98 protein-coding genes and 2 pseudogenes are annotated in these 109,809 nt (G+C 61.4%); 40 read left to right on the plus strand and 60 right to left on the minus strand.

Annotation, left to right across the window (positions count from 1 at the left end; translation table 11 throughout):
* Window positions 1-665 (plus strand): 3-hydroxyacyl-CoA dehydrogenase family protein (locus ACTCHC_RS01690; protein ID WP_463020715.1); only part of this gene is annotated, 665 nt, incomplete at its 5' end.
* A gap of 63 nt (window positions 666-728) precedes the next feature.
* On the opposite strand, the gene ACTCHC_RS01695 is transcribed toward ACTCHC_RS01690, so the two are convergent.
* Window positions 729-1,397, minus strand: coding sequence for a sulfotransferase family 2 domain-containing protein (locus tag ACTCHC_RS01695; protein ID WP_463020716.1), 669 nt, complete (start codon window positions 1,395-1,397; stop codon window positions 729-731).
* A 118-nt stretch (window positions 1,398-1,515) separates the two neighbouring features.
* Between ACTCHC_RS01695 and ACTCHC_RS01700 the strand changes: the two genes are divergently transcribed.
* A complete protein-coding gene (locus tag ACTCHC_RS01700) occupies window positions 1,516-2,529 on the plus strand; it encodes a hypothetical protein (protein WP_463020717.1) in 1,014 nt (337 codons plus the stop codon).
* Window positions 2,530-2,531: 2 nt separating this feature from the next.
* Here ACTCHC_RS01700 and ACTCHC_RS01705 read toward each other — a convergent pair whose 3' ends face one another.
* The 5 genes from ACTCHC_RS01705 to ACTCHC_RS01725 all read right to left on the minus strand — a co-directional run bounded on the left by ACTCHC_RS01705 (window position 2,532) and on the right by ACTCHC_RS01725 (window position 7,115).
* Window positions 2,532-3,515 (minus strand): SPOR domain-containing protein, encoded by a 984-nt coding sequence (locus tag ACTCHC_RS01705; protein ID WP_463020718.1) that lies wholly within the window; start codon window positions 3,513-3,515, stop codon window positions 2,532-2,534.
* Window positions 3,516-3,580: 65 nt separating this feature from the next.
* On the minus strand, window positions 3,581-4,213 hold the full coding sequence (gene upp / locus ACTCHC_RS01710; RefSeq protein WP_463020719.1) for a uracil phosphoribosyltransferase: 633 nt from the start codon (window positions 4,211-4,213) through the stop codon (window positions 3,581-3,583).
* A gap of 18 nt (window positions 4,214-4,231) precedes the next feature.
* On the minus strand, window positions 4,232-5,413 hold the full coding sequence (locus ACTCHC_RS01715) for a phosphopentomutase (protein ID WP_463020720.1): 1,182 nt from the start codon (window positions 5,411-5,413) through the stop codon (window positions 4,232-4,234).
* The gene (locus tag ACTCHC_RS01720) at window positions 5,413-6,720 is read right to left on the minus strand and encodes a thymidine phosphorylase (RefSeq protein ID WP_463020721.1); all 1,308 of its coding nucleotides are present in this window, start codon (window positions 6,718-6,720) and stop codon (window positions 5,413-5,415) included. Before ACTCHC_RS01720 ends, ACTCHC_RS01715 begins: the two co-directional genes overlap by 1 nt.
* A gap of 2 nt (window positions 6,721-6,722) precedes the next feature.
* On the minus strand, window positions 6,723-7,115 hold the full coding sequence (locus tag ACTCHC_RS01725) for a cytidine deaminase (protein ID WP_463020722.1): 393 nt from the start codon (window positions 7,113-7,115) through the stop codon (window positions 6,723-6,725).
* A gap of 191 nt (window positions 7,116-7,306) precedes the next feature.
* On the opposite strand from ACTCHC_RS01725, the gene ACTCHC_RS01730 reads away from it, so the two are divergent.
* The 4 genes from ACTCHC_RS01730 (at window position 7,307) to ACTCHC_RS01745 (ending at window position 14,578) form a co-directional block, all read left to right on the plus strand.
* Window positions 7,307-9,583 (plus strand): NADP-dependent malic enzyme, encoded by a 2,277-nt coding sequence (locus ACTCHC_RS01730; RefSeq protein WP_463020723.1) that lies wholly within the window; start codon window positions 7,307-7,309, stop codon window positions 9,581-9,583.
* A 46-nt stretch (window positions 9,584-9,629) separates the two neighbouring features.
* Window positions 9,630-11,525, plus strand: coding sequence for a propionyl-CoA synthetase (locus ACTCHC_RS01735; RefSeq protein WP_463020724.1), 1,896 nt, complete (start codon window positions 9,630-9,632; stop codon window positions 11,523-11,525).
* Between the two features lie 129 nt (window positions 11,526-11,654).
* Window positions 11,655-13,196, plus strand: coding sequence for a response regulator (locus ACTCHC_RS01740; RefSeq protein WP_463020725.1), 1,542 nt, complete (start codon window positions 11,655-11,657; stop codon window positions 13,194-13,196).
* Window positions 13,193-14,578, plus strand: coding sequence for a sigma-54-dependent transcriptional regulator (locus ACTCHC_RS01745; protein WP_463020726.1), 1,386 nt, complete (start codon window positions 13,193-13,195; stop codon window positions 14,576-14,578). Before ACTCHC_RS01740 ends, ACTCHC_RS01745 begins: the two co-directional genes overlap by 4 nt.
* On the opposite strand, the gene ACTCHC_RS01750 is transcribed toward ACTCHC_RS01745, so the two are convergent.
* Entirely contained in the window at window positions 14,575-15,333 is a 759-nt protein-coding gene (locus ACTCHC_RS01750; RefSeq protein ID WP_463020727.1) for an NAD kinase, read from the minus strand. The genes ACTCHC_RS01745 and ACTCHC_RS01750 overlap by 4 nt on opposite strands.
* Before the next feature lie 112 nt (window positions 15,334-15,445).
* Here ACTCHC_RS01750 and ACTCHC_RS01755 point away from each other — a divergent pair, with 112 nt between their 5' ends.
* The 5 genes from ACTCHC_RS01755 to ACTCHC_RS01775 all read left to right on the plus strand — a co-directional run bounded on the left by ACTCHC_RS01755 (window position 15,446) and on the right by ACTCHC_RS01775 (window position 20,298).
* Window positions 15,446-16,897 carry a multicopper oxidase family protein gene (locus tag ACTCHC_RS01755; RefSeq protein ID WP_463020728.1) on the plus strand — a complete coding sequence of 484 codons (1,452 nt, stop codon included), beginning with the start codon at window positions 15,446-15,448 and terminating at the stop codon, window positions 16,895-16,897.
* Between the two features lie 110 nt (window positions 16,898-17,007).
* Window positions 17,008-18,303: a serine hydroxymethyltransferase gene (gene glyA, locus ACTCHC_RS01760; RefSeq protein WP_463020729.1), complete on the plus strand. Its 1,296-nt coding sequence runs from the start codon at window positions 17,008-17,010 to the stop codon at window positions 18,301-18,303.
* A 68-nt stretch (window positions 18,304-18,371) separates the two neighbouring features.
* Window positions 18,372-19,121 carry an alpha/beta fold hydrolase gene (locus ACTCHC_RS01765; RefSeq protein WP_463020730.1) on the plus strand — a complete coding sequence of 250 codons (750 nt, stop codon included), beginning with the start codon at window positions 18,372-18,374 and terminating at the stop codon, window positions 19,119-19,121.
* Window positions 19,122-19,364: 243 nt separating this feature from the next.
* Window positions 19,365-19,547, plus strand: a complete 183-nt coding sequence (locus tag ACTCHC_RS01770) for a hypothetical protein (RefSeq protein WP_463020731.1) — start codon at window positions 19,365-19,367, stop codon at window positions 19,545-19,547.
* Window positions 19,548-19,683: 136 nt separating this feature from the next.
* Complete coding sequence (locus tag ACTCHC_RS01775; protein WP_463020732.1) at window positions 19,684-20,298, plus strand: hypothetical protein; 615 nt, start codon at window positions 19,684-19,686, stop codon at window positions 20,296-20,298.
* A 143-nt stretch (window positions 20,299-20,441) separates the two neighbouring features.
* Here the strand turns inward: ACTCHC_RS01775 and ACTCHC_RS01780 are convergent, their stop codons facing one another.
* The 3 genes from ACTCHC_RS01780 to ACTCHC_RS01790 form a co-directional block, all read right to left on the minus strand.
* Complete coding sequence (locus tag ACTCHC_RS01780; protein ID WP_463020733.1) at window positions 20,442-21,710, minus strand: TRAP transporter large permease; 1,269 nt, start codon at window positions 21,708-21,710, stop codon at window positions 20,442-20,444.
* Between the two features lies 1 nt (window position 21,711).
* A complete protein-coding gene (locus ACTCHC_RS01785; protein ID WP_463020734.1) occupies window positions 21,712-22,212 on the minus strand; it encodes a TRAP transporter small permease in 501 nt (166 codons plus the stop codon).
* A 107-nt stretch (window positions 22,213-22,319) separates the two neighbouring features.
* On the minus strand, window positions 22,320-23,393 hold the full coding sequence (locus tag ACTCHC_RS01790; protein WP_463020735.1) for a C4-dicarboxylate TRAP transporter substrate-binding protein: 1,074 nt from the start codon (window positions 23,391-23,393) through the stop codon (window positions 22,320-22,322).
* A gap of 321 nt (window positions 23,394-23,714) precedes the next feature.
* Here ACTCHC_RS01790 and ACTCHC_RS01795 point away from each other — a divergent pair, with 321 nt between their 5' ends.
* Genes ACTCHC_RS01795 through ACTCHC_RS01805 form a run of 3 tightly spaced genes read left to right on the plus strand, consistent with a single transcriptional unit; the run spans window position 23,715 to window position 26,910 of the window.
* On the plus strand, window positions 23,715-24,926 hold the full coding sequence (locus ACTCHC_RS01795) for an acyl-CoA dehydrogenase family protein (RefSeq protein ID WP_463020736.1): 1,212 nt from the start codon (window positions 23,715-23,717) through the stop codon (window positions 24,924-24,926).
* Window positions 24,927-24,944: 18 nt separating this feature from the next.
* Window positions 24,945-26,051 carry an acyl-CoA dehydrogenase family protein gene (locus ACTCHC_RS01800; RefSeq protein ID WP_463020737.1) on the plus strand — a complete coding sequence of 369 codons (1,107 nt, stop codon included), beginning with the start codon at window positions 24,945-24,947 and terminating at the stop codon, window positions 26,049-26,051.
* Between the two features lie 10 nt (window positions 26,052-26,061).
* Window positions 26,062-26,910: a MaoC family dehydratase gene (locus ACTCHC_RS01805; RefSeq protein WP_463020738.1), complete on the plus strand. Its 849-nt coding sequence runs from the start codon at window positions 26,062-26,064 to the stop codon at window positions 26,908-26,910.
* Between the two features lie 66 nt (window positions 26,911-26,976).
* On the opposite strand, the gene ACTCHC_RS01810 is transcribed toward ACTCHC_RS01805, so the two are convergent.
* The gene (locus tag ACTCHC_RS01810; RefSeq protein WP_463020739.1) at window positions 26,977-28,578 is read right to left on the minus strand and encodes a flavin-containing monooxygenase; all 1,602 of its coding nucleotides are present in this window, start codon (window positions 28,576-28,578) and stop codon (window positions 26,977-26,979) included.
* A gap of 107 nt (window positions 28,579-28,685) precedes the next feature.
* Between ACTCHC_RS01810 and ACTCHC_RS01815 the strand changes: the two genes are divergently transcribed.
* Window positions 28,686-29,441 carry a metallophosphoesterase family protein gene (locus tag ACTCHC_RS01815; protein WP_463020740.1) on the plus strand — a complete coding sequence of 252 codons (756 nt, stop codon included), beginning with the start codon at window positions 28,686-28,688 and terminating at the stop codon, window positions 29,439-29,441.
* An 11-nt stretch (window positions 29,442-29,452) separates the two neighbouring features.
* Here the strand turns inward: ACTCHC_RS01815 and ACTCHC_RS01820 are convergent, their stop codons facing one another.
* From ACTCHC_RS01820 to glpD, 11 genes are all read right to left on the minus strand, one after another.
* Window positions 29,453-30,913, minus strand: a complete 1,461-nt coding sequence (locus ACTCHC_RS01820; protein ID WP_463020741.1) for a mannose-1-phosphate guanylyltransferase/mannose-6-phosphate isomerase — start codon at window positions 30,911-30,913, stop codon at window positions 29,453-29,455.
* Window positions 30,914-31,126: 213 nt separating this feature from the next.
* Window positions 31,127-32,164, minus strand: a complete 1,038-nt coding sequence (locus ACTCHC_RS01825) for an NAD-dependent epimerase/dehydratase family protein (protein WP_463020742.1) — start codon at window positions 32,162-32,164, stop codon at window positions 31,127-31,129.
* A 118-nt stretch (window positions 32,165-32,282) separates the two neighbouring features.
* Window positions 32,283-33,074: an ABC transporter permease gene (locus ACTCHC_RS01830; protein ID WP_463020743.1), complete on the minus strand. Its 792-nt coding sequence runs from the start codon at window positions 33,072-33,074 to the stop codon at window positions 32,283-32,285.
* Window positions 33,071-33,856 carry an ABC transporter ATP-binding protein gene (locus ACTCHC_RS01835; RefSeq protein WP_463020744.1) on the minus strand — a complete coding sequence of 262 codons (786 nt, stop codon included), beginning with the start codon at window positions 33,854-33,856 and terminating at the stop codon, window positions 33,071-33,073. The genes ACTCHC_RS01830 and ACTCHC_RS01835 overlap by 4 nt, the downstream gene beginning before the upstream one ends.
* Complete coding sequence (locus tag ACTCHC_RS01840) at window positions 33,853-34,860, minus strand: ABC transporter substrate-binding protein (RefSeq protein WP_463020745.1); 1,008 nt, start codon at window positions 34,858-34,860, stop codon at window positions 33,853-33,855. The genes ACTCHC_RS01835 and ACTCHC_RS01840 overlap by 4 nt, the downstream gene beginning before the upstream one ends.
* A 137-nt stretch (window positions 34,861-34,997) precedes the next feature.
* Complete coding sequence (locus tag ACTCHC_RS01845) at window positions 34,998-35,876, minus strand: transglutaminase family protein (RefSeq protein ID WP_463020746.1); 879 nt, start codon at window positions 35,874-35,876, stop codon at window positions 34,998-35,000.
* 4 nt (window positions 35,877-35,880) lie between these two features.
* On the minus strand, window positions 35,881-38,271 hold the full coding sequence (locus tag ACTCHC_RS01850) for a circularly permuted type 2 ATP-grasp protein (protein WP_463020747.1): 2,391 nt from the start codon (window positions 38,269-38,271) through the stop codon (window positions 35,881-35,883).
* A 3-nt stretch (window positions 38,272-38,274) separates the two neighbouring features.
* Window positions 38,275-41,643, minus strand: a complete 3,369-nt coding sequence (locus ACTCHC_RS01855) for a transglutaminase family protein (RefSeq protein WP_463020809.1) — start codon at window positions 41,641-41,643, stop codon at window positions 38,275-38,277.
* 123 nt (window positions 41,644-41,766) lie between these two features.
* The gene (locus tag ACTCHC_RS01860) at window positions 41,767-42,483 is read right to left on the minus strand and encodes a glycerophosphodiester phosphodiesterase (RefSeq protein WP_463020748.1); all 717 of its coding nucleotides are present in this window, start codon (window positions 42,481-42,483) and stop codon (window positions 41,767-41,769) included.
* A gap of 167 nt (window positions 42,484-42,650) precedes the next feature.
* Window positions 42,651-44,156: a glycerol kinase GlpK gene (glpK, locus tag ACTCHC_RS01865; RefSeq protein ID WP_463020749.1), complete on the minus strand. Its 1,506-nt coding sequence runs from the start codon at window positions 44,154-44,156 to the stop codon at window positions 42,651-42,653.
* Window positions 44,153-45,712, minus strand: coding sequence for a glycerol-3-phosphate dehydrogenase (gene glpD, locus ACTCHC_RS01870; RefSeq protein WP_463020750.1), 1,560 nt, complete (start codon window positions 45,710-45,712; stop codon window positions 44,153-44,155). Before glpD ends, glpK begins: the two co-directional genes overlap by 4 nt.
* Window positions 45,713-45,851: 139 nt before the next feature.
* Here glpD and ACTCHC_RS01875 point away from each other — a divergent pair, with 139 nt between their 5' ends.
* Window positions 45,852-46,658: an HAD-IIB family hydrolase gene (locus ACTCHC_RS01875; RefSeq protein WP_463020751.1), complete on the plus strand. Its 807-nt coding sequence runs from the start codon at window positions 45,852-45,854 to the stop codon at window positions 46,656-46,658.
* 15 nt (window positions 46,659-46,673) lie between these two features.
* On the plus strand, window positions 46,674-47,894 hold the full coding sequence (locus tag ACTCHC_RS01880; protein WP_463020752.1) for a glycosyltransferase family protein: 1,221 nt from the start codon (window positions 46,674-46,676) through the stop codon (window positions 47,892-47,894).
* Between the two features lie 63 nt (window positions 47,895-47,957).
* Here the strand turns inward: ACTCHC_RS01880 and ACTCHC_RS01885 are convergent, their stop codons facing one another.
* From ACTCHC_RS01885 to ACTCHC_RS01910, 6 genes and pseudogenes are all read right to left on the minus strand, one after another.
* On the minus strand, window positions 47,958-48,437 hold the full coding sequence (locus ACTCHC_RS01885) for a VOC family protein (protein ID WP_463020753.1): 480 nt from the start codon (window positions 48,435-48,437) through the stop codon (window positions 47,958-47,960).
* 44 nt (window positions 48,438-48,481) lie between these two features.
* Window positions 48,482-50,227: pseudogene (locus ACTCHC_RS01890) on the minus strand (sugar phosphorylase).
* Window positions 50,228-50,339: 112 nt separating this feature from the next.
* On the minus strand, window positions 50,340-51,620 hold the full coding sequence (locus ACTCHC_RS01895; protein WP_463020754.1) for a glycerate kinase type-2 family protein: 1,281 nt from the start codon (window positions 51,618-51,620) through the stop codon (window positions 50,340-50,342).
* Window positions 51,621-51,677: 57 nt separating this feature from the next.
* Complete coding sequence (locus tag ACTCHC_RS01900) at window positions 51,678-52,463, minus strand: iron chelate uptake ABC transporter family permease subunit (RefSeq protein WP_463020810.1); 786 nt, start codon at window positions 52,461-52,463, stop codon at window positions 51,678-51,680.
* Window positions 52,453-53,190, minus strand: a complete 738-nt coding sequence (locus tag ACTCHC_RS01905) for a metal ABC transporter ATP-binding protein (RefSeq protein WP_463020755.1) — start codon at window positions 53,188-53,190, stop codon at window positions 52,453-52,455. The genes ACTCHC_RS01900 and ACTCHC_RS01905 overlap by 11 nt, the downstream gene beginning before the upstream one ends.
* Window positions 53,187-53,672 (minus strand): Fur family transcriptional regulator, encoded by a 486-nt coding sequence (locus ACTCHC_RS01910; RefSeq protein ID WP_463020756.1) that lies wholly within the window; start codon window positions 53,670-53,672, stop codon window positions 53,187-53,189. Before ACTCHC_RS01910 ends, ACTCHC_RS01905 begins: the two co-directional genes overlap by 4 nt.
* 112 nt (window positions 53,673-53,784) lie before the next feature.
* On the opposite strand from ACTCHC_RS01910, the gene ACTCHC_RS01915 reads away from it, so the two are divergent.
* Window positions 53,785-54,690 (plus strand): zinc ABC transporter substrate-binding protein, encoded by a 906-nt coding sequence (locus ACTCHC_RS01915; protein ID WP_463020757.1) that lies wholly within the window; start codon window positions 53,785-53,787, stop codon window positions 54,688-54,690.
* On the opposite strand, the gene ACTCHC_RS01920 is transcribed toward ACTCHC_RS01915, so the two are convergent.
* Together ACTCHC_RS01920 and uraH are read right to left on the minus strand one after the other, a co-directional pair.
* Complete coding sequence (locus ACTCHC_RS01920) at window positions 54,691-55,923, minus strand: urate hydroxylase PuuD (RefSeq protein ID WP_463020758.1); 1,233 nt, start codon at window positions 55,921-55,923, stop codon at window positions 54,691-54,693.
* A gap of 143 nt (window positions 55,924-56,066) precedes the next feature.
* Window positions 56,067-56,426 carry a hydroxyisourate hydrolase gene (gene uraH, locus ACTCHC_RS01925; RefSeq protein ID WP_463020811.1) on the minus strand — a complete coding sequence of 120 codons (360 nt, stop codon included), beginning with the start codon at window positions 56,424-56,426 and terminating at the stop codon, window positions 56,067-56,069.
* Window positions 56,427-56,570: 144 nt separating this feature from the next.
* Between uraH and puuE the strand changes: the two genes are divergently transcribed.
* From puuE to ACTCHC_RS01940, 3 genes are read left to right on the plus strand one after another with little or no spacing between them, the layout of a single operon-like run.
* Window positions 56,571-57,998, plus strand: a complete 1,428-nt coding sequence (gene puuE, locus ACTCHC_RS01930; protein WP_463020759.1) for an allantoinase PuuE — start codon at window positions 56,571-56,573, stop codon at window positions 57,996-57,998.
* Window positions 57,995-58,837, plus strand: coding sequence for a bifunctional allantoicase/(S)-ureidoglycine aminohydrolase (locus ACTCHC_RS01935; RefSeq protein ID WP_463020760.1), 843 nt, complete (start codon window positions 57,995-57,997; stop codon window positions 58,835-58,837). The genes puuE and ACTCHC_RS01935 overlap by 4 nt, the downstream gene beginning before the upstream one ends.
* Before the next feature lie 8 nt (window positions 58,838-58,845).
* Window positions 58,846-59,331, plus strand: coding sequence for an ureidoglycolate lyase (locus tag ACTCHC_RS01940; RefSeq protein WP_463020761.1), 486 nt, complete (start codon window positions 58,846-58,848; stop codon window positions 59,329-59,331).
* Here ACTCHC_RS01940 and ACTCHC_RS01945 read toward each other — a convergent pair.
* Genes ACTCHC_RS01945 through ACTCHC_RS01985 form a run of 9 tightly spaced genes read right to left on the minus strand, consistent with a single transcriptional unit; the run spans window position 59,328 to window position 69,487 of the window.
* Window positions 59,328-62,912, minus strand: coding sequence for a hydantoinase B/oxoprolinase family protein (locus ACTCHC_RS01945; RefSeq protein ID WP_463020762.1), 3,585 nt, complete (start codon window positions 62,910-62,912; stop codon window positions 59,328-59,330). The two genes, ACTCHC_RS01940 and ACTCHC_RS01945, sit on opposite strands and share 4 nt — an antisense overlap.
* A gap of 51 nt (window positions 62,913-62,963) precedes the next feature.
* Window positions 62,964-63,737 carry a molybdate ABC transporter substrate-binding protein gene (modA, locus tag ACTCHC_RS01950; RefSeq protein WP_463020763.1) on the minus strand — a complete coding sequence of 258 codons (774 nt, stop codon included), beginning with the start codon at window positions 63,735-63,737 and terminating at the stop codon, window positions 62,964-62,966.
* 11 nt (window positions 63,738-63,748) lie between these two features.
* Window positions 63,749-64,195, minus strand: coding sequence for a hotdog family protein (locus ACTCHC_RS01955; protein ID WP_463020764.1), 447 nt, complete (start codon window positions 64,193-64,195; stop codon window positions 63,749-63,751).
* Window positions 64,192-64,785: a PaaI family thioesterase gene (locus ACTCHC_RS01960; RefSeq protein ID WP_463020765.1), complete on the minus strand. Its 594-nt coding sequence runs from the start codon at window positions 64,783-64,785 to the stop codon at window positions 64,192-64,194. Before ACTCHC_RS01960 ends, ACTCHC_RS01955 begins: the two co-directional genes overlap by 4 nt.
* Complete coding sequence (locus ACTCHC_RS01965) at window positions 64,782-65,381, minus strand: TetR/AcrR family transcriptional regulator (RefSeq protein WP_463020766.1); 600 nt, start codon at window positions 65,379-65,381, stop codon at window positions 64,782-64,784. Before ACTCHC_RS01965 ends, ACTCHC_RS01960 begins: the two co-directional genes overlap by 4 nt.
* Before the next feature lie 24 nt (window positions 65,382-65,405).
* Entirely contained in the window at window positions 65,406-66,158 is a 753-nt protein-coding gene (locus ACTCHC_RS01970; RefSeq protein WP_463020767.1) for an SDR family NAD(P)-dependent oxidoreductase, read from the minus strand.
* A gap of 19 nt (window positions 66,159-66,177) precedes the next feature.
* The gene (locus ACTCHC_RS01975; protein ID WP_463020768.1) at window positions 66,178-67,689 is read right to left on the minus strand and encodes a class I adenylate-forming enzyme family protein; all 1,512 of its coding nucleotides are present in this window, start codon (window positions 67,687-67,689) and stop codon (window positions 66,178-66,180) included.
* 28 nt (window positions 67,690-67,717) lie between these two features.
* Window positions 67,718-67,933 carry an acyl-CoA carboxylase biotin carboxyl carrier protein subunit gene (locus ACTCHC_RS01980; RefSeq protein ID WP_463020769.1) on the minus strand — a complete coding sequence of 72 codons (216 nt, stop codon included), beginning with the start codon at window positions 67,931-67,933 and terminating at the stop codon, window positions 67,718-67,720.
* An 18-nt stretch (window positions 67,934-67,951) separates the two neighbouring features.
* Window positions 67,952-69,487, minus strand: a complete 1,536-nt coding sequence (locus ACTCHC_RS01985) for an acyl-CoA carboxylase subunit beta (RefSeq protein ID WP_463020770.1) — start codon at window positions 69,485-69,487, stop codon at window positions 67,952-67,954.
* Window positions 69,488-69,650: 163 nt separating this feature from the next.
* On the opposite strand from ACTCHC_RS01985, the gene ACTCHC_RS01990 reads away from it, so the two are divergent.
* Window positions 69,651-70,448 carry an enoyl-CoA hydratase-related protein gene (locus ACTCHC_RS01990; protein WP_463020771.1) on the plus strand — a complete coding sequence of 266 codons (798 nt, stop codon included), beginning with the start codon at window positions 69,651-69,653 and terminating at the stop codon, window positions 70,446-70,448.
* Between the two features lie 42 nt (window positions 70,449-70,490).
* On the opposite strand, the gene ACTCHC_RS01995 is transcribed toward ACTCHC_RS01990, so the two are convergent.
* The 8 genes from ACTCHC_RS01995 to ACTCHC_RS02030 all read right to left on the minus strand — a co-directional run bounded on the left by ACTCHC_RS01995 (window position 70,491) and on the right by ACTCHC_RS02030 (window position 79,760).
* Window positions 70,491-71,792, minus strand: coding sequence for a TRAP transporter large permease (locus tag ACTCHC_RS01995; RefSeq protein WP_463020772.1), 1,302 nt, complete (start codon window positions 71,790-71,792; stop codon window positions 70,491-70,493).
* A gap of 4 nt (window positions 71,793-71,796) precedes the next feature.
* Window positions 71,797-72,288, minus strand: a complete 492-nt coding sequence (locus tag ACTCHC_RS02000) for a TRAP transporter small permease (protein WP_463020773.1) — start codon at window positions 72,286-72,288, stop codon at window positions 71,797-71,799.
* A gap of 116 nt (window positions 72,289-72,404) precedes the next feature.
* A complete protein-coding gene (locus ACTCHC_RS02005; RefSeq protein WP_463020774.1) occupies window positions 72,405-73,490 on the minus strand; it encodes a TRAP transporter substrate-binding protein in 1,086 nt (361 codons plus the stop codon).
* 118 nt (window positions 73,491-73,608) lie between these two features.
* The gene (locus ACTCHC_RS02010; protein WP_463020775.1) at window positions 73,609-74,103 is read right to left on the minus strand and encodes an isochorismatase family protein; all 495 of its coding nucleotides are present in this window, start codon (window positions 74,101-74,103) and stop codon (window positions 73,609-73,611) included.
* A gap of 114 nt (window positions 74,104-74,217) precedes the next feature.
* A complete protein-coding gene (locus tag ACTCHC_RS02015; protein WP_463020776.1) occupies window positions 74,218-75,855 on the minus strand; it encodes a thiamine pyrophosphate-binding protein in 1,638 nt (545 codons plus the stop codon).
* A 23-nt stretch (window positions 75,856-75,878) separates the two neighbouring features.
* Window positions 75,879-77,105 carry a CoA transferase gene (locus ACTCHC_RS02020; protein ID WP_463020777.1) on the minus strand — a complete coding sequence of 409 codons (1,227 nt, stop codon included), beginning with the start codon at window positions 77,103-77,105 and terminating at the stop codon, window positions 75,879-75,881.
* 64 nt (window positions 77,106-77,169) lie between these two features.
* Window positions 77,170-78,813 carry a GMC family oxidoreductase gene (locus ACTCHC_RS02025; RefSeq protein WP_463020778.1) on the minus strand — a complete coding sequence of 548 codons (1,644 nt, stop codon included), beginning with the start codon at window positions 78,811-78,813 and terminating at the stop codon, window positions 77,170-77,172.
* Complete coding sequence (locus tag ACTCHC_RS02030; RefSeq protein WP_463020779.1) at window positions 78,810-79,760, minus strand: hydroxymethylglutaryl-CoA lyase; 951 nt, start codon at window positions 79,758-79,760, stop codon at window positions 78,810-78,812. Before ACTCHC_RS02030 ends, ACTCHC_RS02025 begins: the two co-directional genes overlap by 4 nt.
* A gap of 112 nt (window positions 79,761-79,872) precedes the next feature.
* On the opposite strand from ACTCHC_RS02030, the gene ACTCHC_RS02035 reads away from it, so the two are divergent.
* On the plus strand, window positions 79,873-80,646 hold the full coding sequence (locus ACTCHC_RS02035; protein WP_463020780.1) for an enoyl-CoA hydratase/isomerase family protein: 774 nt from the start codon (window positions 79,873-79,875) through the stop codon (window positions 80,644-80,646).
* 35 nt (window positions 80,647-80,681) lie between these two features.
* Entirely contained in the window at window positions 80,682-81,260 is a 579-nt protein-coding gene (locus ACTCHC_RS02040; protein WP_463020781.1) for a DUF2889 domain-containing protein, read from the plus strand.
* Window positions 81,261-81,269: 9 nt separating this feature from the next.
* Here ACTCHC_RS02040 and ACTCHC_RS02045 read toward each other — a convergent pair whose 3' ends face one another.
* From ACTCHC_RS02045 to ACTCHC_RS02055, 3 genes are read right to left on the minus strand one after another with little or no spacing between them, the layout of a single operon-like run.
* Window positions 81,270-81,968, minus strand: coding sequence for a fumarylacetoacetate hydrolase family protein (locus ACTCHC_RS02045; RefSeq protein ID WP_463020782.1), 699 nt, complete (start codon window positions 81,966-81,968; stop codon window positions 81,270-81,272).
* Between the two features lie 17 nt (window positions 81,969-81,985).
* Entirely contained in the window at window positions 81,986-83,344 is a 1,359-nt protein-coding gene (locus ACTCHC_RS02050; protein WP_463020783.1) for an acetyl-CoA carboxylase biotin carboxylase subunit, read from the minus strand.
* 11 nt (window positions 83,345-83,355) lie between these two features.
* Entirely contained in the window at window positions 83,356-84,516 is a 1,161-nt protein-coding gene (locus tag ACTCHC_RS02055; RefSeq protein ID WP_463020784.1) for an acyl-CoA dehydrogenase family protein, read from the minus strand.
* Window positions 84,517-84,600: 84 nt separating this feature from the next.
* Between ACTCHC_RS02055 and ACTCHC_RS02060 the strand changes: the two genes are divergently transcribed.
* Genes ACTCHC_RS02060 through ACTCHC_RS02070 form a run of 3 tightly spaced genes read left to right on the plus strand, consistent with a single transcriptional unit; the run spans window position 84,601 to window position 86,530 of the window.
* On the plus strand, window positions 84,601-84,975 hold the full coding sequence (locus ACTCHC_RS02060; protein WP_463020785.1) for an EthD domain-containing protein: 375 nt from the start codon (window positions 84,601-84,603) through the stop codon (window positions 84,973-84,975).
* A gap of 10 nt (window positions 84,976-84,985) precedes the next feature.
* Window positions 84,986-86,083 carry an alkene reductase gene (locus ACTCHC_RS02065; RefSeq protein WP_463020786.1) on the plus strand — a complete coding sequence of 366 codons (1,098 nt, stop codon included), beginning with the start codon at window positions 84,986-84,988 and terminating at the stop codon, window positions 86,081-86,083.
* Between the two features lie 24 nt (window positions 86,084-86,107).
* Window positions 86,108-86,530: a cupin domain-containing protein gene (locus ACTCHC_RS02070; protein WP_463020787.1), complete on the plus strand. Its 423-nt coding sequence runs from the start codon at window positions 86,108-86,110 to the stop codon at window positions 86,528-86,530.
* A 65-nt stretch (window positions 86,531-86,595) separates the two neighbouring features.
* On the opposite strand, the gene ACTCHC_RS02075 is transcribed toward ACTCHC_RS02070, so the two are convergent.
* A complete protein-coding gene (locus ACTCHC_RS02075; protein WP_463020788.1) occupies window positions 86,596-87,582 on the minus strand; it encodes a 2-hydroxyacid dehydrogenase in 987 nt (328 codons plus the stop codon).
* 121 nt (window positions 87,583-87,703) lie between these two features.
* Here ACTCHC_RS02075 and ACTCHC_RS02080 point away from each other — a divergent pair, with 121 nt between their 5' ends.
* A complete protein-coding gene (locus ACTCHC_RS02080; protein WP_463020789.1) occupies window positions 87,704-88,195 on the plus strand; it encodes an SH3 domain-containing protein in 492 nt (163 codons plus the stop codon).
* A 90-nt stretch (window positions 88,196-88,285) separates the two neighbouring features.
* Window positions 88,286-89,140, plus strand: coding sequence for a cation diffusion facilitator family transporter (locus ACTCHC_RS02085; protein WP_463020812.1), 855 nt, complete (start codon window positions 88,286-88,288; stop codon window positions 89,138-89,140).
* Between the two features lie 7 nt (window positions 89,141-89,147).
* Here the strand turns inward: ACTCHC_RS02085 and ACTCHC_RS02090 are convergent, their stop codons facing one another.
* The 5 genes and pseudogenes from ACTCHC_RS02090 to ACTCHC_RS02110 form a co-directional block, all read right to left on the minus strand.
* On the minus strand, window positions 89,148-91,175 hold the full coding sequence (locus ACTCHC_RS02090) for a M3 family metallopeptidase (protein WP_463020790.1): 2,028 nt from the start codon (window positions 91,173-91,175) through the stop codon (window positions 89,148-89,150).
* Between the two features lie 92 nt (window positions 91,176-91,267).
* Window positions 91,268-92,158, minus strand: a pseudogene (locus tag ACTCHC_RS02095) (HesA/MoeB/ThiF family protein); the annotation flags it as partial.
* Window positions 92,146-92,613, minus strand: coding sequence for a dUTP diphosphatase (gene dut / locus ACTCHC_RS02100; protein WP_463020791.1), 468 nt, complete (start codon window positions 92,611-92,613; stop codon window positions 92,146-92,148). The gene dut and the pseudogene ACTCHC_RS02095, both read right to left, overlap by 13 nt.
* Window positions 92,610-93,806 (minus strand): bifunctional phosphopantothenoylcysteine decarboxylase/phosphopantothenate--cysteine ligase CoaBC, encoded by a 1,197-nt coding sequence (gene coaBC, locus ACTCHC_RS02105; RefSeq protein WP_463020792.1) that lies wholly within the window; start codon window positions 93,804-93,806, stop codon window positions 92,610-92,612. The genes dut and coaBC overlap by 4 nt, the downstream gene beginning before the upstream one ends.
* Window positions 93,807-93,884: 78 nt before the next feature.
* Window positions 93,885-94,760, minus strand: a complete 876-nt coding sequence (locus tag ACTCHC_RS02110) for an RNA polymerase factor sigma-32 (RefSeq protein ID WP_463020793.1) — start codon at window positions 94,758-94,760, stop codon at window positions 93,885-93,887.
* 245 nt (window positions 94,761-95,005) lie between these two features.
* Here ACTCHC_RS02110 and ACTCHC_RS02115 point away from each other — a divergent pair, with 245 nt between their 5' ends.
* A complete protein-coding gene (locus ACTCHC_RS02115; protein WP_463020794.1) occupies window positions 95,006-96,517 on the plus strand; it encodes a YifB family Mg chelatase-like AAA ATPase in 1,512 nt (503 codons plus the stop codon).
* Window positions 96,518-96,568: 51 nt separating this feature from the next.
* On the opposite strand, the gene gshB is transcribed toward ACTCHC_RS02115, so the two are convergent.
* The 3 genes from gshB to rsmI all read right to left on the minus strand — a co-directional run bounded on the left by gshB (window position 96,569) and on the right by rsmI (window position 98,832).
* On the minus strand, window positions 96,569-97,513 hold the full coding sequence (gene gshB / locus ACTCHC_RS02120) for a glutathione synthase (RefSeq protein ID WP_463020795.1): 945 nt from the start codon (window positions 97,511-97,513) through the stop codon (window positions 96,569-96,571).
* Between the two features lie 69 nt (window positions 97,514-97,582).
* Complete coding sequence (locus ACTCHC_RS02125; RefSeq protein WP_463020796.1) at window positions 97,583-97,936, minus strand: YraN family protein; 354 nt, start codon at window positions 97,934-97,936, stop codon at window positions 97,583-97,585.
* On the minus strand, window positions 97,933-98,832 hold the full coding sequence (gene rsmI, locus ACTCHC_RS02130) for a 16S rRNA (cytidine(1402)-2'-O)-methyltransferase (RefSeq protein WP_463020797.1): 900 nt from the start codon (window positions 98,830-98,832) through the stop codon (window positions 97,933-97,935). Before rsmI ends, ACTCHC_RS02125 begins: the two co-directional genes overlap by 4 nt.
* A gap of 61 nt (window positions 98,833-98,893) precedes the next feature.
* Here rsmI and ACTCHC_RS02135 point away from each other — a divergent pair, with 61 nt between their 5' ends.
* The 3 genes from ACTCHC_RS02135 to murJ are packed head-to-tail and all read left to right on the plus strand — an operon-like array spanning window position 98,894 to window position 104,374.
* A complete protein-coding gene (locus ACTCHC_RS02135) occupies window positions 98,894-100,060 on the plus strand; it encodes a penicillin-binding protein activator (protein ID WP_463020798.1) in 1,167 nt (388 codons plus the stop codon).
* Window positions 100,020-102,839: a [protein-PII] uridylyltransferase gene (locus ACTCHC_RS02140; RefSeq protein WP_463020799.1), complete on the plus strand. Its 2,820-nt coding sequence runs from the start codon at window positions 100,020-100,022 to the stop codon at window positions 102,837-102,839. The genes ACTCHC_RS02135 and ACTCHC_RS02140 overlap by 41 nt, the downstream gene beginning before the upstream one ends.
* Window positions 102,836-104,374 carry a murein biosynthesis integral membrane protein MurJ gene (gene murJ, locus ACTCHC_RS02145; protein WP_463020800.1) on the plus strand — a complete coding sequence of 513 codons (1,539 nt, stop codon included), beginning with the start codon at window positions 102,836-102,838 and terminating at the stop codon, window positions 104,372-104,374. The genes ACTCHC_RS02140 and murJ overlap by 4 nt, the downstream gene beginning before the upstream one ends.
* Here murJ and ACTCHC_RS02150 read toward each other — a convergent pair.
* A complete protein-coding gene (locus ACTCHC_RS02150; protein ID WP_463020801.1) occupies window positions 104,371-105,057 on the minus strand; it encodes a rhomboid family intramembrane serine protease in 687 nt (228 codons plus the stop codon). The genes murJ and ACTCHC_RS02150 overlap by 4 nt on opposite strands.
* A gap of 76 nt (window positions 105,058-105,133) precedes the next feature.
* On the opposite strand from ACTCHC_RS02150, the gene trpS reads away from it, so the two are divergent.
* The 7 genes from trpS to ACTCHC_RS02185 all read left to right on the plus strand — a co-directional run.
* The gene (trpS, locus tag ACTCHC_RS02155; RefSeq protein ID WP_463020802.1) at window positions 105,134-106,159 is read left to right on the plus strand and encodes a tryptophan--tRNA ligase; all 1,026 of its coding nucleotides are present in this window, start codon (window positions 105,134-105,136) and stop codon (window positions 106,157-106,159) included.
* 109 nt (window positions 106,160-106,268) lie between these two features.
* The gene (locus ACTCHC_RS02160) at window positions 106,269-106,757 is read left to right on the plus strand and encodes a VOC family protein (protein WP_463020803.1); all 489 of its coding nucleotides are present in this window, start codon (window positions 106,269-106,271) and stop codon (window positions 106,755-106,757) included.
* Between the two features lie 284 nt (window positions 106,758-107,041).
* Complete coding sequence (locus ACTCHC_RS02165) at window positions 107,042-107,497, plus strand: universal stress protein (protein ID WP_463020804.1); 456 nt, start codon at window positions 107,042-107,044, stop codon at window positions 107,495-107,497.
* Window positions 107,498-107,575: 78 nt separating this feature from the next.
* Complete coding sequence (locus ACTCHC_RS02170) at window positions 107,576-108,139, plus strand: NifU family protein (RefSeq protein ID WP_463020805.1); 564 nt, start codon at window positions 107,576-107,578, stop codon at window positions 108,137-108,139.
* Window positions 108,129-108,779 (plus strand): tRNA (adenosine(37)-N6)-threonylcarbamoyltransferase complex dimerization subunit type 1 TsaB, encoded by a 651-nt coding sequence (gene tsaB, locus ACTCHC_RS02175; protein WP_463020806.1) that lies wholly within the window; start codon window positions 108,129-108,131, stop codon window positions 108,777-108,779. Before ACTCHC_RS02170 ends, tsaB begins: the two co-directional genes overlap by 11 nt.
* Window positions 108,776-109,216, plus strand: coding sequence for a ribosomal protein S18-alanine N-acetyltransferase (gene rimI, locus ACTCHC_RS02180; protein WP_463020807.1), 441 nt, complete (start codon window positions 108,776-108,778; stop codon window positions 109,214-109,216). The genes tsaB and rimI overlap by 4 nt, the downstream gene beginning before the upstream one ends.
* A 58-nt stretch (window positions 109,217-109,274) precedes the next feature.
* Window positions 109,275-109,809, plus strand: a 535-nt coding sequence (locus ACTCHC_RS02185; RefSeq protein ID WP_463020808.1) for a TSUP family transporter, incomplete at its 3' end; no start/stop codon positions are given.

Raw genomic sequence — 109,809 nt, forward strand, 5'->3', positions numbered from 1 at the left:
CCAATCGTTGCATCATCCCCTATATCAACGAAGGTATCCGCATGGTGGCCGAAGGGGTGGCCCCCGCGATGGTGGAAAATGCGGCGCGTCAGTTGGGGATGCCGGTCGGGCCGCTGCAACTGGTCGATGAAACATCCATTGATCTGGGCGTGAAAATCGCCAAGGCCACCCGCGCGGCGATGGGCGATGCCTATCCCGACGGGGCGATCGATGAGGTGCTGTTCTGGATGGCCGATCAGGGCCGGATGGGGCGCAAGGCAGGCGCGGGCTTTTACGACTATGACGACAAGGGCAAGCGCGGGTTGTTGTGGCCCGGTCTGGCCGACAAATACCCGCCTGCTGCCGATCAGCCCGACGTTACCCACGTGCAGCACCGTCTGCTGTTCGCCCAGGTGCTGGAAGCCGTGCGCGCGCTGGAAGAAGGCGTGCTGATGGATATCCGCGAAGGCGATGTCGGCGCGATCCTGGGCTGGGGCTTTGCGCCGTGGTCGGGCGGGCCGTTCAGCTGGCTGGATATCATCGGGGCCGGAAAGGCGGTTGCACTGTGTGACGCTCTGCAATCGGCCCATGGCGCGCGCTTTGCCGCGCCTTCCCTGTTGCGCGATATCGCCACAAAGCAGGAAACATTCTATTCCCGCTTCGCCGCGACCCAAAAGGCCGCCTGATCAGGCCATGACGCCAGATTACGACCCGGCCCGCCGCACCAGGCGGGCCGACGCGACAACAGCTTATCCGGCCCGCGCGGCATCATCAAACCCATACCCGAACCGCGCGATATCCGCCGCACATAACCGCGCCACCAGATCGGCATCTGTTTCGCTGTAATATCGCCGGTAATCGGTCGCACGCGCTGAACGGTTGGCAGGTTCAATATCGCCCAACCGAAAGCCAAGGTGAGCCTCGACCACGGCCAGATCGGCCCGCAGATGTTCCAGCCGCACAAAGGCATCGCACCGCTCTTTCATGGCCGCATCCAGCATATAGCTGCCATAGGTTTCCGCCCCTAGACTGGCCCGGGTATGGGGCTGGGCAAGAAAACCGCTGAAATCATGCCCCTTGGCCAGCCCGACCGCCGGATGGTCAAACGACTGATCCCGCAGCCAGTGATAATAGCTGACCACGCGATCCCAGGGATTGCGCACCAGCGTGAAGCTGAAGAAATCGCGCACCTCCTCTGGGCTGAGCAACCCGTAAATGTCGCGCAGGCGCGAATGTTTCCACAACCGCCCCGCGGTTTGCACCCCCTGCAGCCGCGCCCGACGCCGCACGGCCTTGGGCGTGTCGCCGATTAGAATGTCATCGGCCATCGCCCGCGCCTCCAGTGCCAGCGACATCGCCGTGCCGCCGGTCTTGGGGATATGAACAAATATATAGCGTCGTCCGCGGGAAATGATCATGGCCGCAACCTAGCCGCGCGTCGCGCGTCGGCCAAGCCCGTAACGCCCGATTGTGACGCCCTGCGCGAACCGCTATCATACCGGCAAAACAGCAGGCAACCGGGGCAGGTGCGGCCGCATGACGGCACTTTCACAATATCAAAGGCTGGAATCTCCCGGGTTATGGCGTGCGACATCTTCGGCCCAGCGCCGTGATGTCATCGTATCTTTTGGCGAGGCCTCGCTGGTTATTTCCGACAATCGCGCCCAGGCGCTGACGCATTGGTCGCTGGCGGCGGTCACGCGGCTGAACCCTGGCGCAACCCCCGCACTTTATACGCCCGGCGATGACAGCGAAGAACAGCTGGAAATCGACGACACCACCATGATCGCCGCAATAGAAAAGGTCCGTGCCGCCATTGCCCGGACCCGCCCGCGGCAGGGACGGCTGCGCCTGATCGTGATGGGCTCGGCGCTGATGCTGGTTCTGGCGGTGCTGGTTTTCTGGATGCCCGGTGCCTTGCGGCGGCATACCGTGGCGGCGGTGCCCGCCACCATCCGCGCCAATATTGGCCAAAGCCTTCTGGCAGATATCACCCGCTTGTCAGGGGCGGCTTGCCACAGCCCCGGCGGTGACAAGGCGCTGGCGCGTCTGGCACGGCGGTTGCTGCCGGGCGGCGGCAGCATCGTGGTTTTGCCCTCGGGTCTGTCGGGGTCGGCCCATCTGCCCGGGCAGATCGTTCTTCTGGGCCGGTCTGTCGTCGAAGACCATGAAGATGCCTCGGTCGCGGCGGGCTTTATCCTGGCCGAGCGCAGCCGCGCAACCATGGCCGACCCTCTGAACAGCCTGTTATGGTCGCTGGGGCCGGTGGCCAGCCTGAAACTGCTGACAACCGGGGGGCTTCCGCGCGCTTCACTGCAAGGTTACGCCGAGGCCCTGTTGACCAAGCCACCTGCCAGGGTGCCCGACGATATGCTGCTGGCGCGCTTCGCCACGGCGCGCGTGCCATCCACGCCTTATGCCTATGCGCTGGATGTATCGGGCGAAACCGTGCTGCCCCTGATCGAAGGCGATCCCATGCGCGGCAAGGTGTTCGAGCCGCTGTTGTCGGATGCGGACTGGATCAGGTTGCAGGCGATCTGCGGCGGCTGACCCTAGCGGCGCACAAAGGCATCGCGGAAACCTGCCCCGCGCACGGCGGCCAGCGCCCGTCCCAGCCGGTCGGGGTCGCCAAACGGCCCGGCAAGAACAATCTGCAATGGCTTGCCGCGTATCACCGCCGGGCGCACCTGCACCGGCAACCCCATCGCCTGCAGACGCGCGGCGGTAGTGCTGGCATTTGACGGCACGCCAAACGATCCGACCTGCAGATAATTTGCGCCCTGTGCAGGGGCAGCAGGCCGCGGCACTGCCGTATTGGCCGACGGGGTCTTGGTCGAAACGCGCATTGTCGGGCGGGCGGGCACGGCATATGGCTGGGTCAACCCGGCCTTTGCGGCACCGGCAACCAGCCGCGCGGGAACCTCGCGCGTCCAGACCATATCCATTTGCGCCTGCCCGGTCGCGGTGCCCTGCCCGCGCCGCGGGTTCAGACGGTCATCTTTCCAGGCCACGACATAGCCCTTGGGAACCGAGAACCGCGCCGGCGCAACGGCGGCGGCGGTGACGGTCAGCCGTAACGGGGCGGCAGGTTTGGTTGCGGCGGGCGCCACATTTGCAACCGGCTTGGCCACCGGCGCAGGTGGGGTCACCGTGGCCGCGACTGCGGGGGCGACAGGGATGACAACCACCGGGGCGGCAGGCTTGGGCGCGGCAACGGTCTGAACCGGCTTTGGCGCCACCGATACAGAAGCGGGCTGTTGCGGGGCCGGGGCGGGCACCGGCGCAGTTGCCGCCATCGTCGGTTTGAAACCGCACATCACCGTGCGATCGCGGCTGACGCGCGGCACCCAGTTCACCTTGCCAGCATAGCCTGCCCGGATATAGACGCAGCCCTTGCTGTCGACATATTGCGTGCCGGTATAGCTTGCCGGCGGAAGTTCGGCAGGCCCGCTGTCATCGTTCAGGGCCTGCGCCAATGCCACAGATGATCCGGCAACCAAAAAGGCCAGCGCAAGAAGAATCGGATAGGTTCGCATAACATCCCCACAACATATGGGGGTATGATGCCTAATCGCCTACAAGAGGTAAAGCGACATTTCCCTTATTTTGTGCCATACATGCGATCACCCGCATCCCCTAGGCCCGGAACAATATATCCATGGTCATTCAGACGCTCGTCCACAGATGCTGTGACGATCGGCACATCCGGATGCGCCTGTGTCATGCAGGCTATACCTTCAGGCGCGGCCAGCAGACACAGGAAGCGGATATTCGCCGCACCGGCCTGTTTGAGCAGATCAACCGCCGCGACCGCCGAATTCCCCGTAGCCAGCATCGGATCCACCACAATCGTGGCGCGTTCTTCCAGACGGTCGGGCACCTTGAAATAATACTGCACGGGTTTCAGCGTCCCCTCGTCGCGATACAGCCCGACAAAGCCGACCCGCGCTGCAGGGATAAGATCCAGAATACCATCCAGCAACCCGTTACCCGCCCGCAGGATGGATATCAGCGCCAGCTTCTTGCCATCCAGTATGGGGGCGTCGATTACCTGCAAGGGCGTTTCGATCCGCCGGGTGGTCATGTCCAGATCGCGCGTCACCTCATAGGCCAGCAAATGCGATATCTCGCGCAACAACTGCCGGAACCCGGCGGTTGATGTCGTCTTGTCGCGCATCAGCGTCAGCTTGTGCTGGACTAGCGGATGATCGACAACAGTCACAAGGTCAGGCATGGGCAAGCTCCGGTTTGATCAGGATTGTGGCGCAAGGCCCAGATGGTCGGCCACCAGACCGGCCACATCGCGAAAGCCGATCAGCCCCAGCGCGCGCTGACCCACGCCATATCCCAGCACCGGCACCCTTTCGCGGGTATGATCGGTGCCCGGCCAGGTCGGATCATTGCCATGATCGGCGGTGAACAGGATCAGGTCTCCGGGGCGAACGGCAGCGTAAAGACGCGGCAGTTGCGCATCGAACCATTCCAGCGCCGCGGCATATCCGGCGGGGTCGCGGCGGTGGCCGTAAAGGCTGTCGAATTCCACGAAATTGGCGAATGTCAGGCTGCGCGGCTCGGCGCTGCCGATCAGCCCGATCAGATGCTGCATCAGCTCTGCATCGGTGCCCTTGCGCACGTCGTCGATGCCCTGCATGGAAAAGATGTCACCGATCTTGCCCACGGCATGCACCCTGCCTCCTGCCCCCTGCACATGATCGCACAAGGTCGGGGCGGGCGGAGCGATGGCATAGTCATGGCGGTTGCCAGTGCGCACAAAGCCGGTTTCAGGCGTGCCCACAAAGGGGCGCGCGATCACCCGCCCGACACGCATCCTGTGCAGATGCGGCGCAAGGGCGGCACACAGGGCCTGCAGCCGGTCCAGCCCGAATGTGCCCTCATGCGCGGCGATCTGGAACACACTGTCGGCCGAGGTATAACAGATCGGCCAGCCCGTGCGCATATGATCAGCCCCCAGCCGCGCAACGATTTCAGTGCCCGAGGCATGGCAGTTGCCCAGAATGCCATCCGTGCCCGCCAGGTGGCAGACCGTCGCGACCAGATCGGGCGGAAACGCGGGCACGCTGTCGGGGAAATAGTGCCAGTCCCACGGCACCGGCACGCCCGCCAGTTCCCAATGGCCCGATGGCGTGTCCTTGCCCGGGGATGTTTCAATAGCCGCCCCCCACAGCCCCGCAGGCACCACCCCCAGCCCTGGCGCGGCATCGCCAGAAGCCAATGCTATGGCTGCACCCAGACCCAAAGCATCAAGATTGGGCAGGGCCAGCGGACCCTTTGGCCGCACGGTGGCACAGTATTGCGCGATATGGGCCAGCGTATTCGCACCGGTATCTGGCCGCGCCCCGTTGAAAAACCGTCCCGCATCGGGCGCACCGCCACAACCCACCGAATCCATCACGATCAGAAAAGCGCGCGCCATCAGCGCAGCCTTCGGTGTATCAGCGGCGGTATGGCGGGATGTGCGTTGCCGATGCGAAAGGCGCCGCGCACGGCCGCCTCGGCGGCATCGGCATCGGCGGCACTGGCGGCATGAATGATCGCCAGCGGCAGATCGGGTGAAACAATCTCGCCCAGGGGGGCCATTTCCGACAGCCCGACCGACGGATTTATCTTGTCGCCACCCCGCTTGCGTCCGCCGCCCAGTTCGACCACGGCCATGCCCAGCACCTGCCCGTCGATCGCCTCGATCACGCCCGATTGCCCGGCCAGAACCTCGCGCAGGACCGGGGCAGATGGAAGACGGTCGGGCCAGCGTTCGACGAAATCGACCGGCCCGCCCAGTTCGGCCACCATTTCGCCGAACCGTTCGGCGGCGGCGCCGCTTTCCAGCGCCTGCGCGATGCGCCCGGCCCCATCGCCGGCATCGGCGGCCAGACCGCCCAGCGCCAGCACCTCGCCGCCCAGCGCGCAGGTCAGATCCCAGAGCGCAGGGGTCACGCCGGTGCCGGTCAGGGTTTCCATCACCTCGATCACCTCCAGCGCATTGCCGGCACTGGCGATCAGCGGCTGGCTCATATCCGTGATCAGCGCGGTGGTCATGCAGCCCAGCCCCTGCGCGGTGGTCACCAAGGCCTCTGCCAGTTCCTCGGCCGCCTCGATATCCTTCATGAAAGCGCCCGACCCGACCTTCACATCCAGCACCAGCCCCTCCAAGCCCGCGGCCAGCTTTTTCGACAGGATCGACGCCGTGATCAGGTCGATGCTTTCCACCGTGCCGGTCACGTCACGGATCGCGTAAAGCCGCTTGTCGGCAGGAGCGACATCGGCCGTGGCGCTGACAATCGCGCAACCGATGCTGGCCGTCACCTCGCGCAGCCGGTCCGCCGGAATGTCGCACCGATAGCCCGGGATCGCTTCCAGCTTGTCCAGCGTACCGCCGGTATGGCCCAGCCCCCTGCCAGCCACCATCGGCACATAGGCCCCGCAAACCGCCAGCGCGGGTGCCAGCAGCAGCGAGACGCAATCGCCGATCCCCCCCGTCGAATGCTTGTCCAGAACCGGCCCTGGCAGATCCCAGTGCAAGACCTGCCCGCTGTCGCGCATGGCCCGCGTCAAGGCGATGCGTTCATCCTTGACCAGCCCGTTCAACAGCGCGGCCATTGCAAAAGCCCCGGCCTGGGCATCCGTCACCCCGCCATCCGCCAGACCGCGCGCGAACCATTCGATCTCGGCCGCACTCAGGCGCTGTTCGTCGCGCAGCCTGGCGATGATCGTGCGGGCATCCATGGTCAGACCTGCCCCAACTGGGCTGCGCCGAAGGCGCCGGGCAACAGCTCGTTCAGCGTCTTGCGCAGCTGGGCCCCTTCAAGGGTCGCCATGATGACCACTGTATCGCCTGTGCCGAATTCGGCCAGTTTCTGACGGCAGCCACCGCAGGGCGGCACGGGCTTGGGGCCATCGGCGATCACCGCCAGTTCGGCGATACGCCTCTCTCCCGCTGCACACATGGCGGCGATGGCGCCAGCCTCGGCACAGGTGCCTTCGGGGAAGGCGGCGTTTTCCACATTGCATCCGGTGAAGATCGCGCCACTTTCAGTGCGCAGCGCCGCCCCGACCGCAAAGCCGGAATAGGGTGCATAGGCGTTTTCACGAACCTTGCGGGCAGCATCAAGCAATGTCATGGGGGCCCCTTTCCTGACCGGCAGTCTGCTGCGGCACAAGACGGGATGCAAGTCCGCCCGCATGCAATAGCGGTTCGGACTGGCGCAAATCGGCGGAATCTGCGAAACCACGGCAAAGCCCGCCCGGACATGTGGCGCGGCAAGGGAATTTCGTTTAGTTTAACGCTAAACCATTTTGCAGAGGTGTCCCGATGGACAAAGCCAAATCAGACGCGGCCCGCCACGCAGCGCTGTATTATCACGCCAATCCCAAGCCCGGAAAGCTGGAGGTGCGTGCAACCAAACCACTGGCCAACGGGCGCGACCTGTCACTGGCCTATTCCCCCGGCGTGGCCGAGGCCTGTCTTGAAATCGCCGCTGACCCGCAGACAGCCGCGCTTTACACCTCTCGCGCCAATATGGTGGCGGTGATCAGCAACGGCACCGCCGTTCTGGGCCTGGGCGATATCGGCGCGCTGGCCTCCAAACCCGTGATGGAGGGCAAGGCGGTCCTGTTCAAGAAATTCGCCAATATCGACTGTTTCGACATCGAGGTGAACGAGGCCGACCCCCACAAGCTGGCCGATATCGTCTGCGCGCTGGAACCCACCTTTGGCGCGATCAACCTGGAAGATATCAAATCGCCTGAATGCTTCATCGTCGAACGGCTGTGCCGCGAACGCATGAAGATTCCGGTCTTTCACGACGACCAGCACGGCACCGCCATCGTCACGGCTGCCGCCGCGACCAACGCGCTGCGCGTGGCGGGCAAGAAATTCGAAGATATCAAGGTCGTCGGTCTTGGCGCCGGAGCGGCCGGTGTGGCCTGTCTGAAGATGCTGATTGTTATGGGGGTGAAGCGTGAAAACATCACCATGCTCGACAGTAAGGGCGTCGTGCATTCAGGCCGCAATGACCTGAACCCCGAAAAACGCGAATTCGCCCGTGAAACCGATATGCGCACGACGATGGATGCGATGGAGGGGGCGGATCTTTTTCTGGGCGTGTCCGGCCCCGGCCTGCTGACCCAGGACATGGTTCGCAAGATGGCCAAGGATCCGATCATCTTTGCCCTGGCCAACCCTGTGCCCGAGATCATGCCCGAACTCGCCCGCGAGGCCGCGCCGGGCGCGCTGATCGCCACCGGGCGGTCGGATTATCCCAATCAGGTCAATAACGTGCTGTGTTTCCCGTTTATCTTCCGCGGCGCGCTGGATGTGGGCGCGACCGAGATCAACGACGAAATGAAGGTCGCCTGTGTCGAGGCCATCGCCGCCCTGGCCCGCGCCACCACCAGCGCCGAGGCCGCCGCCGCCTATCAGGGCGAAAAGCTGACCTTCGGCCCTGATTACCTGATCCCCAAACCGTTTGATCCGCGCCTGATCGGCGCCATCGCCCCGGCGGTCGCGCGGGCCGCCATGGCATCGGGCGTGGCCGCCCGCCCGATTGCGGATCTGGAGGCCTACAAGGAAACGCTGGACGGATCAGTCTTCAAATCCGCCATGCTGATGCGCCCGGTTTTCGCAGCCGCTGCCCAGGCCGAACGCCATATCGTCTTTGCCGAAGGCGAAGACGAGCGCGTTCTGCGCGCGGCCCAGGCGATGATCGAGGAAACCACCGACCGCCCGATCCTGATCGGCCGGCCAGAGGTGATCGCGCACAGATCTGCCCGCGCCGGCCTGACAATCCGCCCTGATGTGGATTACCAGATCGTGAACCCCGAAAACGATCCGCGTTACCGCGAATATTGGGGCACCTATCACGATCTGATGGCGCGCCGCGGCGTCACCCCCGATCTGGCCAAGGCCATCATGCGCACCAATTCCACCGCGATCGCCGCCGTTATGGTGCATCGCGGCGAGGCTGACAGCATGATATGCGGCACCTTCGGCCAATATCTGTGGCATCTGAACTATGTCCGCCAGGTTCTGGCGCGTGATGGCCTGCGCCCGGTTGGCGCTCTGTCCTTGATGATCCTGGAAGATGGGCCGCTTTTCGTCGCCGATACCCAGATCAATTTCGAACCGACCCCCGAACAGATCGCGGATACGGTGATCGGTGCCGCGCGCCATGTGCGCCGCTTTGGGATGGTGCCCAATATCGCAATGTGTTCACATTCCCAGTTCGGCAATCTCGATTGCGATTCAGGCCGGCGCATGCGAGCCGCGATGGAGATCCTGGCCCTGCAAGAGGTCGATTTCGCCTATGAGGGCGAAATGCACATTGATGCCGCCCTGGACCCCGAACTGCGCGAACGCATTTTCCCGCACAGCCGCCTGGAAGGTGCCGCCAACGTTCTGGTCTTTGCCAATACCGACGCCGCCAGCGGCGTGCGCAACATTCTGAAAATGCGCGCAGGCGGGCTGGAGGTAGGGCCGATCCTGATGGGGATGGGTAACCGGGCGCATATCGTCACGCCCTCGATTACCGCGCGCGGATTGTTGAACATGGCCGCATTGGCGGGCACACCTGTGGCGCATTACGGTTAGCGCCCGTCATCCCGGACTTCATGCAGAGAGGGAGGAGATCTGCACGATGACATATCGCGATACTTATGCGGCCTGGCAAGCCGATCCCGAAGCATTCTGGATGCAGGCCGCCAGCACCATTGACTGGGACCGCATGCCATCAATGGCGTTGTTCGCCGAAAACGCCCCCTTCTATGACTGGTTTGCTGACGGCATGGTCAACACCTGCTGGAATGCCGTAGATCGCCATGTCGCCGCCGGGCGCGGCGATCAGGCCGCCATCATCCACGACAGCCCGGTTACCGGCACGGTCCAGCATATCACCTATCACGATCTGCGTGACCGTGTGGCCCTGCTGGCCGGCGCCTTGCGTGCACGTGGCGTGACCAAGGGCGACCGCGTGATCATCTATATGCCGATGATCCCGCAAGCGCTGGAGGCCATGCTGGCCTGCGCCCGGCTGGGGGCGATCCATTCGGTCGTTTTCGGCGGCTTTGCCGCCCATGAGCTGGCGGTACGGATCGACGACGCCGCGCCCAAATGCATTCTCGCCGCATCCTGCGGGATCGAACCGGGCCGCGTGGTGCATTACAAGCCGTTGCTGGACAGCGCCATCGAACAGGCCCGCCACAAGCCCGATTTTTGTGTGATCTTTCAGCGTGAACAAGAAGTCGCGCACCTGACCGAAGGGCGCGATCTGGATTGGCACGGGTTTCAGGCCGATGCCGAACCCGCCGATTGCGTTCCCGTGGAAGGCAACCACCCGGCCTATATCCTGTACACATCCGGCACCACCGGCCAGCCCAAGGGCGTCGTGCGCGCGACAGGCGGGCATCTGGTGGCGCTGAACTGGACGATGAAGAACATCTATGACGTGGCGCCGGGCGATGTGTTCTGGGCGGCGTCCGATGTCGGCTGGGTCGTGGGGCACAGCTATATCTGCTATGGTCCGCTGATCCACGGCAATACCACCATCGTGTTCGAAGGCAAGCCTGTGGGCACGCCCGATGCCGGCACCTTCTGGCGCATCATCGCGCAGCATGGCGTCAAGGCATTCTTTACAGCCCCAACCGCCCTGCGCGCGGTCAAGCGCGATGATCCCGATGGTGAATTCATCAAGAAATTCGATCTGTCTGGCCTGAAGGCCGTCTTTCTGGCCGGCGAACGCGCCGATCCGGATACCATCATCTGGGCCCAGAACAAACTTGGCGTGCCGGTGATCGACCATTGGTGGCAGACCGAAACCGGCTGGGCCATCGCGGCCAATCCGCTGGGCCTGGATAAGCTGCCCGTCAAGATCGGCTCGCCCAGTGTTGCGATGCCCGGATATGACGTGCACGTTCTGGATGAAGGCGGGCACCCCGTCGCGGCGGGGCAACTGGGTGCGATTGCAATCAAGCTGCCCCTGCCGCCGGGCACCTTGCCGACATTGTGGAATGCCGCTGACCGGTTCCGAAAATCCTATCTGGATCATTTCCCGGGCTATTATGAAACGGGCGATGCGGGCTATGTCGATGCGGATGGCTATCTCTACATCATGGCGCGCACAGATGATGTGATCAACGTGGCGGGCCATCGCCTGTCTACCGGCGCAATGGAAGAGGTTCTGGCCAGCCATCCCGATGTCGCCGAATGTGCCGTGATCGGAATAAGCGATGCGTTGAAGGGGCAGGCACCACTGGGCTTTTTATGTCTGACCAAGGGCGTGGATCGGCCGCATGACCAGATCGTGAAGGAATGCATCGCCCTGATCCGTGACAGGATCGGCCCCGTGGCCGCCTTCCGTCTGGCCTGTGTCGTGGATCGGTTGCCCAAAACCCGGTCGGGCAAGATCCTGCGCGGCATAATGGCGAAAATCGCCGATGGTGCACCGTTCAAACCCCCGGCGACGATCGACGACCCGGCAATTCTGGATGAAATCACCGATGCGCTGAAGCAGTTGAACCTTGCCGCCAAGCCATAGATAGTGGCCGCGCAAACCTATCCTTTTTGGCTAGTGGAGACGGAATTTCATCTGCGGTAAACCTGATATGTGCAACCTATGCGCGTGCAGCATGCCGAGTACATGACATGGCGGCCGAGGAATAGACATGTGACTTCTGCCCAGGACCCGGAGAACCGAAAGACCCATTTCGCGGAGCCCAATGTCAAGCGGGCAACCCTTTTGGGACATGATATTCGCAATGCCGTGGCCGATATCCTGGGCGGGCTTTCCCTTATCGATTCCGCATTGCTTGACACGGCCTCGCGTCAGCAACTTCTGCGTGTCCGCAGCGCCGGTGAACAGCTGGCCAGGCTGAGTGGCGAGGTGCTGGCACTGGTAACAGGGGAAAGCGATCTGATCGCAGATCAGGGCGGCATTCTTAGACTGGCACCGTTTCTGGAAGATATCCGCATCAGGTGGAGCGCCCATGCCCGGGAAAAGGGGCTGGAATTCATCCTGGATTGCAACGATGACCTGCCCGATATCATCGGAACCGACCGGCATGCCCTTGAACGCATACTGACCAATCTTATCGGCAATGCGATGAAGCACGCCGTGCTGGGGCGCGTCAGCCTGCTGGTTACGTTGCAGGCGCATGAAACGCTGTGCCTGACTGTGCGCGACACCGGCCCCGGCTTCAGCGATGCATCCCTGGCGCGGCTGTTTGATGAACAGGGGCGCCCGCCCGACAGCGCCACGCCGGGGACCGGTCTGGGTCTGCATATCGTTCGCGATCTTGTCGATCATATCAAGGGTCGCCTCGATGTCGGCAATGTGGCGCAGGGCGGGGCCGAGGTGACGATCCTGTTGCCGCGCGCGGCCTGGGCCCCCGGCCTGTCGGGCGACAGCGCGCGCGGCCTGCCCGATCTGGCAGGATGGTGCGTTCTGGTGGCCGAAGATAACCCGACAAACCAGTTGGTCGTGCGGCAGATGCTGGAAACGCTGGGTGCCGATTGCCGTATTGCCGCCGATGGACAGGCCGCGATCGAGGCGCTGGAGGCGCAGCATTTCGATCTGGCACTGGTTGATATCGAGATGCCGCGCCTGTCAGGGCTGGACGTGATCCGTGCCGTGCGCCGCCGCGAAACAGATGACACGGTGCGCATATTGCCGATTCTTGCAATCACCGCCTATGTCCTGTCGGCCAACCGGTTCGAGATTTACGAAGCTGGCGCAGACGGTATTCTTGCCAAACCGATCATGAGCCTGGAATCCTTTGGGCAGGCCATCGCAACCGTGCTGGAGCGGCGCAATCTTCAGCCGCCCCCCCCCTGCACCGCCAACCCCGACAAACCCTTCAGCCAGATCCATATCGACCGGTTGCTGGCGCTGGCCGGCGATGCGAACGGTGCCGAACTTCTGGCCCGGCTGGAACAGGATTTGACGATGGTCAAGACCGGGATGCGGACCGGCCTTGCAAAGCGCGACTTTGCGCTGCTGCGCGCCCGCACCCATGTATTGATTTCGCTGGCCGGCGCGATCGGTGCCGACTATCTTCAAAGCCTTGCCGAGCGTCTGAATGCCGCGGCCCAGGCCAAGGATGACAAGATTTTGCGCGACACCGGCCCACAGGCCGAAGCCGAAATCGACAAGGTGCTGGAACGCCTTGCGACAGATTACGCCAGTCGTTTGGGGGCACGCGCATCATGACACCGCTATTGCTGATCGAAGACACGCCAAGCCTGCAGATGGTTTATGAATCAGTCTTGCGCAACGCCGGGCACGAGGTCGTGACAGCCGGCAATGCCGCCGAAGGGCTGCAGAAGTTCCAGGAAAACTCGCCGCATGTCGTCTTGCTTGACATGATGCTGCCCGATCGCCCGGGGCTGGAATTGATGCGCGATTTTCTGGATATGTGTCCAAAGACCAAGATCATCGTCGTAACGGCCAATGGGTCGATCAATCTGGCGGTCGAGGCGATGCGGATGGGCGCCTATGAATTTCTGCTGAAGCCCTTCAATGAACAGCGTTTTCTGCACGCGATCGAAAACGCGCTGCAAGATGCCATGCGGTTGCGCGGCGACCCCGCCCCCGCCGCAGATACCGGCCCCTTGCGTGAATTCGTCGGCAGTTCATCCGCGATGGCGGAAATCTATGGCCGCATCCGGTCTGTCGGCAGGTCGATGGCCACCGTGTTCGTCACCGGCGAAAGCGGCACCGGCAAGGAAATCTGCGCGCAGGCTGTGCATAATGCCTCGCACCGCGCATCGGGGCCCTTCGTGCCGCTGAACTGTGGCGCGATCCCCGGAGACCTGCTGGAATCAGAGGTGTTCGGCCATCTGAAAGGGTCGTTCACGGGGGCCATCGCCGACAAGCCGGGCGCGGCCGCGGTGGCAGATGGCGGCACATTGTTTCTGGATGAAATCTGCGAAATGGATCTGAACCTGCAAACCAAGCTGTTGCGGTTCCTGCAGACATCGACAATTCAGCCGGTTGGCGCGCCCAAGGCCCGCAAGGTAAATGTGCGCATCATCTGCGCCACCAATCGCGACCCCATGGAAGAGGTCCGCCGCGGACGGTTCCGCGAGGATCTGTATTACCGCCTGCACGTCGTGCCGATCCATATGCCACCGCTGCGTGAACGGGGCGATGACGTGATCGAAATTGCCGAAGACGCGCTGGCCAGATTCGCATCCGAGGAAAATCGACGCTTTACCGGGCTGTCGCCCGAGGTCAAGAAACTGTTCCTGCGCTTGCCCTGGCCGGGCAATATACGCCAGTTGCTGAACGTCGTGCGCCACGCGGTCGTGTTGAACGAAGGCCCGGTTCTGACGCTGGACATGCTGCCGATCGAACTGCATCACGAACGCGAAAAGTTCGCAGCCCCCGCAACCTCTGCCGCGCCCGATCGCCCGCATGTCACACTGGGCGGGCTGGTTGGCAAGACACTGGCCGAAATTGAACAATTGGTGATCGAGGAAACCATCGCCCAGCACGGCGGATCGGTGCCCAAGGCCGCGCGGGTTCTGGATGTGTCGCCGTCAACGCTCTATCGTAAACGCGAAGGCTGGAACGGCAACGGCCGGGGCTAGACGAACTGTTCACGGATCAGGCGCTCTTCCAGCCCGTGGCCGGGATCGAACAGTATGCGATGCCGGATCGCCGCCTCGCTGGTGATCTCGACAGATACGACGTTCCCGCCTGCCCGACTATCGGCATCTGCCATGACCGGGCGTTTCGACGGTTCCAGCACGTCGAAACGCACATGCGCGCTGCTGGGCAACAATGCCCCGCGCCAGCGCCGGGGCCGGAATGCCGCCATCGCCGTCAGGGCCAGAACATCTGACCCGATCGGCAGGATAGGCCCATGCGCGGAATAGTTATAGGCCGTCGATCCCGCCGGCGTGGAAACCAGCGCCCCGTCGCAGACAAGTTCATCCAGCCGCACCTTGCCATCAATGGATATGCGCAGCTTGGCCGCTTGCGGCCCGGCACGCAACAAGGACACCTCGTTGATGGCCAGCGCCTCGCGGATGGTGCCATCGGGGGCGATGGCGCGCATCTTCAGTGGATGAATGACCTCTTCCACGGCAGCGGACAGCCGCTCCAGCAGATCCGGTTCCTGATACTCATTCATCAGGAAACCGACGGTGCCACAATTCATGCCGTAAACCGGAATATCCAGATGCTGCGTCGCATGCAGGGTCTGCAACATGAACCCGTCCCCGCCCAGCGCAACGATGATATCGGCCTGGGACACCGGTCCATTGCCGTAGCGCGCGCCCAGCGTCGCTCTGGCCACCGCGGCAGCATCGCTGTCACTTGCCATGAATGTGATGCGCTGCACTGTATTTTCCTCTGGACCGCCTTATGGTTGGCCCGCATGTTCCCCTGTGCACGCAGGGAAGACAAGCCCTGCAACCGGCCAAGGTTTCATTCTAGCAGGAAAGTACCGCCAGATGTCTCAGTCTGCATTGACCCGCCGGGCCCTTTTGTCAGGACTGGCCGTCAGCGCGATGTCCGCGCCCGCACTGTTTCGACCGCGCCCGGCACATGCCGCGGCGGCGGCGGATCGACCGCTGACGCTGCCACCGCTTGATACGGGCCGCATCGAACAGGGCCGCCGGATTTTCGATCTGACCACCCGTCCCGGCCAGAGCGAGTTTTTTGCCGGCAAGATCACCGACACGATCGGGATCAATGCCGATTACCTGGGCCCGGTCCTGTCAGCGCGGGCCGGTGAGCGACTGCAGATGAACGTGATCAACAACCTGAACGAAGAAATGACGCTGCACTGGCACGGCCTGCACCTGCCGGCTGTGATGGATGGCGGGCCACACCAGATGGTTGCACCTGGTGAAACCTGGTCGCCCGTATTCGACCTGCGCCAGCGTGCCGGCACCTTCTGGTTCCACGGCCATCGGATGCACGCCACTGCCCGCCATGTCTGGGCGGGTATGGCTGGTGTCATCCGGATAGATGACGACGAAGAGGCCCTGCTGCCGCTGCCACGCAGTTATGGCGTGGATGACTTTACATTGGTTTTGCAGGATCGTCGCTTTGACGCGAACCATCAGATACCCTATGCGCCCACGATGCATGACAATATGGCCGGAATGGTGGGGGATGTCCTGCTGGTGAATGGCCAGATCGGCGCGTATCTGGATTGCGATGCACCACGCATCCGCCTGCGCATCCTGAACGGATCGAATGGCAGCTTCTATCGGCTGCATTTTTCCGATGGGCGCAGTTTTCATCAGATCGCTTCCGATGGCGGGCTCTTGTCGGCCCCCGTCGCCCTGACTGAGGCGCTGATGAGTCCCGGAGAGCGCGCCGAGTTCATCGTGAACGTCGATAATGGCGCACCTGCCCTGCTGCGCAGCGAAGTCTACGCCTCGGAAGTGCTGGTGATGGGCAGTTTCGGCGTGGCGGATGTGATGGAAATTCGCCCCCGCAAGGGCTATGCACCCGCCCCGACCCTGCCCGAAAGACTGGCCGACCTGCCACCGCCCGCTCAGCCCGATGGTGAAACGCGGCATTTCAGGCTGGCGATGACCGGGATGGGAATGATGGGGAACTTCACCATCAACGGTGCCCAGATGGCAATGGAGCGGATCGACCTGACGGTGCCACTGGGGGCAACCGAAACCTGGGTCTGGGAAAACACCACGCAGATGCTGCACCCGATCCATATCCATGACGTGCAGTTCCGCATACTGTCACGCAACGGCACACCACCCGCCCCGCGCGAAGCCGGGCTGAAGGATGTGGTTCTGGTGGCCCCCGATGAAACAGTGGAACTGGCCCTGTCATTCACCGATTTTGCCGATCCGGTGCACCCCTATATGTATCACTGTCACATCCTCGAACATGAGGATGCAGGCATGATGGGTCAATTCACGGTGGTCTGATCCGGGCAGGCCTCCATTCTGTTCAACATCATTATGCGCCAAACCCCTCTTTTGCTGTGCCGCTGGATTGGCTACACACAGGCCAATTCCGCTGCCCTCAGGAGAACCCCATGACCATTTCCCACCGCGATGCCGGATTTTTCACCGAATCCCTTGCCAGCCGCGACCCCGAAATCGCCCGCGCCATCCAGCAAGAGCTGGGCCGCCAGCGCGACGAGATCGAACTGATCGCGTCCGAAAACATCGTATCGCGCGCGGTGATGGAGGCCCAAGGCTCGGTCATGACCAACAAATATGCCGAAGGTTATCCTGGCAAACGCTATTACGGGGGGTGCCAGTTCGTCGATATCGCCGAAAATCTGGCGATCGACCGCGCCAGGCAACTGTTCGGCTGTGAATTCGCCAATGTGCAGCCCAATTCGGGCAGCCAGGCCAATCAGGGCGTCTATACCGCGCTGCTGCAGCCGGGCGATACGATTTTGGGCATGTCACTGGATGCGGGCGGCCACCTGACGCATGGCGCCAAGCCCAACCAGTCGGGCAAGTGGTTCAACGCCATCCAATACGGCGTTCGCAAACAGGACAGCATGATCGATTACGACCAGATCCAGGAACTGGCCACCGAACATAAGCCCAAACTGATCGTGGCCGGCGGGTCGGCCATTCCGCGCCAGGTCGATTTCGCCAGGATGCGCAAGATTGCCGACAGCGTGGGCGCCTGGCTGATGGTGGATATGGCGCATTTTGCCGGTCTGGTGGCGGGCGGGCAGCATCCCTCGCCTTTCCCCTATGCCGATGTGGCCACGACAACCACGCACAAGACACTGCGCGGCCCGCGCGGCGGCATGATCCTGACCAATAACGAAGAGATCGCGAAAAAGGTCAACTCGGCGATCTTCCCCGGCATTCAGGGCGGCCCGCTGATGCATGTGATCGCAGGCAAGGCCGTGGCCTTTGGCGAGGCGCTGCGCCCCGAATTCAAAGACTATGCCGCGCAGGTGATCAGGAATGCGCAGGCGCTGGCCGATCAGTTGATGAAGGGCGGGCTGGATATCGTTACGGGCGGCACCGATACGCATGTTCTGCTGGTCGATCTGCGTCCCAAGGGCGTCAAGGGCAATGCCACCGAAAAGGCCCTGGGCCGCGCCCATATCACCTGTAACAAGAACGGCATTCCGTTTGATCCTGAAAAACCCTTCGTGACATCCGGCGTTCGCCTTGGCACCCCGGCGGGCACCACACGCGGCTTCGGCGAGGCAGAGTTCCGCCAGATCGCCGACTGGATCACCGAAGTGGTCGACGGGTTGGCCGCCAATGGCGAAGACGGCAACGCCGCCGTGGAAGAAAAGGTCAAATCCCAGGTTCTGGATCTGTGCGCCAAGTTCCCGGTCTATCCCGGCCTGTAAGACATATCGCGCGGCGGGGGCCGACGCCCCCGCTGGTTTTTCGGCATTCCCGGCGGTATTGATGATCCATGCTGAACACGATCCTGACCGGCCCCGCCACCGATAACCCGCCATTGCTGATCGCCCATGGGCTGTTCGGATCGGCGCGCAACTGGGGCGTGATTGCCAAGCGGCTGTCGGACAGCCGCCAGGTGATCACCGTCGATATGCGCAATCACGGCGACAGCCCCTGGACCGACAGCCACAGCTATGCCGATCTGGCGGAGGATCTGGCGCAGGTCATCGCGGCCCATGGCGGGCGGGCCGATGTGCTGGGCCATTCGATGGGCGGCAAGGCGGCGATGGTTCTGGCGCTGACACATTCCCAGGCCGTCAACCGGCTGGTGATCGCCGATATCGCGCCGCTGGTCTATGGCCACAGCCAGACGCCGCTGATAGACGCGATGCGCGCGGTCGATCTGGCCACCGTCAGCCGGCGCAGCGATGCCCAACTTGCCCCATGTGTCACAGATCCCTCTACGCGGGCATTCCTGCTGCAGTCGCTGGATATTCCAGGGCGGCGCTGGCGGCTTAATCTGGATGTTCTGGCTGCCGAGATGGACAAGATCACCGGGTGGCCCGACATCACAGGCCAATTTGACGGCCCTGCCCTGTTTCTGTCAGGCGCGCTGTCCGCCTATGTGCCGCGCGAGGCCTATCCGCAGATCCGCGCCCTGTTTCCCAAAGCCAGGTTCGCATCTATTCCCGGTGCGGGGCACTGGCTGCATGCCGAAAAACCCCGCGAGTTCGAGTCCGCCCTGCGCGTCTTTCTGGCCTGACCCGTCGCGAATGGCGACTGGGTAGCTCTCTCCGTTTTGCGGGCCGTTGATATGGCACTCATACGGCCACATTCATCTTCATGGCGGGGGTAAGACCGCCGATGCTCAATTTGGTGAATGCGTTTTTATAGGTCCGTCGCCACTGCGTGGTTATGTGCTGCGACTCCTCAATAATTCCAAGGATATGTAGGTCCGGTGTTTCATGAGCCAGAGCAGGTTCGGCGCATCGATATACACGCACCTGTGCCTGACGACCTGACCCTGCATAACGCCGCCCGCTTTCCCCCGATCTTCATTCTGGTGAAGGACGGCATCGAGATGTCGCGCATCGAAGGCTATCCGGGCGAGGCTTTCTTTTGGCAGATTCTGGCCCAGATGCTGGATCGTGCCTGCCCCGGCACAGCCGCAGCCCCCACGGCCTGCTGACCGATTCCGGCCCGCATCGGCATGTTCCCGCCGATAGTGGCAACTGCCCCAAAATCGCCTTATTCCGCAGTAGTAATATGTGCGGGGGCGATGATTACCCGTTCTGCAGGGGGCGGGCATTGCTAGGATATGTGACATGAAATTTGCGAAGATAGTTCCATTGGCGGCAGCGGCGATAGTGTCGCTTTCTGCAGCAGCTTCTGCGTCGACGATCTCGGTTGTGTATGGAAACGGTGCGGTCGTCGCGGCACCGGCCGATACCAGCGCGGCATCCTCCGCGACGGGCACGATTCAGGCATTTAACGAGGTCAGCAATCTGACCTTGGGCAGCAACCTGAAATTTAACGGTTACGACATCGCAGCCGGCACTGCGATCGACAGCCACATGCTGTTTCTATCACCGACAGCAGGAAAGACGGCAAGCTCTGCCATCTTTTCCTTTTCCACTGATATCCTTGCCGTCTTCACCAACACACGCGCCCTGAACCTGACGGACGCGCTTCTGGGAGCGGCGGGCACAGCCTATAACGCGATCGCCGGTCGCGGGCTGGAGCCTTCGGACAGCTTTCTTGTCGTGGGTGGCGACACGATCGCGATGAACCTGAATGCCACGACCACGCCCGGCGACTGGGTTCGGGTGATCACCGCCGCCGATGTGGCGCCGGTGCCGCTGCCGGCCGGGGCACTGCTGCTGCCGGGTGCGCTGGCCCTGTTGGGTGCGGCCAAACGTCGCCGCAAGTCAGCCGCCTGATACTGTCGACGGATCAAACTGAAACGGCCCGGCAAACCTGCCGGGCCGTTTGCTTTCAGATGGCCGCTATTAATTGAGCGTGGCCGGCAACCACAACGCAATCGCCGGAAACAGCAGAAGCAACAGCAGCGTCAACAAATCCATCAGCAGGAACCATGAGACGCCCCTGAAGATCGTTTCAAGTTTGACCGTATCGCGCCCACCACGCCTTTCAGAACAAAGACGTTCAGCCCCAGCGGTGGCGTTATCATGCCGATCTCAAGCAGCTTCACCATGATGACGCCGAACCAGATCAGATCATACCCCAGGCTTTGAACCACCGGCGTGACCACCGGCAATGTCAGCAGCATGATCCCAAGCGGGTCCATGAAGGTGCCAAGGATGATATACATCAGCGACAGCATCAGCAGAATGCCGATCGGCGGCAGGTCCATATTGATGAAGAACCCGGCGAACACCCCGGTAATGCCGGTAATGGTAATGAAGCCCACGAACAGTTTCGCGCCAACAACGATGGCGAAGATGCTGCTGGTCTGAACGATCGTTTCCAGAACCGAGCTTTTGTTATCCGCCAGGCTCAGACGTTTGGATACCATCGCCAGCACCCACGCGCCCAGGGCGCCCATCGCCGCAGCTTCGGTTGCGGTCACGATCCCTGCATATAGCCCGCCCATGACGATCACGAACAGGATCAGCACCGACCAGGTGCCTTTAAGCGACCCGATACGCTCTCCCCAGGTTACACTGGCGGGGCGCGGCGCCCATTTGGGATTAATCGTGGCGCGCACGAAGATCATCAGCATATACATGAACGCGGTCAGCAGCCCCGGGATCAGACCCGCCATCAGCAGCTTGCCAACCGATTGTTCGGTAAAGATTCCATACAGGATCATCAGGATGCTGGGCGGGATCAGCGCGCCCAGCGTGCCACCTGCCGCCACCACACCGGTGGCCAGTCCCTTGTCGTATTTGGCCTTCAGCATTTCGGGAACGGCCAGTTTGCCCATGGCAGCCGCAGTGGCCATGCTGGACCCGCTGACAGCGGCGAACATCGCGCATCCGGCAACGGTGGCCATCGCCAGTCCGCCGGGCATGCCAGACAGCCAGGCCCGCGCGGTTGCATACATATCGCGGGTAAAGCCTGCATAAAACGCGAAGAACCCCATCAGCAGAAACAGCGGAATGGCGATCAGCGTATAAGACGACACCGCCGAATAGGGCTCGAACGAGATATAGGACCACGCGACGTTCCAGCCGCGCATCAGATTGACGGGCCGCCCCTCGGGGAAGCCGAAGGCTGCGATCAACCCGACGAACCCGACCGCGCCCATGGCATAGGCCAGCGGCACCCGCAGCGCGATCAGCGCCAGCATGATGCACAGGCCAATAGCGCCCAAAGTTACCAGATCCATATCAGTTGACCCCCTGATTTTCGGTTTTAGCGGGCATGAAAACACCGGAAACAAATTCCACGATCAGCCTCAGCCACAGCAGAAAAATTCCCAGAACAAAGGCAAAATGCGCGGGCCAAAGTGGAATATTAAACACCCCAACAGCATATTCGCCGATTTCATACACCTTCATCGCGGCCTGGAAAGACGATGCGAAAAAGACGGTGTAGAATAGAATGCCTATGAAAATTCCGAAATATTCCAGCCGGCGGATATTATTTGGCCGCATCCTGTCGGTGAACATCGTTACCGAAATATGCTGCCGTATCTTCTGCACATAGGCCAGCGGCAGAAACACCACCAGAACGATGAGCATCTCGTTGATCGCCACGTCATCCGGCAGAGGCTTGTTGAAGAAATAGCGCCCGATCGCCGATGCGGCGGTGGACAGCATCATCGCAATCAACGCAATTCCGGCAAGGACGATCAGCACGCGATCAAGCCAGTCAACTAACTTTTGCATGAGAGGAATACCTGATTGATACAAGACGACCACGCGCGTGGCCCCAGTGTTTCTGGCGCAAACCGACAGCCGCCCGCCTGCGCCAGATTGAGACGTCTATGCCTGTCTCAGCGCGTCCAGGGATAACCCTTGGTTTCCAGCTCTGCGTGATATTTGGCCAAAATCTCGTTCAACTCTGCAACAAGCGCGGCACCATCAACACCACGAGCTTTCATGGCCTCGACCCACTCATCGACCTGGCCACTGGCTGCGGCGGCCCATTTTGCCCGCTCTTCTTCGCTCAGCTCGTGGAAGACGACCTTGTGACCGTCGATACCATCAATCAGTTGCTGCTTGTCGGCCTCTTCACCCGCGATATAGCGTTCGGCAAAATCATCCATCATCTCGAAGGCGGCTTCGCTCAGGATTTTCTGCAGATCTTCGGGCATCGCTTCGAACAGATCCTTGTTGATCGCCATCCCGAAGCCAAGCGCCTGTCCGCCACCGATCAGGGTCAGATGGCCGGCGACCTCATAGGTCTTGAACGACTTCACAGAAGGAATGAAATTGGTCGCACCGTCGATAGTGCCGCGATCAAGCGCAGGATAGGTTTCTGCGAATGACAGCGGAACCGGCGTGCCACCCAGGGCTTCGAGCCATTTGACATATCCACCGGTGGTGCGGATCTTTTTGCCCTTCAGGTCTGCGACACTCAGGATCGGCTCCTTGGTCAGCAGATGCGCCGGGCCCGAGGCAAAGTTGTTCAGGAACACCACACCGTTTTCTGCCGCTTCAGCCTGCAGAACCGGGGAATTCTGGCGCAGTTCATACCAGGCTCGCGGCCCGACCCAGACGTCGTTCTCGCCAAAGGGCACGTTCGCCAGGTTCCAGATCGGCATTTCGGCAGGGTTATAGATGCCCAGAACGGTGCCCATATCTGCCAGACCGGAACCGACAGCTTTCAATGTGTCCTTGGCGCTGACTAGGGCACCCGACCACAGAATTTCAATTTCAATCCGCCCGTCCGAACGTTCCTTGACCTTTTCGGCAAAGGCGCTCAGCGCCTCAGAGCGCGGGCCGCGAGGCGACGAAAGATCGCTGTAACGAAGCTTGTAGTTTTGTGCCGAAGCGGCCAGCGGCAGCGCCATCACGGCAGCGGCAGCCAATACCCCAAAGGCACGACGACCCAGTTTCATCTTCATTGTCGTTCTCTCCCTGAAATGGTTCTGTCAAACATATCTACCGATAACAACTCGGTGGATGGCGTCGCGAACCTGCTTGAGCAACAGGAATGTGTCAAGCAATAATAAAACAGTGTTTCTCGCCATTAGTGCATCAACCTATTATCCGGCAAATTTTTGAGTCGCAAATCCGGTTGCATTTGGCTATCCAATGAATCAAACAACGTTTTATACGTACTGCCTGCCCGGCGTCAGCATCAAGATGTCGCATCTGGACTGCAGCGCAGGCACCTGCAACAACGTCAAACGCAGATTTCTGCGACGCAATCTGAGGGAATTATGATGCACACTCAGCAAGATACCGTAGATCGCCTTCTGGGCGACGATGAACGCGCCTTTCGAAGCGAAGTGCGTAACTTTATCCGCGCCAATCTTGATCCGGAAACTGCGCATCTGGTCAGAACCGGCCGCCACATGCCCGAAGATCGCCAGATTGCCTGGGAAAAGACGCTCGCCAAAAAAGGCTGGAGCGCCCCGTCCTGGCCCAAGGAATATGGTGGCCCAGGCTGGAATCCCGTCCAGAAATACCTGTTCAATCTGGAAGTCGGCCTGAACGCCGCACCTGTCATCCGGCCCTTCGGCCTGGGGATGGTTGGCCCTGTTCTGTACACGTTCGGCACCCAGAAGCAGAAAGATTACTATCTTCCAAAGATCGTCAACGCCGATATCAGCTGGTGCCAGGGCTTTTCCGAACCCGGCGCGGGTTCTGACCTGGCCGGGTTCAAGACGCGGGCCGAAGACAAGGGTGACCACTATCTGGTGAACGGCCAGAAGATCTGGACCAGCAAGGCCCATTATGCCGACCTGATGTTCGCCCTGGTCCGCACCGATTCCGGCGGTCGCCAGCAGGACGGGGTCACTTTCCTGATCATCGACATGAAGGCCCCCGGCGTAACCGTGCGCCCCATCATCTCGATCGACCTGGGACACAGCCTGAACGAAGTTTTTCTGGAAAACGTGGTGGTTACCAAGGAAAACCTGATCGGTGAAGAGGGCAAGGGCTGGTCTTATGCCAAGTTCCTGCTGGGTCACGAGCGCAGCACGATGACCAGTGTCGCGCAAAGCCGCCTGCAACTGTCGCAGATCAAGGAAATCGCCTCGCGCAACACAAACGGTCCACGCGCGCTGCTGGATGACCGGGGTTTCATGGCCGATCTGTGTGAACTGGAAACAGAATTGGTGGCCTTGGAATTCATGGAACTGCGGATGCTGGCCGCCGAAGATCAGGGGGGGCCCGCCGGCCCATCCTTGATGAAGCTGAAAGGCACCGAAGTACAGCAACGCATGTCACGCATGATGATGCGCGCGCTTGGCCCCGATGCCGTGATCTATGACGATGTCGTTTCCGGCACCAAAGGCGGCAAAGCCATCGAAACGCCATCCGACCTGGAAGGCATGTTGGGCGAATACCTGTTCCGGCGCGCGGCCACGATCTATGGCGGCTCGACCGAGGTGCAAAAGAACATCGTCTCGAAAATCCACTTTCGCGGCTAATTACGGAAAGGCACATTCATGTCCCTGCATTCAAGCTTTGCCTTCAGCGACGAGGCGCAGATGCTGCGCCAGTCGGCAGAAGATCTGGTCGCGGCCCTGCCGCAAACGACATCAACCAAATATCGCACCGGTTCGGGGTTCGACCCCGAGCTGTGGGCCGAAATGGCGGAACTTGGCTGGCATGGCATCGCCATCAGCCCCGATTTCGGCGGCAGCGGCCTTGGCAATCGCGAAGTCATGGTTCTGAACGAACAGATGGGGCGCGGCCTGGTCAAGGAACCGTTCCTGATGTCTTCAATCGTCTGCGCCGGCATACTGGAACAAGGCGGCACAACCGGGCTGCTGGAATCGGTGTGTGATGGCTCTACGATCCTGGCGCTGGCCGCACAGGAAGGTCGCGGCGCACCCGAAGACATGCCCGCCACCCGGATCGAAGACGACCGCCTTATGGGCGAAAAGAGACTGGTAATTGGCGGTGAAAACGCAACACACCTGATCGTCACCGCAATGTCGGGGCAGGATCTGGCGCTGGTTCTGGTGCCAACCGACGCGGCAGGCATCGAAAGGCAGGGCTATTGGTCGGTCGATGACCGCCGCCTGGCCGATATCACCTTTACCGGCACCCGGCTGGACAGCAATGCCATCATCGCCCGCGGGGCGGATGCGCAGGCAATGCTGGATAGCGCCATACAAACCGCTCGCGCCGGTCTGTGCGCCGAGGCCGTTGGCGCGATCGATAAGGCGATCGAACTGTGCCGCGATTATCTGAATACCAGAAAACAGTTTGGCCAACCGCTGGCCTCGTTTCAGGCACTGGCGCATCGGTCTGCCGAAATGCTGCTCGAGGCCGAAATGGCCCGCGCCATGGCCCTGTTGGCGACCGTGACACTGGAATCGCGCAGTGGCGATGCCGAACCGATCAAACGCGCCAAGGCCCGCGTCAGCAAGGCCGGCCTGTGGGTGGGCGAACAATCCATTCAACTGCATGGCGGCATGGGGATGACGGATGAAATGCTGATCGGGCGATATTTCAAACGGTTGCTGTTTATCGAAGGCATGTTCGGGGCAGCCGATGTGCTGAATGGCGAACTGACCGCCGAGATGACAGACACGTTGCGCAAATAGAGGGACGAATATGGCACTGAACGAACAGGAAATCCTGAACTGGCCCTTTGACGATCTGCCGGTGCAGGTTTCATCACAACAGGCGATCCTTTATGCGCTGGGCGTCGGGCTGGGGTCAGATCCGCTTGATCCCGACCACCTGCGCTATGTCTTTGAAAAAGAACAACAATGCTTTCCCACCATCCCGCTGGTTCTGGGGTCGCCCGGCATGTGGTTCAAGGATGTCGGTGTGAATTGGAAAATGCTGGTGCATGGCGAACAGGAACTGGAAATCGCCCGCCCGATGCTGGTGGATGAAAAGCTGACCGCCCGCAACAAGGTGGTGGAACTGATCGACAAGGGCGAAGGCCGCGGCGCCCTGCTGCGCACTGAACGCCGGATGCTGGATGCGGCGGGCGAACTGGTCAGCCGCCAGGTATCAACCCTGTTCCTGCGGGCCGATGGCGGTTTTGGCGGCACCGCCAAGGACAATCCGCTGCCCTGGGCCCTGCCCGATCGCGCAGCGGATCATACCGTGGATATTCCCACCCTGCCGCAAACCGCGCTGATTTACCGGCTAAGCGGTGACTTCAACCCGCTGCATGCCGATCCGGAAATGGCGACCTCGGTCGGCTTTCCGCGCCCGATCCTGCACGGGCTGTGCAGCTATGCGCTGGCGGCCCGCGCCATTCTGTCGGCTTGTTGCGGCAATGATCCGGCACGGTTCAAGGGCATCAGCGCGCGTTTCGCCAAACCGTTCTATCCGGGCGAAACCATGCGTATCGAAATCTGGGATACCCCCGACGGGCTGCTGTTCACCGGCAAATCGGTGGAGCGCGACGCCGTCGTGTTGGGCAATGGGCGCGCGAAAGCGTCCTGAATTCGCAGACATGCAACTGTCGGCGCCCATCCTGCATCGCGGGGCGGGCGCCAATATTTTCAGGGGTCAGGATATCGCAAAGCCCCTGTACCCATCGCGCGTTGCCTGGTTGAGTTTTCCCATATAGGGCGCCGCCCCCCCGACATAGGGCATGAAAATGCGCGGCTTGCCCGCCACATTGGCCCCCAGATACCACGAATTGCCCTGCACCATCAGCGTGCCATTGGCCAGATCATTGGTATGGGCAACCCAGTCTTCCTGCGCGGTCGGTTCGGCCTCGATCTGCCGGGCATTGCGGGCCTGAAGATGGGTAATGGTTTCGGTGATCCAGTCCACGTGCTGTTCGATCGAAGTGACCATATTGGTCAGCACCGACGGGCTTTGCGGCCCCGTGACCATGAACATATTCGGGAACCCCGCCACCATCAGCCCCATATAGGTGCGCGGCCCATCCGCCCATTCATCGCGCAGCGCCTGCCCGTCGCGGCCACGGATATCAACGCGTTTCATCGCGCCGGTCATCGCATCGAACCCGGTGGCCAGAACCAGCACATCCAGATCGAACGCCGTGCCATCGGCCAGCACCACGCCGGTTTCTGTTACGCGCTCAATCGGGTTATTGCGAATGTTGCACAGCTGCACGTTATCGCGGTTATAGGTGTCATAGTAATTCGTATCCACGCACAGCCGTTTGGCCCCGATCGGGAAATCGCGTGGCATCAGATCTTCCGCGGTCTGCGGATCGCGCACGATCTCCCTGATCCGGTCGCGCACGAAATCGGCCACGACCTCGTTCACATCGGCATTGGTGGCAATATCCGGATAGGCCATGAGGAAATGATAGCCGCCATGTTTCCAGCGACGGTCAAGCTCGGCATGGATTTCATCGCGGCTGACCTGGGCCCCCGGCACCGTGCCGAAATTCCCAACCGTATTGCCGCGCGACTGGCGGGCCAGCGCCCGGCGTTCGGCATAGTTTTCCTTCCACTCGGCCTCATATTCCGGTGAAATCGGGATGTTCCGGGCGGGCACGGTAAAATTGGGGGTGCGCTGAAACACCGTCAACTGGCTGGCCTGTTCCGCCAACAGCGGGATCGCCTGCACCGCGGATGATCCGGTGCCGATGACGCCCACGCGCTGTCCCGTCAGATCGACGCCATCCACCGGCCAGTCAGAGGTTTTCAGGATTGTGCCTTTGAAACCGTCCAAGCCCGCGATATCGGGGGTCAATGGCACCGACAAACAGCCGGTTGCCATGATCACATAGCGGGCCTGATAGGTGTCACCGGTATCGGTCACGATCTGCCACAGGGCGCTGGCGGCATCAAACCGGGCGCTGGCAACGCGGGTGTTCAGCCGAATACCGTCGCGCAGCTTCAGCTTGTCCGCCACAAAATTGATATAGCGCAGAATTTCGGCCTGCGGCGAATACAGCTCGCTCCACTGCCATTCCTGCTGAATCTCTTCGGAAAAGGAATAGGAATACTGCATGCTTTCCACATCGCAGCGCGCCCCGGGATAGCGGTTCCAGAACCATGTGCCGCCGATGCCGCTGCCGGCCTCTAACACCTGCGCATCGAACCCCTGTTGACGCAGCTTGTGCAGCGCATAAATTCCCGCAAACCCCGCGCCCACGACGACGACATCGCGGGTGTCCAAATCAGGCATGGCTACTCCTCCCAAAGCGTGTTCCAAACCATATTATCTTAAAAGATGCCGGTTCATACCACCAGCCCAAAGATGACAGACGCCACACGACGCGGTATGATCAAGGCATGCGGTTCATCAGACAATTATTTGACCAAAGAACGCCCACTTTCGATCAGGCGCTGATCGCACCTTCGGTGCCGTTCTACGCCATCGGCGATGTGCATGGCTGCGATGATCTTCTGTCGGCCCTACTGGCGCGCATTGACGGGGCCGACCCCGACGCGACCATCATCTGTGTGGGCGATTACATTGACCGCGGCCCTGACAGCGCCGGCGTGTTGCGCCGGTTGTTCGAACGCTGTCAGATGGCGCCCGGGCGTTTCATCTGCCTGAAAGGCAATCACGAAGACATGTTCCTGTCATTCCTGGACAAGCCGGCCACCGATGGCCCGCGCTGGTTGTCCAATGGCGGCGAACAGACAATGGCCAGTTTCGGCATCGAAGATCTGGCCGAAACCGCCGACGAAGACGCAATGATCGCGGGGCGGGATCGCCTGCTTGCGGCAATGGGCCAAGACCTGGCCGAATGGCTGCAAAATCTGCCATTGCACTGGCGCAGCGGCGATGTCGCCGTGGTTCACGCGGGGGCTGATCCGGCCTGCGACATCGACGATCAGGTGCCGGCAACGCTGATGTGGGGACACAGGGCTTTTGCCACGACACGCCGCCGCGACGGGGTCTGGGTGGTGCATGGCCACACTGTCATGGATTCACCACGCGTGGCGACCGGGCACATTTCAATAGATACCGGGGCCTATGCCACCGGGCGGCTGACGGCCGCCCATATCACGGGCGGCAACGTCAAATTCATCCAGACCTGATCGACTATCCGTCAGCCACGGGCATAGACATCCTCATAGCGCACGATGTCGTCTTCCCCCACATAGGCGCCGGTTTGAACCTCGATCAGAACCATCGGCACCTTTCCGGGGTTTTCCATGCGATGCACGGCACCCAGCGGGATATAGACAGACTGGTTTTCCGATACCAGCTTGACCTCGTTATCCACGGTGACCTTGGCGGTGCCTTCCACCACGATCCAGTGTTCGGACCGGTGAAAATGGCTTTGCAGCGACAGCGCCGCACCGGGATGCACGACGATGCGCTTGACCTGAAACCGGTTGCCGACCACCAGGCTTTCAAACCAGCCCCAGGGGCGGTGATCGACAGGAAATTGCTGGGCCTGAACCGCCCCCTTGGCCTTGAGCGCGGCCACGGCCAGCTTCACATCCTGCGCACGCGACATATCTGCCACCAGCACCGCATCGGGCAAGGCCACGGCAATGATGTTTTCCAGGCCGATCCCGACAATCTCCAGCCGGTCATCTTCGGATCGCAGAAGGGAATTGCTGCAATCAATGGCCGTGGCATGGCCCGCCGTGGTGACACCTTGCGCATCCGGTCCGCTTTCGCGCCAGACCGCATCCCACCCGCCCAGATCGGACCAGGCGCCGGTAAAGGGGACGACCGACAGGTTTTCAGCCCGCTCCATCACGGCATAATCAATGGAAATGTCTTCGGCCTTCGCCCAGGGCTCGGCGGCCAGGCGCAGAAAGCCCAGATCGACCTTGGCCTGATCGACCGCTTGCCCAACCGGCCCCATCAGGCCGGGTTCATGCGCATTGAAGGCTGCGATGATATCGCGTGCGGCGAACAGGAAAATGCCCGCATTCCACAGGTAATTCCCGGCAGCCAGCATCGCCTGCGCCTTGGGCAGATCGGGCTTTTCGACGAAGTTCGACAGCTTGACCGGCGCGCCATTGGGCGGGGCGGACAGTTCCAGATAGCCATAGCCGGTTTCCGGCCGGTCCGGCGCGATGCCGAAGGTCACCAGATCGCCCGCCTGCACCGCAGACAATCCACGCGATACCGCGGCCTGAAACGCGGCGGCATCGGGGATCACATGATCGGAAGGCGCGACCAGCATCACGGCATCCGGATCGGTTTTTGACAGATACAACGCAGCGGCCAGAATGGCAGGCGCGGTATTGCGGCCTTCGGGTTCGATCAGGATCGCGCCCGGATCGATCCCGGCCTCGGCCAGCTGTTCGGTAACAATAAAGCGGAAATCAGCATTGGTCAGCACGGTCGGGGCGGCAAATGACAGCCCCCCGCCCTGCCCCGACAGACGCCGGGCCGATGCCTGAAACAGGGTTTCATCGCCCATCAGGCGCGAAAACTGTTTGGGATAGCTTTTGCGCGACAAGGGCCACAACCGGGTGCCGGAACCGCCGGCCAGAAGGATCGGAGAAATTTTCAAGTTACTGAGTCCGTTTATCAAATCAGGTTGCATACTATCCCGCAGCCGATGCCGCCGGGCCTTATCTATTGTCGCCCTTTGTCACATCACTGCGATGACGCCCCAGCCGCCCCATGATGCGAGCGAACCCCGCCCCCATCAAGTGAAAATGCCCATGACACAAGGCATCCCGAAACAATGCCCGGGTTGGTGCGAGTATTGCCTATAAACCGGCAAAAACCATGGCGGGAAAAGGCCGGGTTTGCGTCAAATTCGATAATAGTCGCGATACCAGTCGACAAATCGCGTGACGCCCTCGTGCAGGCCGGTGCCAGGGGCATAGCCGGTCAACGACTTCAAAAGCGCCGCATCGGCCCATGTGGCAAAGACATCGCCCGGCTGGGCCGGCAGCATGTTCTTGGTCGCCGTCTGCCCGATCACCTTTTCCAGCGCCGCGATGAAATCGGTCAGCAAGATTGCATCGGAATTGCCAATATTGACCACCCGCCAGGGCGCGATGGGCGACAGGCTGTCGCCTTGCACCGGGGCGGCACCGGCATTGGGGCCCGGCGGCACGGTGTCGATCAACAGGCGGATGCCCTGCACCAGATCATCGACATAGGTGAAATCGCGCTTCAGATCGCCGTAATTATACACGTCGATCGGATCGCCGTTCAGAATGGCCTTGGTAAATTTGAACAGCGCCATATCGGGCCGCCCCCATGGCCCGTAAACGGTGAAAAACCGGAACATCGTGATCGGCAGATCGTAAAGATGCGCATAGGTCTGGGCTATCGCCTCGGTCGCCTTTTTGGTGGCGGCATAGAACGACATCTGCAGATCGGCCTTGTCGGTTTCGCCATAGGGCATCTTTTCATTGGCGCCATAAACGGATGAGGTCGAGGCCAGCAGCATATGCCGCGGCGGATGGGCGCGGGCGGCCTCTAGCAATTCAAACGTGCCGACAATGTTCGATTCAACATAGGATCGCGGCGCGTCGATCGAATAGCGCACACCGGCCTGCGCGGCCAGATGGATCACAATTTCGGGACGCTCGTCGCGCATCAAATCCACCAACAGACCAGGGGTTTCCAACCGCGCGGTCAGCGCGGTAAAGCGCGGCGATTGCAGCAGCATCTGATGGCGGCGTTCCTTCAGCGACACATCGTAATAATCGGTCATCGCGTCCAGCCCGATGACCCGGAACCCGTCCTCCAGCAACCGTTTGCAGGTGTGATAGCCGATGAAACCGGCCGACCCGGTGACAAGGGCTGTGCGGGGTTGCGATGTCTGGGATGTGGTCATGGGCCTGCCGGTATTTATGAATCGCCCTGTCTTAGCGCAGAATGACGCCCACGCCTATTGCTGGCGGTAGCCACAGGCGCATTCGCGATCAATTCCGCGCAGCCGGACGATTGTCGCCCTAACTGCCCCGGCGCATCGCACTTTCATGCCATTTACGCAGCAACAGATGGCTTAGCAATGCCAACCCGGCAAAGATCACCACCCCCATCGCGGCAATCAGGGCAAGGGCTGCAAACATGCGCGGAATATTCAGCCGGTATCCGGCCTCAAGGATCGTATAGGCCAGACCGGCCCCGATGCCCCCGGTGCCCGCGACATATTCCGCCACCACCGCCCCGATCAACGCCAGCCCACCGGCAATCCGCAGCCCGCCCAGAAAATAGGGCAGGGCTGCGGGCAGTTGCAAAAGCCGCAACCGCTGCCAGCGGGTCGCGCCATAGATGCTGAACAGATCCTGCAACCCGTGATCCGCGGATCGCAGCCCCAAGGTGGTATTGGCCAGGACCGGAAAGAACGCGACGATCCAGGCGCAGATCAAAAGCCCCGCCATCTTGGACGACACATAGATGAAGATCAGCGGCGCGATGGCGATCACCGGCGTCACCTGCAACATCACCGCAAAGGGATAAAACGACAGGTTCAGCAACCGGCTTTGGCTGAACAGGATCGCCAGCCCCACCCCGCCGAAAACCGCCAGCGCCAGCGCCAGCGCCGTGATCTGAAGCGTGACCAGCAATGCGTCGAACAGTAGCGGCCAATCGTTGATCAGCGTGCGCGCCACAACACCGGGGCGCGGCAGGATGTAATGCGGAATCTCGTTCCACACACAAACCCTGTCCCATATCACTACGGCCAGAACGGCAATCACCGCCGGCAATATCCAACGCGCCATCCGGCCATGGCGCGTCATGATGCGGCCCCTTCGCCCATTGCCTGCGCCAGCGCGTCACTGACCGCCCGGCTTTGCGCCGCGAAGTCAGCCGAGGTGCGGAAGGCCTCATCCCGGATCGGGGGGCCGTTGACGACCAGTTCATGTGCAACGCAGCCGGGGCGTGGCGACATCACCGCGATCCGGTCCGACAGAAAAACCGATTCAAACACCGAATGGGTGACATAAAGAATGGTGCATCCGGTCTGCGCCTTCAGCGCCAGCAGATCGCGGTTCAGGCGGTGGCGGGTCAGCTCGTCCAACGCGGCAAAGGGTTCGTCCATCAACAGCAACCGCGGCCGCGTTACCAGCGCACGCGCAATCGCCGCCCGCATTTTCATGCCCCCAGACAGGGCGCGCGGATAGGCATCGGCGAAATCGCCCAGCCCCACCATATCCAGCGCCTGTTCCACCCGGTCGCGCGACGCGACAAACCCCTGCCCGCGCAGCCGCAGCGGCAACCAGACATTGCGCGCCACCGTGGCCCAGGGCATCAGCGTGGCATCCTGAAACACCATTCCCAGATCATCCGGCCCCAGCGCACCCGGCCAATCGATCCGTCCCGCACTGGGCTGCGCCAGCCCGGCGATCAGACGCAGCACGGTGGATTTGCCACAGCCCGACGGCCCCAGCAGGGTCAGAAAATCACCGGCCCGCAGCGTCAAGGAAAAGCCATCCAGCGCAAGCAGCCCGCCGTCGAATACCTTGGTCACGGCATCAAGGGTCAGAACCGGCAGGTCGGGCTGGATCGGGGGGGTGCTCACTCGTCCAAAAGCCGTTTCTTGACGGCAAGCGCCACGCCGGTATTGGCGAAATCCGTGGTATAAACCTTGGACAGGTCAAGCCCTGCGGCCACCACACCCGCCGCCACCGTCTTGGTATAGAAATCGGCGATCACATCACCCGACAGCGCACCGATGCCCTGTTCCAGCGACAGACCGCTGTCCACAATACCATGATCGCGCAGCGCGGCGATCGAATAATCCAGCTGATCCTGCGTCATCTGCGGGTTTTCCTTCAGGATCAGGGCATTGCCTGCCGACGGATCGCCATAAATGTAATTGGCCCAACCGATCGACGACGCCTCGACAAAGCATTTCACGGCCTCGGGATGCGCATCAATCGTGGATTGCATGGTTTCCACCAGCGTAGCGGGGGTATTGAATCCGGCATCGGCCAGCAGCCAGACATCGGGCTTGAACCCGCCTTCGCGTTCCACCGCCAGCGGTTCCGACGTGACATATCCCTGCTGGGCGCTGTCAGCATCGGCAACGAAGGGCGCGGCGTTGAACGTATAGGGCGCGCGCTGTTCGGGCGTGAACCCATAGGCCGAGATCATCCATTGATAGAATGAGTTATAACCGCCATTGGCGATGAAGATGCGCGGCAGCGTCTTGATATCTTCAAAGCTGCCCACCCGCCCCGGATGGGTCAACAGAACCTGCGGCTCTTTCTGGAAATGCGCAGCCACAACCACACTTGGGATGCCTTCGGCGACCGCGTTGAACGGATACAGAAGATTGCCGCCCATATAGAAATCAATCTTGCCCGCCACCATCAGCGCGCGGTTGTTGACCTGCGGCCCGCCCGGCACGATCGTCACATCAAGCCCACATTCGGCATAGGTGCCATCGGCCAGCGCCTGATAATAACCGCCATGTTCGGCCTGCGGCACCCAGTTGGTGCCGAATGTCACGGCCTGCCCGGCCATGGCGGCAGTGGTGGCCAGTGTCATCGAGGCGGTAAGCAGCAATTTGGTCCAGTTCATCGAAATCTCCGTTCGGATGCGGCTAGTGGCAAGGTGTTGACGTAACGTCAAACAACCCCGGATGACAAGGAGCGTCTGGATAAAGCCTGTGCGCCAGAATGCAACCGATTTCCCCCTTACGACACGCACCCCTGGCATCAGCCCAGCGGTATTACATCCACCTTCTGTTTGCTGCGATGCCCCCCGGCGATGCGCATGATCCCCTTGACCGGCGCAACATCGGAATAATCTCGCCCGCGGGCAATAACCACGTGATCGGGGCCCACGATGACGTCATTGGTCGGATCATATTCGATCCAGCCCATTTCCAGCCCACACCAGGCGCGCACCCAGGCATGCATCGCATCCGCCCCTTCCAGGCGCGGCTTGCCGGGCGGCGGCACGGTGCGCAGAAAGCCGCTGACATATCCCGCCGGGATGCCGATGCTGCGCAGGCAGGTGATCATGATATGGGTGAAATCCTGACACACGCCGTGGCGGCTGGCAAAGGCCTCGGTCGCGGGCGTATCCACCGAGGTCGCATTTGCATCAAATTTCATGTCGCGATGCAATGCCCGCCCCAACCCCACGACGGCCTCATAGGTGGTTGCCGCCTGCGCCACCGCGGCAAAGGCGTAATCGGCCATGTCATCCGAAAATACGATGCGTGTCGAAGACCCCAGAAAATGATGCGGTGCCCAGGCATCAAGCGCGCGATAGGCATTCAGATCACGGGACAGATCCGTCAGGCGCGGCGACATATCGAACAGCGCGCCGTTCTGCGGCCGCTCTACCCGCGCCTGCACGGTAAAGACCGTCGTGCGATGTGGCGTGGCAAAGACGATCTCGTTCGTTACATTGCCAAAGAAATCGGTGCCGCCGCGCCATTCATCGGGTTGCGGCTCTATGCCCAGATTGCCGGCGATCAGCCGCTGCTCTTTCGGCAGACCGGCCGGCATGAGCCGCAGCAGATGCCGGCCTGACGCGACCGGTCCGTCATAGTCATAGGCGATTTCCATCCTGATATCGTACAGCATTGCTTTACCGCAAATAGGCCAGCGCCAGCTCGTCCGAGATACGGGACAGCTGGTCGGCGATGCCTGTCAGAAAGGCGGGGTCAATATGTTCGGGACTTTGCAGCGCCAGATCGGTATTGGCGCGCAGGACCAGCCGCTGCAAAGGCGTCTGGACCACGGCCCGCCCTGATCCGGGCAACACCTGCAAATGATCGCGGATCGTGCTCAGCTGATATGCGATCGAACGCGGGTTCAGGGTGTCCAGCGCCAGCAGGTCCAGCACAGTTGCCCGGTTCGTGGCGACGGAATAACGCCGCCGATGGGTCATCACGCTGTCGCCCACCTCGATCGCCATGTCCAGCGCCCCTTCCGGGGCCTGATCGGTGGCGAAATCATGAAGGCACCATGCCATGTTCACCCCCCTTTCCAGCGCCCTGCCGATGCTTAGAAAGCGCCAGCCGGTGAAGCGATACATGTTATCCTGAACCAGCCCCGAAAAACCGGCAACGTCATGCAGAAGGCGGCTCATCGCACGGGCGACCCCCTCGCCGGGCGTGGCCTGTTCAGCCAGTTCGCGGGCATGATCCATCAGTTCGGACAAGGCCATGGACCCATCCACCGAAAACCTGTCACGCACATGGCCGGCACTGCCGATCGCGCAGGAAATCGCGAACAAAAGCGCCTTGGGAACGCCCTCGCCCGTCTCGATCCCCTGAGCCTTCAGATGGGCGGCCATGGTGTTCAGCAAGGGCGTGTCAGGCGACAGCGATTCAGCCAGACGGGTATGATAGGCCCGCAAGACACGCATCTGATATTCGGCCCGCTCGACATAGCGGCCAAGCCAGAACAGGTTTTCGGCGGCACGGCTGGGCAATACCCCGGGTTGCTTGCGGCTGAACGGATCGCCGGCCCCCGGAAGCATGGTTTCGGCCTCGACCGGCTTTTTCCCCACGATCCACACATCCGAGACCAGCCCGCCCCGTTGCATGGCGACACTGGCGGAAATATCGGATTGCCCGATCCGCGCGAATCCGCCCGGCATCACGCTCCATCCCCGGGGCGTGCGGGCCAGAAACACGCGCAAGCTCATCGGATGGGGGCGCAGACGCCCCAGCGAAAAGGCAGGCGTTGTCGAGAGTTTGACCTGTTGCTGCCCGACCAGATCGGCCCCTTCGCGCGCGATCTTGGCCGCCAGATCCTGTGGGGGCATATCGGCGGCCAACCCGTCACCAACGTCAAAGGCCAGGCCGGTCGAATAGGCGCCGCTGATCGTCATCCGCTGCACGTTCTTGGCCACGAAGGCCGACTGATCAGGCTGACCGCACCACCAGGTTGCGATATTGGGCATCTTCAGCGGGCGTCCCTGCAAGACCTCGGCCAGTTTGGGGATGAAGGCCAGCAGGGCGCGCGTTTCCAGAACCCCCGCCCCCAGCGCATTGACCATGGTCAGGTTGCCGGACCGCACCGCGCCCAACAGCCCCGGCGTGCCCAGGCGCGAGCGTTCATTCAGTTCCAGTGGATCGGCCCATGACGAATCCAGACGACGCCACAACACCGAAACCGGCTGAAGCCCGTCGACCGTGCGCACCATCAGCCGCCCATTGGTAACGGTCAGGTCTTCGCCTTCCAGCAACATGAACCCCAGATACCGCGCGATATAGGCATGTTCGAAATAGGTATCGTTCATCGGGCCTGGGGTCAGGATGCCCACACGGCTGTCATCGCCGGCACGCAGATCCAGCAGAGTGTCGCGAAAGGTTCGAAAGAACCCTGCCAGTCGGGTGACATTGGCATCATCATACAGGCCAGAATAGACGCGCGCCGTGGCGATGCGGTTTTCCAGCGCGAAACCGGCACCCGATGGCGCCTGGGTGCGATCACCCAACACCCACCAGTCGCCATTCGGGCCGCGCCCGATATCAAAGGCCAGAAAATGCAGGAAATGGCCGGACCGGGGCGCGACCCCCACCAGCGGGCGCAGCCATTCAGGGTTGCGGGCGATCAGTTCCGCCGGTAGATGGCCATCCCCAACCAGCCGGTTTTCTCCGTATATATCGGCAAGCATCATCTCCAGCAGATCGGCGCGCTCACCCAGACTGTCGGCAATGTCGGTCCATTCATCCTCGGGTATCAGAACTGGCATATGGCTGAGCGGCCAGTCGCGCGCGGCTGTCTCGGGCGCTTCGTAACGGCGATAGAACACGCCGGCATCGCGCAGATACTGATCGCCCCGCGCCATGCGGGCATCCATTTCTTCGCCGCTGATCCGTGACAGCCGGTCGATGAAATCCGACCATACAGGACGGATGACGCCATCGCTGCACATCAATTCATCGGGCACGCCTTTGGGCGGCGCATAATCTGCCAGAAATTCGCGCAGCCTTTTTCCGGGGTCGATATCTGGTTGTGTCGCCATCGCCTAAAGTCCTGGAGCGCGCCGCAGATCCAGCGTCATGGGAAATTCCCTATGTGGTGTTTCACTGGGTGGAACGTAAGAGCCCAGGCTATGGCCACGCGGCTCGAACCGCGCCAGTCGGCGGGCCTCGGCCTCATTCCCGTTGACGGGGAAAGTGTCATAGCTGCGCCCGCCGGGATGGGCGACGTGATAGACGCAGCCGCCCAGCGCGCGGCCCGTCCAGGTGTCAAAGATGTCAAAGGTCAGCGGCGCATTGACCGGCAGGACCGGGTGCAGCGCCTGCGCCGGCTGCCAGGCCTTGAACCGCACCGCCCCCACCGACACACTTCCGGTTTCGGTCATCTGCAACGGCACGCGGCGGCCATTGCAGGCCACGACATAACGTTCTGGGTCGGCGGTCGTCAGTTGCACCTGCAACCGTTCCACCGAACTGTCGGTATAGCGCACCGTGCCGCCAATCGCGCCGGTTTCGCCCAGCACATGCCAGGGTTCCAGCGCCTGACGAATCTCCAGATGCGTGCCGTCATATTGGACCTCGCCACAGAAGGGAAAGCGGAACTCGGCCTGGGCCTTGAACCAGTCGGGCGACAGATCAAAACCGTGGTCGCGCAGATCGCGCAGCACGTCCAGAAAATCGGCCCAGATGAAATGCGGCAGCATGAACCGATCATGCAGCCGTGTGCCCCAACGCACCGGATCGCCCGACAGCGGATTTTGCCACATCCGCGCGATAATGGCGCGGATCAGCACCTGCTGGGCCAGGCTCATCCGCGGGTCGGGCGGCATCTCGAACCCGCGAAATTCGACCAGACCCAGACGGCCGGTCGGGCCATCGGGGGAATAAAGCTTGTCGATGCAGATCTCGGCCCGGTGGGTGTTGCCGGTGACATCGATCAGCATGTTGCGCAGCAGCCGGTCCACCAGCCAGGGCATCGGCGGCGTGCCCTGCCCCGGTGCCGGGATCTGGGCCAGTGCGATTTCCAGCTCATAGAGGTTGTCGTGGCGGCCCTCGTCAATGCGTGGGGCCTGTGACGTGGGCCCGACGAACATGCCCGAAAACAGATAGGACAGCGACGGATGCCGCTGCCAATGCAGGATCAGGCTTTTCAACAGATCGGGGCGGCGCAGGAACGGGCTGTCCAGCGTCGTGGCGCCGCCCACAACCACATGGTTGCCACCGCCGGTGCCGGTATGGCGCCCGTCGATCATGAATTTGTCGGCGCCAAGGCGGGTCTGGCGGGCCTCTTCGTAAACCGCTTGCGTGATGGCCTTGCAGTCATCCCAATTGGCGGCGGGGTGGATGTTCACCTCGATCACGCCGGGATCGGGGGCGACGCGGATCACGTTCAGGCGCGGATCATGCGGGGGCGAATAGCCTTCGATATGCACCGGCAGGCCCTGTTTGGCGGCGGCGGCCTCGGCTGCGGCGACCAGATCAAGGTAATCCTCGACCCGTTCGACCGGCGGCATGAAGACGCAAAGCCGCCCGTCGCGGGCCTCGACCGAGATCGCGGTGCGCACTGCGCCGCCGATCGTGCCAAGCTGCTGTTCGACGACATCCTGGGGCGCGTCGCCCTCGGCCTCGGCCACCTTGGACACGGGCTGGGTGTGGTCAGCCGACACCGCCGGGCTTTGCTTGCCCTTTGGCTTTTTCTGCTGGGGTTTGGCCCCCGCAACGGGCAGCGGCCCGCGAACCTCGGTCGGGTCGGCGATATTGGTATAGGGATAGGCCGAGGCTGGCACGAAGGGCAGCGTGCCCAGCGGCAGGCGATAGCCCACCGGGCTGTCACCGGGCACCAGATAGATATGCCCGCGCCGGGTTTTCCATTTTTCCGACCGCCAGCGATGACCGCTGGCCTTCGACTGCCATGCCTGAACCGGCAGGATGAATCCCGATGGCTCGGTCAGCCCGCGCCCGAACACCCGCGCGATGCGGTGGCGTTCTTCTGGGTCTTTCAGTTTGGAATTTTCCGGCGTCACGTTTTCCGGCAGGTTGCCTTCCTTGATGATCCATTCGGCGGGGTCTTCAAAGGCGGGCACCACATATTCCGGCTCCAGCCCCAGTTCTTGCGCGATGTCCTGCATCAAGACCTGCGCCTTGGCGGCATCGGCCCCGGTATCGGCGGCTTCGGGCGCGATCAGATCGGGGTTCTGCCAGATCGGCGCGCCGTCTTTGCGCCAGTACAGCGAAAAGGTCCAGCGCGGCAGACTTTCGCCCGGATACCATTTGCCCTGCCCGTAATGCAGGAACCCGCCCGGCGCAAAGCGTTCGCGCAATTTGCGGATCAGGATATCGGCGCGGTCGCGCTTGGTCGGCCCGACGGCGGCGGTGTTCCATTCGTCGGCCTCGAAATCGTCGATTGAGACGAATGTCGGCTCGCCGCCCATCGTCAGGCGCACATCGCCTGCGGCCAGCGCCTGATCGACCTTGTGGCCCAGCGCATCAAGTGCGGCCCAGGCATCATCGGAAAACGGTTTGGTGATGCGCGGGTGTTCAGCGGTGCGCGTCACCGTCATGTCAAAGCCGAAGTCGACCTCGGCGAAACTGGCCAGCCCGGAAATCGGGGCGGCATTGCGGTAATGCGGCGTCGCGGCCAGCGGAATATGGCTTTCGCCGGTCAACAGCCCGCTGGTCGGGTCCAGCCCGATCCAGCCCGCGCCGGGGATATAGGCCTCGCACCAGGCATGCAGATCGGTGAAATCGTGATCGGTGCCGGATGGGCCGTCCAGCGCCTGAAGATCGGGTTTCAACTGAATCAGGTATCCCGACACGAACCGCGCCGCGATGCCCAGATGGCGCAGCGTCTGCACCAGCAGCCAGCTTGAATCCCGGCACGATCCGCGCGCGGTGTGCAGCGTTTCCTCGGGCGTCTGCACGCCCGGTTCCATCCGGATGACATAACCGATTTCGGCGGCGACCTTGGCGTTCAGGCCGACCAGAAAATCGACTGTGCGCAGGGGCGTGCGGTCAATGCTGTCCAGAAACGCCTGCAGGGCCTGGCCGGCCGGTTCGGGCGTCAGATAGATCGACAGATCGGGCAGGATATCGGGCGCATATTCGAAGGGCACCTTTTCGGCGCTGTCTTCGACGAAAAAATCGAACGGGTTATAGACCGACATATCGGCGACCAGATCGACCTCGATCTTCAATTCGCGCACCGGTTCGGGAAAGACGAAGCGCGCCATCCAGTTGCCATAGGGGTCTTGCTGATGGTTCACGAAATGCGGCTGCGGGCTGACCTTCAGCGAATGCGAAATAACGCGCGTGCGGCTGTGTGCGGCGGGTCGCAAGCGGATGATCTGGGGGCCCAGCGTGACGGGGCGGTCATATTTGTAATGGGTCAGATGGTGAATCGCGGCGGTGATGGACATGAGGGTCATTGGCCTTTGCTGCTGGGCTCAACTTTCCACAGTTTCACAGAACACGCCATCGGCAATCGCGCGGATGCGCAAATCGCGCCGCGTCGCAGCACTTCAAGCAAAACTGCCTGTTTTCTAGCAGTTTTCCTGAAGAACCTTGCGCAAATGACAGGCAAGTTGCGGATAGTCGACGTTCAGATAGTCAACGCGCAGCGACAACGCCCACCGCAACACCGCCTCGTCGCGCAGCGGCGTATGCAACATCACCAGCGCCCCATGGGCGCGGACCTGCTCCAGCCGCTCGGTGGTCAGGTCGGCGGCATGGAATTCCACGATCTGCGCGCCACAGGGCCCGTTGATGTCTTGCAGATTGTCAAGTTCGCGCCAGTTGACCACCTGGCGCAGCCATGGCGCGGCCCGGCGCAGCGCCGCGCGCCGGGACGGATCCGGGGCATGGGCAATGCTGCGCTCGGCCACGCCGGCAGCCAGCAGCGCCCCGGCCACTGCATCAGGATCAGCGGCCCTGATCCTGACGTGAAAATCAATCTCGGGGGCCAGCGCATCCAGAAACGCATCCAGCCGCGGCAGGGGCTCGCCCTCGTATTCTGGTGCGAACCAGCGGCCCGCATCCAGCGTATCCAGCACTGCGCTGCCGATCTGGGCAATCTCGCCATGCCCGTCGGTGGTGCGTTCCAGCGTTGCGTCATGCAGCAGATACAGCACCCGGTCGCGCGACTGGCGCAAATCACAGCCCACCATATCGCCGCCCAGCCGTGCGGCCATCCGCCCCGCAGCAATGGTGTTTTCCGGCGCATGCCGGCTGGCACCCCGATGGCACACGATACGTGTCACAGACAGCCTGTTGCCCAATGGTGAAGAAAGGATTGTCACGGCTGACACCCGGTTTCGAAAAACACGGTGGGGTCTGCGCCACAATGGACAGATCACCACCACCCCCGACCCTACAGGCCCGTGTTATGAGATTCTTCGCGATTTCGTAACAACCATAAGACGATTCATCAAAACTCTGGCACCGCAGCGTCAACTGCTGCAATTGTCGCCTGCACTGCCCGTTTCCATCGCAGATAGCGAAGCGCGCGGTTCGCATCGTCGAGTTGCGGCTCGAAACGTAGTGCCACCCCGCGGCTGGCCGCGAAATCGTCCATGCCGGGGCACAGGCCCGCCTGCATCCCCGCCAGCCATGCCGCCCCGATGGCCGTGGTTTCCAGAACCTTTGGCCGGTCGACCGGCGCACCGGTGATATCGGCCAGAAACTGCATGGCCATATCCGAGGCCGCCATGCCGCCATCCACGCGCAGCACCCCGGCCCCGTCGGACCAGTCCGCCTGTATCGCCTCCAGCAGGTCGCGGGTTTGATAGCCCACGCTTTCCAGTGCCGCGCGCGCCAGTTCGGCACGCCCGGCATTGCGCGTCAGGCCGAAAATCGCTCCGCGGCAGTCGGGTTGCCACCAGGGTGCCCCCAGCCCGGTGAAGGCGGGCACAAGGATCACATCCTGTGCCGCATCGGCAGTGGCGGCCAACGCATCCGTCTGCGCCGCATCGTCGATGATCGCCAGCCCGTCGCGCAGCCATTGCACCACCGTTCCCGCATTGAAGATCGATCCCTCCAGCGCATAGCTGACACGCCCGCCCAGTTGATAGGCGATCGTTCCCAGCAACCGGTTCTGCGATGTAACCAGCGTGTCGCCCGTGTTCATCAGCATGAAACACCCGGTACCATAGGTCGATTTGACCATGCCCGGCACAAAACAGCCCTGCCCGATCGCGGCGGCCTGCTGATCCCCGGCAACCCCAAGAATGGGGATCGCAGCACCGAACAGATCGGCCGCAGTGGCACCGAAATCACCGGCGCAATCGCGCACATCGGGCAGCATCGCCATCGGCACGCCGAACAACGCGCACAGATCGGCATCCCAGTCCCCCCGGCGGATATCATATAACAAGGTGCGCGCGGCGTTGGTGGCGTCAGTGGCATGCACGCGCCCGCCCGTCAGATGCCAGATCAGAAAACTGTCGACGGTGCCGAACAACAGATGGCCCGCCCTGGCGCGGCTGCGTGCGCCGTCAACATTATCCAGAATCCAGCCGATCTTGCTGGCCGAAAAATACGGGTCCAGCAGCAGGCCGGTTTTTTCGGTGATTGCTTGCTCTTGCCCCTGCTCATGCAGGGTTTGGCACAGTTGGGCGGTGCGGCGGTCTTGCCAGACAATCGCGTTGTGAATGGGCCGGCCTGTATCACGATCCCAGACAATCGTGGTTTCGCGCTGGTTGGTGATACCTATGGCGGCAATATCAGTCGGCGCGATGCCGGCCTTGGATATGACAGCACGGCAGGTTTCAAGAACACCATGCATGATCTCGACCGGGTCATGCTCGACCCAGCCCGGGGCGGGAAAATGCTGGGTCAGTTCCTGCTGCGCCGTGGCCAATGGCGTCAGTGCGCTATCGAACAGAATGGCGCGCGACGATGTTGTGCCCTGATCAATTGCAAGAATGTGTTTCATCTCTGCTCCTCGATCCAGCTTTGCAGGGCTGCGATCTGTTGCGGCAGCATATGCAGCCCCAGACGGCTGCGCCGCCAGACGATATCTTCGGCAGTTTGCGCAAATTCATGATCCAGAAGCCAGCGCACTTCCCGCTCGGTCAGGGTCGCACCGAAATCATGGCCCAGCACCGCCATGGAGTCGGCCCCGTTCAGCATTTCGGCGGCCTCGGTCCCATAGCTGCGGATCAGGCGGGTGGCCCAGTCAACGCCCACAAACGGATAGGCGCGCAACAGATCGTCCCGCAACACCTGAACGCCGTCCACGGGGAAATCGCCGCCCGGCAAGGGCACGCCGGCCGTCCAGTCGCCCCGCATCGAGGGCAGGAAGGGGGCAAGACGGCCCAGCGCCGCTTGGGCGAGCTTGCGATAGGTGGTGATCTTGCCGCCAAAGACATGCAGCACCGGCGCCCCGGCATCATCCAGCGACAGCACATAATCGCGCGTGGCCGCTGTGGCGGAACCGGCCCCGTCATCATAAAGGGCGCGCACGCCGGAATAGGTCCACACGATATCGTCCCGCGTCACAGGCCGCGCGAAATAGCGGCTGGCAAAGGCGCACAGGTAGTCCTGTTCTTCGGGCGTGCAGGTTGCGCTGGACGGATCGCCGGAATGATCCTGATCGGTAGTGCCGATCAAGGTGAAATCGCCCTCATACGGGATGGCAAAGATGATGCGTCCATCGGGGCCTTGCAGGAAATAGGGCTTGCCATGATCGAACAGCGCCCGCGTCACGATGTGGCTGCCGCGCACAAGGCGCAGCCGGACGCGGCTGTTCTGACCCAGCGCATCATGGATCAGCTGCGCGCCCCAAGGGCCGGCCGCATTGACCAGACTGCGGGCATGAACCACCCGGTCGCCACCATGGCCTGTCATGCGGATGACCCATATCCCGCCTTCGCGCCGTGCAGACACAACGCGGGTGCGTGTCACGATCTGCGCCCCGCGCAACTGCGCATCGCGCGCGTTCAAAACCACCAGGCGGCTGTCCTGCACCCAGACATCGGAATATTCGAACGCCTTGCGATAACGCGCCTGCAAGGGCCTGCCGGCCGGATCGGTCGCAAGATCAAGGCTGCGGGTTGCAGGCAGGATATGCCGCCCGCCCATGCTATCGTATAAAAACAACCCCAGACGGATCATCCAGCCCGGCCGACGCCCGCGCATCCACGGCATCACCCGCGCCAGCAGGCGCGAGGCCGGCGTTTCCGTATCGAACCGCATCTCGGGCGACAGCGGCAGGACAAATCGCATCGGCCAGGCGATATGTGGCATGGCGCGCAGCAATACTTCGCGCTCGTGCAGGGCCTCGCGCACCAGGCGGAACTCGAAATAATCCAGATAGCGCAGCCCGCCATGAAACAGCTTGGTCGAGGCCGAAGATGTGGCACTGGCCAGATCGCCCATTTCGGCCAGCCCGACGCACAGCCCGCGCCCCGCGGCATCGCGCGCGATACCCACCCCATTGATGCCCCCACCGATAATGAAAATGTCGAATATGTCAGGTTCGGCGGTCATGATCGTCCCTTGTGCGGTGATCCTGCACTGCCCGGTTTACCGGCAGCCGCCCGCAGGTGCGAGGTTTTTCCGAAGCGCGCCCAGATGCCCTGCCCAAAGGCTGGTGCATCGCACCCGCATCCATGGCAGGCTGGCATCAATGATAAACATCCAAGATTCGCCGGCATGCGCTGCCCCGGGACTGATCGTTTTTTCCGATCTGGACGGCACATTGCTGGACCATGCCAATTACAGTTGGGCCGCCGCCGAGCCAGCTGTTGCACGGCTTCGAAAAGCCGGAATTCCGCTGGTGCTGGCCAGTTCCAAGACCGCGGCCGAAATCGCGCCGATCCGCGCGCGGCTTGGTTTCGACCATGTGCCCGCGATCGTCGAGAACGGCGCCGGCATCCTGCCGCCCGGCCAGACAGCAGGTGATGACACCGCCGAATATGACCGGCTGCGCGCCGCGCTGGACGCAGTGCCGGCACAATTGCGCCAGGGTTTCCAAGGCTTTGGCGATTGGGATGTGGCAGGAATCGCACGGCATACGGGCCTATCCACAGCAGATGCGGCCCTGGCCGCGCGGCGGCAGTTTTCCGAACCGGGCCTGTGGCACGGAACACAAGATCAAAAACAGGCGTTCGTCGCACAACTGTTGCGGGCGGGCATTAAGGCACGCGACGGCGGGCGGTTCATGACCCTGTCATTCGGGGGCACCAAGGCGGCGAGGATGGATGCGATCATCAGCAAATATGGCACACCATTTTCGGTGGCGCTGGGCGATGCGCCCAACGATGTCGAGATGCTGGAACGCGCCGATCTGGGCATCGTGGTGGCCAACCCGCATCACGCGCCCCTGCCCCGGTTGCGGAATGAAACCGCCGGGCGCATCCGGCGCACGTCAATACCCGGCCCCGCTGGCTGGAATGCGGCGATGCTGCCTATACTGGCCGAACATGGAATTTAAGCAGGAGACACAGATTTGTCTGATTTTCATCAAAACGGGAATGTGGCGACCCTGCATAACCTGCGCACGCAACCCCCCGAGGCACTGTCGCAGGAACTGGTCAATTTCGCCCAAAACCGCAAGATCAGCCTGATCCTGCCATCGCTGTTTTCCGAACTGGAAGGCGATGCCCTGCCCCATATTCTGGACGAACTGGCGCAGGTGAAATTCCTGCATCGCATCGTGATCGGCCTGGACCGCGCCGATGCCGCCCAATACCGCCACGCGCGCGCATTTTTCAGCCGTCTGCCGCAGGATCACGTGGTGATCTGGAACGACAGCCCGCGCATGACGGCAATGCGCGACCGGCTGAGCGGGCTAGGTCTGGAACTGGGCGAACCGGGTAAGGGGCGCAATGTGTGGTTCTGCCTGGGCTATACGCTGGCCTGCAAGGACAGCGCCGTGGTTGCCCTGCATGATTGCGATATCGTGACCTATGACCGGCACATGCTGGCGCGGCTGGTCTATCCGCTGGCCAATCCGAACTTTCCCTATCAATTGGCCAAGGGGTATTATCCCCGCATCGGTCAGGGCAAGCTGAATGGCCGCGTCACCCGCCTGTTGGTCAGCCCGATCCTTATCGCGCTGAAAAAGGTGATCGGGGATCGTGATTATCTCGATTTTCTGCGCGGCTTCCGCTATCCGCTGTCGGGCGAATTCGCCATGCGCGTGGCCCCGCTGCCAGATTTGCGCATCCCCTCCGATTGGGGGCTGGAAATCGGCGTGCTGTCAGAGGCATGGCGCAACCTGGCCCCTGCCTCGGTTTGTCAGGTCGAGATATCAGATGCCTATGACCACAAACATCAGGATGTGTCGGAACAGGATGCCAGCACCGGGTTGTCGCGCATGTCCGTCGATATCTGCAAGGCGATCTTTCGCAAGCTGGCCGCCGACGGCACCGTCTTTTCCGAGGAAATCTTTCGCACGCTGAAAGCCACCTATTACCGGATCGCGCTGGACCTGCTGGACAGCTATCAATCCGACGCCCGGATCAATGGCCTGCATCTGGACCGCCACAAGGAAGAAAAGATGATCGAGCTGTTCGCCCAGAACATCATGACAGCCGGTCAGGTGTTTCTGGACAACCCGTCCGAAAGCCCGTTCATCCCCACCTGGTCCCGCGTCAATGCGGCCGATCCTGCCGTGATGACGGATATGCTGCGCGCCGTTGCGGATGATTACGATGAATTCGGGTGAGGGCGGCTGATATCGCGCTGCCAGCCCAAACCGCCATCATCGGATCAGGATTGGACGGAACAGTTAACCGCGACGGGCCGCCTCGATCGCGGCTACATCGATTTTCTTCATGTCCATCATCGCTGCAAAAGCGCGTTTCGCTTCCTCACCGCCAAGCGCCAATGCCTCGGTCAGCACACGCGGGGTGATCTGCCACGAAACACCCCATTTGTCCTTGCACCAGCCGCAGGCGCTTTCCTGGCCCCCGTTATTGACGATGGCATTCCAGTAACGGTCGGTTTCCTGCTGATCGTCAGTCGCGATCTGAAACGAAAAGGCTTCGGTCTGGCGAAACGCCGGGCCGCCATTCAGACCCAGACAGGGAATGCCAAGAACCGTGAACTGGACGGTCAAAACGCCCCCCGCCTTTCCCGACGGATAGTCGCCCGGCGCATTGTGAACAGCGTCGACAGAACTGTTCGGAAAAGTTTCAGCGTAAAACCGCGCTGCCGCTTCGGCATCCTTTTCATACCAAAGGCAAACGATGTTCTTGGGCGTTGTCATGGCTACTGCTCACTCTCATCTGCGCGGGCTCAGGTCTTTCGTCCCTATCCCCGGTTGCTGATCCAACGGCATTGATAGGGTTGCAGGACAATATCATCGCCAGTGGGCGTGATAGCCTCGCCCGACAAAAGATCTAGCCAGTCCTCACCGCCGGTCAAGTTAATTGACAGCGGCGAAACCGTAACCACCTGCGCGCTGACATTATGCAGGGCAAATATCGACTGATCCCGGTCGAGACTTTGCCGCCAGATGCCAAACAGCCGCGGATCCAGATGCAAGGTAAACTGGGTCGCATTTGGATGAAAGGCCGGCTGCCTGCGCCGGATGGCCAGCCGCTCTTTCAATCCGTTCAGCACCCTCGCATGAACACTGGTCTGATCATCCAGCAGCGCGCGCAACGCAGGATAATCCCAGCGATGACGGTTGATCGCCCGGTTGATGCCGGTTTTTGCGACGCCCTCCAGATCATTGGGCGTGGCCAGCAGCGAATGGATGTAAAGGGCGGGAATACCTTCCAGGGCCATCACGATCGACTGGCTGCACAGGAAGCGGTCGATTTGCCAATCGTCTTGCCCGGCAAATGTGCCCTTCATCGCATCGAAAAAGGTTATGTTCAGCTCATACGGCGCCTCGCCCCCGCCGGGCAATGCGCGCATCGACACCAGCCCACCGAAATCGCGCACCGCACCGATCACCCGGTCGCGCTCCTGTGTCGGCAAGATACCCTCTCCGCCACGCATCCCGATCCCGTCATGACTGGCGGCAAAGTTCAGATAGGCACAACCCAGTTGCGCGGGCGGCATACCGACCTGCCAGCGATGCAAATACTCGGCCTACCCCGACAGCATCGCATGCAGCAACAGCGGCGGCAGTGAGAAATTGTAAACCGCATGGGCCTCGTTCCGGTTGCCGAAATAGGACAGGTTTTCCACATTCGGCACATTGGTTTCGGTCAGCAGGATCAGCGGCTCGACCGCGAAATCGCACAGGACCCGCATCAGTTGCACGATGGCATGGGTTTGCGGCATGTGAATGCAGGATGTGCCAATTTCCTTCCAGATAAAGGCCACCGCATCCAGCCGGATGATCCGTACGCCATGGTCGATATGCAGGCGCATGATGCGGATGAATTCCAGCAGAACCTGCGGATTGCGAAAATCAAGATCGATCTGGTCATGGCTGAAGGTGCACCACACGTGGCGCGGGCCATTGGCCGTTTCGACCTGCCGCAACAGCGGGCTTGTCCGCGGACGCACCACCGCCGACAGATTGTCATCTGGACTGGCCTCGAAAAAGAAGCGGTCATAGGGTTCATGCCCCTGACGATAGGCGTTGAACCACGTGCCCTGACTGGAAACATGGTTCAGCACCAGATCCGACATCAGCTTGAATTCATCCGCGATGCGGGTGATATCCGCCCAATCGCCCAGCGCCCCATTCACGGCGCGGTAATCGGTAACAGCAAACCCGTCATCCGAGGTGAACGGGAAAAACGGCAGGATATGTACCGAATTGACCGCGCCCGCCAGATAGCGTTTCAAGAAATCGTTAAGCAAATCCAATGGCTTGTGAACACCATCCACAAGCGAATTTCCATAAGTGATAACCATCGCGTCATTCGACGACCAAAGCCTGTTGCCCGGCATGCGCGCCCGCTTGCGCCGGTTGGTGCCGTCGGGCCAGAAAGCCGCGATCACCTCATCCGTCAGGGTCGAACTTACCTCTTGGGGGTAAATGCGCGCGATGAGATCAGCCAGCTTGAGGCGCAGCGTGGGTGTGGCGGTGGTCATGTGGCAATGGTCCCGGCTTTATGCCAGACTCTCGAAAAACCGGCATGATGACAAGGGCTTGGCCTGATTTTACGCCTTTGCTGATCAGGCCTGCCCAAATTGCGGGCAGATGTCACTGTGCCGGCCGGATCAGAATGGCGCGAAAATCATTCACATTTGTCAGGGTCGGCCCCGTGACGACCTGATCGCCCAGGGCGGCGAAAAAGCCGTGGCTGTCATTATCGGCCAGCGCATCCTGCGCGCGCACACCAAGGACAGTGGCGCGGGTCAGGGTGGTGGGGGTGGCGATGGCGCCGGCGACCTCGGCCGCGCCGTCGACGCCGTCGGTATCGCAGGCCAGCGCGTAAATGCCAGGCGCACCGTTCAGGGCAATGGCCAGCGCCAGAACATATTCGGCATTCGGCCCCCCCAGCCCGGCGCCCCGGCGGGTGACGGTGCATTCGCCGCCCGATAGCAGAAGAACCGGCGCATCGCCCGCCCCCATCGCCGCTGCGATTTGCAGCGCATGGGCCGCGTGGGTGCGGGCGGTATCGCGGGCCTCGCCCTCGATCGCGTCACCCAGAATGTCGATGCGGCACCCGGCGGCCTGCGCCATTTCTGCGGCGGCGGCCAGCGATTGCGCCGGGGCGGAGATCACCCGGTTTTCCACCGCCGCCAGCCGCGCGGCATCAGGGCGCATCACACCGGCAGGGCCGTTCAACACATCAACCACAGATTGCGGCACCGCGATATCATAGCGCGCCAGAATGGCCGCTGCCTGATCCGGCGTGCTGTCATCGCCCACCGTCGGCCCCGAAGCAATAACAGCCGGATCATCGCCGGGCACATCCGAAATCATCAGCGCTAGCATCTGCGCCGGAAAAGCCGCGGCTGCCAATTGCCCGCCCTTGACGCGGCTCAGGTGTTTTCGAACCGTGTTCATTTCCGATATCCGCGCGCCACTGGCCAAAAGCGCGGCGTTCACTTGCTGTTTTTGCGCCAGGGTCACGTTGCCCGCAGGCTGCACCAACAGGGCCGAACCGCCCCCCGATATCAGCGCCAGAACCGTATCTTCAGGCCCCAAGCCGCGCAAAAGATTCAAAATCCGGGCCGTTGCAGCCTGACCGGCGGCATCGGGCACCGGATGGGCGGCCTGCACGATCTCGATCTGCTGCGTGGGCCGCGCATAGCCATAGCGGGTAATCACCAGCCCCGGCACCGGCCCCCAGACGGTTTCGACAGCCTCGGCCATCCGGGCCGATGCCTTGCCCGCCCCTACCACCAGAACGCGCCCGCCGGGGCGGGGCGGCAGCGCCGCAGGGACGCAAAGCATCGGATCGGCCGCCGCCACGGCCCGCGCGAACAGGGCGTGCAAAAAGGCGGCGGGTTGATCCGGGCCGGGGTTTTGGGGCATGTCGGCTCCTTTTTCTGCGCCGCAGCTTAACGCCCGCGCCCCGCAAACGAAAGACGATCACGCCCGGCGCGGCAAGACCAGCATCGCCGCAAAGATCAGGGCGGCGGTGGCCACGATGCTGGGCCCGGCAGGCGTATCCAGTCGCAACGCGGCCCACAGCCCGCCCAGTATGGCCAGCGCCCCCAGCCCGACCGACAGCGCCGCCATGCCTTCGGGGCTGCATGATGCGCGCCGGGCCGCTGCGGCCGGGATAATCAGCATGGCAACGATCAAAAGCGCCCCGATCACCTTGATCGCCACCGCCACGACCAGCGCCATCGCCAGCGTCAGCACCAGCCGTTCGCGGCCCGGATCAATGCCCGAGGCCTGCGCCAGCTCTTCACTGAGGGTCGCGGTCAACAATGCCGACCACCGCCAGAACAGCAGCGCCAGCACCGCCAGAACCCCGGCCCAGATGAACCCCAGATCAGACCAGCCAACCACCAGGATATCGCCAAAAAGATAGGCTGACAGATCGACCCGCACGCCGTGCAGGAACGACACCCCCACCAGACCAAAGGCCAGCGCGGCATGGGCCAGCACACCCAGCGTGGTATCCATCGCCATACCCCGCCCGGTCAGCGCACTGACAGACAAAGCCATGACAAGCGCAACGGCCAGTGTGCCCGCAAAGATATTGACCGACAGCGCCAGCGCCAGCGCGACGCCCAGAATGGCGGCATGGCTGGTCGCCTCGCCGAAATAGGCCATGCGGCGCCAGACCACGAAACAGCCCAGCGGCCCGGCAGCCAGTGCCACGCCAAGGCCGGCAAGGGCCGCGCGGATCAGAAACTCATCCGGCATGGGGCACCGCGTGGTCATGATCGTGGTCGTGGTCATGCGCGTGCTGATACAGCGCAAAGGCCCCGCCGGTGCCAAGCCCGAACAGTGCCCGATATTCCGGCGCATTAGACACCACCGTCGGTGTGCCTTCGCAACAGACATGGCCATTCAGACAGATCACCCGATCCGAGGCCCGCATCACAACATGCAGATCATGGCTGACCATCAGAATGGCCGCCCCGGTGTCGCGTCGGACATCCTCGATCAGTTGATAAAAGGCCGCCGTTCCGGGCTGGTCCAAGCCTTGGGTCGGCTCATCCATGATCAGAATCTGCGGCTGCATCAGCAAGGCGCGCGCCAACAGCACCCGCTGGAATTGCCCGCCCGACAGCGTCTGCATCTGTTGATCTGCAGTGTCGGGCACCCCGACCCGCGCCAGCATCGCTGCCATATCGTCGCGATGCTGGCGGCGCGGCAGCGATAGGAAGCGCTGCACCGTCATCGGCATGCGCCCGTCGATCGCCAACCGCTGTGGCATGTAACCGATCACCAGCCCCTTTTGCCGGGTGACACTGCCGGAAAAGGGCTGCACGATGCCCAGCAGCGCGCGCAGAAGGGTGGATTTACCTGATCCATTGGGGCCGACCAGGGTCACTATTTCGTCCGGCTCGATGTGAAAATCCACATCATGCAAAACGGCCGCCCCACCATAGCGGATACTGACGGCGCTGGCGGCGATCAGGCTCATGATACGGCCCGGCAAGCAGGGCACAGACCGGCGGCTTCGATACTCAGGCGCTGAATATCGAAGCCGACCGTTTCGGCGGCCTGCCCCATCGCGCGCGCCACATCGGCACCGGGGGCCTCGGCCACATGGTTGCAACCGGTGCAGATGAAGAACGCAGGGTTATGCGGCTGACCGGGGGTCATGCAGGCGGTAAAGGCATTCAGGCGGCGGATGCGATGGGCCAGCCCATGCTCCACAAGGAAATCCAGCGCGCGATAGGCCACAGGTGGCTGTTTGCCGAATCCATCATCCGAAAGCCGCTCAAGCACCTCATAGGCCCCCATCGCCTGATGCGCCTCGAGCAGGATTTCCAGCGTGCGCCGGCGCACCGGCGTCAGCCGCAGACCAGACGCACGCGCCACCCTGTCAGCCTGCGCCAGCACAGAATCTGCGCAAGCCGCATGATCATGCTTCAAGAATGCCTTTTGTGCGCTTGAGACCATGGCGTCCTTCCATCAATCCATGATATATTATAACAATACTCTTTTCCAATGGCAAAGTATGATATAGTATAACGTTAATCATGGCCCGATGATCAAGACAAGGATGAACTGAATGCGACTGTTTCTTGCCCTTTGCCTGACAATCCTTGCGGCCCCTGCACGGGCCGATGCCCCGCGCGTGATTACAGATTTTGCAGTTGTGCAATCCCTTGCGGCGATGGTGATGGGCGATCTCGGCCAGCCTGCCGTTCTGATGGATCAGGGTGCCGATCCGCATCACTTTCAGATGCGCCCATCGCAGGCCGCGGCACTGGAGCAGGCCGATGTGGTGTTCTGGATCGGCCCCCAGATGACACCATGGCTTGACCACGCGCTGGAAGGCGGCAAAGCCAAAAGACAGATCGTGCCACTGCTGCAAGCAGCGGGAACCCTGCCCCTGGAAACGGCCGAAAATAGCGCAGATCATGGCAAGGAGACCGACCATGACCACGAAGGCGGCGACCCCCATGCCTGGCTTGATCCCGCCAGCGCCAGCGCCTGGATCATCGCGATGCAGCAGGCACTTGCGGCCGCAGATCCCGACAATGCCGACACATATACCCGCAACGCGATCGCGGCCCTTAAACACATTGAACAGACCCGCAGCAGAACTGCCGCGATCCTGGCCCCTGTCGGCGATACGCCCATTCTGGTGTTCCATGATGCCTATGGCTATTTTGAACGGGCGTTCGGCCTGAACATCATTGGACATATCAGTGGGGGCGATGCAGCGGCCCCTGGCGCGCAACGTCTGACTGATCTTCGCGCCCAGATGGCCGATCAAGGTGCCGTCTGCGCCTTTCCCGAAGCACAGCACGATCCGGCCTATCTTCGGGTGGTGATCGAAAACACACCGGTTCGGCTTGGACAGCCGCTGGATCCCGAAGGCACCGCCCTGCGGCCCGGCACGGATCTCTACGACGCCCTTCTGACAGGCCTGGCCCGGACCATCGCAGATTGCGTGACGGCGGCCGAATAGTCAGCCCTTTACGCCAGCCAGATACCAGTCAACGATCATCTGTCGCTCTTGCGGTTCCATATAGGATATATTGGCGGGGGGCATGGCATGGGTGATGCCCGCCTGCATGAAAATCTGGCGTGCATGGCGGGCGACATCGGCCTCGGTTTCCAGCCGCACGCCCTTGGGGGCCCAAAGGATACGGCCGTAACCGGGTTGCGATGAATGACACATCGAACAACGACCCAGAACCGTGGAATATACGTCCTCGAACCCTTCGACACTGGCGAATTTCAATGCAGGGCCGGTCAAAGCTGCATCCTCGTCCGGCTCTGGCTCAGCATAAAGTGGCGCCAGAGACAGCCCCATGATCGCCACGAAAAGCGCCAGCGTCGCGGCCCATGTCCAGCGTGGATTGCCCTTGCGCGCATGGATCGTGTTGAAATAATGCCGGATCGTGACACCCATCAGAAAGACAAGGCTGGCGATGATCCAGTTGTATTGCGATGCAAAGGCCAGCGGATAGTGGTTTGACAGCATCAGGAAGACCACAGGCAGCGTCAGATAATTATTATGCGTCGATCTTTGTTTGGCGATCTTGCCGTATTTGGGATCGGGCGTGCGGCCCGCCTTCAGATCGGCCACAACGATTTTCTGGTTGGGAATGATCACCATGAATACATTGGCCGACATGATCGTGGCGGTGAATGCCCCCAGATGCAGCAGCGCCGCGCGCCCGCTGAACACCTGCGTATAGCCCCACGCCATCGCCACCAGCACCACGAAAAGAAATACCATCAGCCGTGTGTTGTCGTCGCCAAACCGGGATTTGCAGATGAAATCATAGGCAAGCCATCCAAAGGCCAATGAGCCCAGCGAGATCAGGATCGCACCCCAGATCGGCAGGTCCAGAACGGCAGGGTCAACCAGATACAGATCCGCGCCCAGATAATAGACCAGCACCAGCATCGCAAAACCCGACAACCAGGTGGCATAGCTTTCCCATTTGAACCAGACCAGATGATCCGGCAGATGCGCGGGCGCGATCAGGTATTTCTGGATGTGATAGAAGCCGCCGCCATGCACCTGCCATTCTTCGCCATCGGCCCCGCTGGCCAGTTGGCGATCGCGGTGCAGGCCCAGATCCAGCGCGATGAAATAGAAGGATGATCCGATCCAGGCGATCGCGGTGATGACATGCAGCCAACGCACCGCGAATTGCGCCCATTCTTCGATCAGCACCAGTTCCAGCATTGGCTTGCCCCTTGTCCGTTATACCAAAGGCTATACCGGGCGGTTTCACCGGGAAAGACATGTCTTTCCGTCAGGTGGGCATGGCACGGCTTTTGCCGCGGAATGAACAATTTGCGGGCGAATTTGACCATGCGGCCAGACGGTCAACTGCCCCGATAGGTGGAATACCCATAGGGCGACAGCAACAAGGGCACATGATAATGCGCATCTGGGTTGCTGACCCCGAACCTGATCGGCACCTGGTCCAGGAACAGCGGATCGGCCCCCGCCTGGCCGCTGGCACGCAGATAATCGCCGGCGGCAAAGATCAATTCATATGTTCCGGCCTCGAACCGCCCGGCGGGCAGGATCGGATCATCGGTGCGCCCATCGGCATTGGTGATACCCTTGGCAAGCTGGCGCAAAGTATCGCCCGACACCCGATACAGGGTAATTTCAACTCCCTGCGCCGGAACCCCACGGGCGGTGTCCAGAACATGGGTGGTCAGAAAGCCATTGCTCATCAATACGATCCCTTTGCGGCTGGCCATCACAAGCTGATCGAAATGACAGCATCTGGCAATCCCGAACCTTGGCCGTGCACGCCATGGCTTGCTTTGGCGCGCCAGTCGGGCCAGATTCGCCCTGCAGGTTCAGGAAAATACTCAATGCCGGAAACACCGCCCAGATATATCCGCGATATGCTTGGCTATGGCGCCACCCCGCCAGATCCGCGCTGGCCGAATGGCGCGAAGATCGCGCTGCAGTTTGTCGTCAACTATGAGGAGGGCGGCGAGAACAACATCCTGCACGGCGATACCGCATCCGAGGCGTTTCTGTCGGAAATCGTCGGGGCCGCCCCATGGCCCGGCCAGCGGCATTGGAACATGGAATCGATTTATGAATACGGCAGCCGCGCCGGGTTCTGGCGGTTGCACCGGCTGCTCACCGAAATGGGGGTGCCGGTCACGGTTTACGGTGTGGCCACCGCACTTGCGCGCTCGCCCGAACAGGTGGCGGCGATGCAGGATGCGAATTGGGAAATCGCCAGCCACGGGCTGAAATGGATCGAATACAAGGATAGCGATCCGCAAGCCGAACGCGCAGACATGCTGGCCGCGATCAAGCTGCATACCGAAGTGACAGGCGAACGCCCGCGCGGCTGGTATACCGGGCGCTGTTCGGTCAATACCGTCGATCTGGCCACCGCCGAGGGCGGGTTCGACTATATCGCCGATATCTATTCCGACGATCTGCCCTATTGGCGCCGACACGCGGGCCGCGACCAGTTGCTGATCCCCTATACGCTGGATGCCAATGACATGCGCTTTGCCACGCCGCAGGGGTTCAACGCGGGCGATCAGTTTTTTACCTATCTCAAAGACAGTTTTGACGCGCTCTATGCCGAAGGTGTGGCTGGGCAGGCCAGGATGCTGTCGGTGGGGCTGCATTGCCGTCTGATCGGGCGGCCAGGCCGGGTGCAGGCGCTGCGCCGGTTCATCGAATATGCCCAAGACCATGCCGATGTCTGGTTTGCCCGGCGCATCGACATCGCGCATCACTGGACGGCACACCACCCTCCCGCAGAATTTGAACGCCCGTCGGAAATGTCGCGCGACGATTTCGTCGCGGCCTTTGGCGGCGTGTTCGAACATTCGCCCTGGGTGGCCGAACGCGCCTATGATCTGGAACTGGGCCCCGCGCATGATACCGCCATCGGGGTGCATTCGGTACTGTGCCGGGCATTTCGCGCGGCAGGGCATGATGCGAAACTGTCGGTCTTGCGTGCCCATCCCGATCTGGCCGGAAAACTGGCCGCTGCCAAACGGCTGACCCCCGACAGCACCGCCGAACAGGCCAGCGCCGGGCTGGACGCACTGCATGATGACGAGCGTGCCGAGTTCCTGCGCCTGAACGCGGCCTATCAGCAAAAATTCGGCTTCCCCTTCATCATCGCGGTGAAAGAGAATACCAAGGCAACGATCATGGCGGCCTTTCAGGACCGGATTGACCGAACCGCCGAGACTGAATTCGACACCGCCTGCACACAGGTCGAACGCATCGCCCTGCACCGCCTGAAAGACAAACTGAAATGAACAGCCCGGACCAACTGCCGCACACCTATTACGCGCCCGCCGGCGGGCTGCCCGATCAGAACCAGCGGGCGCGCGAACGCGCGGTGTTCACCACATCCTATGCCGTGATCCCGCGCGGCGTGATGTCGGATATCGTTACCAGCTTTCTGCCTGGATGGACCGCCAGCCGCGCCTGGATACTGGCGCGCCCGCTCAGCGGTTTTGCCGAGACATTCGCGCAATATATTGTCGAAGTTTCACCCGGCGGGGGCTCTGACCACCCCGAACCCGAAGCGGGGGCCGAGGCTGTGATCTTCGTTCTGGCGGGACAGTTGCGGCTGGTGATTGACGAGGTAACGCATGAAATGGCCCCCGGCGGCTATGCCTTTATCGGGCCTGACAGCGCCTGGACCATCGCCAACACCGCCGACACGCCTGCAACCTTTGTGTGGATCCGCAAGAAATATGAACCCGCCCCGGGGCTGGACGCACCTGCATCTTTTGTCACATCAGATCAGGCGGTGAGGCCGCAAGGCATGCCCGATACCCAAGGATACTGGCTGACCACCCGCTTTGCCGATCCCGCCGATCTGCGCCACGACATGCATGTGAACATCGTTACATTTTTGCCCGGCGGCACGATCCCCTTTGCCGAAACCCATGTGATGGAACATGGGCTGTATGTGCTGCAGGGCCGCGGTGTTTACCTGCTGAACCAGGATTGGGTCGAAGTGGCCGAGGGCGATTTCCTGTGGCTGCGCGCCTTCTGCCCACAGGCCTGTTATGCGGCGGGGCGGCGGCCGTTCCGGTATTTGCTGTATAAGGATGTGAACCGGCATCCGAAATTACAACTGCCGTGACGGGGCACGTGGTTCACACCCGCCCACTGACGGTGGCGGCCTTTGCGCCGTTTGGCGATGTGCTTGATACATCCGGTCAGCCGGACAGGATCATCAATCAGGGCCTGTGCGGGCGGTATCACGACCGCGCGCGGCTGGAATTCGGCCCCGACGGGCGCGCCGGCGTCAGCCTGTTCGATGCGCAGCCCCGCAAATTGCCGCTGGTTCTGGACATGGTCGAACGCCACCCCGACGGCAGCCAGACCTTCATCCCGATGACGCAGCACCCGTTTCTGGTGATCGTGACGCTAGATATGAACGGCGTTCCCGGATCACCGCTTGCCTTTGTCACCGCCCCCGGACAGGCAATAAACTTTCATCGTGGCACATGGCATGGCGTGCTGACCCCCCTTTTTGCCCCTGGCCTGTTCGCTGTGGTGGACAGGATCGGTGATACCAGAAATCTGCAAGAATACCGGTTTGAAACGCCCTGGATGATCACCGGCCCGATCTAGGGTTCGCCCCAGCCGCCACCGCCCGGCGTTTCCATCACAAACAGACCACCAGCCGGCAGGTCGATCTGATCATTCCCACGTAAATCGACCTGCGTGCCATCGGGCAGAATCGCAGAATTACTCCCCGGTGAACCAGGTTCACCCCCCTTCACGCCAAAGGGTTTTACCGTTCGATGTGAACACAGCGTGGTCACAGTAACAGGCTCAAGAAACCGCACCTCGCGCCGCACTCCATTGCCGCCCGACCAGCGCCCAGCCCCGCCGGATCCTTTACGAATGGCGAACCGTTCCAGTCGGACCGGAAACCGCTTTTCCAGAACTTCCGGGTCGGTCATGCGGGTATTGGTCATATGGCTTTGCACAGCATCACAACCGTCAAAACCGGGGCCCGCCCCCGTGCCCCCTGCGATGGTTTCATAGTTCTGAAAGGCCTGATTTCCCCAGATGAAATTGTTCATCGTTCCCTGTGACGCGGCCATAGCGCCCAAGGCCCCGAAAAGGGCATTGCAGGCGGCCTGGCTGACCTCGGTATTGCCGGCGATCACTGCGGCGGGATAGCGCGGATTCAGCATGCTTCCTTCGGGTGCGATGATCGTCAGGGGCGCAAGGCAACCTTCATTCAGCGGGATATCGGCCCCGACAAGGCAGCGGAAAACATATAGAACGACGGCCCGACAAATCGAAAGCGGCGCATTGTAGTTACCGGCCTGCTGGCCGCTGGTCCCTGTGAAATCGACCACCGCCTGACGGGTGTCCCGGTTGACCCGCACCGCGACACGGATCACCGCGCCGTTATCCATGGGATAGGTGCATTTCCCATTGCCCAGGCGGTCAATGACCCCACGCACAGCTTCCGCAGCATTATCCTGAACATATTTCATATATGCGGCAACGACATCCGCGCCATAGGTCGCGATCACATCAAGGAGGGCCAGCCGACCGGTTTCATTCGCCGCGATCTGGGCCTTCAGGTCAGCGACATTCTGCAGGACGTTCCTGCAAGGATAGCGGCCCGACGACAGAACCTGCCGCACAAGATGGTCCTGAAACTGCCCGCCCGAAACAAGGCGGATATTGTCGATGAGAACGCCCTCATCATCAATATGGCTGCTGTCGGGGGGCGACGAGCCGGGCGTGCGCCCACCGATATCAGCATGGTGGCCCCGCGATCCCAACCAAAAGCCGATGTCATCGCCCACGAAAACCGGCGTGACCACCGTGACATCAGGCAAATGCGTGCCGCCGTCATAGGGGGCGTTCAGCATGAAAGCATCCCCCGGCTTGACCCGGCCGGCATTGCGGCGCATCACCGTCCGGATACTGTCGGACATCGACCCAAGATGCACAGGCACATGCGGGGCATTGGCGACAAGATCGCCTTGCGCATCAAAGATCGCGCAGGAAAAATCAAGCCGTTCCTTGATGTTCACCGACCAGGCGGTATTGGCAAGCGTGGCCCCCATCTGGTCGGCAACCGACATGAACAGATTGTTGAACACCTCTAGCAAAACCGGATCCACTTGCGTGCCTTGCGCGGGCAAGCGTTCGATCGCGGCCATGCGTTCAAGTACCAGATTCGCCGTTGCATCGACCCGCGCGGCCCATCCGGGCTCAACGATCGTGGTGCCGGTCGGCTCTGCGATGATGGCGGGGCCTTGTATTGCAGTCCCGGCACGCAATGTGCTGCGTGTATATATGGGCACCTCGACCGGTTCATTCGCAAAAGTTATATGAACGATGTTCTTTTCCGTGACCTCTGTCATCGGTGGGTTCAGTGATACAGTTTCCCCGGCCCGCCCGATCGCCTCGACCGTCAGCATGTCTATCACGATGTCATGATCGCGCGATGCAAAGCCGAAACGCGCCTGATGTGCCTTTTCAAATTCCGAACGCATCAGGGATGCCGGGCCAAGCGAAACCTCCAGGGTCTGATGCGACCCGACATAGCGCAGATGTGCCCGGACCAGGGTTTGAATCGCAGACACCGGCACATTCTGCGCCACCACCTCGGCCTTGGCATCGGCTGTAAGACGGTCAAGCAGATCGTTTGCCGCGCCGATCTGTTCAAGCGGCAGGTCCAGCTGCCCCTCGCGCAGCGCGCGGATATCAGCCAACCCCATCCCATAGGCCGACAACACCCCCGCGAACGGATGCACGAAGACGCGCGTCATGCCCAGCGCATCGGCGACAAGACACGCATGCTGCCCACCCGCGCCACCAAAACACTGCAACGTATACTGCGTCACATCGTGGCCACGCTGAACGCTGATCTTCTTGATGGCATTGGCCATGTTATCGACCGCGATCCGCAAAAACCCTTGGGCAATCGCGACAGCGGGCTGCACGGGTTGGCCCGTTTCATCGGCAATCTGCCGCGCCAGGATGCCGAACTTGCGGCGGACCACGGCGACATCCAACGGTTCGTTGCCATTCGGCCCGAATACATGCGGGAAATGATCGGGATTCAGCTTGCCAAGCATGACGTTGCAATCTGTCACCGTCAGCGGCCCATCGCGACGATAGCACGCCGGCCCTGGATCTGCGCCCGCGCTTTCGGGGCCAACCTGGAAACGCCCGTCGCGAAAGGTGCAGATGGACCCGCCACCAGCGGCAACCGTGTGGATATCCATCATGGGCGCGCGCATTCGCACCCCGGCAACCTCGGTTTCGAAACTACGTTCATAATTGCCTGCGAAATGGCTGACATCGGTCGAGGTGCCCCCCATGTCGAACCCGATAAGCCTGTCGAATCCGGCCTGAATTGCGGTGCGCACCATGCCAACGATCCCGCCCGCCGGACCTGAAAGGATGGCATCCTTGCCCTGAAACAGGCTGGCATCCGTCAGCCCCCCATTGGATTGCATGAACAGCAGCCGATCGCAGCCGCTGTCCAGCGCGCCTGTCACCTGCGCGACATAACGGCGCAATATCGGCGACAGATAGGCATCCACCACAGCTGTATCGCCCCGCCCTACCAGCTTGATCAGTGGGGAAACCTGATGGCTGAGCGATATCTGCGCAAACCCGATCTGGCGCGCCATCTCTCCAAGCGCCAGTTCGTGAACGGGGTTTAAATAAGAATGCATCAATGCGATCGCCACACCACGAAAACCCGCATCAAACGCCGACTGCAGCGCGGCACGGGAAAGAGTTGGCTCCAGATCGCGCAGCACTGTTCCATCCGCCGACAGACGTTCGTTCACCTCGACCATGTGTTCATACAGCAGGTCAGGGCGGCGGATATGCAGATCGAACAGGCGCGGACGGGTCTGATACCCGATGCGCAGCAGATCGCCGAAACCCTGCGTTATCATCAGAAGAACCGGCGCGCCCTTGCGTTCCAGCAGGGCGTTCGTCGCGACGGTTGTTCCCATCTTGATGGCACGTATGGCATGGGGTTCTATTGGCTGATCCGGGGTCAGCCCCATCGCAAGCCGAATGCCATGGATCGCGGCATCTGCATACAGCTCTGGATTTTCAGAAAGATACTTGGCGGTCGAAAGCGCCCCATCGGGATGACGGGCAACAATATCGGTAAAGGTGCCGCCCCGGTCGATCCAGAATTCCCATTGATCCGTCATAGGCCCCGTCCGTTGGTCCCCCTGACGGAGTCGACCATCGCTTCCGGTTTGTCAATCTGTGGGACTATCTATGCCATAACCCGCCCCGGCAATAAGCGCCTGTGCGGCAGGGCTTTGTAAAAATACCAGAAATTCCTTTGCCACCGGATCATCGGCCCCCGCTTTCAGCAAGACTGCATCCTGGCGGATCGGGTCATACAGTGTTTCGGGCACGTCCCAGCGACTGCCGGGATGGGCGTTTCGCGCGCTTTGCACCAAAGACAAGGCCACCAGCCCGGCCTGAGCATTGCCTGTGGCGGTCAGGGCAAAGGCTTGCGCAATATTTTCGCCGGTCACGATCTTCCCTTTCAGCGTATCCGCCAGGCCCAGCGCGCGCAGGGTCTGCATGGCCGCCACGCCATAGGGTGCCAGATCAGGATTTGCGATGGCCAGATGATCGAACGCCCCCCGCGACAGCCAGATCGCGCCGTCTGGCGCGATACCATGCGGATCTGGCGACCATAATGTCAGGCGGCCATAGGCATAGGTGAACTGTGTCGCCCCCTCCGCCAACCCCTGATCGACCAGGCGCGCCGGCGTCGCCTGATCGGCGGCCAGCAGCACAGCAAAAGGTGCACCCGCCGCGATCTGCGCATAAAGTTTTCCGGTAGAGCCAGAGGTGAATTCAATCTGATAAGGATATTCCGCTGCGAAAAGCGGCATCAGCTCTTGCGCGGTGTCCAGAAAGTTTGACGCGACTGCCACCAACAGCTTTTGCGGTTCGGCCGCTGCAGCCCCGGCCCAAGCCGACAAGGCAATTGTCAGCATGAAAACGTATCGCAGCATGGGCAGAACTTTCAATCGCGCCTGAAGGGAAGGCGCACCATTACGCTGCCCGGGCCCACCGTCAAGACGCCATTGTTCACGCTCTCGATACTGATTTCCACCAGCCCTGCATCATTTTCCGACCAGACCCTTTCAACCCGCCCCCGCGTGACAACGGTCTCGCCCGCGACATTGAACCGCCGCATCGTCATATTGCGCACCGCCGTGATCTGCCCAAGGCACCCCACAAATTCGCGGATCGTACGTTCCCACATCCCCATCAGGAAAATATTGTTGGCATAGATATCAGGCGCACCCGAAGCCTGGGCGGCGCGGCTGTTATGATGGATCGCGTTGAAATCACGATTGCCGCCTGCCGCCACGATAAGCCGATGCACGGGCAACGGAAATTCCACGGCTGGCACAACGTCGCCAACAGCGAAATCTTGCCAATAGTGCCTGCGATCGGCCGGGTTCATGCTGCCCCCGCTTTAGACTGATACGGATGAAAGACAAACATCGTCACGCGAACAGTCGCAATATGCTGCTGTGCCTGGTCCACGATCCGCGATTCCAGCACAGCAAAGACGCCGCGGCCGACGCTGGTCTGTTTGGGCACACATGAAATCAACACGCGCCCCACCCGGCGCAGCCTGTCCCCCAGATAGGCCGGTGCCAGATAATCGGCATCGAAAGCTGTCGCAAAGAACTGCGCGCCGGGCGGAACCAGGGCAAACCCCGTTGCCTGCCCGGCAAATCCAGGCAAGGCATCTTTGGCGGCATCGGCCCAGGCACTACTGCCACCATCCCAGACCGGGGGCTGGACGAAAGCCATCAGGCTGCTGACCGGCGCGATCATGTCGCGATAGCCCGCATTCCGCGCCTGCACGGCAACGCTGTGCAGCCCGCAGGTGAACTCCAGCGGCTCCAGAAAGCGGCGCAGCGATGAGGCGTCGATTGCGTCAGGCGCGGGGCTGTCAGGGCGCAGCGCCAGATCCTGCCCGATGGCCGCAATCATAGGGCGCCAGGGCGAAATCCAGTCATCCGACGGCTTTGTTCCACCACTCATGATGGTGTGTCGGCCTGCAGGATCGCCATTGCAAATTCGGTATACTCGTCGATCAAGGCCCCGATCCGCAGCCGCCCCGATGGTTTGTACCAGTGGCTGACACCTGTCAGCATCGCCAGTATGGCCAATTTTGCAACATGCCCATCCCGCACGTGGAACTGGCCGGTGTCCAGCCCGGCCTGAATGATATCGCCCAAAAGCTGTTCATACCTGTTGCGCATGCCGACAATGATTTTCCGGTGCTCGTCGGACAGGCTGCGCAGTTCCATGTTGCCGATGAACACTTCATCCTTGCGCCGGGTGTGAAATTCGATGTGAACGGCGACAAACACCTTCAGCCGCTCCAACGGGTCTTCGACCCCCGACATCCGGGCATCCATGTCATCGAACAGATCCGTGATGATCGACTGCAACAGGTCGAACAGGAATTCCTGCTTGTTATTGATATAATTATACAGAGATCCGGCCTGAATCCCGACTTCTTTCGCCAGCATCCGCAGGCTGACGGCCTCATATCCATATTTCGCAATCAGCCGGACCCCAACCACGCGCAACATCTTTTCCGTGGCTTCGCCGTTCGATCCAACTGTCCGCATGATAACCCCCGAATGCAAAGTCCGTCAGACGCTAAGATATCCCCCATCCACAGGCAACATCACGCCCGTGACATAGCTGGACATATCGCTGGCCAGAAAGACAGCCGGCCCCACCAGTTCTTCCGGTTCGCCCACCCGGTTCATCGGCACATGCTTCAGCAATCCTGTGCGCTTGCGATCGTCCGCCAGCGTCTCGATCGTCATGGGTGTGCGCATGACGCCCGGCGCGAGTCCATTCACGCGAATACCATCCGGGGCCAGTTCGGCCGCCAGCGCCCGCGTGAATTGCAACACCGCCCCTTTCGAAGCTGTATAGGCGGCGGAATTGGGCGTCGCCAGAAACGACTGGATAGAGCCCACATTGATGATCGTGCCACGCGTCTGACGAAGCTGCTGCAGAAAGGCCTGCACCATGTTATAGGTGCCCGTCACATTCACGGCCAAAGTCTTGTCCCAGAAGGCATCTGCATCAGGCTGATCCATCGGGCCGCGCAACAGAATGCCGGCATTGTTCACCAGAACATCTATCGGGCCGCCCTGCGCGATCTGCTGTGCCACCGCCCGGCATCCGCCGCGGTCGGATATGTCAATCGCACAGGCATCCGATGGTGTTCCGCCAAGCGCGGCGACGGTATCGCGGGCGGTTTCAAGGTTGATATCCGCCACCAGCACATGCGCCCCGGCCGCAGCCATGCCAATGGCGATCGCGCGCCCGTTGCCCTGACCCGCGCCTGTTACAAGCACCCGCTTGCCGGCCAGTATTTCCCCATAGGACATGTGAGACCCTTTTTCGCGCTTAGACACTTTGCTTCAGAAACCGGTCGCGCAATTCGCGCTTCATTGTCTTGCCACTGTAATTGATCGGCAACTCGTCATAGGGCAAGAAAATGATCCTCTTGGGCACCTTGTAGCCTGCCAGCTCGGTCCTGGCGAAGGCGACTATCGCGGCCGGATCCTCGGCATGCCCGTCATGCACAACGATCACGGCTGTAACCTCTTCACCCCATTCGTCGCTGGGCAACCCCAGAATTGCGGCCTCGCGCACCGACGGGTGGCGCAGCAATACCTGCTCGACCTCTTGCGAATAAACGTTCAGCCCACCCGTTTTCACCATATCCTTGAGCCGATCATGAAAGCGTACAAAACCGTTTTCATCCATCGCACCCATGTCACCAGTGCGCAGCCAGCCATCATGAAAGGTTGCGCGGGTGGCCTCGGGATTGTTGTAATATCCTTTCATGACGGTCGGCCCGCGCACTGCAATCTCGCCGACCTCGCCCGTCTTGGCGTCCTCCAGCGTTTCAGTCAGAATTTTCACTTCGCTGTTCAGGAAGGCACGCCCGATTGATTCCGGGGCTTTTTCATAATCCTTTTCCTTCAGGACGGTGACGATGACCCCAGCTTCGGTCAGACCGTATTGAAAATAGATCTGCACGCCCTGGATCAGGTCATGAATTGCCGCGCGATCCTTGCGCGACAGGTTGGCCCCGCCCACATACCAGCGTTCGAATGACGACAGATCCGCTGTCTGCGCCTTTGGATGCCCAAAGATGTCGCGCGCCATTGACGGCGGCATGAAGGCATTCGTGGCCCGATAACGTTCAATCGCGTCTATCATCCCTTCGGGCGAGAATTTGGGCAGGATCGTTGCCGTGGCCCCAAGGTAAAGATGCGGCAGCAGCCAGCAGTTCAGCGCAGCGGCATGGTGCAAAGGCGTGGCCAGCAAGGTGTTGTCGTCTTCATGCATATCGGTATCGACGACTTCGTTCAGCGTATTCCAGAAAATGTTTTCATGCGTCAGCATCGCACCCTTGGATTTGCCCGTGGTGCCCCCCGTATACAGGATCGCCTGCACATAGGACGGGGAAACCTCGACAGCGGGCGGCGTGGCGACGGCATCCTTGATGAAGGCCTCCAGCCCGCCCTGCCCAAGGTCAATAATCGTTTCCACGCTGTCGGCAGGCGGGGCAAGCGCGCGCAAATCTTCGGTCACGAACATCATCCGCGCCTGACAGTCGCTGACGGTTGTCGCGATTTCGGGCGCGGTCAGACGATAATTGACAGGCACGGCGATCGCACCGGCCTTGGTAATACCCGCATAGAGGATAACCCAGTCGATGCTCGATTCCGCCAGAATGACCACGCGATCCTGCACATCCAGCCCGCGCGCGATCAGCGTATTGGCCAGCCTGTTGCTGGCCTCATCAAGCCCGCGATAGGACAAACGGCGCGCATCCTGGATCAACGCCGTCTTGTCAGGAAATCTGCCGGCATTATGCGCAATATGCGCCCCGACCGTCATACTCATCATAGCGGCTCCTCCCCGGATAAGCGTGTCAGGTGAAACTGAAAAGCGGCGTTCCGGCGTCGACGCTTTGACCTTCGGTCACGAGTATCTTTTCAACCGTTCCGGCATCGTCTGCCTCGATGTTGATTTCCATTTTCATCGATTCAAGAATGACGACAACATCGCCGAAATCGAATTCGTCACCTTCGGCGACCTCTATCTTGAAGATGGTGCCGGCCATGGGTGACTGGATATTTCTGGACATGGTTCAGATCCTTTCTGATCAAACGGGGTGCACCGCCGAACGGCGCTGGATGACGGCACTGTCGCGACGGCTGTAAATTCTGAAGCGCCGGATCAGGTCGTCGCGCAGGTTATCGGGCTCGACAACATCTTCAACGGCGAAACTGTCGGCGGCGGCGGCATAGACATCCACATCCTTGGCATATTCATCACGCTTTTCAGCAACGAACTTTGCGCGCTCGGCCTCGGGCAATTCCATGATCTGATTGAAATAGATCGCATTCACCGCCGCCTCGGGGCCGACAAGGGCCGGCATGGCGGTCGGCAAGGCAAGCATCGCGTCAGGATGGGTGGGCGCACCCGACATCGCCAGATAGCCCCCGCCATAGGCCTTGCGCACCAGCACCGAAATGCGCGGCACTGTGGCCTCGCAAACGGCAGACAGCAGCTTGGCGCCATGGCGGATGATGCCCGCCTTTTCCACCGAACTGCCGATCATATAGCCGCTGATATCCTGCAGAAACAGCAAGGGCACATTGAAGGCGTTGCACATCCAGATGAACCGCGCCGCCTTGTCCGAGGTGTCATTGAACAGCACCCCGCCCTTGTGCTTGGAATTATTGGCAACGATCCCGACCGACATGCCGCCCAACCGCGCCAGCCCGATGGTGATTTCCTTGGCGAAATTCGCCTTGACCTCATAAAAACTGTCGCCATCCACCAGGGCCTCGATCAACTCGTGCACGTCATAGGCGACGTTCTGATGCACCGGAACGATATCTGCGATCGACCGGGATGCCGCGGGCGGCCTGGCCGCGATGACCTGGGGGCGCTCCATCCAGTTATCGGGCAGGAAGCGCAGATAGTCCTTGACGCTTTGCAGGCCTTCCGCGTCGCTTTTCACCAGCACATCGCCAACGCCACTGACAGCACAATGCAGCCGCGCGCCGCCCATCTGCTCTTCGCTGACGTCTTCAAAAATGGTCATCTTGGCCATGCGGGGCGACCCCAGATAGGCCGTGGCCTGCTTGTCGACCATGATCGTCAGATCACACAGCGCCGGAACATAGGCCGCGCCGGCGGGCGACGGACCAAACAGCACACAGATCTGCGGAATGACGCCCGAGATTCTGACCTGATTGTAAAAGATATTGCCCCAGCCATTGCGGCCCAGGAACAGTTCCTTTTGTTCGTCAATCCGGGCACCGGCAGAGTCGACCAGATAAACCAGCGGCATCTTCGCCTCGCAGGCCAGATCCTGCATCCGGTTCAACTTCATCAGCGCCTGTTTGCCCCATGTGCCGGCCTTGACCGTCATGTCATTGGCGATCACCGCCACATCGCGCCCTTCGACCTTGCCAATGCAGGTGACGATGCCATCCGCAGGCAGCCCGCGTTCGGATCCGGCCAGAAGCCCGTCTTCGAATTCAAAGCCGTCATCGAAAAACATTGCCAACCGGTCGCGGACCAGCATTTTGCCCTGTGCGATATATTTTTCCCGCACCTTGCCTTGGCCCCCGGCCAGCGCGGTTTCACGACGTTCTTTCAATTCGTCCGTCTTGCTGCGATCCACCATCAGCGGTCATTCCTCTTCATTTGCCAATCCGGCCGGCGACCGTTGGCCATGGATGGCCTTACGGGCACGCGATACTTGACCAAGTCTATCCCGGCGGGTGCCGGCATTCTTGATAAGAACAAACGTTCGTATTAATACTATGCCAACCACCTTGGAGCATTCAATGAAATATGAAGCGATTACTGCAAAAATTGACGCCCGCGGCGTTGGCTATCTGACACTGGCCCGCCCACAGGTGCGCAATGCCATGAATGGCCAGATGTATGACGAAGCACGCCAGGTATTGCGCGAATTCGCTGCAGACCCAGCCGTGCGGCTTGTCGTCCTTTCCGGTCAGGGCGAAGCCTTTTGTGCCGGGGGTGATTTCAAATACCAGCAAAGCCAGAACGGCAAGCCGCGTGACGAAAGAATATTCGAAGCCCAGAAACTGGCGCTTTGGCTGCGCGAACTTGATACCCTTCCCAAGCCATTGATCGGCCGCATCAACGGATCGGCCTATGCGGGCGGAACCGGGCTGATATCGGTCTGCGATATCGCCATCGGCATCAGCGACGCCAATTTCGCCATTACCGAGGCCCGCATCGGCATGGTGCCCGGCATGATCGCGCCCTATGTCGTCAAACGCATGGGCGAGGCGAATGCCCGCCGTCTGTTCCTGAATGCACGTGGCTTTTCAGGCGATGAGGCCGTTAACTATGGCCTGCTCAGCCGCGCAGTTCCGGCAGACCAACTGGATGCGGCGGTGGAAGAGGAAATCGACCTGGCGCTGCGATGCGCGCCGGGCGCTGTCGCCATCATCAAGCGCCTGATCTCTTATGTCGATCAGCATGAATTCGACGATAACTTTACCTATACCGTGGAACGGGTCGCCGAAATGTGGGATTCCGCCGATGCCGCCGAAGGCATGGCCAGCTTTTATGAGAAACGCCTGCCCCGCTGGGATTGGCGCAACAAGGGCTGATGTGATGCAGGCGGGCGGGGCAGTTGCGCCCCGCCCTTTATCCTAGTTGTCCTTGACCAGATACAGAGCGATTTCAGGATAGATCGCCAGCAATGCCACAAAGGCCAGCATCCCCACCACAAATGGCATACATCCACGGAAGATGGTGCCCAGCGGAACATCGCGCGCCACTGACTGGATGACATAGACGTTCACACCAATCGGCGGTGTCACCAGCGCCACCTCGGCGATCACCACGATATAGATCCCGAACCAGACCGGATCTATGCCCAGCGCCGTGACCAGTGGAAACAGGATCGGCACCGTCAGGATCAGCATCCCGAACAGGTCCAGCACACATCCCAACAGCAGATAGAAGATGGTGATGGCAATGATGAACTCCGCATAGCCCAGGTTAAGGGACACCAGATAATCCAGCATCGCACCCATCAGCCCGGTCTGCGCCAGAAACCGCGTGAACAGATGCCCGCCGACGATGATCAGGAACAGCATCGCCGTGGTTACTGCACTGTCGGCCAGCGCGTCGCGGATCGCAGAGAGCGAAAGCTTGCGAGCAAGCGCGCCATAGATCAGCACTGCCACCACGCCAAAGGCTGACGCCTCGGTCGGGGTGAAAATGCCGAAATACAGCCCGCCCAGAATGACGCCAAAAATTGCCAGAACCGGAACGATGTGCCCCAGCGCACGAATGCGGTCAGACCAACTGGGGGCCTGATACATCTTGCGATCACCAGCTTCGGACGGGTTCAGGACCGCTATGCCAAAGACGATCACCGAAAAGATCAGCGCGATACAAAGGCCTGGAATAATTCCCGCCACGAACAGCGACCCGATCGAGGTTTCAGTCATCAGCCCGTAGAAGACCAGGATGATGCTGGGTGGGATCAGAATGCCCAAAGTTCCAGATGCCGAAATCACCCCTGTCGCCAGACGCATTCCGTAACCGTTCCGCTTCATTTCAGGGATGACGATGGCACCCATGGTGCGGGCGGTCGCCGTGCTTGAGCCGCTGACCGCGCCGAATCCGGCGCAGGCAAAAACCGATGCAATCGCCAACCCGCCCGGCAGCCAGCTAAGCCACATGGACGCACTGCGATACAGGTTACTGGCAATACCAGTATGATGAATCAGATTGCCCATCAGAATATAGAACGGCAAGGAAAGCAGCAGAAAATTCGCCCCTTCCGCCGACAGAATGATGGTGGATTGCGCCATGGCCGCCGTAAGGCTGCTGACGATGGCAAGACCCCCAACACCGATAACAGCCAGGCTAAGGCCGATCGGCACGCCCAGCACGATCAGGACAAGGATGGCAACGAAGCCCAGAATTCCGACAATGATCATCGCGTCACTCCACGCTTTCAGGGGCATCTTGCGCCGGATGGGCGCTGAACATCATGGCCAACGAAATCAACGCGGTCAGCGCGGCGGCGACCCCGACGATTCCCCGGAACCACACAATCGGCAGGTCAAGTTCCGGCGATGCCTCGCCGAACAGGATCATCAGCTTGCCGTCTTTCCATGTTTGCAGCGCCACCAGAACCGAAAACACGCCCAGCAGCAGCCATGTCAGCCGCGCCAGCCAGTTCTTGACAGTTGGCGTCAGCGCACCCTGCATGAATTCGGCCTTGATATGAACATTGCGCAGCCAGGCCTCGGGCAGGGCAAAAACCAGCGAGACCAGCAACAGGAATGAACACAGTTCCTGCGACCAGACAAATGGCATATTGAACGCGTAACGCAGGATCACATCCACGAACAAAACCGCAAGAATGACCGGAAGGCACAGATAGGCCGAAATCCAGAACATCCCGCGCGACACCCACCGCAGCAAAGTCATCATTATCCCCTTGTTGCTGTCATCAGCAAAATACTGGCCCACGACCGACTTGTGCCGTGGGCCAAAATTGGCTTCGGGACGCGCCGGGGATAACCCCTAACACGCCCCGTTTCTGATCAGGGCCGCAGGCCCTTGATCGGGTTCGCAGCATCATAGGCGATGATTTCTTCATCGGTCATCGCGCTGTATTTGGCCGAAAGCTCTGCCAGCTTGTCCAGAACTTCCTGGGCAGTGGGGTCTTTCATATCCTTGTTCTTTTCCAAGAATTCAGCATACATCGGCGCCAGCATATCGCTGACTTTTTTCAGCTCTTCATCGCTGACGTCCACAATGGTCACACCGGCGGCTTTCATTTCTTCCAGCGCGCGGTTGGTAAGATCGGTGTACATCTTCGGATAGGCGCGTGCAGCTTCCTGCCCGGCAGTATCGAACGCCGCTTTCAGGTCGTCCGGCAATGCGTCATACATCTTCGGGCTGATTGCGGTCGGAATGGCCACACGGGCAATACCAATGCGGAAGTTGTGCTTGCCGATTTCATGCAGACGGTAGGTAACCATATCGGCCGTCGACAGGATAACCCCATCAAGAATGCCCTGCTGGAACGCAGTATAGGCATCTGCAATGGTCATTGTGACCGGGGTCATGCCAAGGCTTTCAACCATTTTGGTGATGCCGCCACCCGCTGCGCGGATTTTCAACCCTTTCAGATCTTCGATCTTGTTGACGGGCACCTTGGTGATGATGTCATAGCCGGGCGTCACCACGTAAAATCCCAGATAGACGCCCAGACGCTCGTATTCCTTGCGGTAATAATCGGGATACATCTCGTTCACGATGCGGGTCGCGGCCTGATCGCTGGCAGGCAAGGCGCGCGGCAATTCGTTCGCATGGATCAAATTGAAACTTTTGGCCATATAGATCGGGAAAGCCGGGGCAACGTCGGTGATGTCACCGGCCAGAGCCTTGAACCCGTCACCGATCGAATGCAGCACGCTGTCGGGATAGGTCTCGACCTTGATGCGACCGCCGCCCAATTCTTCAAGACGGGCGGCATAAGGCACGTAAACTTGTTGCCAGGCATCGCTGCCGCTCGGCTGATGGAACGACAGCCGGACATTAACCGTGTCCTGCGCGACGGCAACCGTCGCCAACAGACCCGTGGCAAGGGCCAGGCCCGCACCACGCAAGAATGACTTCATCATCTTATTTCCTCCCAGTTGTAGGGGCCACTATGGCCCTTGGCGTTTTGCCTTCCGTCCTGATGCGGCTGGCGATCTTTTTGCCCCAAGGTTCTGCCTGAACCACGTAAGGCGGTAGTATTTATTTGATCAAGCGGGATATTTCCCTGAACCGTGGATGTTCTGCCGTTTTCATCCAACCAAACACGATCATTTCGACAGTCTGCAGCTCAGCGCCGGCGCGATCCATCGCGCGCAGGGCCGCGTCATAGTCAGGCTGGTTGCGTGACCCGATGGCATCTGTTGCCACGATCACCCGACGCCCCTGTTCCAGCAGCCCGTCAACGGTTTGCTTGACGCAGATATGCGCCTCGCATCCCGCGACGACGACAGGCGCCTCTCCCTTGGGAACATGGGCGCTGGCGTCAAAGCTCATCTTGGGCACGACCGTCATGCGCTGCAATTGCAGGGCATCCACGGTGCGCCCCAGCTTGTCGGGGTTTTGCTCGGTGAATGACAGGTCCTGATCCAGCAATTGCGCTGCCTGCGCAAGGATCTGCGCCTTGCGCACCATCTGGTCGCAGTCACGCAAGGCAGGCACCAGCCGTTCCTGCATATCAATTATCACCACGTGCATGCGGGCCCCTCCCGTTCCCAAACGCCGTCATGATCCTGACCGCATATACGAACGCCTGTTAGTTTATAGTTAGCCATCACAGAGTCAAGCGTCGCATAGCGGCGCCCGTCATCCTCAGGTTACATAGCGCGTGAACGCAACCGTGGTCGCCTTGATCCGCCAATCGGTAATGACGTTCAGAAGCGCCGGACGGCCGTCGGCGATTGCGGCGCGGGCGCGCTCCAGCGCCGGTCGCAGATCATCGGGGTCTTCCACCAACTCCCCATGCCCGCCCAAAGCCTGCGCCATCAGCTCATAGCTGGGATAGCCCAGATCGCGCCCCACCTGGGTGCGTGTCGGGTCGCCGGTCCAGCCGCCATTCTGGCTGATGATGACGATCACCGGCAAACGGTGCCGCACGGCAGTGTCGAATTCCATCGCGTTCATGCCGAACGAACCATCGCCATGCAGCACGATGACCTCATTATCGGGACAGGCCACCTTGGCGCCGACGCCAAAGGGCATTCCGACACCCATCGTGCCGAACGTGCCGGAATTGATCCGATGCGCGGGCATGAAAGTGGGAATGGTTTGGCGGCCAAAGTTCAGAATTTCCTGACCATCCACCACAAGAATTCCATCACGCTTGGCAAAATCGCGCACTTCGCGGCACAGCCGCTGCGGGTGGATCGGCTGGCCGTTGTTTTGCAGCGCCTGTTCCTGCTTGGCCGATTTCTCGGTATTGATTGCCTTCAGGGTGTCGGTCCACTCTCTGAAACTGGCCGGCAATTTTCCGGTCGCATTCAATTGCGACAGGGCGGTTTTCAGATCTGCAACCGCTCCGACCGTCAGCCCGGCACTGGTGGCGATTTCCTGACTGTCGGCATCAATCCGCACAATCTTGACATCGGCGGCAAAACGTGGCGCCGAAATATGACCCGAAACATAGTTCATTCGCGTGCCCAGAACCAAAACCAGATCGGCCTGCCGAAACGCCGAAGCCCGCGCCGACAGAAAGCACAAAGGATGATCGTCGGGCACGATGCCCCGCGCCTGCGGCGTGGTGAAGAACGGAATGCCCGTCGATTCCACAAAGGTTTGCAATTCAACCCCTGCGCCCGATGCCAGCGCCCCGCCACCCGTGACGATGATCGGACGTTCCGCACCCTGGATCGTTTCAATGATCCGATCGACCAGACTATCCGACAATGCCGGACGCGGACGGTTTTCCATGCTGAAGGGGTCCGGCCAGACGACTTTGTCCTCGTCGACCAACTCCATCAGGATATCGGCAGGCAAATCCAGATAGACCGGCCCAGGCTTGCCGGATACCGCGATATTCAGCGCGCGGTTGATCAGTTCCGGAATCCGTTCGGCATGATGCACCCGTTCGCCCCATTTCACGCAGGGGCGCATCATCGCCAACTGGTCCAGCTCTTGAAACACACCACGGCCGGATTGGTCCTGCGGGCTGGACCCGCCCAGCAGCAAGACAGGAATGCAGTCATGCAAGGCATGGGCGGCGCCTGTCACGAAATTGGTGACACCCGGCCCGGATGCCGCCATACAGGCCGCCGGTTTTCCACGCAACCTGGTATAGGCCTGCGCCGCCATGACCGCCGCCTGTTCGTGGCGCACATCAATGCCACGCAACCCCCGCGCAAGGCTTTCGGATTCCGCCTGCAACATGGGGGCCCCCATGATGTAAAAGAACGTATCCAGACCCGCCCGTTTCAGGGTCTCTGCCACCAGCGTTGCACCTGTTAATTCCATTCTCTCTCTCCCTTCGTGCGCAGTCAGATCGCGCCCGCATTTTTCAGTTCGGTGATTTCATCTTCATCCAGCCCCAGAAGCTGGCCATAAATATCGGAATTGCTTGACCCCAACAGCGGCGCCGGCGTCGTGATATTCGGCGAATCCGACATCTGAACCGGCCAGCCGGGCATCAGAAAGCTTCCACGCTCGGGGTGGTCTATGGTTACGAAGACCCCACGATCATGCATGCTTTGATCCTGCGACAGTTCCAGGGTATCCAGAACCGCACCGGCGGGTACGCCCGCCTTGCCAAGGATGCGCATCGCTTCATGCTTGTCATACTGTTCGACCCAAGGCGCGATAAGCGCGTTCACGGCGTCGATATGCTGTGCCCTGGTTTCGGATGACGCAAAACGCGGATCATCCATAAGATCTTCGCGACCGATCACCCGCAGCAAGGCCTCCCATTGAACATTGTTCGCGCGACTGCTGTAGACATAGCAATAGTCATTCAGCCCGCCGCCCTTGCAGCGATAGGCCTCGCTGGGGGCCGTGGTGCCAAGCACCAGCTGATTGCCCATCCTTGGGCAGGCCTCGCCGCTGCGGGCCTGCGCGACGTAAGCCACGCGGCAAAAATTAACCATCGCATCCTGCATCGCGACAGTCACCTTCTGACCCCTGCCCGAAGTCTGGCGCTGGATCAGCGCCCCCAGAATGCCGATAATCGAATGCAGGCCCGCGCCGGTATCGCCCAGCGTTACGCCCGGCTTGATCGGGCGCCCGTCAGGATCGCCGGTAATACTCATCACGCCGCCGGTGGCCTGCGCGATCATGTCAAAGCTCTTGAAACTTTCATAGGGGCTGCCCTCGCCATAACCCTTGACCTGTGCATAGATCAGACGCGGGTTGATCTTGTGAACATCCTCCCAGCCCAGGCCCAGCTTTTCCATCATGCCCGGCGTGAAATTCTCGACCAGAACATCACTGATACGGATCAGATCATGCAGCAGTTCCCTGCCCTTGTCCGATTTCAGGTTCAGCGTCACGCTTTTCTTGTTGGCGTTAAGAAACATGAAATAGAAAGAGTCTTTGCCCTTCACCTCGGTCGAGGCATAGCGACCCATCTCGCCGCCTTTGGGGTTCTCGATCTTAATGATCTCGGCACCCATCCACCCCATCGCCTGCGTCACCACGGTGCCGGCTTCGAACTGGGTGAAATCCAGCACTCTTATACCGGACAATGCCCGGCCTTCTGACTTGTCTGACATTATTCCTCCCCTTGGCCGTCTGCGACCAACCCTGTTCTTATCATTATCCGCATATTCAACATTGTCAGCCTTTAATCGCCGAATGCAGGATCATGTCGGCTGCCTTTTCCGCGATCATCACCGTTGGCGCATGGGTGTTGGACGACGTAACCTGCGGCATGACCGAGGCATCCACCACCCGAAGCCGCGCCAGCCGGTGCACCTTCAGATCGGCCCCGACCACCGCCATATCATCCTGCCCCATCCTGCAGGAACCAACCGGATGAAAGACCGTCGATCCTGTGCTGCGCGCATATTCAAGCAAGGCCGCTTCGTCGGCAATCGCCCTGCCCGGCGAAGTCTCGGATCCGGCGCCCCCCATGCCCTGCAATATCCGTCGGCACCATTGCAGCCCTGCCACGACCGCCTGCTGATCGGCAGGCTCTTTCAGATATTCAAAGTTGAACTGCGGCGCCTGCAGCGGGTCTGGCGAAACCACGCGCAACGTGCCACGGCTTGCCGGGCGCATCTGCCAGGCGCCACAACTTATCGCAGGCCGCGTATCCAACTGCCCCGCCACCTTTTGGGAATAGCTGGCAGGGGTAAAGACAAGTTGCAGATCGGGCTGAGCACAGGCCGGATTGCTGCGCACGAACGCGGTGGCATTGCCCGCCGAATAGGTCAGAATACCCTTTGCCTGCACGCCATAGCGCAGCATTTCACGCATCAGCCGCCAGCCACGGCTGACTTGGTTCAGGGTAAGTTGCCCCGGCACATCGCGCACCACACGCGCAACGAAATGATCATGCAGATTTTGTCCAACACCGGGCAGATCGTGCTTAACTTCGATTCCGGCCCTTTGCAGCATCGCGCCATCGCCGATACCAGAGACCTGCAGCAGATGCGGCGAATTTATTGCGCCCGCCGCCAGGATCACCTCTTGGCGGGCTCTTGCCACAACGATCTGGCCAGAATGGCGCATCCGGATGCCCGTGGCCCGGCCTTGTGACAGCTCGACCCCCAGCACCTGCACCCCGGTAAGAACCCGCAGATTGGGCCGACGCATAGCGGGCCGCAAATAGGCGCTGGCTGACGAGACCCGGAAACGGCCACGGCGGTTTTGCTGAACGAACGCCACCCCCTCGCCGGGATTCGCATTGTAATCCTCGATGAACGGCAATTGCATGGCTTGGGCCGCCTGCGCGAATTCCCGTGTCAGTGGCTGATGATCCGCAAATTGCGACACATGAATGGGGCCATTGCGCCCCCGGCCCGGCTGCGCCCCGTCAAGATAGGTTTCAGACATTTCCAGATACCGGCGGATATCGGCAAACCCCCAACCAGCGGCCCCCGAAGCAGCCCAGCCGTCATAATCACAGGGCAACCCCCAGGAATGCCACATGCCGTTGATCGACCCGCTGCCGCCCAGAACCCTGCCACGCGGGAAAGCGACCTGCCGCCCACCCAGCGTATCCTCGGGCGCGGTCTTATAACCCCAGCCAAATCCGGGATGGTTCAACAGATGAAAAAACCCTGCGGGCACTGCGACAAGCGGATGCCGCTCCGATCCTCCGGCCTCGACCAGCAATACATTGAAGCGCCCATCCGCCGTCAGCCGGTTTGCCAGAACGCATCCGGCCGCACCGGCGCCGACAATTATGAAATCCGCCTCTTCCCCCGGCCCATTCTCAGCTTCGCGCCCGTGCTGCTGTTGCACAGGTGCCGTCACGTTGCGCGCCGCATGTTCTTCAGGCTGCCCGCATGCATAACCTTTCCGGGCATCCGATGCCCGAACAGATCTTCGGCCAGCCTTGCACAGGCGATCATTTTTTCAAGGTCGACATCGGTCTCGATCCCCATTTCGTGACACATGAACACCAGGTCTTCCGTGCAAACATTGCCTGCCGCCCCCTTGTGTTCGGCAAACGGACACCCGCCAAGACCGGCAACAGAACTGTCGAACTGATCAACGCCCATCCGCAACGCGGCATAGACATTGGCCATACCGGTGCCGCGCGTGTCATGCAGATGAAGCCCGATCTTCATGTCAGGCCAGCGTGACCGCAAGGCGCCCAGACGCCGTTCCATATCCAGTGGATTCGCATATCCCACGGTATCGGCCAGATAGATGCCCTTAAGCGGCTGATCATATTCGGCGGCCAGATCCAGAACCCGCTGAACCATGTCCAGAACCCGCGAAACGGGCATGTCACCTTCATAATTGCAGCCGAAGGCGGTCATCACATACCCCCATTCGACCGCGATGCGATTTGCGCGATAGATGTCCATCCACTTGCGCTGCTCGGCAAAGGTTTCCTCGATGTTCCGGCTGGTATTCTTGATCGAAAACGTCTCCGAGGCCGTCACGCGGATCGACCCAACGACATCCAGCGGCAATTGCAGCGCGCGCTCCAACCCCTGGGTGTTCAGCCACAGCCCGGTATAGCGCACCCCCGGTTTCCTGTTGATCGCACGGGCGACCGCATCGGCATCCGCCATGTTCGGCACACGTTTTGGATTGACGAATGAAACGCAATCAATCTGTTTCACGCCCGTTTCGGCCACGGCCTCGATCAGTCGCACCTTGTCAGAAACAGGCAGATTCCGCGGTTCGATCTGAATCCCTTCGCGCGGGCCTTCCTCATGAATGTGAACGAATTTCGGCAGGTCGGACATGGGAACCCCAATCGAGTCAATCTGGCACTTTAATTACGAACGTTTGTTGGTATAGCATAATATAGACATGTCATTAATATTGGTAAAGAGTGCGCGGCGAAGGAGAACGCACATGGCTATTTCCACCGGGATCTCGGAACGGATCGCGCTGGTCACAATCGAACGGCCGGCACGTGGAAATTCGATTGATCCGGAAACGCATTGTGAACTGGCTGAACTGTGGCCTGCGCTGGAACAGGATCCGGGGGTGGGCGCCATCATCCTGACAGGGCACGGCGACAGGACATTTTGCGCCGGCGCCGATGTGCACAGCTTTCTTCCCTATCTGGCCGACCTGATCATGCGCGGGCAGGATCCGGGCCATTTCTGTGGCCTGACGGACCAGCCCCTGTCCAAGCCGCTGATCGCCGCCGTGAACGGTGCGGCCATCGGCGGCGGCCTGGAGCTTGCGCTGGCCGCCGATATTCGCATTGCAGCCGATACCGCCAGCTTTGGCCTGCCCGAGGTGGGCCTGGGCGCAATCGCCGGGGCGGGCGGCATCACGCGCCTGTCGCGGGCGATTCCACAGGCCGTGGCCAATCACATGATTCTGACCGGCGAGGTAATTTCGGCGCAGCGCGCATTTCAGCTGGGACTTGTCAGTGAAATTCTTGCGCCCGCCGAACTGTTGCAGCGCGCGCATAACATTGCGAAGCGCATCCTGACCAATGGCCCGCTTGCCGTTTCGGTTTGCCGCGACATCCTTCAGAAAATCGCTGGCATCCCCCTGCGCGACGCTTTGGCCACAGAACGCGCAGGCTTTCACACCACGATCGCGTCGGATGATTTTTCGATAGGGGTGGCCAGCTTTGGAAGAACCACGCCTCCGGCTTTCACCGGCCGATGACACCGCAACACACACCCGACAACAAGAAGAGATTGATGCCCTTATCCCCTCCGCCCCCCCGCAAGCCGCACCACATCCGCAGGGTGACCTATGAAAGCTATGACCGCGAAGACGGGCTAATTGATATCGAGGCACGCATTCGCGACGAAAAAGGCTTTGTCTATGAAGAACTGGACCGTGGATTTCTGGAAATCGGACAACCCATACACGACATGTTTGCGCGGGTGACCATCGACGAAGACACCATCATCCATGCCATCGAGGTGGACATGCAGACCGCGCCATTTTCCTTTTGCGATGGCGGCGGGATGAACGCCCAGCGTCTGGTCGGCGCCTCGATCAAGGGCGGATGGCGCAAGGCCCTGAACGAGGCAATGGGCGGCACGCAGGGCTGCACCCATCTGCGCGAATTATTGTTCGGCGTGGGCACTGTCGCCTTTCAAACCGTGTCGCGCAGGCAAATGAAAAAAGCCGAAGAAACCGCCCTCGCCGACCCGGGCAATGCACAAATGCCGTTCTTTCTGAATGCTTGCCATTCCTGGGCACTGGACAGTCCGGTTGTGGAACGGCTGTTTCCCCAGTTCTACAACGGCCCTGGAACCAAAGACACCTGACCGCGTCGGTCAGTCTGGCGCGCCGATCCTGACCGTGATTTCGCCCACGCCGGCAATACTGCCCGTCAGAAGATCGCCGGGCTGAACCGGCCCGACACCCGCCGGCGTGCCGGTCAGCACGACATCACCCGGCCGCAAATGGTAATATTTCGACAGATCCGCGATCAGTTCGGCGACGTTCCAGACCATCAGCGATAGATCAGACGCCTGGCGCAGCTCGCCATTCTGGCGCAACTCTATGGCGCCGCTTGACGGATGCCCGATCTGGCTGGCGGGAATGACTTCGCTGATGACGGTGCTGTATTCGAAATTCTTTCCGAAATCCCACGGGCGCCCCTTGTCGCGCGCGACAAGTTGCAGATCGCGGCGGGTCATGTCCAGCGCACAGGCATAGCCGAACACCGCCGACAGCGCATCCTGTGGCGAAATACGAAATGCGTCAGCCCCGATAATAACCGCCAGTTCCATTTCATAATGAAAGTTCTGCGTGCCCGCCGCATAGGGAATAGTCGCCCCGCTCTGGACCACGCCATAGGCGCCTTTAAGGAAAAAAAAGGGCGCCTCGCGGTCGACCGTGGCCCCCATTTCCTTGGCGTGGTCTTCATAGTTGCGTCCGGCACAGATGATCCGGTTCGGAGCCAGCCGTTCGGCATGACCGGCAACCGCGATTGTTTCATGGGGCAAGGGCGGAAACAGGAATTGGGTCATGACAGGCGGAACCTTCTTCAGATCAGGGTGGAAATATTTTCTTCCACAAACTTTGTGTGGACACGATCCGCCAAATAGTCGGGATGTTCAATCAAGGTTTTCAGGAACCCAAGATTGGTCGCCAACCCCTCGATCCGGGTTTGGCTCAGCGCGGCACGCAGGCGCGCAATGGCATCAGACCGATTTTCACCATGCGCGATGATCTTCATCAGCAGGCTGTCATAAAAGGGCGTGACCGTATCGCCCGCCTCGAACCCGGTATCGACGCGGATACCATCGCCAACCGGCAAGACCAGTGCGCTGATTGGGCCGGGGGCCGGCATGAACTGGCGCGCGGGGTCTTCGGCACAGATCCGCAGTTCGACGGCATGGCCTGTGGCCGAAATGTCATCCTGGCGCAGTGCATCCGACATATCCGGACCCAGGGCGAATTGCACCTGCATAGCGACAAGATCCCGGCCGGTTATCATTTCGGTTACCGGATGTTCCACCTGAAGCCGGGTGTTCATTTCCATGAAATAAAACCCGGCGGTTTCATCATCATACAGAAATTCAACCGTGCCCGCGCCGCGATATTCACAGGCACGCGCCAGCGCCAGCGCTGTGTCGATCATGCCCTGCGCCGCAGCGGGATCAAGGGCACCCGGCCGGGCTTCCTCGACGATTTTCTGATAACGTCGCTGCAAGGAACATTCCCGCAGATACAGGTGCACCGCCCCCGCGGCGCCCAGCCCGAAAATCTGAACCTCGATATGGCGGGCGCGCCGCACCAGACGTTCCAGATATACGGACGGGTCGGAAAAGGCGCGCCCCGCCTGTGCAGACGTGCTTTGCACCGATTTGACCAGCTTGGCCGGGTCCAGGACCGGGCGCAGCCCGATTCCGCCGCCCCCTCCCGCCGCCTTGACCAGCAGCGGAAAGCCCAGCCTTTCGCCCTCTGCCATCAGACGGGCCTCATCCGATGGGTCCAGCTTGTCGGTGCCCGGCAGGATCGGCACACCCGCGGCCACCGCAGCATCGCGCGCGCGGCCCTTGTCGCCCATCAGGCGAATCGTATCGGGATCGGGCCCGACAAACACCAGCCCCGCGTCGCGACAGGCTTCGGCAAAACCGGCACTTTCGGCCAGAAATCCGTAACCCGGATGCACCGCATCCGCACCGACCGAACCGGCGGCCTGCAGAACCTTGCTGACATCCAGATAGGACTCTGCTGCACGCGGTCCGCCAAGATGCACCGCCTCATCCGCCAGCCGGACATGCCGCGCCTGCGCATCCGCGTCGGAATATACCGCCACCGCTGTCATCCCCAGCTGTTGCACAGAGCTGATGATCCGGCAGGCAATCTCGCCGCGATTGGCGATCAGAATCTTCGTCATGATGCGCCCCCTTAAAACGACCGCGGCAGGTTCAGCCAGCGTTCACCGATCAGGTTCAGGGTCATATTGTTGTTCAGCGGCGCAAAGGAATAAAGCCGCGCATCGCGGTAATAGCGCTGGATCGGAAGATCCATGTCCAGCCCGGCCCCGGCGAAAATATCCATGCCCACATCCGTCGCCTGAACCGCTGCCTTGGCCGAGGCCCATTTGGCCATGCTGCTGGCCACGTCGGTGGCCTCGCCCGCCGCATCTTTCCTTGCGGCCTCCAGTGTCAGCAGCCAGGCAGATTCGATGCCCACGCCTGCAATCGACAGTTGGTGCTGCACCGACTGGAACTGACCGATCGGCTTGCCGAACGCCATACGCTCGCGCGCATAATCTGCCGTCACCTCGATTGCACCGCGGCCAATACCGACGGCAACCGCGGCCGCGTTCATGCGTTCGCCGTTCAGGGTCGCGATCACCTGTGGAAAGCCGTTATTCACCTTTCCCAGCACGTCTTCGGGCGCGGCACGCACATTGTCGAAAGACTGCGCATTGGTGTCATAGCCGTTGATCGCCATGGTGCGCACCTCGGTGGCGGTCACGCCCTTGGCCCGAGTGGGCACCAGAAACATCGTCACGCCCCGGCTGTGATGCGGCGCCGTACGGGCCAGCACCACCATGATGTCGCTGGTCGAGGCACCGCTGATCCACATCTTGTTGCCATTGATGACCCATCCCTGTTCATCCTCGACCGCCTTTGTGCGCATCGCCGACAGAATATCGGTGCCACCGCCCGCCTCGGTCAGGCAGAAAGAGGATTTGATCTTTCCTTGCGCCAGCGGGGTCAGGTATTTTGCCTTCTGCGCCGCGCTGCCATTTTCGTTCAGCATCCGCGTGACCATATAGTGAACCACCATGAACACGGCCATAGAGGTTGCCTTGCGGCCCAGAACCTCCAGCACGACCAACTGATCGACCGGCCCGCCGCCAGAGCCGCCAATCGATTCATCGACCCCCAGCCCCATGACCCCAAGATCGGAAAGGGCGGCGTGCAGATCGGCATCGAACAGCTTTTCATTGTCCAGCTTCTGGACCCTGGCAACCGGCGACACGCGATCAATCGTTCCCTCAAGAGCGTCACGGAACATTTCCTGTTCCTCGGAAAGCCGGGCAATCTGTGGCAGCATCATTTTCCCCTGTTTCAGGTCAGAACGCATCCGGTCGACCTTGACATAATAACATACGTTTGTTTGTATATCGGCGGAGGCCCCATGATCAAGATCGTTTACGCGATTTTTCGCAGACCCGATATCAGCATCGAAGATTTCAGGACGCGCTGGATGCACGAACATGGCGACCTGGTTCTAAGACACGCCCGCGATCTGCGTATCGTTAGATATTTGCAAACGTTGCATACCCCGCATCCGCTGGAACAGATCATGGCGGCATCGCGTGGGCTGACGCCGAACCACCCTGACGGCATGGCCGAACTTTTCTGGGAAAATCAGGAAGATCTGGATTTCTCATTTAGTGATAAAAATGCGCGTGCGGTCTGGACAACATTATTGCAGGATGAAAAGCGTTTCGCAGATGTTGCCCGTTCCAGCCCCTGGATCGGGTCCGAGATACCGGTGTTGAATACCTGAAAGGCTTTGCATGTCCACGGATACACTTTTTGAACCCTTCGACCTGAACGGAACGACGCTGGCCAATCGCATCGTAATGGCCCCGATGACACGCAGCCGGGCCGAGCCGGGCGCCTTGCCCAGCGCTTTTGCCGTCGAATATTATTCTCAGCGCGCCGGGGCCGGGCTGATCATCACCGAGGCAATCGGCGTTTGCGATCGCTCGTTGGGCTATCTGCGCACGCCGGGGCTGTTTTCCGATGCTCAGGTGGAAGGCTGGAAGCACGTGACCGATGCCGTGCATGCAAAGGGCGGGCGCATCGCCGCCCAGCTGTGGCATGTCGGGCGGGTGTTTCATCCTGAAAACAACCCCGATTTTGTCAATGGCGTTGCCCCCTCGGCCATCCCCGCCAAAACCCGCATCTTCACACCTACCGGCCTCAAGCCCCCCCCCGTTCCGCAAGAAATGACCACCCAAGACGTGGCCCAGGCGGTCGAGGCCTTCGCCCATACCGCCGAAATGGCACTGAAAGCAGGGTTTGATGCGGTCGAATTGCACGGGGCCAATGGCTATCTGATCGAGCAATTCGCCTGCGACCAGACCAACCGGCGCGATGATCGCTATGGCGGGTCGCTGGAAAAGCGGCTGACGTTCCTGTGGGACATTCTGGATGCGATCATGGCGCGCGGCATTCCCCTGTCGAAAATCGGGGTGCGCCTGTCGCCCTTCGGCACCTGGAACGATATCGCCCAATCCGACCCCGAAGCCGTCTTTCGCGCCCAGATCCAGGGGCTTGAAGAACGGCATGTCGGCTTTATTCACGTGATCGAGCCTGTCGTTTCCGGCTCGGGCGACGCAAGCGATACCCCCCCGCCGGCCGATGTGGCGACCATCGCCCGCGGCATATATGGTGGCATATTGATCGTGGCGGGCGGCTATGACCGCGACCGCGCACAGGCGACGCTGGATGCCGGCAAGGCCGATCTGATCGCGTTCGGGCGCCCCTTCATATCGAACCCCGATCTGGTCAGCCGCCTGCACCACCGCCACCCGATCGCGGAAAGCAACCGTGACACCCATTACACACCTGGCGCCGAAGGCTATGTGGACTATCCCGTCTGGCAGTAAGCGCCCAAGACGAAAGGACCAGAAATGACCCAACCAATCCCCGTCGTCACCCGCAAGGGCCATGAAGACGCAACGACCGGCCAGTCAGGCGGCGCGCATCGTGTATCGGGGGTTGGCCCCCAACACACCCCCGCCACGAAAATCTGGTTCGGGCGCGTCAGCAATGAACCGGGTTTTCGGTCGGTGCCGCATCATCATGGCGAGGCCGAGACCGGCGGCTATGTGCTCAAGGGCCATGGCCGGATCTATTATGGCGAAGGCTACAGGGAATTCGTCGACATGACCGAGGGCGATTTCGTGTTCGTGCCCCCCTTCATGCCGCATGTCGAGGTCAACATGTCCACCACCGAAGATCTGGTTTGGCTGACCTGCCGAACCCCGGACAATATCGTGGTCAACCTGCCCGATGTCGCCGACGAGGAATTGCAAGGCTACGCGCGCGCCTGACCCGCCACAGCAAGATCGCAAAAGGCCGCCCACTGGGCGGCCTTTTGTATCGCGCCGGATGCGATTTACAGCATCGCAGGCACGACCAGATCAGGCGGCCGATGCCCATCGGCAAAGGTCTTGATATTGATGATGACCTTTTCGCCCATTTCTGCCCGCCCCTCGACAGTGGCAGAGCCCATATGTGGCAGCAACACGACATTTGGCAATTCGTGCAGGCGCGGGTTTATCTCATGCCCACGCTCGAACACATCAAGCCCGGCCCCTGCAATCTCACCCGCCCGCAGCATCCGGGTAAGCGCGTTCTCGTCGATCACCTCGCCACGCGAGGTGTTCACGATAACGGCTGTCGGCTTCATCAGCTTCAGACGCCGTGCATTCATCAGGTGAAAGGTCGATGGCGTATGCGGACAGTTGATCGAAATGACATCCATGCGGCTGACCATCTGGTCCAGGCTTTCCCACCAGGTGGCGTTCAGACCTTTTTCGATATCGGCATGAAGACGGCGACGGTTGTGATAGTGGATCTGCATGCCAAAGGCCTGCGCCCGTCGCGCCACGGCCTGACCGATGCGCCCCATCCCCAGTATACCCAGCCGCCGGCCACCGACGCGCCCGCCCAAAAGCGCGGTGGGCGACCAGCCCTTCCACTGGCCCGACTGCATCAGGGCCAGACCTTCGGGAATGCGCCGCGTCACGGCCAGCAACAGCGCCATGGTCATATCGGCGGTATCTTCGGTCACCACACCCGGCGTGTTTGACACCAGAATCCCCCGCTGGCGCGCCGTCTGAACGTCGATATGATCGACCCCCGCACCGTAATTGGCGATCAGTTTCAGCCGGTCGCCCGCCGCGCTGAGCATTCCCTGATCAATCACATCCGTCACGGTGGGAACCAGAACATCCGCCCGCTGCATGGCCGCGATCAATGCGTCGCGCGACAGCTTTTCATCGGCGACCGACAGTTCGACATCGAATAACTCTTTCATCCGGGCCTCTACGACCTCGGGCAACCGTCGCGTCACGACAACACTCAGGTGTTGAGCGGGCATCCGCGCCTCCCTGTTCTTTCCAATTGACGTCCTAACTGGCAAACTGTCCGAGAATGGGGTCAGGCACAAGACCCCGCGACAAAACGACAGCAGCGTTATTACACAGGCAGGTAGATCAAAGATGCGGGCGTTTCTGACGGTTCTGGCGGCTGCCATGTTTGCAGCCTGTGGTCTGGCGGCACAGGAACGTGGCCCCGAAACCGGGTTGCCCCTGCCGCGTTTCGTGTCGATGAAGGCCAGCGAAGGCTTTGCCCGCCACGGCCCCGGACAAACCCACAAGATCGACTGGGTCTACAAACACTCCGACCAGCCGCTGGAAATCATCGGCGAATACGGCCACTGGCGCCGGGTGCGCGATCAGGACGGCGCGGGCGGCTGGATGCATTATTCGCTGCTGTCGGGATCAAGAACCGTAATCGTGCAAACCGATCTTCTGCCGTTGCGGCGCTTGCCAGATGCCAGCGCCCAGATCAACGCGCGCGCGGAACTGGGCGTCGTGGCGAAACTTCTGTCCTGCACGCCGGACTGGTGCCGTATTACCGCCTCTCGTCAGACCGGTTGGGTGCCCAAAACCGAAATCTGGGGCGTCATCCCCGATGAAGTCATCGAATAGCCCCTCCCCCTTGCCCGCAACGGCGCACCGCGCTAGGCCAAGGCAAAGCTCGCGGATCAGGCCAGTATCGTGTCGCAGAACTCGACCTTCATGAACATTTCGGCCGGGTTGGCCTCGGTCACGGTGGCATTAGCGCTGGTGGCGCTGAAACTTTGGGCATTGGCGCAGACCCAATCTCTTTCGGTGGCGGCATCGCTGACCGATTCGGCGCTGGATCTCATGATCTCGCTGGGCGGGCTGGGCGCGATCATCTATGCTGCGCGCCCCCCCGACGACGACCACACCTTCGGACATTCTTCGGCCGAGGATCTGGCGGCGCTGGGCCAGGCGCTGTTCATCTTCGCATCAGCCGGGGTTATCGGCTGGGCTGCCGTGCGCCGCCTGACCCAGGACACCCCCGCCCCCCTTATGGCCGAAGGCCACGGGATCGTGGTGATGGGGGTTTCGATCGTGATGACCCTCTGTCTGGTTCTATGGCAGCGCCGCGTTACCCGTCGCACCGGCAACCGCATCGTTCAGGCCGACCAGATGCACTACCTGGGCGATCTGATCCCTAATCTGGGGGCGATCGCCGCGCTGTGGGCCTCGGCGCAATTCGGGTTTGAACGGCTGGACAGCGTCGTGGCCATTGGCGCCGCGCTGATGCTGGCCGTGGGGGCCTTTGGCATCGGGCGCGGCGCCTGGAATGCGCTGATGGATCGCGCCGCCGATCCCGCTGTAATCGCGGGCATCGAAAAGATCGCCGGCACCTGGCCAGGCGTGTATGGCTTTCACGATCTGCAAACCCGCACCGCGGGCAGCAAACTGTTCGTGAACCTGCATATCGAACTGGACGGCGATCAAAGCCTTACACAGGCCCATGCCATCGGCGCCGCCCTGAAACGCGCCATTATCGCCGCCTATCCCAATGCCGACGTAATCATCCATAAGGATCCGGCACGCTAAGCCATGTCTAAGCCGCCCCCGCCAGCCCGCGCCCCTTCAACAAGGCCTGAACCCCCGGCATTCGCCCCCGGAATTCGGTATACAGAACCTCTGCCTCCGCTGATCCGCCTGCCGACAGAATGAACCGCTCCAGCCGCTTGGCCGTGGCCGCGTCGAACGGCCCGCCCGCCTCTTCAAAGGCAGCAAAGGCGTCGGCATCCATCACCTCGGACCACATGTAACTGTAATACCCCGCCGAATAGCCATCGCCCGAAAACACATGCGCGAAATGCGGCGTGGCATGGCGCATCCCGATTGCATGCGGCATGCCCATCTGCTCCAGAACCTGCGCCTGTGCCACCATCGGATCGGCAGGCGGCGCCCCTTCGTGAAACGCCAGATCGACCATGGCCGACGCCACATATTCCACCGTCTGAAACCCCATGTCATAGGTCGCGGCCGCCAACAGCCGTTCCAGCATGTCGCGCGGCATCGGCGCACCGGTTTCGGCATGGGTGGCAAACTGCGCCAGAACCTGCGGCACCTCCAGCCAGTGTTCATACAACTGACTTGGCAATTCGACAAAATCACGCGCCACCGATGTGCCCGAAATCGACGGATAGGTGACATCCGACAGCATCTGATGCAGCGCATGCCCGAATTCATGAAACAGCGTGCGCGCATCGTCATAAGACAACAGTGCGGGCTGCCCCGCTGCCGGTTTGGCAAAGTTGCACACGTTATGCACGATGGGCCGCACCTCCCCGCCCAGCTTGCGCTGTGACCGGCTGGCCGAACACCAGGCGCCCGAGCGTTTCGATCCCCGCGCGAAATAGTCGCCGATGAACACCGCCATGTGGCGCCCGCCCCGCGTCACCTCCCAGGCGCGGGCATCAGGGTGATACAGCGGCACATCCAGCGGCGCGAAGTCCAGCCCGAACAACCGATGCGCCACGTCAAAGGCCGCCTCGATCATCCGGTCCAGTTGCAGATAGGGTTTGATCGCCGCCTCATCCAGATCATGCTCGGCCCTGCGGCGCTTTTCGGAATAGAACCGCCAGTCCCAGGGCTCCAGCCGCGCGTTGACACCATCGGCGTGCATCATCTGCTCCAGCACGGCGGCATCGGCCTGCGCCGCCGCCTTGGCCGGTGCCCAGACCTGCATCAGCAGATCGCGCACCCGCCCGGGCGTGCCCGCCATTTCGGTTTCCAACTTGTACGACGCGAAATCGGCATAGCCCAGCAATTGCGCCCGCTCATGGCGCAGCGTTAGAATCTCGGCCGCAATCGCGCGGTTATCGGTCTGCCCGCCATTGGCACCGCGCGCCACCCAGGCCCGCCGGGCCCGTTCGCGCAAATCGCGCCGGGTTGAAAACTGCAGGAACGGCACGATGATCGACCGCGACAAGGTGATAACCGGCCCGGCCAGCCCCTTGTCCTGCCCCGCGGCCCGCGCCGCCGTCACCACAAAATCGGGCAACCCCGCCAGATCGGCATCGGACAATTCCATGAACCAGTCGCGCTCATCACCCAGCAGATTCTGGCTGAACTGCGTGCCCAACACCGCCAGCCGCGACTTGACCGCCGTCAACCGGTCACGCCCTGCCCCCTGCACCTGCGCCCCCGCCCGCACAAACCCGCGCCGGGTCAGCATCAGAACCCGTGCCTGTTCCGGTGTCAGGCCCAGCGCATCGCGCCCCTGCCACAGGGCCTCTATACGTTCAAACAGCCCCGCATTCAGGGTAATCTCGGACGAATAGGCCGACAGTTTCGGCGCAAACGCGCGCTGCAAGGCCTCGCGCGCCTCGTTGCTGTCGGTGCCCGCCAGCGCATAAAACACGCCCAGCATCCGGTCCAGCCGCTCCCCGGCCAGTTCCAGCGCCTCGATGGTATTGGTGAATGTCGGTGCCGCGGGATTATCTGCAATCGCCGCAATCTCGGCGCGTGCCTGATCCATCGCGGCATCAAAGGCGGGCGCGAAATCGGCATCCTTGATCGCATCAAACGGGGGCAGGCCAAACGGCGTGGACCAGTCCGACAGCAGGGCATTTGTCATGAAAATCTCCTTCACTGGCCAAGCTAGGCACGGCACCGCCAAAGGTCCAGCCATGCCCTATCACCTTGGTGCAAATACTCGCGCCGCAGGCTTCAGACCTCGCCGGGCCCGCAAACCGGGCAATCCACACGCGGCGCAATGCCGATGGACCGGTTTTCACCGTAAAGCGCATCATAAATCAGCAACCGCCCGCGCAGCGATTGCCCCGCGCCGGTGATTTCCTTGATTGCCTCGACCGCCATCATCGCCCCCACCACACCGGGCAGCGCGCCCATCACGCCCGCCTCGGCACAGCTTGGGGCCAGCCCCGGCGCGGGCGCCTGCGGGAACAGGCATTGATAACAGGGCGCGCCGCTGGCCGGATGATACAGGCTGATCTGCCCTTCCCACTGGGTAATCGCCGCCGCGATCAGCGGCTTGCCCAGACGCGCAGCCACGGCATTGACCAGATAGCGCGTTTCGAAATTATCCGACCCGTCCAGGATCAGATTATACTCGCTGAACAGTGTTTCCGACTCACCTTCCTGCAGCCTGCGGTGATAGGGGCGCACGGTAACAAACGGGTTCAGCGCCAGCATCGCCGCCTTGGCGGAAAACACCTTGGGCATCCCGATCCGGTCATCGCTGTGGATGATCTGGCGTTGCAGGTTGCTGGCGTCGACCACGTCATCGTCGATCACACCGATGGTTCCCACACCTGCGGCGGCCAGATACAGCAACGCAGGCGATCCCAGCCCGCCCGCGCCCACCACCAGCACCCGCGCCGCCTTCAGCCGCTTTTGCCCCGGTCCGCCGACCTCTCGCAGCACAATGTGGCGGGCATAGCGGTCCAGCTCTGCCGGGCTGAAGGTGCCTTGGGTGGCCTGCACCACCGGTCGCGCCTGTTTGCGCAGCAGGCGCAACAGCGCCCAGTATCCGGCCACCAGCACCACGATGACCGTAACACCGGCCCAGATGCGCGCATCCCCCATCATCCCCGCCCGGTCGATCCGAACCCGCCCTGCCCGCGCGCGGTATCGCCCAGCGCACCCACCACCGTGAACCCCGCCTGCACCACCGGCGCCACGATCAGTTGCGCAATCCGGTCGCCATGGCCCACAACATAAGGCACATCACCCAGATTGATCAGCAGAACCCCCAGCGGCCCGCGATAATCGCTGTCGATCGTGCCGGGCGTATTGGGCAGGGTGATCCCATGCTTCAGCGCCAGCCCCGACCGGGGCCTTATCTGCACCTCATACCCTTGGGGAATTTCCACGCGAATGCCGGTGGGCGCGATCCGCCGTTGCATTGGTTCCAGCGTGAACCCCTCGGCGCGGATATCGGGCGGCAGGTTGGCGCGGATATCGGCCCCAGCGGCACCGGTGGTTTCATAAGATGGCAACGCCAGCCCGGTATCGGCCCAGTCTTCCCACAGGATGCGGATCACGGGGCTCATGTCAGCGCCTGCGCAATCTTCGCCGCCAGCCGGTTTGCCACCTGATCCTTGGCCATACGCGGCCAGGTTTCGGCCCCGTCTGCCGATATCACCGTCACCGCGTTTTCCGTGCCGCCCATGATGCCGGTCTCGGGCGATACATCGTTGGCCACGATCCAGTCACAGCCCTTGCGCACACGTTTGGCCGTGGCATGTGCGATCACATCATCGGTTTCGGCGGCAAAGCCCACGACCAGCGCCGGGCGGCCTTGCGTCATCTGGCTGACAGTGGCCAGGATATCGGCATTCTCGGTCAGGCGCAGTGCCGGAATAGCACCGCGGCCGTCCTTCTTGATCTTGCTGCCCGATCCATTGGCCACGTGCCAGTCGGCCACAGCCGCCGCGAACACCGCCGCATCTGCGGGCAATGCCGCCTGCACCGCCGCCATCATCTGCGCCGCGGTCTGCACCTTTTCAACCTGCACCCCCTCCGGCGGGGCCACATCGGCCGGGCCGGTAATGAACACCACATCCGCGCCCAGCGCTGACAGCGCGCGCGCCAGCGCCGTGCCCTGCGCCCCCGATGACCGATTGGCGATATAGCGCACCGGGTCGATCGGTTCATGCGTAGGGCCGGATGTCACGATGATGCGCCGCCCCTTCAGCGGGCCATCGGTCAGCGCCGATTCCACCGCCGCCACGATGGCCAGCGGTTCGGCCATCCGGCCCGGCCCGAATTCGCCGCAGGCCATATGCCCGTCATCTGGACCGACAAACAGGATGCCATCACCCCGCAGTGCGGCCACATTGCGCTGCGTCGCCGGGTGCTGCCACATCCGCACATTCATCGCGGGCGCCACCAGCACCCGCTTGTCCGTTGCCAGCAACAGGGTGGATGCCAGATCATCCGCCAACCCGTTTGCCATCTTGCCCATCAGATCGGCGGTGGCCGGGGCCACGACAACCAGATCGGCGACGCGCGACAGCTCAATATGGCCCATCTCGGCCTCATCCGTCAGATCGAAGAGATCAAGATACACCTTTTGCGCGGCAAGCGCCGATGCCGACAGCGGCGTGACAAACTGCTGCGCCGCACCGGTCAAAACCGGCGTGACCGTTGCCCCGCGTTCACGCAGCCGCCGGATAAGGTCCAGCGACTTGAACGCGGCAACGCCGCCGCCGATAATCAGAAGGATGTACTTTCCTGCCAGCATGGGCGACCCTTTCAAGGTTTCGCCCAATGTCTAGGACGCGACAGCGCGTCGCACAAGTCTGCGCCAAGATGTAGCGCGTCACAGCAGCGCGCGAACCTCGTCTGACTGGTCCTGCAGATGGCGGCGCATCTTGGCAAAGGCCCCTGCCTCCAACTGGCGCACGCGCTCTTTTGACAGGCCCATTTCCTGGCCCAGACTTTCCAGGGTGCGCGGATCATCGCGCAGTTTGCGATGATGCAGGATGTATCGCTCGCGCTCGTTCAATGCGGACATGGCCTTTAAAAGCCAGCCGCGCAATATGGCGGAATCATGATTGCGCTGCACCAGATCAGCGGCCTGCGTGCTGTCATCTTCCAGCGCCTCGATCCATTCGCGCCCCGTGTCATCCGATGATTGCACCGCATTCAACGAAAAATCCGCCCCCGCCATGCGCCCCTGCATCATTTCCACATCAGCCAGTGATACGCCGACCTCAGAGGCGATACGCTCGCGCAACTGATAGCCGTCAAGCACTTCGCCCCGGGCGCTGGCCTCGCGTTCCAGCTGGGCCTGAACCCGACGCATATTGAAAAACAGGGATTTCTGCGAAGATGTCGATCCGGTGCGCACCATCGACCAGTTGCGCATGACATAATCCTGTATGCTGGCCTTGATCCACCACACCGCATAGGTCGAAAAACGCACGCCCCGGTCAGGGTCGAACTTGTCGGCGGCCTTCATAAGGCCCAGACCGGCTTCCTGGATCAGATCGTTCATCGGCGCGCCATAGCGGCGGAATTTCATCGCCATCGAAATCGCCAGCCGCATATAGGCATTGATCAGCCGGTGCAGGGCGACCTCGTCGCGCCGGTCGCGCCACGCGAATGCCAGTTGCAACTCGGTTTCCGCGTCCAGAAGCTCGGCGCGCATCGCCCGGCGTATGATAAAGCTGTCACTGTTCTGGGCCTGTGCCATCGTCGCCCCCGACCATTAGCATCGACATGACTGTGCCGATTTCCTTACCGTTACGAAAGAGAAACGGGTCCAGTTCACAAAAAGTTGCCAGGACATTAAATTTTTTTGGCTCCTGTCATGCTGTTCAGGCGACATGGACAGGTTTGCGACCATGCAAAGGGCTTGCACCGCAAATGATCCCCCGCCCGTTAACGATTCGTAAACTCTGCTGTCCTAGCCGTTAATCAAACGGAAAAGAGGCAGGCATGGTCGCTCGCACCTATACGGTGGCGTTTGAAGGGGTCGAGGCGCGCCTGGTCGAGGTGCAGTGCGCCGTCACCCCCGGCCTTCCGGCCTTTTCGATCGTCGGCCTGCCGGACAAGGCCGTTTCCGAAGCCCGCGATCGGGTGCGCGCGGCCCTGTCGGCCATGGCGCTGGCGCTGCCCTCGAAACGCATCACCGTCAACCTGTCCCCCGCCGACATGCCCAAGGAAGGGTCGCATTTCGACCTGCCCATCGCGCTGGCCCTGCTGGCCGCGCTTGATGTCGTGCCGGTGGATGCGGTCGAACAGACAGTATCATTAGGCGAAATGTCACTGGATGGATCCTTGATCGCGGTGGTCGGCGCCCTGCCCGCCGCGATGGCCGCCGCCGAGGCCGACCGGATATTGCTGTGCCCGCGCGCCTGCGGCCCCGAGGCCGCCTGGGTGGGCGCAACCCAGGTTCTGGCCGCCGGGTCGCTGGCCGAGGTGCTGCGCCATTATACCGGCCAATCCGTGATGCCCGCCGCCGAACCCGGCGAGGTCATAACCAATGGCCAGATGCGCGACCTGCGCGATGTCAAGGGGCAGGAACGCGCCAAGCGGGCGCTGGAAATCGCGGCTGCCGGACGGCATCACATGCTGATGGTCGGCGCACCTGGCTCCGGCAAATCAATGCTGGCCGCGCGTATGCCCGGCATCCTGCCCCCGCTGACACCCGCCGAAGCGCTGGAAACCTCGATGATCCATTCGCTTTCGGGGCTGCTTTCGGAAGGGGGCATTTCACGCAGCCGCCCGTTTCGCGAACCGCATCACACCGCGTCTATGGCTGCCATCGTCGGCGGCGGCCGAGGCGCAAAACCCGGCGAAATCAGCCTGGCGCATAACGGCGTGCTGTTTCTGGATGAATTTCCGGAATTCCCCCGCGGCGTGCTGGAAACGCTGCGCCAGCCCATTGAAACCGGGGAAATCGTCGTTGCCCGCGCCAATGCCCATATGCGCTATCCCTGCCGTTTCCTGCTGGTTGCCGCAGCCAATCCTTGCAAATGCGGCCATCTGGCCGATCCGTCGCGCGCCTGCGCGCGCGTCCCGCTGTGCGGCCAGGATTACATGGGGCGCATTTCCGGCCCGCTGATGGATCGGATCGACCTTCGGATCGAAGTTCCCCCGGTGGCCTTCACGGATCTGGACCTGCCCGAAACAGGTGACACCAGCGCCCAGGTCGCCGCCCGGGTCGCCCGCGCCCGCGAAACCCAGGCCCGGCGCTTTGCCGATTATGGCCCCATCCGAACCAACGCCGATGTCGAAGGCCGCCTGCTGGAACAGATCGCCGCGCCCGACACCGAGGGCCGCGAATTGCTGACCCGCGTCGCCGAACGGTTTGGCCTGTCTGCGCGCGGCTATCATCGCATCCTGCGCGTGGCCCGCACCATCGCCGATCTGGATGGCTCGCATGATGTATGCCGCCCCCATGTCGCCGAAGCGGCAAGTTTCCGGCTGGCTTTCAGGCCCGACTGACGACAGGGCCCCTTTGCGATGACCCTGGTCAGACAGAAGGCAAGGCTGCCGTCATTCGGCGCGCTTCGCCTCGATCACCTGCCAGATGCGTTCGGCAGAATTGGTCCCGTCAAAACGCTCCAGTTCCTGAATGCCGGTGGGTGAGGTCACGTTGATCTCTGTCAGGTAATTGCCGATGATATCAATGCCGACGAATATCTGGCCGTGATCGCGCAGGGTCGGGCCGATGGCGGCGCAGATCTCCAGATCCCGCGGGGTCAGTGTAACCTTTTCCGGCCGACCGCCCACATGCATGTTCGACCGCGTTTCACCCACCTGCGGCACACGGTTGATCGCTCCGACAGGCTCGCCATTCACCAGAATCACCCGCTTGTCCCCCTTGCTGACATCGGGCAGGAATTTCTGAACGATCAGCGGCTCGCGGCTCATGCCTGTGAACATTTCATGCAGCGAAGCCAGATTGCGGTCATTCGGATCCAGCCGGAACACACCTGCACCGCCATTTCCGTAAAGCGGCTTGAGGATGATATCGCCATGTGCCTGCTTGAAGGCCCGGATCGTCGCCAGATCGCGCGCGATCATTGTCGGCGGAATAAGATCCAGAAACTGCAGCACCAGCAGCTTTTCCGGGAAATTGCGCACCCAGAACGGATCGTTGACGACCAGCGTCCTGGGGTGAATGCGCTCCAACAGATGGGTAGTGGTGATATAGCCCATGTCGAAGGGCGGATCCTGGCGCAGCCAGACCACATCCCACTCGCCCAGATCAATCTCGGCCTCTGCGCCCAGCGTGAAGTGATCGCCCTTGACACGCCGTACACTCAACGGCCACCCACGCGCCTTGACCCGCCCGTCTTCCCAGAACAACCGGTCAGGCGTGTAATAAAACAGTTGATGTCCGCGCTTCTGCGCCTCTTCAGCGATACGAAAGGTGCTGTCGGCATCGATATTGATCGGACCGATCGGATCCATCTGAATGGCGACTTTCAGCGACATAAGATACCCCCCTGCCAATACAGGGAACTACATGACCCGACCAGAACGGGGTTGCAATGGGAACTTCACTCAGGCCGCGAAGGCATTCTCCAGGATCTGGATACCACCCCCGCCATCGACCAGCGCCACATCGAAACGCATCTCCGTCAATTGCCCCTTTGGTTCTCCGGCGACAAATTCACTGGCCGCCATCATGATCCGTTCCATCTGGCGGCGGCTTACGCGTTCGGCGGCACGGGCGAAGCTTTTGCTCTTCTTGACCTCGACGAAGATCAACGCATCGCCATGCCGGGCGATAAGATCGATTTCACCACCGGCCCCGCGCCAGCGGCACTTGTCGATGACAAATCCACGCCCGACATAATTACGCGCTACACTGTCTTCTGCGGCACGCCCCGCATGATATGATACAGTTCCGCTCATCCGTCACGCTCCAGTTTCAGCGCCGCTTGGTAAACTTGGCGCTTGGGCAGGTTAAGGGCCTTGGCAACCTCAGCGGCCGCATCCTTGACCGTGTTGTTCATCAGCGCCCGCGCCAAAGCCTTGTTCATCATGTCCTCATCCGCGATGGCCTGCGGGGCACGGTCGACAAGCACCACGATTTCCCCCTTCAGGGTCCGGTCCGCCAGATCCTGTTGCAACATGGCCAGGCTTCCGCGCAATACTTCTTCGAACTTCTTGGTTAATTCCCGACAGATTGCTGCCTCTCGCTCTTCCCCCAGACAATTCACCAAATCACCTAATAATCCATTAATGCGCTTGGGGCTTTCATAGATTGCCAGCGTCGCCTGGCATTCGGCCAGTTCGGTGATCCACGCCCGCCGCGCAGTGCGGGTGGTGGGGGCAAACCCGGCGAACAGCACCCTGTCGCTGGGCAGGCCGGAAACGGTCAGCGCCGCCAGCAAGGCCGAAGGGCCCGGCGCGCTTGTCACCGTGAAACCTGCGGCGATTACCGCCCGGCCCAGCCGATAGCCCGGATCGGCCAGAAGGGGGGTTCCGGCCTCGCTGACATAGGCCACGGATTTCCCGGCGGCGATATGGTTCAGGATCCTGTCCCGTTCGGCAGGGCCTGAATGATCGTGATAGGCCATGATGGGCCTGTCCCCGACGACAATGCCATGAATGCGCATCAGGTGCCTGGCCGTGCGCGTGTCTTCAGCCGCGATCACATCGACCGAGGCCAGGATGTCGAGCGCGCGCAATGTAATGTCACGGGCCGCGCCGATCGGGGTTGCGACAAAATACAGGCCGGCGGCCAGGGGGGCAATTTCGATCTTCACCTTGGGTTTCCTGTCCTGTCCGACATTTACTTGGGGCATGGAACCGCATAGGTTCGGGCCGAGTTTGACGAGTAGCGCCCCTATTCAGAGAGAAGTGTTCATGTTCGCCGTTTTCCGCATTGTCCGCAAGCCGCTTGCCGCTATTGCCGCGCTTGTCATCGTCGCCGCCTGTGATGGTGCGCCGCTTGGCAGCAGTGGCCCTATGATCAATACCCGCAATGCGGTGCCCGTTGCGCTTCTGGTGCCGGGGGGGTCGGGGCAGCCCGGAGATGATCTGATCGCGGCAAGCCTTGAAAATGCGGCACGCCTGGCGATTGCGGATCTCGGCGATGTGCAGATAGATTTGCGGGTCTATAACACCGCCGCCAGCCCCGCACAGGCCGCCGCCGTGGCGACAGAGGCCGTTCGGGATGGTGCGAAAATCATACTCGGTCCGGTTTATGCGCAATCCGCCAATGCCGTGGGCAAGGCTGTCGCGGGGCGCGGCGTCAATGTTCTGGCCTTTTCCAACAATGCCGCGATCGCGGGGGGCAATGTCTTTGTTCTGGGCCCCACGTTTGAAAACACTGCAAACAGGCTGGTGCGGTATGCCGCCGCGCAGGGCCGCAACCGCGTGCTGACCGTGCATGACAATACCGTGGCCGGCCAGATGGGACGCGATGCCATCGCACAGGCCATTCTTGCCGCCGGATCGACCTCGACCGGCATCGCGTCATATGAATTTTCGCAAAACGGTGTCATTGAAGCCGTGCCCACCATCGCCGATCTGGTCAGGACAACCGGCACGGACACCATTTTCTTTACGGCCGATACGGCCGGTGCCCTGCCGTTGCTGTCGCAGCTTCTTGTCGAAAATGGCATTGACCCGGCGATCACCCGCTTTGTCGGTCTGACCCGCTGGGATATTCCACCCTCGACGCTGGCATTGCCCGGTGTTCAGGGCGGATGGTTTGCCCTGCCCGATCCGGCGCTGCAATCGCAATTCGGATCACGCTATCAAATGGCCTATGGTGCGGCACCTCTGCCCATCAGCGGTCTGGCCTATGATGGGATCGCCGCCATCGGTGCGCTGGTCAAACAGGGCAAGGCCGATGCCCTGACCACAACGGCCCTGACGCAAGGCGCCGGTTTCGCGGGGGTGAATGGCGTATTCCGCCTGTTGGCAAACGGCACGAACGAGCGCGGCCTCGCAGTCGCGGAAATCCGCAATAATCAGGTAGTTGTGATTGACCCTGCCCCAAGAAGTTTCGGCGGCCCCGGTTTCTGACCCGGCCCTCCCTGTTACTGCCGCCCCGCAACCGGACAACCTCATTTGCCCGGCGCAGGATATTTTCGACACCGGGCTGATCACGCAAAAGCTGATTGCCGCCTCCACCTCGGCCGAGGATGATCGCCAACGCCGGGCGGCGGCTGTCGCCATCTTGTCACAGGCGCGCGAGGCCGGGAACACGGCCATGCAAAAGGCCTTTACGGCCCGCCCGCTGGCCGCGCGCGAGCTTGCTCGGTCATACTCCTATCTCACCGACGGGATCGTGCGCGCGACACTCGACTATGTCGTTAGCCGGTTACATCCGCTGAACACCCCCACCGGCGGAGAGCGCCTGGCGGTATTGGCTGTTGGCGGTTATGGCCGCGGCGAAATGGCGCCGCATTCCGATGTCGATCTGCTGTTCCTGACCCCCTACAAGATTACCCCCTGGGCCGAAAGCGTGATCGAATCCATGCTGTATATCCTGTGGGACCTTCGTCTGAAGGTAGGGCATGCCAGCCGCACGATCCGCGATTGCCTGCGCCTGGGGCGCGAAGACTATACGATCCGCACAGCCCTGCTGGAGCTGCGATATCTGGGCGGCGACCAGCCGCTGACATCCGAGTTGAAAGACAGGCTGTGGACCGAATTGTTCAGCACCACCGCCGCCGATTTTGTGGAAGCCAAGCTAGAGGAACGCGCCGAACGCCATCGCAAGCAGGGCGGCCAGCGTTACATGCTGGAACCCAATGTCAAGGAAGGCAAGGGCGGGCTGCGCGACCTTCAGTCACTGTTCTGGATCGCGAAATATATTCACCGGGTCGATACCAGCGGCGCATTGGTCAGCCTTGGCATGTTCACCCCAAAGGAAATTCGCGAATTTGACAGCGCGGAAAACTTCCTGTGGGCGGTACGCTGCCATCTGCATCTGATCGCTGGGCGGGCGATGGATCAGTTGACCTTTGACCTGCAAGTCGAAGTGGCCGATCGCATGGGCTATATCGACCATGGCGGGCGACGTGCGGTCGAACATTTCATGCAGGACTATTTCCGCCACGCCACCCATGTCGGCGAATTGACCCGCATTTTTCTGACCGCGCTTGAAGCCAGCCATGTCAAGAAAGAGCCCGCGCTGATCGGTCTGTTCCGTCGCAGGCGCAAGGCAAAGGAAGGCTATCGCATCGTCCAGAACCGCCTGGACGTGGCAGATGAAAAGACCTTCTTCAACGACCGGCTGAACATATTGCGCATCTTCGAGGAAGGCCTGCGCACGGGCACGCTTATTCACCCCGATGCGATGCGGCTTGTCGCGGCAAACCTGCACCTGATCGACGATGCGATGCGCACCGACAAGGAAGCTCAGCGCATCTTCCTTGATCTGATGCTGAAACATGGTGATCCGGGGCGCGCGCTGCGGCGCATGAACGAATTGGGGGTATTATCTGCCTTCATCCCTGAATTCGAACCGATCGTCGCCATGATGCAGTTCAACGTCTATCACCACTATACGGTCGACGAACATATCATCCAGTGCATCACGGTCCTGAACCAGATCGAACAGGGCGACTTGGCCGAAGAGTTGCCGATTGCCGACCGGATCGTAAAGGCGGGGATAAACCGCAAGATACTCTATGTCGCGCTGTTGCTTCACGATATCGGCAAAGGCCGTAAAGAGGATCACTCGGTTCTCGGTGCCCAGATCGCGCGGCGGGTCGCACCCCGACTGGGTCTGAAGCCGGCCGAATGCGAAACGGTGGAATGGCTGGTGCGCTATCATCTGCTGATGTCAGACATGGCGCAGAAGCGCGACATATCCGATCCGCGCACCGTGCGCGGCTTTGCCAAGCTGGTAAAAACCAAGGCGCGGCTTGACCTGCTGACGGTATTGACAGTGTGCGACATTCGCGGCGTGGGCCCCAACACCTGGAACAACTGGAAGGCCCAGTTGCTGCGCAATCTGTATCGCGAAACCGAAAACGCGCTGGAAAACGGGATGGAAGCCCTGAACCGCGAAGCGCGCGAAACCGAAGCTAAGAAAGCCCTGCGCGAAGCGCTGGCCGGCTGGGACAAGAAAGACCTGCGCGCCGAGATCGCGCGCCATTACGGACCCTATTGGCAAGGTCTGCCAACCGCCACCCAGGTGGTGTTCGCCGAATTGCTGCGCGGGATCTCGGACACGGAAATCCGGATCGACCTGAAACAGGACACCGATCGCGATGCCACACGCGCCTGTTTCGCACTGGCCGATCACGCGGGGATATTTTCACGCCTGGCGGGCGCGTTGGCGCTGGTGGGCGCCAATGTGGTCGATGCGCGCACCTATACATCCAAAGATGGCTATGCCACCGCCGTTTTCTGGATACAGGATGCCGAAGGCGCGCCCTATGAAACCAGCCGCCTGCCCCGCCTGCGCCAGATGATCTCCAAGACCCTGCGCGGCGAGGTTGCCCCGCGCGAAAAGCTTGTCGATCGCGACAAGATGCCCAAACGCGAGCGCGGCTTCCGCTTTCCGACAACCATCACCTTCGACAATGAAGGATCCGAGATCTTCACCATTATCGAGGTCGACACCCGCGACCGTCCTGGTCTGCTCTATGATCTGACCCGCGTTCTGGCGCGCAGCAATATCTATATATCCTCTGCCGTGATCGCGACCTTCGGCGCGCAGGTCGTGGACAGCTTCTATGTCAAGGACATGTTCGGGCTGAAGCTGCATTCGGCCTCGAAACAGGCCGCGCTGGAAAAGAAACTGATCGCGGCCATCAATGCCGGCGACGAGCGGGCGCGCGCGCAATGAAGCCCGTACGGCTGATGTCGGGGTTCCTGACCGTGGGCGGCTGGACCCTGGCCAGCCGTGTGGTGGGCTTTGCCCGCGATGTACTGATCGCCGCCTATCTGGGCACCGGCCCAGTGGCCGAGGCGTTTCTGGTCGCCTTCTCTTTGCCCAATACCTTTCGCCGCTTTTTTGCCGAAGGCGCGTTCAACACCGCCTTCGTGCCGATGTTCTCCAAGAAATATGAAGCTGGCGAAGACCCGCGCCGTTTTGCCGAAGACGCATTCGCAGGACTCGCGGCGACCGTCCTGCTGGTCAGCCTGATCGCCATGGCGGCCATGCCCTGGCTTGTTCTGGCCATGGCCAGCGGTTTTGCGGGCGATGAACGCTTTGATCTGGCCGTGCTCTATGGGCGGATCACCTTTCCCTATATCCTGTTCATCTCGCTTGCCGCGCTTTTGTCCGGCGTGCTGAATGCGGGCGGGCGTTTCATTGCGGCGGCGGCGGCGCCGGTCCTGCTGAACGTATTCTTCATCGCGGCCATGCTGATTGCGCATGATCGTGGCTGGGACATGGCGCTGACGCTGTCCTGGGCCACGCCGATCACCGGGTTTGCCCAGGCCACGCTGGTCTGGATTGCGGCGGCGCGCATGGGTTATCCGCTGCGCCTGCGCCGCCCGCGCCTGACGCCCGACATGCGCCGGCTGCTGATCATTGCCGGGCCGGCCGTTCTGGCCGGTGGCGTGGTGCAGATCAACCTTCTGGTGGGTCGCCAGGTGGGCAGTTTCTTTGACGGGGCGATCGCCTGGCTGAACTATGCGGACCGGCTGTATCAACTGCCGCTGGGGGTGGTCGGCATTGCCATTGGTATCGTGTTGTTGCCCGATATTTCACGCCGCCTGAAGGCCATGGATACGGTCGGCGGCCGCTATGCCTATAACCGCGCCACGGAATTCAGCCTGGCGCTGACGCTGCCTGCCGCCATTGCGCTGATGGTGATTCCGGTGCCGCTGATCGGTGTTCTGTTCGAACGTGGGGCGTTCGGCCCGACAGACACGATCTTTACCGCCCAGACGCTGGCGGTTTACGGCGCGGGCCTGCCAGCCTTTGTTCTGCAAAAGGTGCTGCAACCACTTTATTTCGCACGTGAAGACACCCGCACGCCCTTCCGGTTCGCGCTGATATCAATGGTGGTGAATGCGGTGGTGGCGGTGGGCCTGGCCCCCTTCATCGGCTTTATTGCGGCGGCCCTAGGCACGACCGTCGCGGGATGGGTCATGGTGGCCCAATTGTGGTGGGGCACCCGCACCATGGGCGAGGCGGCACAGTTAGACGCCCGCCTGAAGGATCGCCTGCCGCGCGTTTTGCTGGCCTCTTTGCTGATGGGGGCAGGGCTGTATGGTCTGCAGGTCTTGCTGGCGGCACCGCTGGCGGCACCCGGCCAACGCTATCTGGCGCTGGCAGCGCTGGTCGTGGCGGGCATGACCATTTATGCGCTTTTGGTGATCGCCCTGGGTGGTATGCGGCGGGCCGATCTGCGGTCGGCAATGCGGCGCTAGCGTCTGCGCAGCCGCGCCACCGCCCGCGCCCAGCCGCCGGGGCTGACAATGAATGACAGCCCGAACCCCGTAACGAAGCCAGCCAGATCGGCGACCCAATCACGGCTGCCGCCAAAGATCACGCCGAACAGCAGCTGTATCCCCAGCAAAGCGGCAATCAGGCTGAAGGCACGATACTGGTTGTCGCCAGTCATCCCCAGCCGCACCCACAGCAAGAAGGTGAAGGCCCCGATCATCCCATAGACGCCGGGATAGCCCCCCAGCAACGGCGCCGGGTCGTTCAGCAACACCCCATAAGCGAGCGCCCCCATGATTGACGCCCCGAAAAACACCGCCAGAACCGCCCAGGGCCGAAACACTTCGGCCACCATCTTGCCCAGCGCCAGCAGGAAGACCACGACGAATACCGCATGGGTAAAGCTGCCATGCACAAAGGGATAGGTCACGAACCGCAGCATTTGCGATGGCGGAAACACCCCGCTGGCCAGCATCCAATCCAGCACCGCGCCCGAAAACGCATAATCCTGCACCGCCGACAGGCGCCAGCCGACGGCCCCCGGACCGCCGACAAATCCGCGCGCGCCCGCGTTGAAGGCCAGTTCGATCAGCGCCACAGGCGCGACCAGCAGCCAGATGACCGGCGGGATCGGGTTGATCGGGGAAGCGTCGGGATCACGGTGCATGTCGGGCCTCTGGTTGACGGGCTGTTCCGCCATGGGTAAGCGAACCACAGCAGGATTTCCAGACGGAGAGCGCATCATGACCGCCACCCCCCATACGCCCCGCGTCTTTTCGGGCATCAAACCGTCTGGCGGGCTGACGCTGGGCAATTATCTGGGCGCGATCAAGCGTTTCGTGGCCGCCCAGGGCCAGGGTGTCGAAACCATGTTCTGCGTCGTCGATCTGCACGCGATCACCGTCTGGCAAGACCCCACAGATCTGCGCCACGCCACGCGCGAGGTGGCGGCGGGCTATCTGGCCGCCGGGATAGATCCGGCACAATCCATCCTGTTCAACCAAAGCCAGGTGTCCGGCCATGCCGAACTGGCCTGGCTGCTGAATTGCGTGGCCCGCATGGGCTGGATGAACCGCATGACCCAGTGGAAGGAAAAGGCCGGCAAGAACGCCGAAAAGGAATCATTGGGCCTGTTTGCCTATCCGTCGCTGATGGCGGCCGATATTCTGCTGTATCACGCCACCCATGTGCCGGTGGGCGAGGACCAGAAACAGCATGTCGAACTGACCCGCGATATCGCGGCAAAGTTCAACCATGACTATAAGGTACCCGATTTCTTTCCCCTGCCCGAACCGGTAATCGAAGGCCCGGCGACACGGGTGATGAACCTGCGCGATGGCACCAAGAAGATGTCCAAATCGGGTGAAAGCGATATGGAACGCATCAACATGACCGATGATGCCGACACGATTTCCAAAAAGTTCAAAAAGGCCCGCACCGATCCCGATGCCCTGCCCGATACCTATGGCGCGCTGAAAGACCGCCCCGAGGCCCGCAACCTGGTCGATATCTATGCCGCGCTGTCCGACATGACGCATGACGCAGTGATCGCCGAATATGCCGGCGCGGGCTGGGGCCGGTTCAAACCGGCGCTGGCCGATCTGGCCGTGGACAAGCTGGCCCCGATATCGGGCGAAATGGCCCGACTGATGGCCGACCCGGCGGAAATCGACCGCCTGCTGGGCGAAGGTGCCGACCGCGCCCGCACCATCGCCACGCCGATCCTGGAACGGACATTCGATATCGTGGGGATGGTGCGGGCGCGCTGAGCACCCCGCCCCATTCTGTGCAAAAAAGAACGATTCACCTGCATTTTAGGGCACTTTCGCGACTTCGTGCACAGGCCTATCTTGGATACATCATCCAAGAGGGTTCATCATGTCCAATCCTGTCCATCCCGACACCCGCATCGGGCATATCCATCTGAAAGTTGCCGATCTGGAGCGCGCCATCGGATTTTATTCCGGTGTGCTGGGGTTCGAGCTGGTGCAACGCTATGGCAGCCAGGCCGCGTTCCTGTCGGCAGGTGGCTATCACCATCACATCGGCCTGAACACCTGGGAAAGCCGGGGGGGCACACCGCCGCCCGCAGGGCATACCGGCCTGTATCACACAGCCTTTCTGTATCCGGACCGCGCACAACTGGGCGATGCGGTGGCACGGGTTCTGGCGGCGGGTATCGCACTGGATGGGGCCGCCGACCACGGGGTAAGCGAAGCCGTTTATTTGCATGACCCCGATGGCAATGGCGTGGAACTGTATCGCGACCGGCCGGAACCGGAATGGCCGCGCAATAAGGATGGCTCATTGGCGATGCACAACGCCCCGCTGGATATTCCCGCGCTGCTGGCGGAACGGGCGCGCTGATCTTCACGAAACGGAATCGAAACCGTCACCAAAAGGTTTCGTCAAGCGGCTAGCTTGTCTTTGGCCGGTCGTCTGTCCATTGGCCTGCCCCGGGGGTCAGTAGCTTTTCCCCAAGCCCGGTGTGATCTTCCCCGATCCGCCCCCGCAAGAGCCGACGCCTGTCGAACACCCCGTCGATTGCGTCCGCGCCCCCGGTTTGCCGCCGGGGGCGTTCTGCATCTTTGCAGGCGGCAGTTGCCTAACGATGCGGCCTCGTCCATCATCGCTGCACAAAGGGGTGGAACATGCGTAAATTCCTTGTCGTTCTGGATGACAGCCGCGAATGCCTGAACGCGATGCGCTTCGCCGCGATGCGCGCACAGAACACGGGCGGCGGCGTGCTGATCATATCGGTGATCCCCCCCGAAGAGTTCAATCACTGGCTTGGTGTCGGTGATCTGATGCGCGACGAGGCCCGCGACCGGATCGAGGCCCATTATCAGGTCTTCGCCAAATGGATGCGCGACCGCCATCAGATCGACCCTGAACTGGTCATCCGTGAAGGCGAGCCCGTCGATGAAATCCTGGCTCAGGTCCGCGACGATCCGTCGATCGGGGTTCTGGTGCTGGGTGCGGCCAGCGACAAAAAGGGCCCAGGCCCGCTTATTTCGCAGATGATCAAAAGCGCGGGCAGCCTGCCGGTGCCACTGACCATCGTGCCGGGCGATCTGTCCAAGGAGCGGCTGGAAGCGGTTACATGAGTAATTTAGAATAGTTCCAATTATTGACTTTCGTCGCCCCAAGGGGCATATCCGACCTATCCAGTAAGGAAAGTCGCCATGTTCATTCAAACCGAATCCACACCAAACCCGGCCACGCTGAAATTTCTGCCCGGTCAGGCTGTGTTAGAGGCCGGAACCGCCGATTTCCTCACACCCGAGGCTGCGGCGGTGTCACCGTTGGCAACGCGCCTGTTTGCAGTGGCAGGCGTGCGTGGCGTGTTTTTCGGCAATGATTTCGTAACTGTCACCAAAGACGACGCGACCGAATGGGATCATATCAAACCCGCTTTGCTGGGCGCGATCATGGAACATTACCAATCCGGCCAGCCGGTGATGCAGGGCGAGGCCGCCCCCGCGGGCCATACCGATCACGATCACGGCGAAGACAGCGAGATCGTCAGCCAGATCAAGCAGTTGCTGGATACCCGTGTGCGGCCTGCCGTGGCACAGGATGGCGGTGATATCACCTTTCACGGGTTTGAACGCGGCGTGGTCTATCTGCATATGCAAGGCGCCTGCGCCGGCTGCCCGTCTTCGACGCTGACCCTGAAAATGGGAATCGAGAACCTGCTGCGTCATTACATCCCCGAAGTGACCGAGGTGCGGCCCGTTGCCGCCTGAACAACTTGTTCTGGGCTTTGATACATCGGCCGCGCATTGCGCGGCCGCTTTGCTATCGGGCGACCAGGTATTGGCACATGCGCATGAAGACATGACCAAGGGTCAGGCCGAACGCCTGTTCCCGTTGCTGCAGGATCTGCTGGCACAGGCCGGTGCCAGCTGGAGCGATCTGTCTGGTCTGGGCGTGGGCGTTGGGCCGGGCAATTTTACCGGCATCCGTATCGCGGTTTCGGCGGCGCGCGGGCTGGCCCTGTCGCTGAACATACCGGCGATGGGCGTTTCCGCCTTCGACGTGCTGACATTTGGCAATGACCGGCCCATTCTGGCCTGTGTGGATGCCCGACGCGGGCAATCCTATGCCTATTGTCGCGAATACATTGCGCCGCCCGCCGTGATTTCGCCCGACGCCTTTCCCGCCGAACTGGTCGATACCGGCCTGGCGTGCATAGGCCATCAGGCAGACATCTATACCATGATGACTGGCGGGCCCGCCCTGGCCCCGCAATGGCCTGTGGCGCAGGCTGTTGCCCGCATCGCCGCCCGGCGCGCCAGCCCGACCGCGCCGCGCCCCGCACCGCTTTACATTCGCGGCGCGGATGCCGCCCCCAGCGCGGATCGCCCCCCGGTGATATTGCCGTGACACCCGATATGCTGGCCGCCCTGCATGCCTTGTGCTTTGTCACGCCGCGCCCTTGGAACGCAGCCGAATTCACGGCAATGCTGCAAGGCCCCGGCGTCTTCCTGACAGGGAATGAAACCGGCTTTGCACTGGGCCGCGCCATCGCGGGCGAGGCAGAGCTTTTGACGCTGGCCGTGCATCCCGATCATCGCCGTTGCGGTCTGGGACGCGAACTGCTGACAGCCTTTGAAACGCACGCGCGCCAGCACGCAGCCGCCACCGCCTTTCTGGAAGTCGCAGCCGACAATCTGGCGGCAATCGCCCTTTACCGCCGCGCGGGCTTTGGTCAATCCGGTGTCAGGCGCAGCTATTACCATCGTCCGGGCGGGGCGGCAGTTGACGCAATCGTCATGAACAAGGCGTTGTCCCGGCAAATCGGCGCATCCCACAAGGATTAAGGCGCGCCCGCCCACTTTGGCCTTTGCCCAGCCGCAGCGCCGGGTTTAGGAATGAATCATGCAGCTTTATCTTCCCATTGCCGATGTATCGGTCAATCTGTTCCTTCTTCTGGGGCTTGGGGGGATTGTGGGCGTTCTTTCGGGCATGTTCGGCGTCGGCGGCGGATTTCTGATCACGCCGCTTTTGTTTTTCATCGGCATCCCGCCTGCGGTTGCCGTTGCCACCGGCGCCAACCAGATCGTTGCCTCCTCCGTATCGGGCGTGCTGGCCCACCTTCGACGAAAGACGGTCGATCTGAAGATGGGATCGGTTCTTCTGGCTGGCGGGTTGGTTGGATCCGGGATTGGCATTTATATCTTCAACCTGCTGGCCCGGATGGGGCAGGTCGATCTGCTGGTCAACCTGTGTTATGACATCGATCGCGCCGACGGTTCGCTCCAGCGTCTGATCGGCCTCGTCGAACGTCGCGGCTTCCACATCGACGGCCTCTCGCTCAGCGACGAAGGCGCGGGGCGCCGGGTCGAGATGGCCGTGCGCGGCCGAGATGCGGCGCGCTGCACCGAGACCCTGGGTCGTCACATCGACAAGCTGT

The sequence above is a fragment of the Actibacterium sp. genome (assembly GCF_055134745.1).

Bases quoted from the DNA above. Each gene is read 5' to 3' on its own strand.
- ACTCHC_RS01695 (WP_463020716.1), bottom strand. From the start codon at position 1,397: ATGATCATTTCCCGCGGACGACGCTATATATTTGTTCATATCCCCAAG.
- ACTCHC_RS01700 (WP_463020717.1), top strand. From the start codon at position 1,516: ATGACGGCACTTTCACAATATCAAAGGCTGGAATCTCCCGGGTTATGG.
- ACTCHC_RS01705 (WP_463020718.1), bottom strand. From the start codon at position 3,515: ATGCGAACCTATCCGATTCTTCTTGCGCTGGCCTTTTTGGTTGCCGGA.
- upp (WP_463020719.1), bottom strand. From the start codon at position 4,213: ATGCCTGACCTTGTGACTGTTGTCGATCATCCGCTAGTCCAGCACAAG.
- ACTCHC_RS01715 (WP_463020720.1), bottom strand. From the start codon at position 5,413: ATGGCGCGCGCTTTTCTGATCGTGATGGATTCGGTGGGTTGTGGCGGT.
- ACTCHC_RS01720 (WP_463020721.1), bottom strand. From the start codon at position 6,720: ATGGATGCCCGCACGATCATCGCCAGGCTGCGCGACGAACAGCGCCTG.
- ACTCHC_RS01725 (WP_463020722.1), bottom strand. From the start codon at position 7,115: ATGACATTGCTTGATGCTGCCCGCAAGGTTCGTGAAAACGCCTATGCA.
- ACTCHC_RS01730 (WP_463020723.1), top strand. From the start codon at position 7,307: ATGGACAAAGCCAAATCAGACGCGGCCCGCCACGCAGCGCTGTATTAT.
- ACTCHC_RS01735 (WP_463020724.1), top strand. From the start codon at position 9,630: ATGACATATCGCGATACTTATGCGGCCTGGCAAGCCGATCCCGAAGCA.
- ACTCHC_RS01745 (WP_463020726.1), top strand. From the start codon at position 13,193: ATGACACCGCTATTGCTGATCGAAGACACGCCAAGCCTGCAGATGGTT.
- ACTCHC_RS01755 (WP_463020728.1), top strand. From the start codon at position 15,446: ATGTCTCAGTCTGCATTGACCCGCCGGGCCCTTTTGTCAGGACTGGCC.
- glyA (WP_463020729.1), top strand. From the start codon at position 17,008: ATGACCATTTCCCACCGCGATGCCGGATTTTTCACCGAATCCCTTGCC.
- ACTCHC_RS01765 (WP_463020730.1), top strand. From the start codon at position 18,372: ATGCTGAACACGATCCTGACCGGCCCCGCCACCGATAACCCGCCATTG.
- ACTCHC_RS01775 (WP_463020732.1), top strand. From the start codon at position 19,684: ATGAAATTTGCGAAGATAGTTCCATTGGCGGCAGCGGCGATAGTGTCG.
- ACTCHC_RS01780 (WP_463020733.1), bottom strand. From the start codon at position 21,710: ATGGATCTGGTAACTTTGGGCGCTATTGGCCTGTGCATCATGCTGGCG.
- ACTCHC_RS01785 (WP_463020734.1), bottom strand. From the start codon at position 22,212: ATGCAAAAGTTAGTTGACTGGCTTGATCGCGTGCTGATCGTCCTTGCC.
- ACTCHC_RS01790 (WP_463020735.1), bottom strand. From the start codon at position 23,393: ATGAAGATGAAACTGGGTCGTCGTGCCTTTGGGGTATTGGCTGCCGCT.
- ACTCHC_RS01795 (WP_463020736.1), top strand. From the start codon at position 23,715: ATGCACACTCAGCAAGATACCGTAGATCGCCTTCTGGGCGACGATGAA.
- ACTCHC_RS01800 (WP_463020737.1), top strand. From the start codon at position 24,945: ATGTCCCTGCATTCAAGCTTTGCCTTCAGCGACGAGGCGCAGATGCTG.
- ACTCHC_RS01805 (WP_463020738.1), top strand. From the start codon at position 26,062: ATGGCACTGAACGAACAGGAAATCCTGAACTGGCCCTTTGACGATCTG.
- ACTCHC_RS01810 (WP_463020739.1), bottom strand. From the start codon at position 28,578: ATGCCTGATTTGGACACCCGCGATGTCGTCGTCGTGGGCGCGGGGTTT.
- ACTCHC_RS01815 (WP_463020740.1), top strand. From the start codon at position 28,686: ATGCGGTTCATCAGACAATTATTTGACCAAAGAACGCCCACTTTCGAT.
- ACTCHC_RS01820 (WP_463020741.1), bottom strand. From the start codon at position 30,913: ATGCAACCTGATTTGATAAACGGACTCAGTAACTTGAAAATTTCTCCG.
- ACTCHC_RS01825 (WP_463020742.1), bottom strand. From the start codon at position 32,164: ATGACCACATCCCAGACATCGCAACCCCGCACAGCCCTTGTCACCGGG.
- ACTCHC_RS01830 (WP_463020743.1), bottom strand. From the start codon at position 33,074: ATGACGCGCCATGGCCGGATGGCGCGTTGGATATTGCCGGCGGTGATT.
- ACTCHC_RS01840 (WP_463020745.1), bottom strand. From the start codon at position 34,860: ATGAACTGGACCAAATTGCTGCTTACCGCCTCGATGACACTGGCCACC.
- ACTCHC_RS01845 (WP_463020746.1), bottom strand. From the start codon at position 35,876: ATGCTGTACGATATCAGGATGGAAATCGCCTATGACTATGACGGACCG.
- ACTCHC_RS01850 (WP_463020747.1), bottom strand. From the start codon at position 38,271: ATGGCGACACAACCAGATATCGACCCCGGAAAAAGGCTGCGCGAATTT.
- ACTCHC_RS01855 (WP_463020809.1), bottom strand. From the start codon at position 41,643: ATGTCCATCACCGCCGCGATTCACCATCTGACCCATTACAAATATGAC.
- glpK (WP_463020749.1), bottom strand. From the start codon at position 44,156: ATGAAACACATTCTTGCAATTGATCAGGGCACAACATCGTCGCGCGCC.
- glpD (WP_463020750.1), bottom strand. From the start codon at position 45,712: ATGACCGCCGAACCTGACATATTCGACATTTTCATTATCGGTGGGGGC.
- ACTCHC_RS01875 (WP_463020751.1), top strand. From the start codon at position 45,852: ATGATAAACATCCAAGATTCGCCGGCATGCGCTGCCCCGGGACTGATC.
- ACTCHC_RS01885 (WP_463020753.1), bottom strand. From the start codon at position 48,437: ATGACAACGCCCAAGAACATCGTTTGCCTTTGGTATGAAAAGGATGCC.
- ACTCHC_RS01895 (WP_463020754.1), bottom strand. From the start codon at position 51,620: ATGCCCCAAAACCCCGGCCCGGATCAACCCGCCGCCTTTTTGCACGCC.
- ACTCHC_RS01900 (WP_463020810.1), bottom strand. From the start codon at position 52,463: ATGCCGGATGAGTTTCTGATCCGCGCGGCCCTTGCCGGCCTTGGCGTG.
- ACTCHC_RS01905 (WP_463020755.1), bottom strand. From the start codon at position 53,190: ATGAGCCTGATCGCCGCCAGCGCCGTCAGTATCCGCTATGGTGGGGCG.
- ACTCHC_RS01910 (WP_463020756.1), bottom strand. From the start codon at position 53,672: ATGGTCTCAAGCGCACAAAAGGCATTCTTGAAGCATGATCATGCGGCT.
- ACTCHC_RS01915 (WP_463020757.1), top strand. From the start codon at position 53,785: ATGCGACTGTTTCTTGCCCTTTGCCTGACAATCCTTGCGGCCCCTGCA.
- ACTCHC_RS01920 (WP_463020758.1), bottom strand. From the start codon at position 55,923: ATGCTGGAACTGGTGCTGATCGAAGAATGGGCGCAATTCGCGGTGCGT.
- uraH (WP_463020811.1), bottom strand. From the start codon at position 56,426: ATGAGCAATGGCTTTCTGACCACCCATGTTCTGGACACCGCCCGTGGG.
- puuE (WP_463020759.1), top strand. From the start codon at position 56,571: ATGCCGGAAACACCGCCCAGATATATCCGCGATATGCTTGGCTATGGC.
- ACTCHC_RS01935 (WP_463020760.1), top strand. From the start codon at position 57,995: ATGAACAGCCCGGACCAACTGCCGCACACCTATTACGCGCCCGCCGGC.
- ACTCHC_RS01945 (WP_463020762.1), bottom strand. From the start codon at position 62,912: ATGACGGATCAATGGGAATTCTGGATCGACCGGGGCGGCACCTTTACC.
- modA (WP_463020763.1), bottom strand. From the start codon at position 63,737: ATGCTGCGATACGTTTTCATGCTGACAATTGCCTTGTCGGCTTGGGCC.
- ACTCHC_RS01955 (WP_463020764.1), bottom strand. From the start codon at position 64,195: ATGAACCCGGCCGATCGCAGGCACTATTGGCAAGATTTCGCTGTTGGC.
- ACTCHC_RS01960 (WP_463020765.1), bottom strand. From the start codon at position 64,785: ATGAGTGGTGGAACAAAGCCGTCGGATGACTGGATTTCGCCCTGGCGC.
- ACTCHC_RS01965 (WP_463020766.1), bottom strand. From the start codon at position 65,381: ATGCGGACAGTTGGATCGAACGGCGAAGCCACGGAAAAGATGTTGCGC.
- ACTCHC_RS01970 (WP_463020767.1), bottom strand. From the start codon at position 66,158: ATGTCCTATGGGGAAATACTGGCCGGCAAGCGGGTGCTTGTAACAGGC.
- ACTCHC_RS01975 (WP_463020768.1), bottom strand. From the start codon at position 67,689: ATGAGTATGACGGTCGGGGCGCATATTGCGCATAATGCCGGCAGATTT.
- ACTCHC_RS01980 (WP_463020769.1), bottom strand. From the start codon at position 67,933: ATGTCCAGAAATATCCAGTCACCCATGGCCGGCACCATCTTCAAGATA.
- ACTCHC_RS01985 (WP_463020770.1), bottom strand. From the start codon at position 69,487: ATGGTGGATCGCAGCAAGACGGACGAATTGAAAGAACGTCGTGAAACC.
- ACTCHC_RS01990 (WP_463020771.1), top strand. From the start codon at position 69,651: ATGAAATATGAAGCGATTACTGCAAAAATTGACGCCCGCGGCGTTGGC.
- ACTCHC_RS01995 (WP_463020772.1), bottom strand. From the start codon at position 71,792: ATGATCATTGTCGGAATTCTGGGCTTCGTTGCCATCCTTGTCCTGATC.
- ACTCHC_RS02000 (WP_463020773.1), bottom strand. From the start codon at position 72,288: ATGACTTTGCTGCGGTGGGTGTCGCGCGGGATGTTCTGGATTTCGGCC.
- ACTCHC_RS02005 (WP_463020774.1), bottom strand. From the start codon at position 73,490: ATGATGAAGTCATTCTTGCGTGGTGCGGGCCTGGCCCTTGCCACGGGT.
- ACTCHC_RS02010 (WP_463020775.1), bottom strand. From the start codon at position 74,103: ATGCACGTGGTGATAATTGATATGCAGGAACGGCTGGTGCCTGCCTTG.
- ACTCHC_RS02015 (WP_463020776.1), bottom strand. From the start codon at position 75,855: ATGGAATTAACAGGTGCAACGCTGGTGGCAGAGACCCTGAAACGGGCG.
- ACTCHC_RS02020 (WP_463020777.1), bottom strand. From the start codon at position 77,105: ATGTCAGACAAGTCAGAAGGCCGGGCATTGTCCGGTATAAGAGTGCTG.
- ACTCHC_RS02030 (WP_463020779.1), bottom strand. From the start codon at position 79,760: ATGTCCGACCTGCCGAAATTCGTTCACATTCATGAGGAAGGCCCGCGC.
- ACTCHC_RS02035 (WP_463020780.1), top strand. From the start codon at position 79,873: ATGGCTATTTCCACCGGGATCTCGGAACGGATCGCGCTGGTCACAATC.
- ACTCHC_RS02040 (WP_463020781.1), top strand. From the start codon at position 80,682: ATGCCCTTATCCCCTCCGCCCCCCCGCAAGCCGCACCACATCCGCAGG.
- ACTCHC_RS02045 (WP_463020782.1), bottom strand. From the start codon at position 81,968: ATGACCCAATTCCTGTTTCCGCCCTTGCCCCATGAAACAATCGCGGTT.
- ACTCHC_RS02050 (WP_463020783.1), bottom strand. From the start codon at position 83,344: ATGACGAAGATTCTGATCGCCAATCGCGGCGAGATTGCCTGCCGGATC.
- ACTCHC_RS02055 (WP_463020784.1), bottom strand. From the start codon at position 84,516: ATGCTGCCACAGATTGCCCGGCTTTCCGAGGAACAGGAAATGTTCCGT.
- ACTCHC_RS02060 (WP_463020785.1), top strand. From the start codon at position 84,601: ATGATCAAGATCGTTTACGCGATTTTTCGCAGACCCGATATCAGCATC.
- ACTCHC_RS02065 (WP_463020786.1), top strand. From the start codon at position 84,986: ATGTCCACGGATACACTTTTTGAACCCTTCGACCTGAACGGAACGACG.
- ACTCHC_RS02070 (WP_463020787.1), top strand. From the start codon at position 86,108: ATGACCCAACCAATCCCCGTCGTCACCCGCAAGGGCCATGAAGACGCA.
- ACTCHC_RS02075 (WP_463020788.1), bottom strand. From the start codon at position 87,582: ATGCCCGCTCAACACCTGAGTGTTGTCGTGACGCGACGGTTGCCCGAG.
- ACTCHC_RS02080 (WP_463020789.1), top strand. From the start codon at position 87,704: ATGCGGGCGTTTCTGACGGTTCTGGCGGCTGCCATGTTTGCAGCCTGT.
- ACTCHC_RS02085 (WP_463020812.1), top strand. From the start codon at position 88,286: ATGAACATTTCGGCCGGGTTGGCCTCGGTCACGGTGGCATTAGCGCTG.
- ACTCHC_RS02090 (WP_463020790.1), bottom strand. From the start codon at position 91,175: ATGACAAATGCCCTGCTGTCGGACTGGTCCACGCCGTTTGGCCTGCCC.
- dut (WP_463020791.1), bottom strand. From the start codon at position 92,613: ATGAGCCCCGTGATCCGCATCCTGTGGGAAGACTGGGCCGATACCGGG.
- coaBC (WP_463020792.1), bottom strand. From the start codon at position 93,806: ATGCTGGCAGGAAAGTACATCCTTCTGATTATCGGCGGCGGCGTTGCC.
- ACTCHC_RS02110 (WP_463020793.1), bottom strand. From the start codon at position 94,760: ATGGCACAGGCCCAGAACAGTGACAGCTTTATCATACGCCGGGCGATG.
- ACTCHC_RS02115 (WP_463020794.1), top strand. From the start codon at position 95,006: ATGGTCGCTCGCACCTATACGGTGGCGTTTGAAGGGGTCGAGGCGCGC.
- gshB (WP_463020795.1), bottom strand. From the start codon at position 97,513: ATGTCGCTGAAAGTCGCCATTCAGATGGATCCGATCGGTCCGATCAAT.
- ACTCHC_RS02125 (WP_463020796.1), bottom strand. From the start codon at position 97,936: ATGAGCGGAACTGTATCATATCATGCGGGGCGTGCCGCAGAAGACAGT.
- rsmI (WP_463020797.1), bottom strand. From the start codon at position 98,832: ATGCCCCAAGTAAATGTCGGACAGGACAGGAAACCCAAGGTGAAGATC.
- ACTCHC_RS02135 (WP_463020798.1), top strand. From the start codon at position 98,894: ATGTTCGCCGTTTTCCGCATTGTCCGCAAGCCGCTTGCCGCTATTGCC.
- murJ (WP_463020800.1), top strand. From the start codon at position 102,836: ATGAAGCCCGTACGGCTGATGTCGGGGTTCCTGACCGTGGGCGGCTGG.
- ACTCHC_RS02150 (WP_463020801.1), bottom strand. From the start codon at position 105,057: ATGCACCGTGATCCCGACGCTTCCCCGATCAACCCGATCCCGCCGGTC.
- trpS (WP_463020802.1), top strand. From the start codon at position 105,134: ATGACCGCCACCCCCCATACGCCCCGCGTCTTTTCGGGCATCAAACCG.
- ACTCHC_RS02160 (WP_463020803.1), top strand. From the start codon at position 106,269: ATGTCCAATCCTGTCCATCCCGACACCCGCATCGGGCATATCCATCTG.
- ACTCHC_RS02165 (WP_463020804.1), top strand. From the start codon at position 107,042: ATGCGTAAATTCCTTGTCGTTCTGGATGACAGCCGCGAATGCCTGAAC.
- ACTCHC_RS02170 (WP_463020805.1), top strand. From the start codon at position 107,576: ATGTTCATTCAAACCGAATCCACACCAAACCCGGCCACGCTGAAATTT.